The sequence below is a fragment of the Marinomonas epiphytica genome, from assembly GCF_054780655.1.
The window spans coordinates 28,983-144,325 of sequence record NZ_BAAGVX010000004.1; the positions used below are offsets into that span (position 1 = coordinate 28,983).

At 43.8% G+C, this 115,343-nt stretch carries 96 protein-coding genes and 1 CRISPR repeat array (1 of these 97 only partly in view); of the genes, 32 read left to right on the forward strand and 64 right to left on the reverse strand.

What is annotated here, in order from left to right; translation table 11 throughout:
* The 11 genes from ACYVGZ_RS02070 to ACYVGZ_RS02120 all read right to left on the reverse strand — a co-directional run.
* Nucleotides 1-432, reverse strand: a 432-nt coding sequence (locus ACYVGZ_RS02070) for a hypothetical protein (protein ID WP_460750502.1), incomplete at its 3' end; no start/stop codon positions are given.
* A gap of 34 nt (nucleotides 433-466) precedes the next feature.
* The gene (locus ACYVGZ_RS02075) at nucleotides 467-1,525 is read right to left on the reverse strand and encodes a hypothetical protein (RefSeq protein WP_460750505.1); all 1,059 of its coding nucleotides are present in this window, start codon (nucleotides 1,523-1,525) and stop codon (nucleotides 467-469) included.
* A 314-nt stretch (nucleotides 1,526-1,839) separates the two neighbouring features.
* Entirely contained in the window at nucleotides 1,840-2,208 is a 369-nt protein-coding gene (locus ACYVGZ_RS02080) for a hypothetical protein (protein WP_460750507.1), read from the reverse strand.
* Between the two features lie 107 nt (nucleotides 2,209-2,315).
* Entirely contained in the window at nucleotides 2,316-2,969 is a 654-nt protein-coding gene (locus tag ACYVGZ_RS02085; protein WP_460750510.1) for a hypothetical protein, read from the reverse strand.
* A 2-nt stretch (nucleotides 2,970-2,971) separates the two neighbouring features.
* The gene (locus ACYVGZ_RS02090; RefSeq protein WP_460750511.1) at nucleotides 2,972-10,990 is read right to left on the reverse strand and encodes a two-partner secretion domain-containing protein; all 8,019 of its coding nucleotides are present in this window, start codon (nucleotides 10,988-10,990) and stop codon (nucleotides 2,972-2,974) included.
* 93 nt (nucleotides 10,991-11,083) lie between these two features.
* Entirely contained in the window at nucleotides 11,084-12,685 is a 1,602-nt protein-coding gene (locus tag ACYVGZ_RS02095) for a ShlB/FhaC/HecB family hemolysin secretion/activation protein (protein ID WP_460750514.1), read from the reverse strand.
* An 834-nt stretch (nucleotides 12,686-13,519) separates the two neighbouring features.
* A complete protein-coding gene (locus ACYVGZ_RS02100) occupies nucleotides 13,520-13,795 on the reverse strand; it encodes a hypothetical protein (protein ID WP_460750517.1) in 276 nt (91 codons plus the stop codon).
* 93 nt (nucleotides 13,796-13,888) lie between these two features.
* A complete protein-coding gene (locus ACYVGZ_RS02105) occupies nucleotides 13,889-14,446 on the reverse strand; it encodes a mechanosensitive ion channel domain-containing protein (protein ID WP_460750520.1) in 558 nt (185 codons plus the stop codon).
* A 30-nt stretch (nucleotides 14,447-14,476) separates the two neighbouring features.
* The gene (locus ACYVGZ_RS02110; RefSeq protein ID WP_460750522.1) at nucleotides 14,477-15,364 is read right to left on the reverse strand and encodes an AEC family transporter; all 888 of its coding nucleotides are present in this window, start codon (nucleotides 15,362-15,364) and stop codon (nucleotides 14,477-14,479) included.
* A 408-nt stretch (nucleotides 15,365-15,772) separates the two neighbouring features.
* The gene (locus ACYVGZ_RS02115; RefSeq protein WP_460750525.1) at nucleotides 15,773-16,717 is read right to left on the reverse strand and encodes an Abi family protein; all 945 of its coding nucleotides are present in this window, start codon (nucleotides 16,715-16,717) and stop codon (nucleotides 15,773-15,775) included.
* Nucleotides 16,718-16,897: 180 nt separating this feature from the next.
* Entirely contained in the window at nucleotides 16,898-17,698 is an 801-nt protein-coding gene (locus ACYVGZ_RS02120) for an AraC family ligand binding domain-containing protein (protein WP_460750528.1), read from the reverse strand.
* 94 nt (nucleotides 17,699-17,792) lie between these two features.
* Here ACYVGZ_RS02120 and ACYVGZ_RS02125 point away from each other — a divergent pair, with 94 nt between their 5' ends.
* Nucleotides 17,793-18,989, forward strand: coding sequence for an MFS transporter (locus ACYVGZ_RS02125; protein WP_460750531.1), 1,197 nt, complete (start codon nucleotides 17,793-17,795; stop codon nucleotides 18,987-18,989).
* A gap of 58 nt (nucleotides 18,990-19,047) precedes the next feature.
* On the opposite strand, the gene ACYVGZ_RS02130 is transcribed toward ACYVGZ_RS02125, so the two are convergent.
* Complete coding sequence (locus ACYVGZ_RS02130) at nucleotides 19,048-20,385, reverse strand: MATE family efflux transporter (RefSeq protein WP_460750534.1); 1,338 nt, start codon at nucleotides 20,383-20,385, stop codon at nucleotides 19,048-19,050.
* 122 nt (nucleotides 20,386-20,507) lie between these two features.
* Nucleotides 20,508-22,946 carry an endopeptidase La gene (lon, locus tag ACYVGZ_RS02135; RefSeq protein ID WP_460750537.1) on the reverse strand — a complete coding sequence of 813 codons (2,439 nt, stop codon included), beginning with the start codon at nucleotides 22,944-22,946 and terminating at the stop codon, nucleotides 20,508-20,510.
* Between the two features lie 269 nt (nucleotides 22,947-23,215).
* On the opposite strand from lon, the gene upp reads away from it, so the two are divergent.
* Nucleotides 23,216-23,872 carry a uracil phosphoribosyltransferase gene (gene upp, locus ACYVGZ_RS02140; RefSeq protein ID WP_460750540.1) on the forward strand — a complete coding sequence of 219 codons (657 nt, stop codon included), beginning with the start codon at nucleotides 23,216-23,218 and terminating at the stop codon, nucleotides 23,870-23,872.
* Between the two features lie 79 nt (nucleotides 23,873-23,951).
* Here the strand turns inward: upp and ACYVGZ_RS02145 are convergent, their stop codons facing one another.
* From ACYVGZ_RS02145 to ACYVGZ_RS02155, 3 genes are read right to left on the reverse strand one after another with little or no spacing between them, the layout of a single operon-like run.
* Entirely contained in the window at nucleotides 23,952-24,575 is a 624-nt protein-coding gene (locus ACYVGZ_RS02145; protein ID WP_460750543.1) for a LysE family translocator, read from the reverse strand.
* A 9-nt stretch (nucleotides 24,576-24,584) separates the two neighbouring features.
* The gene (locus ACYVGZ_RS02150; protein ID WP_460750546.1) at nucleotides 24,585-25,223 is read right to left on the reverse strand and encodes a TetR family transcriptional regulator C-terminal domain-containing protein; all 639 of its coding nucleotides are present in this window, start codon (nucleotides 25,221-25,223) and stop codon (nucleotides 24,585-24,587) included.
* Between the two features lie 39 nt (nucleotides 25,224-25,262).
* Nucleotides 25,263-26,399: a GGDEF domain-containing protein gene (locus ACYVGZ_RS02155; protein ID WP_460750549.1), complete on the reverse strand. Its 1,137-nt coding sequence runs from the start codon at nucleotides 26,397-26,399 to the stop codon at nucleotides 25,263-25,265.
* 272 nt (nucleotides 26,400-26,671) lie between these two features.
* Between ACYVGZ_RS02155 and ACYVGZ_RS02160 the strand changes: the two genes are divergently transcribed.
* From ACYVGZ_RS02160 to ACYVGZ_RS02175, 4 genes are all read left to right on the forward strand, one after another.
* Nucleotides 26,672-27,607 (forward strand): glucosaminidase domain-containing protein, encoded by a 936-nt coding sequence (locus ACYVGZ_RS02160; RefSeq protein ID WP_460750551.1) that lies wholly within the window; start codon nucleotides 26,672-26,674, stop codon nucleotides 27,605-27,607.
* Between the two features lie 140 nt (nucleotides 27,608-27,747).
* Nucleotides 27,748-29,664, forward strand: a complete 1,917-nt coding sequence (locus tag ACYVGZ_RS02165) for a beta-ketoacyl synthase (RefSeq protein WP_460750554.1) — start codon at nucleotides 27,748-27,750, stop codon at nucleotides 29,662-29,664.
* Nucleotides 29,665-29,784: 120 nt separating this feature from the next.
* Entirely contained in the window at nucleotides 29,785-31,011 is a 1,227-nt protein-coding gene (locus ACYVGZ_RS02170) for a hypothetical protein (RefSeq protein ID WP_460750556.1), read from the forward strand.
* The gene (locus ACYVGZ_RS02175) at nucleotides 30,998-31,840 is read left to right on the forward strand and encodes a hypothetical protein (protein WP_460750559.1); all 843 of its coding nucleotides are present in this window, start codon (nucleotides 30,998-31,000) and stop codon (nucleotides 31,838-31,840) included. The genes ACYVGZ_RS02170 and ACYVGZ_RS02175 overlap by 14 nt, the downstream gene beginning before the upstream one ends.
* 63 nt (nucleotides 31,841-31,903) lie before the next feature.
* On the opposite strand, the gene ACYVGZ_RS02180 is transcribed toward ACYVGZ_RS02175, so the two are convergent.
* From ACYVGZ_RS02180 to ACYVGZ_RS02200, 5 genes are all read right to left on the reverse strand, one after another.
* Entirely contained in the window at nucleotides 31,904-32,212 is a 309-nt protein-coding gene (locus ACYVGZ_RS02180; RefSeq protein ID WP_460750562.1) for a DUF1330 domain-containing protein, read from the reverse strand.
* A gap of 86 nt (nucleotides 32,213-32,298) precedes the next feature.
* Nucleotides 32,299-33,057, reverse strand: a complete 759-nt coding sequence (locus ACYVGZ_RS02185; RefSeq protein WP_460750565.1) for an iron ABC transporter ATP-binding protein — start codon at nucleotides 33,055-33,057, stop codon at nucleotides 32,299-32,301.
* Nucleotides 33,054-33,938: an iron chelate uptake ABC transporter family permease subunit gene (locus tag ACYVGZ_RS02190; protein WP_460750567.1), complete on the reverse strand. Its 885-nt coding sequence runs from the start codon at nucleotides 33,936-33,938 to the stop codon at nucleotides 33,054-33,056. The genes ACYVGZ_RS02185 and ACYVGZ_RS02190 overlap by 4 nt, the downstream gene beginning before the upstream one ends.
* Nucleotides 33,939-33,999: 61 nt before the next feature.
* Nucleotides 34,000-34,962, reverse strand: coding sequence for an ABC transporter permease (locus tag ACYVGZ_RS02195; protein WP_460750569.1), 963 nt, complete (start codon nucleotides 34,960-34,962; stop codon nucleotides 34,000-34,002).
* A gap of 33 nt (nucleotides 34,963-34,995) precedes the next feature.
* Entirely contained in the window at nucleotides 34,996-35,901 is a 906-nt protein-coding gene (locus tag ACYVGZ_RS02200; RefSeq protein WP_460750572.1) for a siderophore ABC transporter substrate-binding protein, read from the reverse strand.
* Between the two features lie 186 nt (nucleotides 35,902-36,087).
* Here ACYVGZ_RS02200 and ACYVGZ_RS02205 point away from each other — a divergent pair, with 186 nt between their 5' ends.
* Both ACYVGZ_RS02205 and ACYVGZ_RS02210 read left to right on the forward strand, forming a co-directional pair.
* Nucleotides 36,088-36,789, forward strand: coding sequence for a response regulator transcription factor (locus ACYVGZ_RS02205; RefSeq protein ID WP_460750574.1), 702 nt, complete (start codon nucleotides 36,088-36,090; stop codon nucleotides 36,787-36,789).
* Nucleotides 36,786-38,180 carry a sensor histidine kinase gene (locus ACYVGZ_RS02210; protein WP_460750577.1) on the forward strand — a complete coding sequence of 465 codons (1,395 nt, stop codon included), beginning with the start codon at nucleotides 36,786-36,788 and terminating at the stop codon, nucleotides 38,178-38,180. The genes ACYVGZ_RS02205 and ACYVGZ_RS02210 overlap by 4 nt, the downstream gene beginning before the upstream one ends.
* Here the strand turns inward: ACYVGZ_RS02210 and ACYVGZ_RS02215 are convergent.
* On the reverse strand, nucleotides 38,164-39,060 hold the full coding sequence (locus tag ACYVGZ_RS02215; protein WP_460750580.1) for a LysR family transcriptional regulator: 897 nt from the start codon (nucleotides 39,058-39,060) through the stop codon (nucleotides 38,164-38,166). The genes ACYVGZ_RS02210 and ACYVGZ_RS02215 overlap by 17 nt on opposite strands.
* Nucleotides 39,061-39,201: 141 nt before the next feature.
* Between ACYVGZ_RS02215 and ACYVGZ_RS02220 the strand changes: the two genes are divergently transcribed.
* From ACYVGZ_RS02220 to ACYVGZ_RS02230, 3 genes are all read left to right on the forward strand, one after another.
* Nucleotides 39,202-39,729: a YceI family protein gene (locus ACYVGZ_RS02220; protein WP_460750583.1), complete on the forward strand. Its 528-nt coding sequence runs from the start codon at nucleotides 39,202-39,204 to the stop codon at nucleotides 39,727-39,729.
* Between the two features lie 18 nt (nucleotides 39,730-39,747).
* The gene (locus ACYVGZ_RS02225; protein ID WP_460750586.1) at nucleotides 39,748-40,605 is read left to right on the forward strand and encodes a hypothetical protein; all 858 of its coding nucleotides are present in this window, start codon (nucleotides 39,748-39,750) and stop codon (nucleotides 40,603-40,605) included.
* A 165-nt stretch (nucleotides 40,606-40,770) separates the two neighbouring features.
* A complete protein-coding gene (locus ACYVGZ_RS02230) occupies nucleotides 40,771-42,759 on the forward strand; it encodes a TonB-dependent receptor domain-containing protein (RefSeq protein WP_460750589.1) in 1,989 nt (662 codons plus the stop codon).
* 95 nt (nucleotides 42,760-42,854) lie between these two features.
* Here ACYVGZ_RS02230 and ACYVGZ_RS02235 read toward each other — a convergent pair whose 3' ends face one another.
* The 4 genes from ACYVGZ_RS02235 to ACYVGZ_RS02250 form a co-directional block, all read right to left on the reverse strand.
* Nucleotides 42,855-43,262, reverse strand: a complete 408-nt coding sequence (locus tag ACYVGZ_RS02235; RefSeq protein WP_460750592.1) for a hypothetical protein — start codon at nucleotides 43,260-43,262, stop codon at nucleotides 42,855-42,857.
* Nucleotides 43,263-43,285: 23 nt separating this feature from the next.
* Entirely contained in the window at nucleotides 43,286-44,179 is an 894-nt protein-coding gene (locus tag ACYVGZ_RS02240; RefSeq protein WP_460750594.1) for an SDR family oxidoreductase, read from the reverse strand.
* Nucleotides 44,176-44,955 carry a TatD family hydrolase gene (locus tag ACYVGZ_RS02245; RefSeq protein ID WP_460750596.1) on the reverse strand — a complete coding sequence of 260 codons (780 nt, stop codon included), beginning with the start codon at nucleotides 44,953-44,955 and terminating at the stop codon, nucleotides 44,176-44,178. The genes ACYVGZ_RS02240 and ACYVGZ_RS02245 overlap by 4 nt, the downstream gene beginning before the upstream one ends.
* 106 nt (nucleotides 44,956-45,061) lie before the next feature.
* Nucleotides 45,062-46,621 carry a phosphoenolpyruvate carboxykinase gene (locus tag ACYVGZ_RS02250; protein ID WP_460750599.1) on the reverse strand — a complete coding sequence of 520 codons (1,560 nt, stop codon included), beginning with the start codon at nucleotides 46,619-46,621 and terminating at the stop codon, nucleotides 45,062-45,064.
* Between the two features lie 478 nt (nucleotides 46,622-47,099).
* Here ACYVGZ_RS02250 and gndA point away from each other — a divergent pair, with 478 nt between their 5' ends.
* Nucleotides 47,100-48,623: an NADP-dependent phosphogluconate dehydrogenase gene (gene gndA, locus ACYVGZ_RS02255; protein WP_460750601.1), complete on the forward strand. Its 1,524-nt coding sequence runs from the start codon at nucleotides 47,100-47,102 to the stop codon at nucleotides 48,621-48,623.
* A 104-nt stretch (nucleotides 48,624-48,727) separates the two neighbouring features.
* Here the strand turns inward: gndA and trmJ are convergent, their stop codons facing one another.
* Complete coding sequence (trmJ, locus tag ACYVGZ_RS02260) at nucleotides 48,728-49,444, reverse strand: tRNA (cytosine(32)/uridine(32)-2'-O)-methyltransferase TrmJ (RefSeq protein ID WP_460750604.1); 717 nt, start codon at nucleotides 49,442-49,444, stop codon at nucleotides 48,728-48,730.
* Between the two features lie 276 nt (nucleotides 49,445-49,720).
* Between trmJ and ACYVGZ_RS02265 the strand changes: the two genes are divergently transcribed.
* Entirely contained in the window at nucleotides 49,721-50,512 is a 792-nt protein-coding gene (locus ACYVGZ_RS02265; protein ID WP_460750607.1) for an inositol monophosphatase family protein, read from the forward strand.
* Between the two features lie 87 nt (nucleotides 50,513-50,599).
* Here the strand turns inward: ACYVGZ_RS02265 and ACYVGZ_RS02270 are convergent, their stop codons facing one another.
* From ACYVGZ_RS02270 to ACYVGZ_RS02290, 5 genes are all read right to left on the reverse strand, one after another.
* On the reverse strand, nucleotides 50,600-51,640 hold the full coding sequence (locus ACYVGZ_RS02270) for a Gfo/Idh/MocA family protein (protein WP_460750610.1): 1,041 nt from the start codon (nucleotides 51,638-51,640) through the stop codon (nucleotides 50,600-50,602).
* 63 nt (nucleotides 51,641-51,703) lie between these two features.
* Entirely contained in the window at nucleotides 51,704-52,357 is a 654-nt protein-coding gene (locus ACYVGZ_RS02275; RefSeq protein ID WP_460750612.1) for a YceH family protein, read from the reverse strand.
* 39 nt (nucleotides 52,358-52,396) lie between these two features.
* The gene (locus ACYVGZ_RS02280) at nucleotides 52,397-53,179 is read right to left on the reverse strand and encodes a sterol desaturase family protein (protein WP_460750614.1); all 783 of its coding nucleotides are present in this window, start codon (nucleotides 53,177-53,179) and stop codon (nucleotides 52,397-52,399) included.
* Between the two features lie 38 nt (nucleotides 53,180-53,217).
* Nucleotides 53,218-53,610 carry a DUF1801 domain-containing protein gene (locus ACYVGZ_RS02285; protein WP_460750617.1) on the reverse strand — a complete coding sequence of 131 codons (393 nt, stop codon included), beginning with the start codon at nucleotides 53,608-53,610 and terminating at the stop codon, nucleotides 53,218-53,220.
* A 56-nt stretch (nucleotides 53,611-53,666) separates the two neighbouring features.
* Complete coding sequence (locus ACYVGZ_RS02290; RefSeq protein ID WP_460750619.1) at nucleotides 53,667-54,821, reverse strand: MalY/PatB family protein; 1,155 nt, start codon at nucleotides 54,819-54,821, stop codon at nucleotides 53,667-53,669.
* Between the two features lie 509 nt (nucleotides 54,822-55,330).
* Between ACYVGZ_RS02290 and betI the strand changes: the two genes are divergently transcribed.
* The 4 genes from betI (at nucleotide 55,331) to choV (ending at nucleotide 59,046) form a co-directional block, all read left to right on the forward strand.
* Complete coding sequence (gene betI, locus ACYVGZ_RS02295) at nucleotides 55,331-55,954, forward strand: transcriptional regulator BetI (RefSeq protein ID WP_460750622.1); 624 nt, start codon at nucleotides 55,331-55,333, stop codon at nucleotides 55,952-55,954.
* A gap of 53 nt (nucleotides 55,955-56,007) precedes the next feature.
* Nucleotides 56,008-56,943 carry a choline ABC transporter substrate-binding protein gene (locus ACYVGZ_RS02300; protein WP_460750626.1) on the forward strand — a complete coding sequence of 312 codons (936 nt, stop codon included), beginning with the start codon at nucleotides 56,008-56,010 and terminating at the stop codon, nucleotides 56,941-56,943.
* Nucleotides 56,944-57,012: 69 nt separating this feature from the next.
* Nucleotides 57,013-57,858: a choline ABC transporter permease subunit gene (choW, locus tag ACYVGZ_RS02305; RefSeq protein ID WP_460750629.1), complete on the forward strand. Its 846-nt coding sequence runs from the start codon at nucleotides 57,013-57,015 to the stop codon at nucleotides 57,856-57,858.
* Nucleotides 57,859-57,861: 3 nt separating this feature from the next.
* The gene (gene choV / locus ACYVGZ_RS02310; RefSeq protein ID WP_460750632.1) at nucleotides 57,862-59,046 is read left to right on the forward strand and encodes a choline ABC transporter ATP-binding protein; all 1,185 of its coding nucleotides are present in this window, start codon (nucleotides 57,862-57,864) and stop codon (nucleotides 59,044-59,046) included.
* Between the two features lie 59 nt (nucleotides 59,047-59,105).
* Here choV and ACYVGZ_RS02315 read toward each other — a convergent pair whose 3' ends face one another.
* A complete protein-coding gene (locus tag ACYVGZ_RS02315) occupies nucleotides 59,106-59,516 on the reverse strand; it encodes a nuclear transport factor 2-like protein (protein ID WP_460750635.1) in 411 nt (136 codons plus the stop codon).
* A 159-nt stretch (nucleotides 59,517-59,675) separates the two neighbouring features.
* Here ACYVGZ_RS02315 and ACYVGZ_RS02320 point away from each other — a divergent pair, with 159 nt between their 5' ends.
* The 4 genes from ACYVGZ_RS02320 to ACYVGZ_RS02335 are packed head-to-tail and all read left to right on the forward strand — an operon-like array spanning nucleotide 59,676 to nucleotide 65,517.
* Nucleotides 59,676-60,860 carry an ABC transporter substrate-binding protein gene (locus ACYVGZ_RS02320; RefSeq protein WP_460750637.1) on the forward strand — a complete coding sequence of 395 codons (1,185 nt, stop codon included), beginning with the start codon at nucleotides 59,676-59,678 and terminating at the stop codon, nucleotides 60,858-60,860.
* A gap of 45 nt (nucleotides 60,861-60,905) precedes the next feature.
* Entirely contained in the window at nucleotides 60,906-61,775 is an 870-nt protein-coding gene (locus ACYVGZ_RS02325) for a branched-chain amino acid ABC transporter permease (protein ID WP_460750640.1), read from the forward strand.
* Complete coding sequence (locus ACYVGZ_RS02330; RefSeq protein ID WP_460750643.1) at nucleotides 61,772-64,255, forward strand: branched-chain amino acid ABC transporter ATP-binding protein/permease; 2,484 nt, start codon at nucleotides 61,772-61,774, stop codon at nucleotides 64,253-64,255. The genes ACYVGZ_RS02325 and ACYVGZ_RS02330 overlap by 4 nt, the downstream gene beginning before the upstream one ends.
* A complete protein-coding gene (locus ACYVGZ_RS02335) occupies nucleotides 64,255-65,517 on the forward strand; it encodes an amidohydrolase family protein (protein WP_460750646.1) in 1,263 nt (420 codons plus the stop codon). The genes ACYVGZ_RS02330 and ACYVGZ_RS02335 overlap by 1 nt, the downstream gene beginning before the upstream one ends.
* Nucleotides 65,518-65,536: 19 nt before the next feature.
* Here ACYVGZ_RS02335 and ACYVGZ_RS02340 read toward each other — a convergent pair whose 3' ends face one another.
* Nucleotides 65,537-66,241, reverse strand: a complete 705-nt coding sequence (locus tag ACYVGZ_RS02340; RefSeq protein WP_460750649.1) for a GntR family transcriptional regulator — start codon at nucleotides 66,239-66,241, stop codon at nucleotides 65,537-65,539.
* Between the two features lie 245 nt (nucleotides 66,242-66,486).
* On the opposite strand from ACYVGZ_RS02340, the gene ACYVGZ_RS02345 reads away from it, so the two are divergent.
* Nucleotides 66,487-67,770, forward strand: coding sequence for an MFS transporter (locus ACYVGZ_RS02345; protein ID WP_460750651.1), 1,284 nt, complete (start codon nucleotides 66,487-66,489; stop codon nucleotides 67,768-67,770).
* A 12-nt stretch (nucleotides 67,771-67,782) separates the two neighbouring features.
* Here ACYVGZ_RS02345 and ACYVGZ_RS02350 read toward each other — a convergent pair whose 3' ends face one another.
* The gene (locus tag ACYVGZ_RS02350; RefSeq protein WP_460750654.1) at nucleotides 67,783-68,391 is read right to left on the reverse strand and encodes a LysE/ArgO family amino acid transporter; all 609 of its coding nucleotides are present in this window, start codon (nucleotides 68,389-68,391) and stop codon (nucleotides 67,783-67,785) included.
* Nucleotides 68,392-68,483: 92 nt separating this feature from the next.
* On the opposite strand from ACYVGZ_RS02350, the gene ACYVGZ_RS02355 reads away from it, so the two are divergent.
* From ACYVGZ_RS02355 to speB, 4 genes are all read left to right on the forward strand, one after another.
* The gene (locus tag ACYVGZ_RS02355; protein WP_460750657.1) at nucleotides 68,484-69,365 is read left to right on the forward strand and encodes an ArgP/LysG family DNA-binding transcriptional regulator; all 882 of its coding nucleotides are present in this window, start codon (nucleotides 68,484-68,486) and stop codon (nucleotides 69,363-69,365) included.
* A gap of 98 nt (nucleotides 69,366-69,463) precedes the next feature.
* A complete protein-coding gene (gene galU / locus ACYVGZ_RS02360; protein WP_460750660.1) occupies nucleotides 69,464-70,291 on the forward strand; it encodes a UTP--glucose-1-phosphate uridylyltransferase GalU in 828 nt (275 codons plus the stop codon).
* Nucleotides 70,292-70,481: 190 nt separating this feature from the next.
* Nucleotides 70,482-71,228, forward strand: coding sequence for a transporter substrate-binding domain-containing protein (locus ACYVGZ_RS02365; protein ID WP_460750663.1), 747 nt, complete (start codon nucleotides 70,482-70,484; stop codon nucleotides 71,226-71,228).
* Nucleotides 71,229-71,244: 16 nt separating this feature from the next.
* Nucleotides 71,245-72,057: an agmatinase gene (gene speB / locus ACYVGZ_RS02370; protein WP_460750666.1), complete on the forward strand. Its 813-nt coding sequence runs from the start codon at nucleotides 71,245-71,247 to the stop codon at nucleotides 72,055-72,057.
* Between the two features lie 8 nt (nucleotides 72,058-72,065).
* Here the strand turns inward: speB and ACYVGZ_RS02375 are convergent, their stop codons facing one another.
* The 3 genes from ACYVGZ_RS02375 to ggt form a co-directional block, all read right to left on the reverse strand.
* A complete protein-coding gene (locus tag ACYVGZ_RS02375; protein WP_460750669.1) occupies nucleotides 72,066-72,506 on the reverse strand; it encodes an Lrp/AsnC family transcriptional regulator in 441 nt (146 codons plus the stop codon).
* Nucleotides 72,507-72,540: 34 nt separating this feature from the next.
* Nucleotides 72,541-73,476, reverse strand: coding sequence for an AEC family transporter (locus ACYVGZ_RS02380; protein WP_460750672.1), 936 nt, complete (start codon nucleotides 73,474-73,476; stop codon nucleotides 72,541-72,543).
* Between the two features lie 119 nt (nucleotides 73,477-73,595).
* Nucleotides 73,596-75,347, reverse strand: a complete 1,752-nt coding sequence (gene ggt / locus ACYVGZ_RS02385; RefSeq protein ID WP_460750675.1) for a gamma-glutamyltransferase — start codon at nucleotides 75,345-75,347, stop codon at nucleotides 73,596-73,598.
* A 200-nt stretch (nucleotides 75,348-75,547) separates the two neighbouring features.
* Between ggt and ACYVGZ_RS02390 the strand changes: the two genes are divergently transcribed.
* Both ACYVGZ_RS02390 and ACYVGZ_RS02395 read left to right on the forward strand, forming a co-directional pair.
* Nucleotides 75,548-77,419, forward strand: coding sequence for a DUF294 nucleotidyltransferase-like domain-containing protein (locus ACYVGZ_RS02390; RefSeq protein ID WP_460750677.1), 1,872 nt, complete (start codon nucleotides 75,548-75,550; stop codon nucleotides 77,417-77,419).
* A gap of 3 nt (nucleotides 77,420-77,422) precedes the next feature.
* Nucleotides 77,423-78,136 (forward strand): 3'-5' exonuclease, encoded by a 714-nt coding sequence (locus ACYVGZ_RS02395; protein WP_460750680.1) that lies wholly within the window; start codon nucleotides 77,423-77,425, stop codon nucleotides 78,134-78,136.
* A gap of 85 nt (nucleotides 78,137-78,221) precedes the next feature.
* Nucleotides 78,222-83,070: a CRISPR direct-repeat array (repeat unit 29 nt; unit sequence CGGTTTATCCCCGTGTGCTCGGGGAACGC).
* A gap of 82 nt (nucleotides 83,071-83,152) precedes the next feature.
* On the opposite strand, the gene cas2e is transcribed toward ACYVGZ_RS02395, so the two are convergent.
* The 10 genes from cas2e to ACYVGZ_RS02445 form a co-directional block, all read right to left on the reverse strand.
* Complete coding sequence (cas2e, locus tag ACYVGZ_RS02400; RefSeq protein WP_460750683.1) at nucleotides 83,153-83,443, reverse strand: type I-E CRISPR-associated endoribonuclease Cas2e; 291 nt, start codon at nucleotides 83,441-83,443, stop codon at nucleotides 83,153-83,155.
* 2 nt (nucleotides 83,444-83,445) lie between these two features.
* The gene (cas1e, locus tag ACYVGZ_RS02405) at nucleotides 83,446-84,369 is read right to left on the reverse strand and encodes a type I-E CRISPR-associated endonuclease Cas1e (protein ID WP_460750686.1); all 924 of its coding nucleotides are present in this window, start codon (nucleotides 84,367-84,369) and stop codon (nucleotides 83,446-83,448) included.
* Nucleotides 84,369-85,187 carry a KilA-N domain-containing protein gene (locus ACYVGZ_RS02410; protein WP_460750688.1) on the reverse strand — a complete coding sequence of 273 codons (819 nt, stop codon included), beginning with the start codon at nucleotides 85,185-85,187 and terminating at the stop codon, nucleotides 84,369-84,371. Before ACYVGZ_RS02410 ends, cas1e begins: the two co-directional genes overlap by 1 nt.
* 30 nt (nucleotides 85,188-85,217) lie before the next feature.
* A complete protein-coding gene (cas6e, locus tag ACYVGZ_RS02415; protein ID WP_460750691.1) occupies nucleotides 85,218-85,916 on the reverse strand; it encodes a type I-E CRISPR-associated protein Cas6/Cse3/CasE in 699 nt (232 codons plus the stop codon).
* On the reverse strand, nucleotides 85,917-86,693 hold the full coding sequence (gene cas5e, locus ACYVGZ_RS02420; protein ID WP_460750694.1) for a type I-E CRISPR-associated protein Cas5/CasD: 777 nt from the start codon (nucleotides 86,691-86,693) through the stop codon (nucleotides 85,917-85,919).
* Between the two features lie 8 nt (nucleotides 86,694-86,701).
* Nucleotides 86,702-87,736 (reverse strand): type I-E CRISPR-associated protein Cas7/Cse4/CasC, encoded by a 1,035-nt coding sequence (cas7e, locus tag ACYVGZ_RS02425; protein ID WP_460750696.1) that lies wholly within the window; start codon nucleotides 87,734-87,736, stop codon nucleotides 86,702-86,704.
* Between the two features lie 24 nt (nucleotides 87,737-87,760).
* On the reverse strand, nucleotides 87,761-88,375 hold the full coding sequence (gene casB / locus ACYVGZ_RS02430) for a type I-E CRISPR-associated protein Cse2/CasB (RefSeq protein WP_460750699.1): 615 nt from the start codon (nucleotides 88,373-88,375) through the stop codon (nucleotides 87,761-87,763).
* Nucleotides 88,375-89,985, reverse strand: coding sequence for a type I-E CRISPR-associated protein Cse1/CasA (gene casA, locus ACYVGZ_RS02435; protein WP_460750702.1), 1,611 nt, complete (start codon nucleotides 89,983-89,985; stop codon nucleotides 88,375-88,377). The genes casB and casA overlap by 1 nt, the downstream gene beginning before the upstream one ends.
* The gene (gene cas3 / locus ACYVGZ_RS02440; RefSeq protein ID WP_460750705.1) at nucleotides 89,982-92,741 is read right to left on the reverse strand and encodes a CRISPR-associated helicase Cas3'; all 2,760 of its coding nucleotides are present in this window, start codon (nucleotides 92,739-92,741) and stop codon (nucleotides 89,982-89,984) included. The genes casA and cas3 overlap by 4 nt, the downstream gene beginning before the upstream one ends.
* A gap of 123 nt (nucleotides 92,742-92,864) precedes the next feature.
* Nucleotides 92,865-93,695 carry a WYL domain-containing protein gene (locus tag ACYVGZ_RS02445; RefSeq protein WP_460750707.1) on the reverse strand — a complete coding sequence of 277 codons (831 nt, stop codon included), beginning with the start codon at nucleotides 93,693-93,695 and terminating at the stop codon, nucleotides 92,865-92,867.
* A 229-nt stretch (nucleotides 93,696-93,924) separates the two neighbouring features.
* Between ACYVGZ_RS02445 and ACYVGZ_RS02450 the strand changes: the two genes are divergently transcribed.
* Nucleotides 93,925-94,809: a DMT family transporter gene (locus ACYVGZ_RS02450; protein WP_460750710.1), complete on the forward strand. Its 885-nt coding sequence runs from the start codon at nucleotides 93,925-93,927 to the stop codon at nucleotides 94,807-94,809.
* Here ACYVGZ_RS02450 and ACYVGZ_RS02455 read toward each other — a convergent pair.
* Both ACYVGZ_RS02455 and ACYVGZ_RS02460 read right to left on the reverse strand, forming a co-directional pair.
* Entirely contained in the window at nucleotides 94,786-95,706 is a 921-nt protein-coding gene (locus ACYVGZ_RS02455) for a LysR family transcriptional regulator (RefSeq protein WP_460750713.1), read from the reverse strand. The genes ACYVGZ_RS02450 and ACYVGZ_RS02455 overlap by 24 nt on opposite strands.
* A gap of 37 nt (nucleotides 95,707-95,743) precedes the next feature.
* A complete protein-coding gene (locus ACYVGZ_RS02460) occupies nucleotides 95,744-96,379 on the reverse strand; it encodes a DsbA family oxidoreductase (protein WP_460750715.1) in 636 nt (211 codons plus the stop codon).
* Between the two features lie 133 nt (nucleotides 96,380-96,512).
* Here ACYVGZ_RS02460 and ACYVGZ_RS02465 point away from each other — a divergent pair, with 133 nt between their 5' ends.
* A complete protein-coding gene (locus tag ACYVGZ_RS02465) occupies nucleotides 96,513-97,127 on the forward strand; it encodes a nitroreductase family protein (protein ID WP_460750718.1) in 615 nt (204 codons plus the stop codon).
* A gap of 36 nt (nucleotides 97,128-97,163) precedes the next feature.
* On the opposite strand, the gene ACYVGZ_RS02470 is transcribed toward ACYVGZ_RS02465, so the two are convergent.
* From ACYVGZ_RS02470 to atzF, 7 genes are all read right to left on the reverse strand, one after another.
* Nucleotides 97,164-97,775 (reverse strand): DUF924 family protein, encoded by a 612-nt coding sequence (locus ACYVGZ_RS02470; protein ID WP_460750720.1) that lies wholly within the window; start codon nucleotides 97,773-97,775, stop codon nucleotides 97,164-97,166.
* Nucleotides 97,775-98,185 (reverse strand): hypothetical protein, encoded by a 411-nt coding sequence (locus ACYVGZ_RS02475; RefSeq protein WP_460750723.1) that lies wholly within the window; start codon nucleotides 98,183-98,185, stop codon nucleotides 97,775-97,777. Before ACYVGZ_RS02475 ends, ACYVGZ_RS02470 begins: the two co-directional genes overlap by 1 nt.
* Before the next feature lie 123 nt (nucleotides 98,186-98,308).
* Nucleotides 98,309-100,021, reverse strand: a complete 1,713-nt coding sequence (locus ACYVGZ_RS02480; protein ID WP_460750725.1) for a dipeptide ABC transporter ATP-binding protein — start codon at nucleotides 100,019-100,021, stop codon at nucleotides 98,309-98,311.
* 2 nt (nucleotides 100,022-100,023) lie between these two features.
* On the reverse strand, nucleotides 100,024-100,890 hold the full coding sequence (locus ACYVGZ_RS02485; protein WP_460750728.1) for an ABC transporter permease: 867 nt from the start codon (nucleotides 100,888-100,890) through the stop codon (nucleotides 100,024-100,026).
* Nucleotides 100,883-101,908 (reverse strand): ABC transporter permease, encoded by a 1,026-nt coding sequence (locus tag ACYVGZ_RS02490; protein WP_460750731.1) that lies wholly within the window; start codon nucleotides 101,906-101,908, stop codon nucleotides 100,883-100,885. Before ACYVGZ_RS02490 ends, ACYVGZ_RS02485 begins: the two co-directional genes overlap by 8 nt.
* A 5-nt stretch (nucleotides 101,909-101,913) precedes the next feature.
* Nucleotides 101,914-103,542 carry an ABC transporter substrate-binding protein gene (locus tag ACYVGZ_RS02495; protein WP_460750734.1) on the reverse strand — a complete coding sequence of 543 codons (1,629 nt, stop codon included), beginning with the start codon at nucleotides 103,540-103,542 and terminating at the stop codon, nucleotides 101,914-101,916.
* A gap of 29 nt (nucleotides 103,543-103,571) precedes the next feature.
* Entirely contained in the window at nucleotides 103,572-105,359 is a 1,788-nt protein-coding gene (gene atzF / locus ACYVGZ_RS02500; RefSeq protein WP_460750737.1) for an allophanate hydrolase, read from the reverse strand.
* 129 nt (nucleotides 105,360-105,488) lie between these two features.
* Here atzF and ACYVGZ_RS02505 point away from each other — a divergent pair, with 129 nt between their 5' ends.
* Nucleotides 105,489-106,382 (forward strand): LysR family transcriptional regulator, encoded by an 894-nt coding sequence (locus ACYVGZ_RS02505; RefSeq protein ID WP_460750739.1) that lies wholly within the window; start codon nucleotides 105,489-105,491, stop codon nucleotides 106,380-106,382.
* A gap of 77 nt (nucleotides 106,383-106,459) precedes the next feature.
* Here the strand turns inward: ACYVGZ_RS02505 and ACYVGZ_RS02510 are convergent, their stop codons facing one another.
* The 3 genes from ACYVGZ_RS02510 to ACYVGZ_RS02520 form a co-directional block, all read right to left on the reverse strand.
* Nucleotides 106,460-106,861 (reverse strand): VOC family protein, encoded by a 402-nt coding sequence (locus ACYVGZ_RS02510; protein ID WP_460750741.1) that lies wholly within the window; start codon nucleotides 106,859-106,861, stop codon nucleotides 106,460-106,462.
* A gap of 73 nt (nucleotides 106,862-106,934) precedes the next feature.
* Entirely contained in the window at nucleotides 106,935-107,972 is a 1,038-nt protein-coding gene (locus tag ACYVGZ_RS02515) for a DUF2235 domain-containing protein (RefSeq protein ID WP_460750744.1), read from the reverse strand.
* Between the two features lie 76 nt (nucleotides 107,973-108,048).
* Nucleotides 108,049-109,236, reverse strand: a complete 1,188-nt coding sequence (locus tag ACYVGZ_RS02520; protein ID WP_460750747.1) for a methyltransferase — start codon at nucleotides 109,234-109,236, stop codon at nucleotides 108,049-108,051.
* 180 nt (nucleotides 109,237-109,416) lie between these two features.
* Between ACYVGZ_RS02520 and ACYVGZ_RS02525 the strand changes: the two genes are divergently transcribed.
* Nucleotides 109,417-110,613 (forward strand): amino acid aminotransferase, encoded by a 1,197-nt coding sequence (locus ACYVGZ_RS02525; protein WP_460750750.1) that lies wholly within the window; start codon nucleotides 109,417-109,419, stop codon nucleotides 110,611-110,613.
* Between the two features lie 63 nt (nucleotides 110,614-110,676).
* On the opposite strand, the gene ACYVGZ_RS02530 is transcribed toward ACYVGZ_RS02525, so the two are convergent.
* The 4 genes from ACYVGZ_RS02530 to parE all read right to left on the reverse strand — a co-directional run.
* Nucleotides 110,677-112,569 (reverse strand): methyl-accepting chemotaxis protein, encoded by a 1,893-nt coding sequence (locus ACYVGZ_RS02530; protein WP_460750753.1) that lies wholly within the window; start codon nucleotides 112,567-112,569, stop codon nucleotides 110,677-110,679.
* A gap of 141 nt (nucleotides 112,570-112,710) precedes the next feature.
* Nucleotides 112,711-113,325, reverse strand: coding sequence for a UPF0149 family protein (locus ACYVGZ_RS02535; protein WP_460750756.1), 615 nt, complete (start codon nucleotides 113,323-113,325; stop codon nucleotides 112,711-112,713).
* Between the two features lie 52 nt (nucleotides 113,326-113,377).
* Nucleotides 113,378-114,304, reverse strand: coding sequence for an HD-GYP domain-containing protein (locus tag ACYVGZ_RS02540; RefSeq protein ID WP_460750758.1), 927 nt, complete (start codon nucleotides 114,302-114,304; stop codon nucleotides 113,378-113,380).
* Nucleotides 114,305-114,530: 226 nt separating this feature from the next.
* Nucleotides 114,531-115,343, reverse strand: the final stretch of a protein-coding gene (gene parE / locus ACYVGZ_RS02545; protein ID WP_460750761.1) for a DNA topoisomerase IV subunit B. It continues 1,086 nt past the right edge of the window; the window shows 813 of its 1,899 coding nt (coding positions 1,087-1,899); its start codon lies off the right edge, out of view — the gene reads right to left on this strand; its stop codon occupies nucleotides 114,531-114,533.

The window sequence follows — 115,343 nt, forward strand, 5'->3', positions numbered from 1 at the left end:
AAGTCTTGTAAATGCACCCTCTTTTACAATATCTGTCTTCGTTGGATCTAATTCGATTTCTGCCATTCTATTGCCAAGCCAATCAATAAGTGGCTCATAGTCTGACAATATAAAGAGTGCAGATTCTGAACGTAAAGTATGAGTATCAAAGCTATTATAAGGGGAGTGATTACCAATATATTTTAATTTAAAAATGTTATAACAAAGGTTTTTAAAGGTCTCTAAATCACCACCATGAAACCAATGGGACATGGCCTGTGCTTCAAGATGGCTACCTAAGAACCAAAATAAATCAGGTGAATGTTCTGCTCCCTCTTCAATCATTTTGCATATTTCATTTAACTTTTTTTCTGTATGATTTTCGCCGTTAATGTGACCATCGCAATGCTGTAAGCGAAATGCCATTTTATCGTTTACTATTCTAGGATTCATTTTTAACCTCTTCACTTATTTATTCGATGTTGTGTCAATTATCACGGGCACAATTTTTAACATCACCGATTTTTTTATCGACGGCCGTGATCACAGTTTTGATTGGAGATCCGCTTTGTATTGCTTGCTCTAAAGCTGTTTTTGCTTCACCGGGAGGTAAACGATCCGCTGTTGTTTTTAACCATTTATCACTTAACTGGATCGTTGGGACATCACTGTCACCACTTTTACCCAGCTGAGAGCCTCCCGATTTATTAAGCTGTTTTGCATCTAATACAACCGTCGTAACACCATCTTTATCTTGTAAAATATGGTCTATGCCTTTCTCACCACCGTATTTATTACCACTCAGCTCTTTATAGCCAGATTGCGCAAGCAAATCACTTGTTAATGCTTCCGTTTTTGCACCGCTTTGGTCACCATTTCTAATGATATCAGCTACTATACCTTGCTGTTTTGATGTTAACTCGCTGTTATTAATCGTCTTGCCTGACTGATTAATTTTAGTACCGTTTACATATCCGTTACATGTAGCGTTAGCACAAACATCACTATCAAATTTCAAAATATCTTTTTGAAATTTGTCAGCTACCTCTACCGTTTCTTTTCCTACCACTTCTGCGGAGTGCTTGAACGCTTTGCCTACACCCGGTGGCGTGAGCTCAGAAACCGTCTCAATGACATTTGATCCCGCTTCTTGTTTGGCTGCTTCTGCGTTACCTTGCAGTTCGGCAACCAGTTGTCTGTCGGCTGCGCTGCCTTTGCTGTCGTCATATACGAAGGTTTCCATTGGGTTGGTTACCGCATTAACGGTAATGTCCCAAACGCCTTCGGCTACGGTTTTAGTGAAGTTAACGGGGTCTTTACTTAGGCCTTCGGAAACGGCTGTCGCGCCCTCTTTTATCGTTTGTGCTGCTTGACCTGCCGCCTCGCCTATTCGGATATCAACGGTTTTTTCACCATTTTGCGTGCCGTATTGTTCTATGAAGCCAGCTTCACCAGCAAGACCTTGTTCTATTAAGGTTGTCTCTCTGGCATTGATATGGGTGTCTTTAAAGGTCGTTCCATCAAAAAGCGCCTGCTCATGAGTCAATATGTCGCCAGCAGTTTTGAAATGAGAGATAAATAAGGTCAGGGTAAACTTAACTCACTATGACCCACCCTCCTCACCATCTTTACGCCAATCCAATTTCCTCCAACACTTTCCTGTATTTTCAGCTACCTCTCATGACCTAAATAAGCACAGGCGTTGATGTCTTCATCGCAGGTAAAAATAGGCTGGCGGGTGTTACCCCGCAGAATGATAGGCTCGGTAAAACCCAGAATTGAAACTCTGGAACAACGTGGCATGGAGACTCCTTTCTCGCATACGTTAAGATAGAAATGGATAGCATGAAGCTAAATTAGCTAGGGAATAGATTTAATTTTACTCTGGCCCCAATTACTTAATGAGCTGCTATTATCTATTACATCTTTCAGCTCATTATGAAATTTTCCCGAGCCTGTAGAACCATGGCCACCAGATATGCCTGTATCTGGATCTTTCCATTTCAAATCTGCCGTTTTAGTTCTAAACCTTTTTATCTCATCCATGGACACTCCCCACTCTTTGAAATCGGGTGCTCGACATACCATACACCACTCATGCAGATTTCCAGGGTTACGAATTTGTCTTTCTATTTGAGTTCTGATTTTCTTATCCGACCAGAGAGTATCTAGCTCTTGAGGTGATAAGTCATCAAACCATTTATCAAAACCTTTTTTAGAAGTAGGCACTCGCCCATTTGATAACAACTCATCTGTTGTTCGAGGCGGAACAATATCCTCTGGGCCAACCGTTAATCAACGATTGGGCTTTGCGTTATATTCTCAGTTCACAAGAACTATTTATTTCGAGCCTTAATAGCCTTGATCACAATACTTTCAACACCCTTATATGAACCGGTTAATTTAGGGTAGGACTTAATTGTCTCTATAGACGCTAAATCACCAACTCCTCTTAATGCACAAAAAGCGGCACACCTTGAGCTGTCTTTTTCCCCATACAGAGATAAAAACTTATGGACAAAAGCGCCCAAAGTATTCTTATCTTTGCTATCAATTTCTATTAAAGGAGGGAATGATAACAATAGGTTGATCGCATCTACTAACTTTAAAGAAAGTGAATAGTTAATTTCAGGTTTTTTAATAAGTTCATCAAATAACGTAATTATTCCCTTAATTGTTTCTTTGCTTTTTATATCATCCAATACAGCAAGAACAAATTCTGATGTCTCTAAGTACTCACCTGAGTCCGAGCTTACATATTGCTTAAGCCCATCAAATCCACCCTCTAAATAGGCAACCACAACAGTTGCCCATGTTGCTAAAGGCACCTTATTTGAGGTTTTGGCTGCCACTACATCATCCCATTGATATACTTCAGTGGCTTCCCTTAAAAAAGGTATGGCATCGGTGTTTTTAGCAACCGCCAGCTCAATTAAGTCCTCAACCTCAAGTAAGTGGTTTTCTGCCTTTTTCTTTAATTCATTAAACACGCTTATTCTCGCCTATCCAGTCTAATTTCACAGTCAAGTGGTATTGTGCACCCTGTATCCCTATCTTTAACAAAATTACCTCCTTGCTCAAGTATGCGATCTTCTTTTGCCTTCTGAGCATCTTTTTTGGCTGTTAAACTGGTTGTTTCTACTGCGTCCGTAACACGCCCATCTTCAATGACTACATGGTCAACTCTTCGACGCTCACCTGTAATTCTGTCAACGACAATATTACCGTTTTTATCACGCAAGAACTGCTCATTTTGAACGGAGGCATTAGGGTTAGCTTCTTTTAGTTCGGCCTCAACCTCCGCCTCTCTTCGAGAGCCATCTATTCGATTCTGAACGACTTGAGCATCACTATTAGATTGGGTTTTTATAGGCGAAGCAAGATTACCGTCTTCGGTCACTTTGATTGGAGGGGTAGCGTCTACGTCTTTCCTAACCGCACTAAAACTACCATCAGCATTTTGACGAACATCAAAATTAGCACCTTGGCCGTCCGGTAGCTTATCGAGTTCCGCACGAACACTCTCCCTTGTCGGGGCTGATTTAACCGGCAGATTATCCTCTGGGCCTAAACCACTCCCTACACTACCAGAAGAATCGGCGACACTGCTATTTACGACACTCTTTTGACCAATCCCCGTTTTTATCAACCCTGCGCCTGCGCCAAGACCAATCACTTCTAAACCAAATTCTGCTCCTTCTTGCAGGTTATGAGCATGCCCACCACGCTCTCCTTCGATTTCAATATAGTCTTTTTGGGTGGCGAGGTCGATGCCCTGCGCACCTGCTGCGGCAGCGGTGGCGACACTCTTTTGCAGATCATTCAGGGTATCGCCCATTGTTTCATTTATTATGACATCTTTACCAACCTCTATGGCGGTTTTGATCACACCTCCTGTCAATACTCCCAGTGCAAGCATCGCAGCATTGGCTTCTTCTGCTGGTAGTGTACTAACAAAGTCCCGAACCTCTTTCGCGCCTAACAGAACCTTTTCGACAGGGTTATTTTGACGGCCCGATGTGATTTCAACAACAAGCATACCTTCGCTATTTTTAGCTGACTCGTTGGTTGATGCTCCTTTTTCGATTTCCGGTGATTCCGGCTCCCTTCCATCAAGAAGCGCCTGCTCATTAGTCAATATGCCGCCAGCGGTTTGGAAAAGGTTTGGATTCGTCATAATTGACTTGGCGATTTTTGGATCAACCCCTACATCAATCAACGCATCCAGAGCGGCTTCTTCTCTTCCCTGTAGCTGAGCGGCTACCTCAGGATCATTTATGTTGTATAGGAATTTCGTGACGCCCTTCATGCCAAGTGCATTAGCTCCATCACCAGCTAATTCGTTAGTCTTTTCAACATCCTCGGCAATGTCTTCCCATCCTGCTTCGCTCAACATGCGGTTGTCGACGGTTAAAGACATGTCCAAACCACCACGTTCCATGTCTTTGGTGATTTCTTGGCTATTAGCCGCGTCTCGGTTGAGATCGGCAAACTGTGCTTGTTCGTTTAGGTCGGTACCGCTAACGGTGACGCTGCCTAGGCCTATTGTGACATTGTTGGTCTGGGCTTTTTCATGGCCGTTAAAGTTGGCACCCAGTGTGGTGGTGTTTTTGCTTAGGGAGAGATCTATTCCCTTGGATTGGCTGTTGTCGAAGTCTTGCAGATCTGCAACGGTTAAGGTGTCTGTGGTTAAATTTAACCGGTCAGTGCTGTTGCCTTCTTCATCAACAGCCGCAATGACACCGCCCGTTAGGCTGGTGTCTTTAGCCGCGATGTTGACTGTACTGCCGGTGATGCCGCTTTGTTGGTTTACCCAGGCACTGTCCGCGCTGCTTTGACTGGCGTTAATGCCGACATTATTACTGCTACCAAAACCAACACTTCCTCCAGTACTTTTACTATTACTGTTAGCAGTATCTTGTAGGCTAGCGACCGTTAAATTGTTGGTCGTAATATCAATATCTGTGGCGTTAAGGTTGCCACCTTTTATGGTGAGCTTGTCACTGTTGCTTACTAGGCTACCCGCGCCAATTTGGCTGTTGCTGTGCGTAACACTTTGACTGTCGCTTTTGCTCTGATTGGCATTAATACCGCCACTGAATCCACCCGATGAGCCATAGCTAGCACTCGCGCCTTCACTATGACTCTCAGTATTTTCGGTATAAGTGTTTTGACCAGCAGTAATATTGATGTTTTGGGCATTTAGTGCAAGCTGACCTACAGTGTTGATGCTGGAACCTTCGATGTTTAGGTTATTTTCACTTGCTACGCTTGCATTATTACCAATGTTTATATTGGAGCCATTCCAAGTACCTTGGGTAGTGGTGGTACTAGTTGTATCTGTTTGGGTGGTCACACCGCCGCTAACTGTAAAGCCATAGGTGGCAGTGCTGGCAGCAGCGCTGGCCCCTGCTGAAGTTACCGCTGTGGTGGCACTGGCAAGGTTAGCCGTAGCAGCGGCAAGGTTAACTTTGTAGAAATCCAAATCACTCTCAGGCAGTTTGCCTTCGGCGACTTTTTGCTTGGCGTCGTCATAAGCATCTTTAGCATCACCAACAGCGTCTTTGGCGTCTTTTAGGGCCTCTGCCGCTAGAACGACATCCACATAGGCATTTCTTACACCAGCATCGAGGGTTTTGGTTTTGGTGATGCTGTCATGGGTGGTTTCTGTGGTGGCTTCTCGACCACCAATCAGTACGTTGTCCCCTTCAATACTGACATCGTTGGTGACGTTCACATCACTCGCGACAATGGCAACATTATTGTTGGCTTGAATGTTGAGATTACCCGCCGAGATAGAGCTGCCCGCCCAGGTATTAGATGTGGTTGTTGTGCGTTCGGTTTGATCGGTCTCAGTGATACTCGCGAGGCTGATTTGATCTTTTTGTAACGCCGCGCCCTTACCTGAGACTGTTTGATCAGTGTGAGCATTAGAGACGACGGTTTGCTCACGAGCTGCATCTATGATGATGTCGTTGGCGCTCAGGTTCGCCGTATTGGAGACCTCGACATTGGTACCGATCAGGGTAAGGTTGTTTTGTGCATTGATATCAAGCTCATTGGCAGCAAGAGTCGCCGTCTGCTGTGTTAATGAGTCAGTACGAGTCGCATCCGCTTCCCCTACTTTGATGTCACCATGCACTAAGCCGCCTGTACCTATTGCGGCAACCACAGCTAAGCCTTTGGCAAGATCTTTAAATATGCCACGGAAGCCAGAGGAGGATTCACTCCACTCACTGCTTTGCAGGGCTTTGCTGCCCACTATCACGTTCCCCACCTGCGCACCATTGGCACTGACATAGTTACCATCGGCATTTTGTGTGACGGCTTGTAGTGAGTCAGAGCCTGCGCCCATTGATAAGGTATCGTTGGCGGCTAAAGTCGCACCTTCCAGGGTAATGTTATTACCTGACGCCAATGCAATATCGCCATCACCAGAGGTCCCATTGGCAACGAGATCGCTGGTAACAGCCGTTTGTGTGATCGAGCCTTGGTCTTTGGCCTTGACTTTAAAAGTACCTTTTTTCTGTTCTTGGTAACGAGAAGAGGATTGATCCACCGCTGATAAGAGTTGAATATCGCCTTGAGCCTGTAAATCAATACCACCTGCGGCTGTGGCTTTGGAGCCCGATAGAATAATATCCGCTCCTGAAGTGATTTGAATATCGCCACCAGAGGCTAGATTCGTACCTTGGTTGGTAGTGCTTTCAGACGTAGAGGTTTTAGTAGAGGTTTTCGAGCCCAATAAACCAGATCTTTTCTTTTTCACTTCTTCAAAGCTGGAATTAGTCGCTTGGGCACTGGCTAACATCACATCTCCACCCGCAGCCAACGCAATGTCGTTATCACCAGTAAGAGTCGAACCTTCTGAGAAGATATCCTGCTGACTTACTAGATTTAATGTACCGCCAGCGCTTAGTTTGGTGCCTGTGAGGCTTTCGTTGTGAGAACTTTTTTCCGTGGCATTACCACCACCGCCTACAAAGCTGTATGCGTCTTTGGTGTCTTTCACCGCCAAAAGATCAATGTTGTTGGCGGATAGAGTCAAGTCTTCCTCCGCTGCCAACTGAGCACCTTGGCTGGTGATTGTTTCCGCAGCTTGTATATTAATATTGCCGGCTTCTAACTGACTCAATTGATGGGTCACACTTGAACTGGTCGTAATATCTTTTGTACGAGGATTCCATTTACTGGAATTATCTATCGTACGCTTTGTCGAATCGGCTAGAGCAAGCAATTCCACTTCTTCCGCACTAATGTCGATGCTCTGTGTTGCCTTAATATGTGCGGCTTCTGACGTCACTTTTCCAGATTCGGCGTTCAAGGCTACCGTTTTACCGGTCAACTGAGTCATATTGTGTGTCGTTGTGGTTGTAATGTCATCCGTAAAACCTGTCGTTTGCATCGATTGAGTGGCAGAAAGCTGAATGTCATTGCCTGCTGCCAGGGCTAAGCTGCCTTGTGCCTCCACAGAGCTAGCAACCATTTTAATATCCTGCCCTGCGGATAAATGGATATCCTGCCCAGATAAATCACCGCCAATTGAAGTGAGATCTTCACTTGCATCAAGAGTCAGCGAATCTGTTGCAGTTAAGCTACCCGTGTTTTCTATGTTTTTCGCTTTGACGTTTAACCCATTGCTTGCCAGGATAGCCCCTGAGTTAGTCAGACTCTCGTCCACCTCGATATCAATGTTGTTGGCAGCAATCAAGGCTCCATCTGGTCGCAACATCAGATCGTCGGTATTAGGTAAGTAGACCTTAGGAACCAAGGCTTGTTTGGGACCAGAAGCGGTTTGTACTGTCTCAGTCACCATCCATACTATGGGCTGTTTTAGCTTGGCTACTTGTTCATTACTGAGTGCAATACCAGTGCTTAATTTTAAGTCTGTGTATATATTTAAAGCATTGTCCATCAAGGTCGCGTAGGCGGATTCAATGTCCTCTTGATTAGGTAAGGTTTGTTGTCCTGTGTAGGAGAGTATTTGCTGACGCACCATTTGTTGCTCTAAATAGCCGTCCCCAAGGCGCGATGCAGTTTTGCCTGTACGTCCGTTGCTATCTCCTAGCATTTTATTCAACAGATAGTCAGATGAAATAAAGGTTTTGTAATTGGTGAATAAAGGGTTGGTTTCAATCAGGTAACCAGAACCTAATGATTGGGTAACGGAAAATTGGGCACTGCTAATAAAATCGTCTATTGAAAGGTCATCAAAAATAGCATTTCGGCGTTGCTTAATCATCTCAGCACGGCTTAACTCTTCTGATATTTCATCCACACTACCTACATTTTGTATGCTGCCGCCTTTGCCAGTGATGGCATTTTTACTAGAAAGCGTAGGAGAGAGTAATGATACAGGCTTTGTATTAAGGCGATTGAAATTAGTTGTCGTCTCGCTCCTTCTCTCTCGGTTATAAGAACCTTTACCTTTACGACTTTCGCGATAAAAAGAATGCCAAATTTTTAGATTTCGATCTGTTCCATTCGTTTTAATGGTTTGTGTCGCAGTCAAAGACTGATTGTTAATCCCGCCATTAAAGTTCAGGTTGTTATTGGCACTGATAGTGGAATAAAGATTATCAACATAACCTTCGACGTTTAAACTCCCTTGGGACGTGATTTTACCTTCCACACTGATTTGGGAGATGTATGGAGTAACAATAGTCTCTGTATATGTGGTAAAGGTTTGTTCAGTTATTTTCCCTTTTCTCTCATGCACAGGCTCTTGTATAACTATAATGCTGCCAGTGATTTCATGATTTCTACTGACGGAATTATGCTCAACTTTCACAAGGGATCGTTTATTAACGATGTTACTCGCCTCAATGGTTAAGTCCCCACCTCGGGTTTCAATATCTGCCGAACTGTTGGTGATATTGCCTTTGGCATACAATTCTCCGCTGCCCAAGCTGAACAAAGACGCCCCATCGTAATTATCAATACTGCTATTCGATGCCAGATCCAGATACTCATTGGCCACGATGGCCCCATTACTGCCTGAGTTTAATAGGCTACTGCTGTTCAAGGTGACACGATTGGCTCCAATTACACCATAGTTAGCTAGGCTGCCTAAGGTTAAATCCAATTGGCCGTTTAACGCGGTGATCGTGCCGTTGCTTTGGTTAGTCAGACTACCAGAACGAGGATTCTCGACATTATCTTCTGTGCTTTGGATAGCTTGCGCAGTTTGAATGGTATTTCGTGCTTCAATTATGGCGTTGTCATTGGTTAAAGCACCTTCCCAGTCTAGGGTGATAGTGTCGTTGGCACGGATTAATGCCCCTGCTGTATTATCAATGTTGCGGCTGGACAAACGTATATTTTGTGCGGATTCAATCTGACTGACGGTATTAATCAGGTCCGTCCTCGCTTCAATGGTTAACAAACCATTGGTACGAATGCTGGCGCTGTTAGTGTTACTCACCTCTCCCTTAGTAGCGATTAAGGTAGCATCGCCTGTAGCGCTAATCCGACTGTTACTGGTGTCATTGTAAATGGCCGTGGCCGTCAATTTAACATCCTTACCCGTTAACGTTCCCTTATTGGTTAACGGCCCAGTTAGAGTCAGTATATCGTCGTCTTCCCGCTCGCCAATCATGATGTTTAGGATGCCATTTTCTGCCAACATAGTACTGTTGGCATCGTTGCTAAAAGCTTGACTGATAAGAGTAAGGTCATGAGCAGCTTCTATTGTGCTCGTTTGATTAACAAGCCCCCCCAGAGATTGCAGTGTCATGTCATTGGAAGAGTAAGTATTGGCGCCATTCAAGTTACTGAATGTCCCATTGGTATGAATAACCAGCTGATCATCAGAAGAAAAAATGGCGTCGTTATCATTAACAATGTCGCCATATGATGACAAGTTTAATGTTTTCGCAGCGTGTACTTGAGCATTTTGATTCGAATTAACCAGAGTTTGTGTCGCCGCTAATGACACCTTATTGCCCAAAATTGCTCCACTGTTTTTCAACACATTGGCTTCAATTTGAATATCATCAGCACTTAAAGTTGCACCGTGAACAATATTTCCTTGACTATCAAGCACTATATCGTCAACGGCCCTGACTTCACCGCCGATATTCACGCCCAATCCTTGTTCAGTACCAATCAAACGAATACGATTGGCGTACATGCCGCCAATGGCCGCAACGTCCAATGCAAATTCTTCCCGTTCACCACTGGATCGAGCAGTAACAGACTTGTCTTGGTAGTTAATGAGGTTATCACCGGTGATGATGGTGGCCTGATCAGTCCATAGTTTGGCATTAAGCTTGACACTACGCGCCAAAATATCTAACTCATGAGTTTGGGTATCGTTCAAACCTTGACCAGAAATGGCAATATCGCCTCGTGAAACGTCAAAACCAGACAAACCACCCTGCCCGTCGAATAATGCTTGGCCAGTTGTTAAAGTCGCTCGAGTGGTATTGATAAACCCACAGCCGTCACAAGTTATGCCATTTTGGTTGGCAATAACCATCTCGGCAGATCGTCCAGCGATTTCCATGTAGCCATTTAAAGCACTACGGCTGTTACCTGTGACTTCATTTAATATAATGCTAGCGCTCTTGCCTTCTAGCCGCTGGTTTCCATCGATATAACCAGCTAATTGAGTAGCTGTTATGTTCGTCGAATTATTAAAGATCAAACCAATGTTGTTAACATTAAGTTGATCGTACTCGTTACGAGACACGCCTTTCGCCGATGGTGCATTTATGTTGACAATAGGAACACCACTAGCAGAGACATCAAACCCCGGAGCATGTGCACTGTTCAATGCAGCTTTCGCGCCCTCTGCTAGCAAAACCCCAGGGGCAGAGAGATAAGCCGATAATATAATCTGTGCTATATACTTTTTGTTACGACGAAATGGCTCCAATAACGATACATTAGAAGATTTTTTAAACTTTAAAGAGGTGGTTTTCTGATGGGTAATTTTATCAAGCGATACCGATTGAAATAATCCCATGACTAAAAAACAACATTTCACACATCGTCTTAATTTAAACATGTAACTCATCCCTAAGTTGATTCAATTGTATCTATATTGAAACTGACTATTATTTAATATCGTTTAAAATTGAGCTGACAGCATCGCGCTAATTTAAAAGTCATTTTTTTTAGCGTATGGTCCGTATTCAATAAAAGGCTCTGAAACTGCTATATCGAAGTTCATATTAGATATATCTCCTTTTACTCCAACGGTTACCCCCATCATTGTTCGACTGGTCTCATTCTCAGCACCATCTCCAGAAACTTGCCCAATATCTAACCCCAAATATGGAAAGAATGAAGCGCTATTTATCGGAATAGGTAGGCCGACATCATTCTTTAAGCGCCAGCCATGCTCTGCGCTTAATGATTCATCGCTATTAAACCCTCTTACCGTGTAACGGCCACCGTTAGAGAACCAGTCCAAAGAATAGATAGCTGTATCTGAATACTGCGCAAACAAACGCCCTGTATAATTCATTTGCTGCTCAAAAAAGGTAAATGGATGATTCAAAGAAAGAGACATAGAGTAAAAACGATAGTCCGGCTGAGCGACATTTTCTGCAGCGTCAAGGCTACGTTTATCGGCCCCTAGCCAGTTATCAATCCCTTGATGAATATCGAAAGAAAAGTCGAAGATACTGCGACCCAAAAAGTGTCGATAGTTTAATCCCAAATCAAGTTCGGTGAGATTGCGTCGTTGGGCGTTGATTTCAGCATCTTCTACATAGCTGCGCCTAGTTCTTGTTTTCAGTTCACTGTTAAGAGTTAGCTTTGCTTTGTTATTACGCAGAGCAACATAGTCAAGACTCAGCTTACTGTTCTGGCTATTTCCGCTCAATTCAAAGTCTCGCACACTACCTTGGGTGACCTGAAGATAATCTGAATGACTATAAGAAAGTCCTAATAACCAATATCCGAAAGGCATACTCCAAGAAAAATACCGACTATTAGACTCACCTACAGCGCCCCCCCTAGATCTAGAAAAGGAAGTCGCTAAAACATCTTGCGCACCAACAAAATTATCGACCACAGCATTTACCGTAAGAGGATATTTTCCTGTTGCTTCACTACCACTATCATCAATCGACGTACTGATTAACCAAGATTTAGACTGCTTCACTTCAGCAATCAATATACTGGAATTAGGATAGTTCCCCGGTTTGATACTGAACTTTACATCTTGAGAATGAAGTCGACTCAATTGTTCAACAGCTTGTTCCATGTCACGTAAGCTAAGAACTTTGCCTTCTTTTACAGGTAAAGCATTTTTCCAACTAAACCGATACTCCCTAGGAAAGACTATGCGCTCAACAAACCCCTCTTCCACTTTTATCATGACGGTTCGGGAAGCAATGTTTTGTTCAGGCAATACCGCTCTTGATGTTACATAGCCATCTGCCAATAACTTTTGATTGATCAGACGAACATAAGCCTTCAAAGTTTGAACACCGATACATTGCCCAAGATATTGTTCGCCCTGAGCTAATGCCCAATCGGAAAGCAGACCATTAACTTCAATATGGTCCACAACAAAGCACACTTCCTCATCTTCTACTATCTGCGGTGTGACAGGAGGCTGTGGCAGCTGAATGGGAGGTCTCGCTTCTTCAAGACTTCTATTCAGTGTTTCTTCAGCTTCTTTGTTGCGTAGACGCCAATCAGCTTGGTTACGTATCGTTTCCTCTTCAGCTGAGTAAGAAATTTCAGACAAAAGAGCTAACCACAACAAGAAAAATGTAAATAATGATCGAAATACCACTAAAAAAAATCCTTTTCTTTCCGTTATTTTACTTTAACTTACATAATTAACGCAAATAGAACAATTCTTATTCAATTATTTGCTAAATGGAAATTGAAACAAAATGCACATCTTAGGCAAAATTCAAACAAACCTACAATTGATTCGTAACCCCCATTTAACTCCATCCACGCCTTAAAATTACAGACTTTAGAGGGTTATAAATACCATTATCACGAATCTGCTAATACAAAGTCCCTTGGTCTGTTATCTAGTTAAGGCCCTACTCATTAACTGGCGTGGTCGTGAAGTTATGAATGAGACTATATTCAGCATCCACAGCAATATGTGTCTTTAACTCGCGGAAAACATTAATTACCGCTCTAACCTGATGCAATCCGGGATCTCATGACTTCGTTTTATTTTAGATTGGACAAGCTAACTCAATGATTGTTGTTTCAACAATAGCCTTTTTCTTGAAGCGAACTCCTAAGCTCAATAATCATTTATTCACTTCTTTAAGGACGTTTGCGCTTATTTCAATAAATTATTGAAGTTCATGACTGTCGTATGATCAGAGAAAGCCCTTTCATGTAATAAATCTGCAAATAAACGCATGGAAGTAATCTCATAAAGGATGCCAGCCATAGCGGGATCACTTATGGTGTATCAGTTTGAATAAAGCGAGCCCATAACATAGTAGTAAGCAGATAAGGTTATTGCCCATTACATGCTTTTGGATAGAAAAGACACGTTAAGTGGCTCAAGGGAATAAGAAAAGCCTTTAGGCGAGGATCAACAGACAATTTAGGTACGTTTTACACGGACCACCTTCATCACTTCCATAGGAATGCCCGCGACACTCTCTTGGGCAGGGTAATAAGTAAGGTTAACGCGTGCCCCTTTAAGAGTTCGGTACTTTCCTTGGCGCTTAAAGCGGAAGGGTACATCGTATCCTTCGATCATTAAGGTATGAAGAATCCAGTCGGCTTGCGAACGCTGCACATGGGATTTCACTTTTAGAGCATCGGAATGAATCAGTTCTCGGTTCTTTTGTAAAAGCTCATTTGGATCTGATTGCATAGTTCGCTCCTCTTTTTCACAAGTGAATTAGAGAAGCCATTATGACATAGTAGTAAGAAGTAAGCCAAATACAGGCTAGTTTTTATACAAACGTTAACTTTTATTATTTTCTGGTTGAGGCGCTTCGGCCTTTTCTTTAAATTGGCTAAAAGCTTGCGCCGCTTCTTTTCCTTGAAGACGAATAACAGGTTTTTGCAAAATGAGATTATTAGGATAGGTCACAACGTCTTCCGATAATCGCCGAATTATCACATGGAAAGTGGAAATTTCTATAATCTGACCAATGATTTCATCATCTTTATCGACCACTTTTACCCAATCTCCGACTTTATATGGAAAGCTAAAAAAGATCAGCAAGCTCGCTGTAATGTTACTTAAAATTGACCATTGAGCGAACAAAGCCACACCGACAACAGCAAAGACTGAAGAGAAGAAAATGGCCAGCTCACCATAGCCCACGCCTAATACTAAACAAATCAATAGAACAAAAAGCGCGGTTAAGCCAAGATTGAGCATTTTTGCGACATAACTTGCGCGTACATCTTTCACTGACTTTTTCTGGCTTAGAGATGCAATGCTAGAAGCCAAAATTTTAGCTAGTAAAAAATAGCCTACAACCAATAAAATAACGAGTACAACTTTTATCATCATATTACTCATTTTAGTTAGTCAAACTGCCACTCAAAGAACATAAAATAGCACACAAGGGACGATGGCAATACTCATTAGGTTGCCAATTAACACCATAGAAGCCACTTTATGGGGTTCCTGTTGATACATTTCTGCCACCATATAATTCAATACAGCAGGCGGTAGGCAAGCAAATAGAAGCAAGTAGCCAAATTGCTCTTGTGACAGCTCAGCAAACCATTGCCAGATCACCGCAATAATTAAACTACTAATGGGGCTGATAAAGCCGCTTATCACTCCCAATTTCCATTGGCTGAAATCCACGCTGGTCATGCGCACTCCTAAAGCAAACAGCATGAGCGGAATGGCAATTTGCCCCATCATATCAACCGACACCTGAATAGCAGGGCTCAGGCCCCAACCTTGCAAGCTCCATAGCAAACCTAAAATAGTCGCCAGCACCATGGGCATTTTTAAAATATTAATAAAATTAGACTTAGGGTTGATCATATACATGCCAACCGTAAAGTGGAGCAAGTTCTCTGTTAAGAATAAAACAACGGCAATGGGCAGGGCAGCTTCACCAAAAGCCAATACGATAAGAGGGATGCCCAAATTACCACTGTTATTAAACATCATTGGAGGCACAAGTGTTTTAACTTCTACGTTAAGCAAACGACACAGAGGCCAGACCAATAACCCTGAACCAAGCACCACGACAGCAGCGGCTAATATCAAATCGAGATACAAAGCGACATGAAACTCTTTCGATGCCATTACAGAGAAAATAAGCGCGGGAACAAATACACTGATATTTAACCGATTGGCCACCGACATGTCTGTCGGCCTGACCCTAGCGTATAAAAATGCAACTAAGACAATAAAAGCTAGCGGAAACACAGTGTTAAAAATGTGTGAAAGTGCGATCGATGCATCCATTCTGAAGACCAACTAAACAAGAAAGAACTTATTGGACAAGGTTTTGGGGCTATAGGTCAAGCCGCTAAGGGGTATAATATTTTTTCGGTGACTGGTGAAAAAACTGCTGAAAAGCATAACTAAACGCAGAGCTTGATTGGTCAAAGCTTTACTGGAGTGCACATAACCTTTCCTACCTAAACGATCTGTGTAATTAATTTAAAAGCTAAGTTTGCGGCAAAGCCCAATCTATAATGATGGTGGCCACGAGCCACCTTGACGGCTTCGTCAACATAACTTAAGATCATTATTAGTGAACGTGCAGAGGTTCAATGGGATTCATAACCTTTGCGCATATTTGGATGGTTGCCGAATAAAGTACGTTGTTATCCAGCATGATGCGCCTATACGGCGCATTTTTGTATCTACTTAGCTAGGCCAAAGGTCAACAATAAACTTTGGCACGCCATGAACTGTTAGTATCACTGGTTCAACTCTAACATTACGCATTTCCCTGCATACTAGCTTCTTAACTTTTTTCTTATCAAGTCTCTTAAATTGGTCCTCGCGTAAATACGCTAGCAAAGTTTGCCTGCTACAAACTCCTTTAAAAAAAGCCACCTTACCCGACTTCAAAAGGTGTTCATATCGCTCGTTAGAAAAACTGCGAATCAGCAGCAGTGCGTTATCTACTTGAGTATGAAGAAATTGGATAGCGCTTTTGTCATCAACTACAGACTTATCTTTCCATACAGGCTCATGATGAGACATACGGTTTCTCAACCTTTGTAATTCTAGGAGCAATAAATGCGCCTGCTTTCGGTTAACATTTGTATTACCTAAAAACACTTTAGATTCCTGGTGAGGCCAAAAGCTCTTTTTAGGGTCAATACCTGCATAGGCATCTTCAAAAAAACTGACCCAAAAACCAAACATCACGGTACTAATTACATTATTAGCTGAGAAATTTTTACCCTCATTTGAAAGCTTTCTTTTAGGTCCTGCCAACATACTTTCATGATTAGAGAGCCATGGTTTCTTACCCACCTCTTTCTTATATCCAGCCGACTTTCTGTAATATTTTATTACATGCTTAGTCGCGTCAGATTTAAACTTTTCATCCCCACCATGCTTTAAAACTTGCTCATACCAATCACTTGCACCGAAAGCCTCAGAACCCGCAATATGTAATGCATTTCTCAAGGTGATTTCTAAACACTGTAAAATTGGATAGAGTGCTGTTGAAACCTGCTTATTCCAATTGTAAGCAGCAATTAGGTTTTCAAGTTTCTTTTTCTTGATGATCTGTTCGTAGCTTTTTAGTCTAGAGTTCGAGATGAATTGTTCTAGCTCTTTATAATTTGTTTTTTTCAACTCTATATCCCGCCATCACTGGCAAATTTGCACATATTCCAACATTTCTAACTTATACCCGCACTACTCCACTTTATCAGTATAAAAATGTACGAAAGTGTGATCGATGCATCCATTCTGAAGGCCAACTAAACAAGAAAGAACTTATTGGACAAGGTTTTGGGGCTATAGGTCAAGCCGCTAAGGGGTATAATATTTTTTCGGTGACTGGTGAAAAAACTGCTGAAAAGCATAACTAAACGCAGAGCTTGATTGGTAACCTACATCAAAAGCCACTTGAGTTACAGATACCCCTTGTTCAAGTAACGACAATGAGTGCAGTAAGCGTACTCGTTGCCGCCATTCTTTGAAGCCGATACCGGTTTGCGACAAGAAGATGCGGCTGATTGTCCGGCTGGATACCCCTAACCTCTCGGCCCATTGTTCCAATCCCGTATGATTGCAAGGGTTTTGCTGAATTTCTTGCACTAGCCCCAACACACGATGGTCACTCGGCATGAGTAAGCTCAACTCTTTACTTGGTTGTTTTACCAGCTGATCCAATAAAACCAACAACAAGCGTTCGTCCGACTCTTGCCACTCTAAGTTGGTGTCGCACCTTTCAACAATGGCTAAAATTAGTTCCTTGATTAAGGGCGTAACAGTGAAGGCTTTTCTCTCTTGGCCCAAACTTGCCACTTTCTCTGGGCGAAAATATAAACTACGGAACTGTGCCCCTTGAGGTGTGGTTACCTTATGCTCGCAGTTAGGCGGCAACCAGATTGCGCGCTGAGGAGGCACCACCATCAACTGCCCTTCCAGCTCAACATTTAATAGCCCATTGGCCGAATACATGAGCTGAAACCAAGCATGGCAATGGCGCTTACCTTCATAGCCTGCTTTCATGTCATATTGTCGGGCTAACACGTGCTGATGCTGAGCACGTCGTATCTGCTCATTTGAAGGAATATAAGAAAGTCCGCTGGCTGAGTGTTTTGTCACTTTATCTAAACCTAATGACTTTTAATAGAATGAAGGACAAAATACTACTTGCTAAACTGGGCGTAATCAAACCAGTAGAGCAGGAACCTCAAAAATGACAAGGCAACCCAGTAAAGATTGGCGCACCCCGAAAAACTTACTTATGCTTGTCGCTATCGTTTTACCTATTTCATTTGCCAGCTGGCAAGCGCTACTTAACAACTTTGTTATAGAAAAGGCAGCCTTTACTGGCGCTGAAATAGGTTTGTTGCAAAGTGTGCGAGAAATCCCAGGGTTCCTTGCCTTTACGGCAGTGTTTGTACTGCTGTTCATTCGTGAACAAAAATTTATGGTTCTGTCACTAGCCATGCTCACCATTGGTGTTGCCATTACTGGCTTTTTTCCTTCTGTTACCGGCTTACTGTGCACAACATTACTGATGTCCATTGGCTTCCATTACTTAGAAACCCTTAAACAGTCTTTGTCGTTACAATGGCTTAGTAAAGAAGAAGCTCCTGAAATACTGGGCAAGCTAATCTCGGTAGGAGCCCTATCGTCTTTAATTACCTATTGTGTGCTCTGGGTATTATTAGAAATGCTAAATTTGGATTACCAGTGGGTCTATCTGATTGCAGGCTCAAGTGCCTTGATTATCGTTGTCTTCATTTGGTTAGCCTTTCCCACATTTGAAAGCACTACCGTGCAAAATAAAAAGTTAATTTTGCGCAAGCGTTATAGCCTGTACTACGCACTAGTCTTCATTAGTGGAGCAAGACGACAAATATTTGTGGTGTTTGCAGGCTTCTTAATGGTTGAAAAGTTTGGTTATTCAGCGGCCGACATCACTCTATTGTTTTTAATAAATTATGCGTTTAACTGGTTATTTGCCAAAAAGATTGGCCGTCTTATTGGCGTCATAGGAGAACGAAAAGCCTTAGTATTTGAATACATTGGGCTTATTTTAGTATTCGTTGGCTACGCTATGGTTGAATCCGCTGAAATGGCGGCGGGGTTATACGTGATAGACCATTTATTTTTTGCTTTAGCTTTAGCCATAAAAACTTATTTCCAGAAAATTGCCGACCCTGCTGATATAGCTTCTACCGCTGGAGTGTCATTTACCATTAGCCATATTGCTGCCGTGTTTATTCCTGTAAGTTTTGGTTTGCTCTGGTTGGTTTCTCCCGCCAGTGTTTTCTACGCGGGTGCAGCCATGGCGGTTTTATCTTTACTTATGGCTTTGCATATTCCAGATCACCCTTCAGAAAAGAATGAAATACGCAGACTACGCCAAATTATAGGGCGTAGTTAAACCAAAAGTTAGAATGCACAGTGAGTGCATAGCAGTCATTTACTAGAGTCTATAGGGGTTATGACTGCTCTTTTTGTTCAAGCTCAATTAGGTAATTACGTGCCATTACAAAGCCCATGCTGCCAAAAATAATCGACCCCACAGCCTGACCAACTAACACCCCTTCAGCTCCCATTAACCAGCCGAATATGGTGATCAGCGGCCATGTTCCCAAAGTGGCACGACCAAAATTTAGCAATGTACTGTTAAAAGGTTTACCAAGGTTGTTAAATACAGCAATAGCAATGAAAAGCAAACTTTGAAAGAAGAAGCTAAATGAAACATAGCTAGCAAAAAACTGGATCATATGAGCGGTCTGCTCTGCTGCACTAAATGCAGTGACCAAACTATCTTGTAAAAGGTACAGTCCTGTACATAAGGCTAAGCAGTAGCCCAACGCATAAATAACCGCACTGCTAATCGTGTCGTACATTCGATCAAAGCGTTTAGCACCATAGTTTTGTCCTAACATGGGACCCACAGCACCCGACAACGCAAATAAACCACCAAACACCACAGGAATAATCCGCCCAATTATCGCAATACCTGCTACCGCGTCGTCGCCAAAATCTGCCCCATGGGACATTACAATGGCATTAGCCAAGGGGGATGATAAGTTGGTCAGCATGGCTGGCACTGAAATTTTTAAAATGGGTAGCAGGTCTTCTAGGAAGTCCTTCAATTCAAATTGCCCAAGTATTTTATGAACCTGAACGACACCATAGTAAGACACGACCACCATGGATAATCTTGATATTAAAGAGGCAATGGCAGCCCCTTGTACACCTAAGCCAAAGGCAAAGATAAAAATCGGATCTAATACTGCATTCACAAAGCCACCGATCAAGGTGGTGTACATAGCTCTTTTGGCATCTCCCAAAGCACGCATAATACCCGAGCAAATCATACCGATCATAACCGCTGGCATGCCGGGTAAAATGATCTGCAAATATTCAGTAGATAAGTCTAACGTGCGCCCTGTGGCACCAATGTATAAAAGTAGGTGAGGAATTTTTGGCCAGAGCCACCAAACCACCAGCGAGGAGAATAAAATACCAAAGGTCAGCACATTCACAGCACGACGTTTAGCCAATGCCATGTCCCCAGCCCCCACAGCTTTAGACACCAAAGCCGTTGCAGCAATAGAGATGGCAATACTCACTGAGACGGTGAAAAACATCAGGGTACTGGCAAAACCAACAGCGGCAACAGCCTCTTTTTCGTCAAGCATCGACAAAAACAGCATATCAATTAGGTCAACCAAAAACATGCACATTAGCCCCAGTGCCCCAGTGACTGACATAGCGACAATATGCTTAAGTGTTGAGCCTTGTGTTAGTTTTGCCTGTGCAGGCATTCACTCCCCCTAAAAATCCGTAGAGCAAATACCCTTGCCCAAAAAAAAAACCAGATGCTAGCACATCTGGTTTTGTATTTTCTCACGTATCTCGCCAAGTGAGAATGCTAAGTTTGCTTACTCTAATGAATATCGTTCGCTTCACGATTAAAGACCACTTTTTCCACATCGGAATAGCGTTCAGCAAAGTGCACTGTCATGCCTTCTTTTACGGACTCAGGCAGCTCTTCATAGTCACGCCGGTTAGGCTCAGGCAAAATCACTTCGTTGATCTTACTTCGCTTAGCCGCAATGATTTTCTCTCTTATGCCACCTACTGCAAGTACTTGCCCTGTTAACGTAAGTTCACCGGTCATGGCTAGGCCTTTGCGAACAGGAAGCTCTTTGGCAAGAGACATTAATGCTGTCGCCATACTGATTCCTGCACTCGGCCCATCTTTTGGTGTCGCCCCTTCTGGCACATGTAAGTGCACAAGGCATTTATCAAAAAACTCAGGTGTTTTTTGATAACTCTTGGTGTGAGAAAAAACATAAGAATAAGCAATGTCTGCCGATTCTTTCATCACATCGCCAAGTTTACCTGTCAGTTTTAAACCTCGGGTGAGTTCATGAACCTTGTTCGCTTCAATAGGTAAGGTTGCACCTCCCATTGAGGTCCAAGCTAGGCCAGTAACCACCCCAACCCCTTGCAGATTTTTTTCAGGACGAAAATAGGGCATACCAAGGAGCCGCTCAACATCTTTAACACCCACATTAATATGATCTTTTTCTTCTGTCATTAAGCTAACAACAGACTTACGCAACACTTTTTGCAGGAGTTTATCTAGGCTACGTACTCCTGCTTCACGAGCATAATACTCAATGATATGGCGTAGGGCGGCGTCTGTAATGTTGAGTTGTTTTTTCAGTAATTTGTTCTTTTTCAGCAACTTAGGCCATAGGTGTTGCTTAGCGATGGTCAATTTTTCATCGCCTATATAACCTGATAAGCGAATCACATCCATTCGGTCTAATAAGGGTGACGGAATGGTGTCCAGTTGATTCGCGGTGCAAACAAAAAGCGCTTTAGACAGGTCTATACGCATGTCTAGGTAGTGGTCTAAAAACTCGCTGTTTTGCTCTGGGTCTAATGCCTCTAGCAAAGCCGATGCAGGGTCGCCTTGGAAAGACGAGCCAATTTTATCGACTTCGTCTAGCATAATGACTGGGTTTTCAACTTCCACATCTTTTAAAGCTTGAACAAATTTACCCGGCAATGCCCCTATGTAGGTCCGACGGTGGCCTTTTATTTCAGCTTCATCTCGCATTCCACCAAGACTAAAACGGTAAAACTTACGATTTAGAGAAGCCGCAATGGATTTACCGATAGAGGTTTTACCCACTCCTGGAGGCCCCACCAAGAGTAGAATCGATCCACTCATTTCACCTCGTTGCGCCCCTAAAGCGAGAAACTCGACAATATGGTCTTTTACATCACTCAAACCTGAGTGGTGCTGGTCTAAGACATTTCTAGCTGACTTTATGTCTAGGTTATCGTCTGAACAAATGCCCCAAGGCAATGAGGTTGCCCAATCTAAGTAATTACGTGTCACTCCGTATTCAGGGGAGCCTGTTTCTAAAATACTCAACTTTTGCAGTTCGTCTTGGATTTTACCTAACGCGGCCTCTGGGAGCTTTTTATCGGCTATACGCGCTTCAAAGGTTTCAACATCGGCAGTTCGATCATCCTTAGACAATCCTAGCTCTTTTTGAATTACCTTTAATTGCTCTTTTAAGAAAAACTCTCTTTGATGCTTGGTCAGTTTTTCGTTTACTTCCGAGCTGATCTCATTCTGTAAACGCGCAATCTCTAGCTCTTTTTTCAGCAAGGTTAGAGCAAGGTTCAAGCGAGGTTGAACTTTACGAGTTTGCAGCACCTCGTATAAATCTTCAGGCTCAGCAGAGGTAATTGAAGCGGCAAAGTCCGCCAGCAGCCCAGATTCACTGAAAGAGAAGCGACCAAGGTATTGACGCAAATCTTCATTGAACAAAGGGTTTAATCGGATCAGCTCTTTAATCGCGTCTAAAATCGCGATGGAGTAGGCTTTTGCTTCATCGTCACTGGTTTTTTCATCTTGCAAATAGCGCACTTTAGCCAAAAATGGCGTTTCATTACTTAACCATTCAACCACCTCAAAGCGCCGTACGCCCTGGGCTAAAAAAGTAATTTTATCATTTTGCTTTTCCGCTTTATGAATACGTGCCACGCAGCCAATGGAGCGAAAAGACTCTCTGGTTGGAGATTCGCCAGACGTTTTATCCGCGTACACCAAGCCGACGGCAGACTGAGGGTGCTCAGCTAAACGCTCAATGGTTTCTTCCCAAGGTTCTGCATCCACCATAATGGGTTGCACCTGAGCAGGAAAATAAGGCCGACTGGAAATGGGTAAAATATAAAGAGTATCGGGTAAAACATCATCTGGTAGAGCAAGCGCTCTTGGGTCACTAATCACGACCTCTTGTTCAACCTCAACGGACTCATCAACATCATCAGCTCGGTCTATATTCTGATCATTACTCATACGTTGTATCTCTTTCTAAACTGTTCTCTTTCCCCTAAGGGCCACATTACTTAATACCTTTTATGTAATGCCATTCCTGTTGAAAACAATCCCTAATAAGTAAGATAGGTAAGTACAAATAAAGACAAGTTGGTCACCCAAGATTCTCAAATCTCACAAGTTTTCATTGTTCTGACCTGTCGCATTCGTCAAGATTATTCGCTTAGAGCAAGAAAAATGGTATGATCTTTGAAACTACCATCACGCCTTTTTATCATTAAGGACAGTCCATGACCCGCGAAGATGTTCTCAATACCTACTCAGGCATTACCCTGACTGAGCACCCATTTATTCAACACAAACTTACCAGTTTGAGAGACAAAAACACCAGCACACGAGAGTTTCGCATGTTGGTAGAAGAGCTCGGCACACTCATCGGTTATGAAGCGACTCGTGACCTAGAAACCGTAGAAGTTGAAGTGGAAACCCCGTTAGAAAAAGCAATGTGCCCTGTATTAAAAGGCAAAAAACTGTGCGTTGTTACCATCATGCGCGCGGGTAATGGCTTGGCGGAAGGCGTATTAAAACTGTCTCCTTCGGCTCGTGTCGGTCATGTTGGACTATACCGTGACCCAGAAACCAAACAGCCGGTTGAGTATTACCTCAAAATGCCTCATTCCGTGCACGAACGCACCATCATTGTGGTTGATCCTATGTTGGCTACGGGTAATTCTGCCATCATGGCCATTGATAAAATGAAAGAAATGGGTGCAACTGACATTCGCTTCATTTGCTTATTTGCCGCTCCAGAGGGCATTAAAGCCTTTAAAGATGCTCACCCAGATACCCCAATGTACATTGGCGCTATTGATCGTGAGTTAGATGAAAAAGCTTACATTCGCCCAGGTGTAGGTGATGCCGGAGACCGTATCTACGGAACTCGATAAACCTGGAGATTAAATAAAAATCCCTTATCAGAGTGATCGGATAAGGGATTTTTTTATGCTTCAAGAAAGCATTGGCAGGCTAGCCTTTTAAGGCTAAATAGGCACCCGCCCCCGCCATGATACTACCCGCACCACGATTTAAACGGCTAACGGATTTTTCAGATTTCATTAAACGACGCGCCTGTGATGCACTGTAAGCAATTAGACACAACCCTAACATTAAAGCAATAAAAGCTAGGCTGGATGCGAGCACTATGTCTGCTCCTTTTAATAAAGTGACATCCATAAAAGTCGGTAAAAAGGCCACATAAAACAAAATGACTTTAGGGTTCGACGCCGAGATCATAAACCCCTGAATAAAGCTCGCAATGCCTTCTTTAGGCGTGTTGCCTGTCTCAAGTTGGCTGCCAATCCCAACCGTAGTGGATTTCCACATTTTCCAGCCTAAGTAAATTAAATAAGCCGCGCCGGCGTAGCGTATGGCTAAAAAGACTTCTTCCCAAGTTGTTGCAATGGCTGCCAAACCAAAACAAGCCATAATTAAATACACGATATCACTGACTGCCATACCAGCGCATAACGCCACGCTTGATCGTGCGCCTTTAGTCATACTGCGAGCAATAATAGCGAACACCCCAGGCCCTGGAGTGATGCTGAAAATAAAAATAGCAATGAAAAATGTGATTGCGCTTTCAAGGCTCATATGGAACTCCTAATCAATCTTACAAGCCGCTAAAACCATACTTATAATAAAGGCTTTACCTGTTTCGTAATCTGCGTTTTCTAAGTTCTCTTTGTCTAATAGTATTTTTATTTGTGCATCAAAATCTGCGTATGTTTGTGTCATGGCCCAAAGGCTAATGAATAGATGCTCTACCGACACCGGAGCCATGAGGCCTTCTTTAATCCAAACATCAATAATGGCCTTTTCTTGCTCTAAAGCAGACACAAAATGCTGACGAAGAAAGTCTAAAACAAAAGGCTCTTCACCAATTAACGCCATCGCGAATACTTTCGAAGCATGTTTATATTGTCGAGTTTGGTCGATTTTCTCACTGATATAACGACTGAAGTTTTCTTTCGGGCCCGTTGCTTTGTCGAAACCGCCCACAGAAGTGAGCCACAATGTCAGAATTCGTTCTAACACGGCTTCTAAAAGATCTTTTTTAGAGCGGAAATAATAATGCACATTGGCTTTGGGCAGCCCAGCTTGATCTGCAATCATCTGCATGGTGGTTTTCGCCAAGCCTTGTTGTGCAAATACTTGTTCCGCTGTATCTAGTATGAGTTTTTGATTTTTTTCCCTAATATGTTGCTTGAGCTGGTTTTTCGCTCGCTTTTCTTCCGCCACTGTTACCTCACTCTCACCTTATGACCCAAACGATCTGCGCTAAGCAGAAAATACTTTATTACGACCCTTTCTTTTAGCCTGATATAAGGCTTCGTCTGCTCTTTTTAATACACTTTCCGCTAGCTCATTCGACTCTACATGTGCCAAGCCAATACTGACAGTAACCTTAACTGGCATATCTTTTTGCTTTTTTGGGTCAAACACCATGACCTCTTGCTCAGCGATATTTTGCCTCACATCTTCTAACTGCTCTTCTAGGTTACGGATCTTTTTCCCTTTAAACAGCAACGTAAACTCTTCGCCACCATAACGAAATGCCTTGCCTTGAAAAGCCGATGTTTTCAATTGCTTAGCGACTGCTTTTAGCACTTTATCGCCCATATCGTGACCATAAGTGTCGTTGAACTTTTTAAAATGATCGACATCAAGCATGGCAATGGCATAGTGCTTTGATAACCCTAGGAAGGCTTCATTCAAGGCTCTACGCCCCGGCAACTGAGTTAAATCATCTAAATAAGCCATGCGATGGCTTTCCAGCAACAGAAACCACACCCAAGTAAGCAAGCTAGCGCTGAGAATAACGTAAGCTTGAGCGTAACTGGTGACGACCACTTTTAAAATGAGTAAGCAAGCTAAGCTACTCAAACTCGTGGCTTGGTAACTTGTGGGGAAACGCCACCATGCGATGAGCATAACAAAGACAAAGAAGCCAAGTAGTAACCAAAAGAGACCTTCTGACAAAGTAATATTAGAAGTTAGCGCAACATTTTTCAGACCCGATAGCTCTACCCAGCCATGTTCTATGCCATACCCCCATGCCAGTAACATAAAGAGAAACAAAGCACGGTTAATCACGTATCGATTGAAAAAACCTCTCTCCTGTAGCAACCCTACAAAGGTGATAATGCCGCAGGCGGTTAACCAATAGGCTTGATTCAACCCATAGGACTGCATTCTATCTATATAAACTGGGAGCAGTAACGCCAGCACCATCAATAGCGCACGGCCCTTATTGAAGTGCCAAGCTAAAAAAATCGCAATAATAGAGACTAAGAAAGGGAGAAAAGGTAATAATTGCGCCCATTGGGGAGGCAGGCTAGCGATCTGTAAACTAAGATAAATGCTCGCCAATAGTATTAAGAGGGGAACAAGAAGAGACCCAAAGCGCTCAGACATAACTACAATAAACCGCCAATACAAAACTGTTGATTAAACATAGCGTTTAAAATACACAGCTAATACTACCAGAGTAGGAGCAAGCAAACTCCCTTTAATTTCAATTTCGGTTGGATAACAAAGACAAATATCTTACTGGGTAAAAAAACAGATTGGCCTGTATGGTCAAAATTTAGACCTATTAATATAAGGCTTTTTTCGAGATAATAGAGGTTCGAACATTTTTTACACATTGGGGATCTTTGCTAAAACGCTAGATACAGTGACGATTTATGGAACGCAAAATACTTTGGTTTATTTCTTTTGTGCTTATCCTAATTCTTTGGATAAAAGTACAACACTCCCAAAGTCCAGAAGAGACACTGGAGGCCCCAACTGTGCCTACAGAGCAAGAACAGGTAAAACCCGAAGATAAAACAGAAAAACTGTCATCTGATGTAGCTAAAGCAGCCTCCCCACGGGTCGAGAAAAACACAAGCGACACTGAAGAAGACACCAGTATATCAGAAGAAGAGAAAGCCTACTTTGCTTCCCACCCAACAGACGGAAGCAAGCCTGATTTTGCGGCCATTAAAGATGTACAAGAACGCAAAGATGCATTTTTCGGTTTTCTCAAACCCTTTATTGATGAAAAAAACACCTTAACTCGCAATGGCAGAGAACGCCTTCAAGCATGGTTGCAAGACGACCTTGATTCATTATCTAAAGACGATGTTTCTTGGTTAAACGACCAAATGAAAAGCCATAAGTTAGAAGTAAAAGAAGCCTACCAAGCAGCTGATTTACATGCATTATTGAAGCGTTTAGATATTATTCCTGCGTCTTTAGTGCTAGCCCAAGCGGCCAATGAGTCAGCTTGGGGTACCTCTCGTTTTGCTACTCTTGGCAATAACTTTTTTGGCCAGTGGTGTTTTAGAAAAGGCTGCGGTTTAGTGCCAGAATCTCGTGACGCCGATGCTGACCACGAAGTGAGAAAGTTCAAGAACGTACGTGAGTCAGTGTTCGCGTATATTGACAACTTAAACCGCAATGGGGCTTATAAAGAACTTAGAAACACTCGATACGAGTTAAGGCAGCAGCAACAAGAGATCACTGGTTTGTTATTGGCTGACGGTTTATTGAGTTATTCAGAACGTGGTGAAGCCTACATTGATGAAATCAAAGGAATGATCGACTACAACAAACTGTGGCGCTATAACGACGAATAACTCGAAGCTTCTACAGATCGATAAACTCACTAAAATCCTTACTAGTATCTAAATTACTCATGGCTTAGGCTGGCTAATTACAGCCCCTATCCTTTACAATAGATAGATATTTTACCCATTTTTCAAACGAGGAAATTCAATTGGCCCGTTTACCTGTTATTGTTGGCTTTGGCGGAATTAATTCGGCGGGTCGTACATCTTCACACCAAGCTTATCGTAGAATTATTTTTGACCTGCTACCTGCACAAACTCAACAAGACGTTCTTCTTGATTTAGCGACGATTACCAATGTTGCAGAATATAAAAACGGCTTATGGCACACCGAAGGTGGTGAGGCGTTAGATGCTGCAGCTCTCGTTGATAGCTTAGGTGAGTCTATTTTAGCTCGAACCTTAATTCGTCGTATTCACCCAAGTTTATTTGATGTTGATAACGTAGTCCTGCATAAGACTTCAACCTTAAGCAGTGCTAGTGCTGATGAAAAACTCAGTTTTACTATCAAGACTCGTTCATTGCCAACAAACCGTCCAACCAACTGGCAAGTTAAAGAAGTCTCGAGCACTCTTAGCGAGGTAACCGTTGAAGGCAACCTAGAAGCCTTTATCAAAGACACTCGAGAATTGAGTGTAAAAGCCGCTGGACAACTGCCAACGGGCTTTGATCCATCAAAACTTTACCAAAGCCGTAACCATCCTCGTGGGTTACAGATGACGGTTTACGGTGCCTCTGACGCCATTCGTAGCAGTGGTATTGACTGGGAAAGTATTCGCGACTGTGTTGCGCCTGACCAAATCGCCGTTTATGCGGCCAACTCCATTGGCCAAATGGACGACCTTGGCTTTGGCGGTATGCTCAAGTCTGCTCTGATGGGTAAGAGAACCACGTCTAAGCACCTTCCCCTTGGCTATGCTCAAATGCCAGCCGATTTTGTTAATGCTTACATTCTGGGTAGTGTTGGCAGTATAGGTACCGCTATTGGTGCTTGTGCAACCTACTTCTTTAACCTTGAAAAAGCTGTCGAAGGTATCAAAAGCGGAAAATTCCGTGTCGCTATGGTGGGCGGAAGTGATGCGCCTATTACACCTGAAATCATTGAAGGTTTCAGGACAATGGGGGCCCTTGCTGAAGACACCGCTCTTCTTGCCCTTGACCAAATTAATAATCAAAAAGAGCCAGACCACCGCCGCAGCTGTCGCCCTTTTGCGCAAAACTGTGGTTTTACGATTGGTGAATCAAGCCAATGGACATTGCTCATGGACGACGAACTTGCCATAGAGCTAGGTGCTGAAATTTTTGGCGCAGTTCCAGCCGTTTTCAGTTACGCAGATGGCCATAAAAAATCCATTTCAGCGCCAGGTGTAGGGAATTATTTAACCATGAGCAAAGCCATGGCTTACCTACAGAACCTGATTGGCAAACAAGGGTTAACCGAGCACACCTTCATTCAAGCTCACGGTACAAGTACTCCACAAAACCGTGTTACTGAATCGCATGTACTCAGCAAAGCCGCCGTGAGTTTTGGTGCGACAGGAATGCCTGTTACCGCAATGAAAGCTTACCTTGGGCATTCTCAGGGTACAGCGGGCGGTGATCAACTGCACTTGTCACTTGGTGTTTTTAAAGAAGGTATATTACCTGGCATTACGACCTCTCACGAGATAGCTGACGATGTTTACCAGGATGGTTTGAACTTCCAGCTTAAACATCAAAATTACGGTAAAGATCATTTCCAAGCCGCTCTATTAAACTCAAAAGGCTTTGGTGGTAACAATGCGACCGCAGTGCTTCTATCTCCTCAACAAACACTGAAAATGCTTGCTAAGCGTTATTCTGACGAACAACTCGCCAACCACAAAGAGAAAAATAAGCAAGTACTTGCTAACTCGGAAGAATACAACCAATCTATGATCCGTGGTGAAAGCCTACCCACTTACAAGTTTGGTTTTAATGTTCTTGGTGGAGAAGAGTTAGACATTACAGACAAAGAGATTCGTTTACCCGGTTATGATTTACCTGTTGACCTTGAATTAGACAACGAGTTTTCAGACCTCAGCTAAGCAAACCTCAGAGCAGCTTCTTACTGATCTGCTGAAAACCCAAGCAGTGTAAAAAATTACATTTTACTCTGCTTGGAATTCTTATTATTCTCAATAACTGTTTTCAAACTGAGTAGTAAAATGACAGCAGTAACTGAGCACTTTCATGGCAACGTATATATCGTCGTCCCCGCCTATGTAACCAACGAGACTCTCAATAAAAACCTTGTTGATGCCTCAGATTCCGATGAGCTCGGACTCATTAAAGAAATGTCTTTTCGGATTGAAAATGAGATATCTGGTCATTTACATAAATCCTTACAACGCTACAGCCTTGGCACACACCAACTCGCTTGCTTCGATGAACTAGAATGCCACTACGAAGACGGTGTGTATGAGTCTATGGAAATGGTTGCGACGCTGGACAGCAACACCCAACTGGCAACCGTGATGCTCGTTCTCCATAACAAGCAACTTATCGCCTCACAACTTCTTGATAGAATATCTGCTGATAAGTTAGTACTAAAAACAGAGCAAGGCGACAACCAGAGTTTAAACGAATACCTGCTACAAGAATTTGGTATTCAGCTTCTGTCGTCCGCAGCGAAGACCTGTTTATCAACAAGGCAAACTCTCCCTGATGATATTTTACTTAGTTACCTTGCAAGTGAAACTTACGACTCTGAAAACATGGCGGCACAGCTAATTTCGCCTGAGATTAAACAACAGCTATCTGTTAATATTGCACAATATAACAGCAGCGAAATCTATGCTGGTAAAAACTGTGTACTCAGGTTTGATCGAAGGCTTGGGGACCATGACGTTGCTACGATTGCATCAGACAGTGTGTTTTTATTTATTCTAGAAATTCTGGCCTTTAAAGAAGCCGCCATTTTACGTACGAACACCAAAACCATTGAAGCAATTAGTGATAGCAGCTTGCTCGAAATGGCCACGATGGATAGACTGACTTCCGAGTATTCGACCACTATGCCCTTTTGGGATATTAGCGTATTTCACTATATCACCGCCCAAAACCTAGCAAACAAGCTGGACGAGAGTTTTGGCATTGAAACACACTTTGCCACGTACGAAAAAAACCAACAATTCTTAGAGCACAAGATCAATATTCGCCAAGCCATCAAACAAGGCAGCGAAGACAAAATTCTATTTTTCATCGCTATGATTTTGTTTGTGTTTGAAATTGCCCCTTACTTATTTACCATGTATCGACGCATACTCGACCATGATATTTACTCTCCGACAGAAATTTTTTCCATCTTAGGGTCAGGATTAAGCACAGGGGTATTAGCCTTAATCATTGTGCTTATAATCAAACGGCGTAAGGGGCAAAATGGTTCTAAATGATAAGCTGAAGAGTTTTTTTGAGACTCCCGAGCACTTGGCATCAAAGCGTTTTCCTACCAAGGTTAGAGCAGAGTTAAGCGCCTTGCTGAGTAATACGCAACTTTTTAAACAGCAGCGTATGCAAGCTTTAATCAGCCAACAGAACTTCACCAAATTAGAATGGTTTGAGTGGTTTAACTGGTATTACGCTGTTACCCAACACGCCAGCACACCCACTTGGTTAATGCTGGCCATAGAGAAAACAACAAGCTCTAAGCATGTTGCTTATATGGGTTACCCGCAATTAATCGAACAAGGCTGGTGTGTACAAGATATTGTGCTCTCTTCGGTCATGCTATCAGACAGTGGCATTGCTAATTACCATGCCAACAATGATGAAATACATCATTGGTGCCGATTACGAAGCAAAAATCTTGGGCTATTTAGTGGCGCTCTGGTTGCCGGTGAATTAGTCGGACAAGTGGGGCTAATAAAACTCGACCGTGCTGAATATTTAGCTCTACGTAGCGGCAAACTTGAAGAAAAAGACATTCAAGGCGTATCAGACGAATTTACTGGCCCGATCTATTTGTATGTCCCGAGTGTGGTGGTAAAACCTGAATGGCGCAAAAGCTCGCTGGTATTCAAACTGTTCACCCATCTAATAAAGCAATTAAAACAGCAACCGGAACGGCTTAAACACATAGAAGGGCTAATTGCTCTAGCCTACACTGACGATGGCGCACATCTATGTGAACGCTTTAACTTTACGCTAGAACATACTATGGAAACGGGTGAGCGCGCTTACACCGGCTCACTCAATCAGTTATTCGCTCAGTTTTCCAACTAACTAGGCTGTTTAATCCCATATTCACTATAAAATGAGTTCGCGTTCTTGACGCTCGGTTCACAGCTAGTTAATAGTCTTTTCGTGTAGAGAGATGGTCGTCACCGCACCTACCGAACTCTCAAAGTACTGGCTTTTTACAGCAAGGTAGTCTGGGTCGCTAAAGAATTGCTCCATAGCCTCTTTACTAGGAAACTCAATGGTAAAGACTCGATTGATGGGGGCAGATGACTTTGATTTTAAAACCTCACTCACTTTAAAATCAAATCCAAAGCTGCCTCCAAAGCGATGCAGAATCGGTATCATATTTTCTCGGTACTGCTGGTACAGGGCATCGTTAGTCACCTCTAATCCCATCACTCTCTCGTAAGACATATTCACTCCAAATCAAGCCGTAAAAACTTATTTATTAACATAACAAAGTTATTTAAAAGCATTAATCCGGTTTAGTAAATAATCATCTACATATGATAAAAGCCGATAGAGCGATCTTGAATTCTATGTATCGACATGTCTATATCGTAGAGATCCTGCATGATCTCTTTAGTCATCAGTTCTTCCGGCGGCAAGTCATAAACAACTGCCCCATCTTTCATTGCAATAACTCTATCTGCATAACAAGAAGCAAAGTTAATATCATGCAATACGACAACCACTTGCTTGCCTAGTTCATCTGCCGCTCGCCTAATTAAGCGCATAATATCAACTGCATGCTTCATATCTAAGTTGTTTAATGGCTCATCTAGCAATAAATAACGCGTGTTCTGACAAAGCACCATTGCAATACAAGCTCGCTGGCGCTGCCCCCCTGACAACTCGTCAAGGTAGCGCTCCTTTAGATCCGATAGGTTTAAATATTCTATCGCCTGCTCAATCTGCTCTATATCCTCTGAAGTTAGCCCGCCTTGGCTATGAGGGAACCGGCCAAAGGCGACGAAATCATAAACGGTTAAACGCATTGTAATCGTATTGTCTTGGCGTAAGATCGCCATCACTTTAGAGAGCTCGGCATTTGCCGCTTCTTGAACATCTAAGCCTTCTATTTGCACCCAACCAGAGTCAGCTTGCTGTAAGCGACTCATGACACCAAGCAGGGTAGATTTACCTGCTCCATTAGGCCCAATTAACGCCGTAACACCTTGATCAGCTAAAGTGAGGCTGATGTTTTTCAAAACAGGCGTAGAGCCAAATTTTTTGTTTACTCCGTGAATTTCTATCATCTTCGACCTTGTCGTAAAACTAACCAAAGGAAAAATATGCCGCCGACAAATTCCACTACAATACTCAAGCTGGTACCAAACTTCATAATATGTTCAAGGATAGCTTGGCCGCCAACTAGAGCAATAATTGCCAGCAAAGAAGCCATAGGTAGCACGTACCTATGCTGATGACTCCCCGCCATTGAATAAGCTAAATTTGCCACCAAAATGCCAAAGAAGGTTACTGGGCCAACCAGTGCAGTTGAGATTGAGACCAGCAAAGCAACGGCAACAATCAACTTCAGTGTCATGCGCCTATGGTCAACGCCTAAGTTAATGGCATTATCATCTCCGAGTAATAAGACATCTAATACGTACCTTTGTCGCCACAACCAAACAAATAGGCAGACTAGTAACACGCTGGCGATACCCAACAGGGTTCCATCGATACGGCTAAAACTCGCAAACATCAAGTCTTGCAATACATCAAATTCAACGGGATCTATCATGCGTGCGACCAGGCTATTCAAGCTGCGGAACATCACCCCGAGCACAATACCCACTAAGACTAAAACGACCAATTCACGCTTTTGCCTTAAAAACAGCCAGTAATACAGCAGACATAAGGCACCAGACATAAGTAAGACTTCCAGCAACCACTTCAACTGAGGGCTAAATTGAATAAACGCCATTCGCCCCAAACTGATTAAGAGCACAGATTGAAGTAGCATATAAAAAGCGTCAAAGCCCATAATGCCGGGAGACAGAATCCGGTTTTGCGTTAGGGTTTGAAATAGCACGGTTGACACAGCGATGGCTACGCCCACCAACATAATGGCGAACACTTTTTCGCCCCGAAATGGCAAAGTAAATGCCCAGCCCGCCTTAACATTCAAGGTCATAAAAGCAACCACAGCGAATACTGCAAGGCACAAAGCGAATAATATTCTTTTTATAGGAGAGTTACGCATGTTGCCCTTGGGTTCTTTTTAATAGTAAATAAATGAACAAGCCACTCCCAATTACCCCCATAACGGTGCCAATAGGTATTTCATAGGGGTATCGCAACACGCGTCCGATTATGTCGCAAAAGAGGACAATCATAGCCCCTAACCAAGCCACCCAAGGCAAGCTTTTACGTAGGTTGTCTCCTAGCAACATGCTCACAACATTAGGAACAATCAATCCTAAAAAAGGGATAACACCGGCCGTCACAATGGTCACTGAAGACATTAGAGAAACGATAACCAACCCCAGCACTAACACAGCACGGTAATTTAAACCTAGGTTAATAGCCTGATCACGCCCCAAACCTAATACTGTGAACCGATTTGCGGTTAAAAAGCCTACTAACGCTAATACTGCCCCAAGCCATAACAGCTCATAACGGCCTCGCAAAATGGCTGAGAAATCACCGTTCGTCCAGTTTGCTAATGCCTGCATCAGACTGTATTTATAAGCGAGAAACACGGTTACTGAACCTATTACACCGCCAAACATAATACCGACTAAAGGCACCATTACGGGTGAGCGAAGAGGGATTGTTCTAAGCAAGCCGAGAAAAACAAAACTACCAACCATAGCAAACACGGCAGCTATAAGCATTTTCACAATCACGCTTAAGCCTGGAGCAAAAAGAGAAACCAGTAGCAGCCCCAGCATAGCAGACTCCATTGTGCCCGTGGTACCTGGATCAACAAAACGGTTGCGTACAAGCATTTGCATTAAAATACCCGCTACGGCCAATGACATGCCCGTCAGTATTAACGCAAAGGTTCTGGGTAATCGGCTAATAAAGAGTATTTGCTGGTCATGGCTTGTGGCCATGGTCCAAGAGAGATCAGCCACGCCAATAGCGAGGCTGACAACCATTAGACACAACAAAGCCAGTATTGCTACTGGCCATGAATAACGACGAATTGTCATAGAAACACAATCTCTACAAACTTAGGATCTAACTTAGTGTTCTAAGCCTGTAATTACTTCATCTACCATCATTTCCACTGTACTCAAACCAGACATAACAATGTACCAGTTTGCAGAATCTAAGTAGACAATTCGATCATTTTTATAAGCTTTAGTGCGTTTAACTAGGTCGTTATCAAGAGTTGAGCTGGCAGAGCTTCCACCCGCTTGGATCGCCGCATCTCGGTCGATCACAAAGATCATATCAGGATCGACTTCCAGTAAGTACTCAAAAGAAACTGGATCACCATGTCGACCTTTTTTGAAATCCGTAATCGCCGGCTCTACATGCATTTCTTTGTATAACCAACCAAAACGCGATTGATCCCCAAAGGCTGCAAGTTTACCGCCATTAGACATAAGCACTAAAGCTTTACCGGCCGTTTTAGCCAGTTCTTGAGCATGAGCAAGTTTGTCATCTAATTTAGCTAGGCGAGCTTCCGCTTCAGCAGACCTGCCAAATATATCTGCTATTGTACTAACCGCTTTTTTATGGCCATTGATGAAATCATTACTGTCTATTGTTAAATCAATAGTAGGAGCGAGACGGCTCAGTTCTTTGTATGAGGTCGATGAGCGGTTGGCGACAAAAATCACATCAGCTTGTAATGATGCGACCGTCTCAAAATCCGGCTCAAATAAAGAACCTAAATTTGCGTATTTCTCATCACCATACTGGGTAAAGCGCGGAGGAATAACCGCTTTTGGTATACCGGCTACCTCGACCCCTAATTCATTCAAAGTATCTAGGGTTGCAAAATCAAAAGCCAGTACGGTATCAACGCTCTCAGGCACCTCGGCAGTGCCTTGGGCATGTTCCACTGTTTTTGCGTATGACAATGTCATACTAGATACAAATGTTAACGCTAGAACACTTTTAGACAACACTGAAAAAAACATTTAATCACCAATCTAAATGAAAATACTTATCAAGTGCATTTTATCTAGCGTAAATATTATGGTCAATAAAATTGACATAGATTTACGTAGAAAAAGGATGTGTATCGACCTTTTAAATAAAAATAGTTATCATTTCTAACAATTTACATAGTTACCTTTTTTCTTTGACTCACCACGAGAACAATTATGTTCCAGCCTACTGCAGAAAATGTGCTTATTATTGAGGATGATAATGAGCTTAATGAGCAGATTGCTCAAATGATGCAAAGACAAGGATTTCGAACAACACAAATAAACGACGGTAAACAAGGCCTATTAACAGCCTTGAAAGACCGTTTTGATCTCATATTATTAGATTGGCAATTACCAAGTTTAGACGGCCTAACCTTTCTAAATAAGCTTCGTGAAAATCGTCAGACACCCGTTATCCTGCTAACCGGAAAAAGCTCTCAGCAAGCGAGGATAGACGGCTATACAAGCGGTGCTGACGATTACATCACGAAACCCTTTAACAGCACCGAGTTGTTGCTGCGCATTAACGCTCTGCTAAAACGAACCCGTTACATGACAGAACAGAAACAATTCAATAAAGAACATATTGAAAATGGCGCTTTATCATTGTCTAAAGCGAATAGAAGTTGTCACTACGACAACATTGAGCTTGAGTTAACGGATATACAATTTCGCTTGCTCTGGACACTGGCTCAACACAGTGGTGAAACCCTCTCTAAACCTTTTTTGTATAAAGCCGTTCTTGCTAAAGATTATTCACGCTATGACCGCAGTCTAGACATGCATTTAAGTCGCATTCGACAAAAACTGCTCGATGCAGGAATGCCAAATGAAAGGCTCACCACAGTACACGGCAAAGGGTATCGCTTTTCATGAAAAACCGTTCACTTACGCGTATCTTCTCCATTATTGTTATTAGCAGCTTATGCTTATTTTGGGCCATCGACTTAATTTCTCGACAAACTGAGTCTTCCATGAGTTATCTCAGCTCTCAAGATCAACAAACGCTGCTTGAGTATGGTCGAGAAGCAGAGCGTTTATTCACTAGTGGAGAAGAAGAGGCTCTTTCTGCTTGGCTTACTAAACTCCAAGCAGAAGAACAAACTTGGGCAGCTGTGGTAAAAGGGGATGTGCAAGCTTATGCCAATAGCCACCTAAATGAGCGTTTTTGGGAAGGCTACGGCTTAGGGCGTCGAGTGGAATGGAAGATCCATTTAGATTTCCCTGAAAATCCCATTATGGAAGTTCCCTTTGCCCAAAAACACTGGTTTTTCTTAATTAAACTCCCTGACAGAATGCGCCCTGGTGGTTATAAACCACACACTTATTTAGCATTACAACTGGCAATTCCTTTTGTGCTACTGTGCATAATGGCTTGGTTATTATATCAAAGCCTCATCAGCCCTTTGCGTAAGCTAACAAAGGCAGCGCAAGCTTTCAGCGAAGGCGACTTAGAGGCAAGAGTGGCCCCTTTACTTGCTAGTAGAAATGATGAGTTTTCGCACCTTGCCGATACCTTCGATACAATGGCAACACGAACGAGCTTGCTAATTAAACAACAAAGAGCATTATTAGAGAACCTTTCCCACGAGCTGAGAACACCACTTTCTCGGTTAGAATTAACAGTGGATTCTTTAGCATTAGAAGACTCATCGCAAACAGCCATAAAGCGTTTACGCAACGAATCCTCTTTAATGCGAGAGCTCCTTGAAGACACCCTAATGCTGGTATGGTTAAACCAAGAACACACGTTAGAAAACTTAGAAAGTACAGATTTGGTAAGTCTGTTGAATGTTATTTGTGATGACGCTCGCTTTGAGTTTCCCGAGCATACATTAGAGCTTACCTATACTGCCAATAACATATGTTATTACGCAAACCAGCGGGCTTTGGCGCAAGCACTAGAGAACATTATTCGTAATGCTCACCAACATACCCCGAAAGGAAAAGTGGTTCGCGTTCACGTTGAGCAGACGGGCAAACAAATACAAGTCACTATAAGGGACCAAGGGCCCGGTGTACCGGAAGCCTATCTAAGAGAAATGTTCCTACCTTTTTTCCAAATTGGCGCAGAGCAAAAACAAAATCACATTCCCCTGTTCGACGGTAAGAGAAAGCAAGGCTTTGGCCTAGGCTTAGCTTTAGCTAAAAGGCAAATTCACTTAATAAAAGGCGGTATTTACACCATGAACCGGGCAGATATTGGCGATCAAGAGCATGGCCTCATTACCGTCATAGACCTTCCTTCAACTAAAGTGGCTGGTTAACTAGGTTTTTCTGTAGAAACTCCAGTAGCAAGCGCGTTTTTCTAGGCATAAGTTTACGTTCTGGAAAAATTGCATTAAAGCTAAGCTGATACCCAGTGTAATGAGGTAACAAATCAACTAACCGCCCTTCTCGTATGTGTTCGGCGACTAAGAAGTCAGGCTGGTAGATGACCCCTATTCCAGCCAAGGCCATTCGGGTTAAAGCACCACCATTATTTACCTGAAAAACACCATGAACGGCCACAGACTCTTCTTCAGCTTTGGCGTTTTTCATAGACCATACACCAGGTATTGGAGAATGGCTGTAGGTTAAACACTTATGCTGCTCTAATGCAGCCAAGTTCTCAGGCCGCCCATACTTTTCGAGATAACTAGGAGAAGCGCAAACGTAGCCTTGTAAACGACAAAGTGGCAGCGCAATAAACTGATCACCTCCTAAACTACCACCACGAATGGCGAGATCGACCCCTGACTCTGTCATATCAACACGTTTATCACTGAAGTCTAATTCAAGCTCAATCAGAGGGTAAGTTCGGTGAAATTTATCTAGCAATGGCACAATATGAGAAATACCAAAATCCATTGGCACACTCATTTTTAAACGGCCTTTAGGCTTTTGAGTGAGTTCGCTTATATCGCTTTCCGCCTCCTCTATGGCATCAAGGATATTAATACAGTGACGATAGTATTGACGAGCCGCGTCAGTCGTACTGATATTACGAGTATTGCGCACAAATAGTTTGGTCCCAAGCTGCTCTTCAATACTGTTTATATAGCGAGTAATCATGGGGCGAGAAATCGCCAAAGTATCGCTGGCCATTTTAAAACTTTCCGTTTCGAAGGCCCGACAAAACACCTTCATTGCAATGAGTTTATCCATACACACCCCAACAAAAGATGGGTTTAAAAAACAATATTATTTCATTTTATGCAATTGTGAATTGCTTTTCTATTGGATTATGTATTCAAAGTTTTTATATACACTTAAATCATCCTAACAAACCAACAGAGAGATTCACCCATGAAAGCGATCATCATCCCTGCCTTTGCTTTAGTTTCTTCCTTATCTATGGCGGCCGACTATAAAGTCGACCCAGGACATTCTTTTGTAAACTTTAAAATCGGACACCTTGGCGTAAGTAACACCGTGGGTAGCTTCAACGAATTTGAAGGCGACTTTAACTACGCAGAAGGTACAGCAAAATTTGTTATTCAAGCCGCCAGTGTAGACACTAACCATGAAGCACGGGATAAGCATTTACGTAGCCCTGACTTCCTAGATGTTAAGCAATTTCCCACTCTCAGCTTTACGAGCACCAAATTTGAGGAAAGTAGTTTAACAGGTGATTTAACAATTCATGGTGTGACAAAACCGGTCACTTTTACGGTTACAAAAGTTGGCGAAGGTAAAGATCCTTGGGGTGGCTACCGTGCGGGCTTTGAGGCGTCAGCGACTATACAGCGTAGTGATTTCGGCATTACTTACTTTATTCCAGGCGTTAGTGATAAAACGAAAATCGACATTTTTGTTGAAGGCATTAAACAATAATAAGTAAGGATACGCACAATGTACCAAGAGGCGAGTAATGCCAATTTAATTATGCTGCTGAACACAGCAGTATTTCCGCTCATCAGTGCACTGATCATTGGCTTGCTGGCCTCTAGGTGGTTACGAAACGCAACCTTCTTAGGCTATCTAGGAGGTTTTGTCTTCGGCCTAGCTCTGATTCACCCAGGGTTAAGTTTCCCACCCAATAAAGCCATTGATTTTTTGACAGTCAGTGCAGCACTGGGAGCCGTTGCCGTTGTCACAAGCCATAGACTTATTCATTCTTCACAACAGGCCAGCGTTAATCTGGTTATCGCAGCCTTATCGTTTTATTTATTGCTTAATCCAGTATTAAAACATTCTGGCATTGTCGTTTCCCTAACCTGGGCCCTAGCATGTTCATTGGTCAGTATTTTATATTTTGCCGTGTCTAAGCTACCTAAAGAACCTTCAAACTTAGCACTACAGTCCCTATTACCTTGTATTGGCCTGATGATCATAGCTGCCGGTGTTGCGCCCGTTGTTTCCATTGGTGGAAGCCTACTCATAGGGCAACTGTTTGGAGCCTTTGCAGCGAGCTTATTTGGCTACTGCCTAGTTGCTTTTATAATGAAGCAAACAACCAGTCACTACTTTCCAGCTTGGTTGGTCTTTTCAGGATTGTTGGCACAAAGCCATGTACTAGCAGACATTCCATGGTCTATAACGCTGCTCTTTCTCGCCGCAAGTTTTGTGATGCCACTTACCCTTAAAGCCTTAGGTAACCCGCCGAACTTTTCCAAGGCAATCAAAGCAATCATTGTACAAGCCATTGTGACAGGGGTTCTTACCGGCATTAGCCTGTATTTAGTTTGGCCCCAGAGCAGTTTATATTAAAATTGTTAATAGCATCATCTCCTAGAAACCATAAGCAACCCTTCGCCAGTACTGGCTTATGTTCTCTAAGAGGTTGAAAATGTAACAAATGTAAAAAAGCTACCTATTGAAAAATAAATGTAAATAATCTTCCTCAATTGTTAATAGTTATCATTTGAGGAATTTATGTCATCACGCTCTGTAACTCCTACGTTTAATCGCTCTCGTTTGGCTATCGCCATTACAACCGCCCTATCATTTTCGCCTTCTTTGCTAGCAGAGAGCTTAACCTCTGATTCTCGTTCTGAATTAGACACCCTATACGTTATCGGTGAAGCAACAAGCGGTATCGATAACCTAGTCAGCAGCGACGACATTGAAAAGTCACAAGCCAATAGCTTAGGTGAGCTTTTTAAGCATGATCCTAATGTGAGCGCTGGTGGCACAGTAGCAATGAGCCAGAAGCTCTATGTTCGAAATATTGGTGAAGATTTACTAAATATCTCTGTAGATGGCGCAGAACAAGCAGGTCCTATTTTTCACCATGCAGGTCGGGTGACCCTTGAACCAGAACTGCTCAAACAAGTTGAAGTTGAGTCTGGTGCAGGTAGTGCAACCGCTGGCTTTGGTGCACTAGGTGGTTCTATTCGCTTTGTAACAAAGGACCCTGAAGATTTGCTAAAAGAAGGGCAAAACCTAGGCGCTTTAATTAAGTCCACTTACTCTACTAATGGGGAAGGTTTTAAAAACTCCATCACGGTTTACGGTAAAGACCAAGATGACCAGTTTAGTGGTATGGTCAGCCTGCTAAACGCTGACCATGATAATGCTGAAGACGGTGACGGTAACGATCTTGAGGGGACAGAGTCCAACAAAAAGTTAGGCTACGCCAAGTTCATTGTGAATTTAACCGATGAACAAACCCTGTCAATCAGCCATGAGAACCTAGAAGAAAAAGGCGACATTCCATACCGTCCAGAATGGCATCAGTCTACTTCCAGCGTTTTATCAAGCTCCGCAGCCCGTCGCGAAACAACTATTTTGAATTACGACTTTTCCCCTAAACAGCAAGATCTAGTTAACTTATCGGTAAACCTTTATCAAACGGATAACGAGCAAGAGCGCTTCTCGTCTCGCTTTGATAGCAATTATATCGGAAATGTTGAGTCCACTGGCTTAACTGTTAAAAACACCAGTTTTATCGACCAAAACGAACTTATTTACGGTGTCGATTACCGCAAGGATGAATCCAGCCTTGAAGACAATCATGAAGAAGGACGTGCCATTGGCGTATTTGTTCAGGACATTTTTGAACTGAATGACAAAACAACGATTACGGCAGGGGCACGTTTCGATAGTTACGACCTAGACGACATTGATGGACAAAACCTATCGGATAGCGGTGTATCACCCAACATCAGTGGTCACTATCAACTAACACCAGAGTGGGCCATCAGTGCTGGCTATGCTCAAGCCCTTAGAGGGGTCACGGTTCACGATGCTTTCGACCTAGACGATTATGATAACGATAGCGATCTAAAAGCTGAAACATCGAAAAACACCGAAATCGCAGTCAACTATGATAAAGGCGGCTTGAGTGTTGTTGCTGGAGCATATCAGACTCGTATTGAAGACCTCATTGCGCCAGAACTTCCTTGGAGTGATACCTTTATGAACTTAGAGGATGACATTAAAGCAGACGGTCAATTTGTAAGAGCCCAATACGCTTTTGACAAACTGACTCTAGGAGCAAGCTTGTTAACATCTGAAACCAAGGTCAATGGCGTCGATGCGACACGCTACGTTTACGGCTCTTCAGCCGTTGCGATAGGCGATACCATTACCTTAGAAGCAAGCTATCAGTTTGCTCCAAGTTTTGATGCTGGCTGGAACATGGTGCATGTGCGAGGCATAGACGACATTCACTTCAACCTTGGCGGGCAAGATCTTAGTCTAAGCAAGCCAGGTTACACTGTGCATGATATCTATGCGCGCTGGAGACCAGCAAAGATTGAAAACCTCACACTCAATCTAACGGTTAGCAACCTGTTTGATGAGCAATACTTAGACCATGCCAGTGTCGAGGATTTCACAGAAAATTCTGGTTACGGCAATATCATTGGTACAACTGAGGCTGGTCGAAATATTCGCTTAAGTGCAGCCTACCAATTCTAAGTAGAACGTAATCCAACTTAGGATTCCCATTCCCCAAACGGCTAGGTCGTTTGGGGTTCTTTAATTTAGGGCTCTCTAGTTTAAAACAACGGATTTTAACCTTTAAAGATTGAGCGAGAAGTCCGCCAAAGCGGTAGAATTATGGCTGCAATGGCACAGTTCATTGCTCCATATAACATTAAGTATACAAAGTCAGAGCTGCTTAGACTCAAATGGATACTCACAAAAGCGAAGTTTGGCAATACAACAAAAAGCCAAATGCCAACCACTAGCAACATCATGCCAAAACTAGAAGCCCACTTCACCTTCACAAGTAACCAAGCGGTAAAATATAGATATACCAAGGTTGAAAATGCAAACAGAAGCTTTAGCCCAGTAGAGGCGGTAGCCGCATCAACTCCATCACGGGCAAGGGAAACAGGGGCGGCAGTGTACCAAATGGCACCTACTAATAGCTGTAGCACAAAAATTAATAACACGGCTTTATGATTAATTTTATACACATCGTCCCCTAGTTAATGTTTATTTATCGTTTATCGTGAGAAAAACTGTCCATATACAGCTGCTTTATTAACGCTCGTAAACTAGAACGCCAAGGTCTTTGCTTAACGCCAAAATGGTTAAAAACACGGCGACAAGACAAAGACTGCCGCTTGATTTTCAAGAGCGCATCTTCTTCACTTATGCCTTCAATCGTTTCCACTTCAGGTTGAACACTTTGATTGAGCTGGCTATAACTTGCCGCGATCGTCTCTACTAACTTGACCCAACTAATCTCTTCGGCGCAACAATAGTGATAGACGCCTTTATTTTGTGCACCATAATGCGTTTGACTAACCATCGAAAGAATAACACGAGCCAAATCAGAAACCGGTGTCGGGCTGCCAACAGAATTATCTTTATACGCAAGATTTACACCATCTTGAATCAATTCTAGCGTTCGACAAACGAAGTCGTCCCCTTGTCCTGTAAACAGCCAACCTGTTCGTAGAATGAAATTACCCTCTTTTGCTAAAACAATCGCTTCTGATTGAATTAAAGCCTGAGCATAATCGTCATCCCCGTCTGGCTGATCAGACTCAGAGTAGGGAACCGCTTTATCACCTGAAAACACTCTTGAACTGCTCAGCATTAATAAGGGAGCCGTTGAGGTTTCACTAAGATGCTTGAGTACTTGCTGGTACTTGGCATAATCCGTCTGTAATGCATTCCTAAGGCTTAAGGCATCAATAATGGCGTCGTATTGCAAGCTATCCAGTAAATCTCGCCCTCCTGTCGACAACAATTCTGACTCAGTGGGACATACCCATTCATAGTCAGAGCGATCATGTGAATAAGCTAATATAGCCGTGCCAATTTCCGTTTCACCACCCAACAATAAAACTCGAATAGGGGCATTTATATCTTGTTTGTTACTCAAAGAGATTCCTTATTCCAACTAGGGAAAACCCGAATTAGGTTATCATATGCCTGTTTTTTAATCAGTGCTATATTCTCGCCCCGAAGGAGGGCAATTTGTTGCGCCACTCGCGGAATAGCTAGCGGAGTATTCACCTGTCCTTGAAAACCATGCAGTGGCATATCAGGGGAGTCTGTTTCTAGGACAAAATCGTCATTTTCCAGAGCCGACAATACTCGCTGTGCTTTTTGTGCTCTTGGATAGGTCACAGTACCACCAATCCCCATGACAAAACCAAGTTCACGAAAGCGTTTTGCCTGCACTAAACTCCCATTAAAAGCATGAACCACTCCACCGTAAGAAAAATAGCACTGTCGTAAGTATTTTAAAACTTGATCATAGCTCTTTCTAGCATGAATAATGACGGGGAGCTTAAGAGCGTTGGCAATATTCAGTTGTGCTTTAAAAAAACGCGTCTGTATAGGTTCATCCACCGCACCCGGCCAAAAATCTAAGCCGATTTCCCCCACTGCAATTGAATTAAACTCTTCACACTGCCAACCTAGTTTTGACAATTGAGTATCATCTGCCGTGTCTAAAAAATACGGATGCAGGCCATAAGCGAGGCGCCAATTTTTATAACATAGACTCATTTTATGCAAAGGTTGCCAACTGGCGTAAGTAGTCGCGGGGACTAAAAAACCTTTTATGTCCTGCTCTTCGCACGCCTTCATCAAGTGATCACGAGTGGCGTCGAATACGGAAAAATCCAAGTGGCAATGACTATCAATATACATGCTCAAACCATACCTTAAACCGTAAGAATCAACCAGCAACAAACTTTACGAGCACAAAAAAAGGCTGTGTAATTCTACACAGCCTTATTATTGAGACTGTAAGGTTTTAATTCAACTTTGGCCCCGCATCCACAATCTCGTTAGCAACTGTATCGAACTTTTTGAAATTAGTTACAAACTGTTCAATCAAATGCTGCGCTTGCTTTTCATATTCCGCTTGATCAGACCAGGTTTTACGTGGGTTTAATAAATTGCTTTCGACCCCAGGAACAGCCAAAGGCACATCTAGGTTCACGTCCTCTAAATGCTCTGTCTCAGTACCAACCAGTGCGCCCGATTGAATAGCAGAAATAATGGCTCGCGTCGTTGGAATGCTAAAACGCTTCCCGCCTTTCCCATGAGCTCCCCCCGTCCAACCGGTATTGACTAGGTAAACTTTACTCCCGAATGCTTCAATGCGCTTTATAAGAAGATCCGCGTACACGTCTGCTGAACGAGGAAAGAAAGGTGCACCAAAGCAGGTAGAGAAAGTCGATTTAATACCACTTCCCGCTCCCATCTCCGTTGAACCAACTAAAGCCGTGTAACCGCTCAAAAAGTGATAAGCGGCAGCTTCTTTAGAAAGCACTGAGACTGGCGGCAATACACCAGTTAAGTCACAAGTTAAGAAGATAATCGCATTGGGTTCGCCTGCCCGGTTCTCTAACGCTCGTTTTTCAATATGCTCACGCGGGTAACCAGCACGTCCATTTTGAGTTAATGTCGTGTCTGAGTAATCTGCTACTCGTGTTTCTGGATCTAAGACCACATTTTCAACTATGGTGCCAAATTTAATCGCATCCCAAATAATGGGCTCATTTTTCTGAGATAAGTCGATGGTTTTGGCGTAACAACCGCCCTCAATATTGAACACAGTGTCTTTGCCCCAACCATGTTCATCATCACCAATTAAGAAGCGCTCAGGGTCTGCAGACAATGTCGTCTTACCTGTTCCAGACAACCCAAAAAATAGGGTGACATCGTCATCATTTCCCACATTTGCAGCACAGTGCATAGGCAAAACATCATAAGCAGGCAGTAGGTAGTTTTGCACAGAGAACATCGCTTTTTTCATTTCGCCCGCGTAACGCATGCCAGCAATCAACACCTTACGCTCGGCAAAGTTTAAAATCACACAGCCATCGGAGTTCGTACCATCACGCTCAGGGTCACATACAAACCCAGCAGCATTGACAATTTGCCATTCATCTTTACCGGTAGGATTATAGTGCTCAGGATTAATAAACAGATTACGGCCAAAGATTTGTTGCCAAGCTGTTTCTGTTCTCATGACAACGGGTAAATAATATTCGTCACCGGCGCCAACATGAACATTCGATTGAAACGATTCTTTGGTATCAAGATAAGCAACAACTCGATCCCATAAAGGAGCAAATTTTTCTTCAGGAAACGAACGATTTACCGGTCCCCAGTGAATCGTATCTTTTGTTGTGTCTTCTTCAACAATAAAACGGTCCATTGGTGAGCGCCCTGTTCTAGCTCCGGTCTCAACAACTAAGGCACCATTATCTGCAAGTACGCCTTCATCATTTTGCAAAGCCTTTTCGACCAACTGTGGGGTGGATAAATTTGAAAGTATTGTTGCTGCGCCTGACTCCAAGCTCATTGTTTCTGCCCTCTGACGATAGTATCGGTTTGTACCAAGCGTTACTCGGTGTTCTCTGCTAAGCCAGATAGTAACAAAACAATCTAAAAAAACATATCCTTATAACCTAATGTTATTTAATTTCATTTTTGTAAGATAACTAGATCAGTTAAGCATATGATTTGTATGACAAAACACCATTTTTATTCACTTTTAAGCAAATATTCATTAATAGCTTGAGTTTTCTTAATTTCGTACTTTTTATGCTGTAACTTTCTTTCTATTTTTCTGTACTTAAATTACCAAAAAGCCAAAAAGCACCAACATTTACCCTAAACGCCATAAATATCCTTTTAAAAAGTAAGCTTATTCAAGATGAAATAAATATTTTTTTTCATTTTTTTGACATTTTATTGCGTTATAGAGCCCTGCCTTGGCGGCCTTCATGGTAAGATTGATTCTCGAATCCCCACTACTTTTCAGAAGGTGCTCGATACTCATGTTAAAAACGAATCACAACTGCAATATAGGGTTTGTCGGACTCGGCGTAATGGGCAAAAACTTAGCCTTAAATCTTGCTGACCACGGTTATCGCGTTGCAGGTTTTGATCTAGATTCACAAAAAGTTCAAGAGGTATTAGACACGGAAGCCAAAGAGCGACCAGCGTCAGTTGATCAAGCGCGAATCATTGGCTGCGAGAGCATGGAAAACATGCTAGAAAACCTAGTTAAGCCTCGTGTTATTGTTGTATTAGTACCTGCTGGCGCTCCTGTTGATGCGGTTTGTAAAAACTTAATTCAAGCAGGTCTAGAGGCAGACGATATTGTTGTCGACTGTGGCAATAGCCAATGGACTGACACCATTCGTCGTGAATCAGAATACAAAGACAACTTTAAGTTTTTCGGAACGGCAGTATCGGGCGGTGAAGTCGGCGCGCGCTTCGGACCATCATTAATGCCAGGTGGCGACGCAGATTCTTGGCAGTACCTACAACCTATGTGGGAAGCGGTAGCTGCGAAAGTAGACGCTGATGGCAAACCAATTGAAAGTAACACCCCTGGTCAACCGGTGACTAAAGGTGAACCTTGTACCGCTTATTTAGGGCCTAATGGCGCAGGTCATTACGTCAAAATGGTACACAATGGTATTGAGTATGCCGACATGCAGTTGATTTGTGAGGCCTACCATTTACTTCGTTCCTTACTTGGCTATGAACCTGCTGAAATTGGTAAGCTATTCGAGCGTTGGAACCAAGGTGTATTAAACAGCTACTTAGTTGAAATTACTGCAGATATTTTGCAGCAATACGATGAAAAAACCGGTGCGCCATTAGTCGATATGATTCTCGACAGTGCTGGACAAAAAGGTACAGGCCGTTGGACATCAATTAGTGCGACCCAAATGGGTGTACCAGCGGGCATCATCAGTGAATCCGTTTATGCTCGAGCCCTAAGTACTTTAACTGGCGAACGTGAATTGGCCGCTGGTAAATTGGTTGCTGAAGTCGAATCTGGTGAAATTGATGCTCAAGAAGTAGAGCAAGCCATTGAAGAGGCTCTTTACTGTGCGAAAATTTGTGCTTACGCCCAAGGTTTCCAAATTATGCGCGCAGCTCAAAAAGAGTATGACTGGACTCTTAATTTCACGGATATTGCCAAGATCTGGCGCGGTGGTTGTATTATCAGAGCGTCTTTCTTACAAAAAATCGCAGATGCATTTACCCAAAATCCTGATTTAGAAAACCTCTTACTAAGTGACTACTTTGCTGATGCCATGGCAGGCAAGCAAGCAGGCCTTAGAAAAGCGGTTGTTTATGCAGCACAATCTGGTATTCCTACACCCTCTTTCTTCTCTGCCTTAGCCTACTTTGATGGTTACCGTTCTGAAGTCTTACCTGCTAACTTACTACAAGCTCAGCGTGACTACTTTGGCGCTCACACCTATGAACGTGTTGATGCAGAACCAGGCCAGAAGTTTCACACTTACTGGCAAGAAGCCGGTCGACCAGAACGAAAAGCTTAATAAGCATTTCTTCTAATAATTAAAAGTCGCTTACTGGAAGCAGTAAGCGACTTTTTTTATGAGCTTGTTTTGTGACATATTGCACTAGATGCTAATTTACCAACTTACAGTTTTTTCTCTACAGAAGTCAGCATGCCTCGCAACATACCCAACTCTTGCTGGTCTAACTGAGATCTCTGGAATAAACGACGGAACCGTGTCATCACTTTACGAGGCACTTTAGGATCAAGAAACTCAGTCTGAGTTAACACGCTTTCCAAATGTTCTAGTAAGTGATCAATTTGTTCAGCGGTAGCGGCAGGCTGATCCCACTTACTGGCCACCACTGGTGCCTCTTGCTGCAATAAGAATTGCATGCGTAATTCATAGGCGATCACTTGTACCGCAGCGGCTAGGTTCAATGAGCTAAAACTTTCCACGGAAGGAATGTGGACATGATAATGGCACTTTTGTAGCTCTTCATTCGTCAGCCCCCTGTCTTCACGGCCAAAAACAAAAGCCGTTTCTAGCTGCTCTTTATATACCATCTGCGCGGCTTCTCTTGGGTCGACCAAGGGCCAAGGAATATGGCGTTCTCGGGCACTCGTTCCAATAACCAGCTGACAATCTTTAATGGCTTCTTCTAAAGTATCCACAACGACTGCTTGATCTAATATATCTGTCGCCCCTGACGCTCTGCTTATGGCTTCATCACTAGGAAAATCTTTTGGCGCAACTAGGTAAAGGTCTGCCAATCCCATGTTCTTCATTGCTCGAGCCGCTCCACCAATATTGCCAGGATGGGAGGTATTAACAAGCACGATTCTAACTTTGTTTTGCATTTATTTGGACACCAATTTTATTCATTTGTCATGGGCTGCATAGTAACAGATTTTAAAGATAAAACGGCTATCTGATCAGTTTTCAATCAAAAATTCACTAGCTAAATTAGCGTTATTAGGCTAGAATCCGCTTCCTAATTTTATGACACTCAGATCTTGATAAGCAGGCACATTTGCGAATGATCTTAGGGTCCGCTCTTTAACACTTTAACGGCAACGTATCGCTTATGAACATTAAGCGATAATCACTTTTTACAGATTATTTGACGGTATACTATGCAACCTAGAATCAATATTGCGCTGAAAGCTGCCCGCGCTGCAGCAGAGTTTATTGCACACTCTCAAGAAAAACTTTTATTCGATAAAGAGCAAGGGCAATCGGCTGAACAAGCCTATCTAAGTGTATGTTCTGGCGCTGAACGCAGCATTGTTTACCATCTTGAAAAAGCTTACCCTGCTGACACCATTACAACGCGCCTACAAGGCGATGTACAATCCGGTGAAGAAGGTCAATGGATTGTTGATGCCATCCAAGGCCAACATTTATTCAGCCGTGGTTTGTCTGGTCATGTTATTACTTTAAGCTACCTAGTTGCCGGTAAAGTAGAGCACGCTGTTGTGCTCAACCCACTCACTAAAGACGAGTTCTACGCAAGCAAAGGCCGTGGAGCTTACCTAAACAATAGCCGTATTCGTACTGGTAACGCACGTGGTCTTGAAAATGCCACTCTTGCAGCTCAATTCCCTGCAACGAATCGCCTTTTACCTTACCTAGATGGCCAACTAGCAATTTTATCCAGTGTTGCCGAACACGGTGCTCGCATGGTCATGCAAGATAGTCCTGCTTTAATGCTAACTAACGTGGCTGCGGGTCGTATTGATGCAGCATGGGGAATCAAATTACAAGAATGGGAAATGCAGGCTCCTTTGTTCATTGCTAAAGAAGCGGGCTGCTTATTCGGCACATTTGATGGCTCAACCAGTGTTGAAACAGGCGATGTATTGTGTGCTAACCCTCGCTTATTCAAAACGTTACTACCACTTTTGAAAAAGCACATTGCTCTGTAATAGCAATTAAAAGACTTCATACCCCTTTATGAAGCAAATTACTTCCCTGCCACCTTACCAAGTGGCGGGGATTTTTTTTATTTGAACCTAATGTTTGTGATGATGATGCTCATGATGATGCTCAACCACCGAGCTTTCATCAAAATTTTCCTCTCCTGGGTAGAATACTCCTATGTCTTGGCGAACTTCATCAAGGGTGGCTAAAATATCCAGGCTATCTTGCCAACTATGATTAGGGCTCTGAAGTAAACCTTCCTCAAGGCAGCGATTCACCTCTTCTATCTCAAACTGATAACCTAAACCTGGAAAGTCAAACTCAACGGCTCTTTCTTGATCTTCACCTTTGACCAACCGACAGGATTTTGCCATAAACCAAGGGGAATCCAGCTCGATGTATCCCAGACTGCCTGACAACACCGCTTTATTGGGGTGCTGAGAGATTAAAGAAGCTTCTAATGAAGCAAGTTGACCACTTTCCCAGCCTAATAAGATTTGTTCAAATACATCAACATTAGTATCCCCCACTACCGCTTGATTCTGAACAAAGTCAGGCTTACCAAAAAACAGTTGAGCAAGGAACACAGGGTAGATGCCTAGATCTAACAAAGCACCGCCACCTAACTCAGGATTCAACAATCTGTGTTTAGGGTCGGTTGGCCCAACAAAACCAAAGCTAGCTTGAATACTCTGTAAACTGCCTATTTCTCCTTCTTCTACCCATTCAATGGCTTGCTCAATAGCAGGATTAAAACGAGCCCATAGTGCTTCCATCACAAAAACTTGGTGTTCCTGCGCTAGATCATAAAGCTCTTGAGCTTGAGCTTCATTTAAGGTGAAAGGCTTTTCACACAACACCGCTTTTCCGGCAAGGATACAGGCTTTTGTTAGCTCATAATGATGGGTATGAGGCGTGGCAATGTAGACAACATCCACTTCTGTACTGTTGATCAACGAAAAATAATCCACAAAAGACAACTCAATATCGAATGTCTCTGCAAATTGATCTGCGCTGGTTTTATGACGCGAAGCAACGGCTCTTAACTCACCATTTTTCGAATAAGAGAAATCTTTCGCAAAGGCACTCGCTATATTTCCTGTACCAATTATTCCCCAACGAATTGTTTTCATTGTTTTCCCCTTTTGCCTACAACCCTATACCCTAACTAGGCTTTATGTTGGTTGGACACTTATTTAATTTGCAGTTGCAGCCTCTAACTCAGCCACTCGATCTAACAAGAATTGAACCTTAGTTTCTAGATCTTCTATGCGAGCCGTTAAGTCTGGTTCACTTTGACTAACGGGTTCAGCAGTCTGAAAGTCCTCTTCATTAAAATTTTCCATCAAACAGGAAACATACCTTTGTTCTCGCTTACCGGTTTCTCTTGGCAGTTTATGAACATAAGGACCGCCACTTTTTTCAATCAAACTTTGTAGCGCTTGTTCTGACTCTTCACGGCTTTTAAAGCTATGTAAGCGCCCACTTCGGGATCTTAGCTCGCCTGGTGTTTGCGCCCCTCTCAAAAACAACAAACAATTAATGGCGAGTTCTGCAGGAGAAAATTGCAAATCAGAAAATTCCGTATTACAAAACCTGTGCTGGTACTTATTCACCCGGCTATTAAAACTGCTAATTTCAGTCACTAGGTTACGCTCAATCAAGGCATCTAGAGCATCTTGCACGTCTAGTTCACTGCAATTCATTACAGGTTCACGGTTAGATTTTTGATTACAGGCATTGGTTAGAGAATTTAAACTTAGCGGATACTGATCTGGCGTGGTGATCTCTTTTTCAATAAGACAACCGATCACACGCATTTCTATAGAACTTAAGTCAAAGTAGCTCATGGGCTCTCCTTAATGACATACAAACCGATCTACAGGGTATTATTCGTTATTAAAACGCTTGAACGGAAACCATAATAACTCTTTTAAGGACCGAATTTCATAATTTTTAGTACTGGGTAAACCAATATTAATGGCTTGATCACCACCTTGAGCCCGTTCCGTATAACTGGCAAACAATCGATCCCAGATACTCAGAAAGAAACCATAATTGCTGTTGGCTTCTTGGTTAATACGAGAATGATGAATGCGGTGCATATCCGGTGTAACAACCAATTTTTTTACTTGTCGTTCAAGCGGTGTAGGCAAACGAGCATTCGTATGGTTAAACATTGCCGATGCATTTAGCAACATGTCGAACAACACGACAGCTTCAAATGGCACACCTAAACACCAAATTGCTATCGATTTGATCAACAAGGAAAGGGCAATTTCAACTGGGTGAAAGCGCACTGCTGAGCTAATGTCTAGTTCAACATCTGTGTGATGTACTCTGTGTAAACGCCACAGCCAAGGCAGGGTGTGAAAAAGCCGGTGTTGCCAATAAATCAGGCAATCCAAAGCAAAAATGCTTATTAATATCAATACAATAGAGGGGATACCGATATTTTCCCAGATTAAACCAACAGGGCTCGAAACAGCAACTAGGCTTAACAAAGCTGGCTGAATTAAACGTACACAGACAGCGCCTAACGCCAGTAAGAAAAGATTATGACACCAACGTTTTCGCCACTTTGGCAAAGGGCTTCGCAGAGCCAGATATTGCCATAACAACAGAGTGGTTAATGCTGCGAAAAACACACCAACTCGTAAGCTAAAATCCATTCAGATCGCCTTTCAGTCTGATTTAAAGTTGACAGAACCTATTGTAAGAGCGGGGCTCGCTCTTTTTCATGCATTGTGAAATGGACTTTGATTTGCCCCAAAAGTTCAGCCAACACATTAATATTCACTTCCTCTAAACGATGGATGATTAGACACCCTTCACCAAACTGAACTTGGGGTAAACGTTGGTAAAAATCTGGACTGATATCTGGGTCGGAAAAATACACGCAATAGTGGTCATGCCTTGCCGCTACGCCATAAACCCAGCCAGTATTTTCTTGAAAGAAAGGAATACCAGGGTCGCATACTAGCTTCGCAGAAGGCGCAATTTGCCCCATTATAGCCAGTATGTCACGTAAACCCTGCTGCATATCAGGGCTGGCAAGACGAATATAATCATCTACTGTGTCTTTATTTGTGTATGTCAGCATAATCACCTCACCGTTCATTCGACTCTGCTGACATAACATTTATATGCACTTGATTTTTAAGAAAAACCTTGGGTTTTTAAAGCTTTTTCAATGCGCGTTATTGCAAGCTCAAGTCGAGACCTTGGACACCCAAAGTTTAGGCGAACAAAGTTAGGATTGCCAAAATCTTTACCATTTGAAACACCTACTCCGGCATCTAGGAAGAAACGGTAAGGATCAGACAACCCTAACTCAGAAACATCTATCCAAGCCAAATAAGTCGCTTGTAAATGAGCCATTTTTAAAGGTGTTTTGGCGAGCCGCTGCTGCAGTAAATCTCTATTCCCTTGCAAATAATTTAATAAGGCTTTGTGCCACGCCTGGCCTTGGTTAAAAGCGGCACTCGCAGCTTCCATTCCCAGCAAATTGGGGGATGGTACTAAGCCCGCGCCCGCTTGGCTGAAGGCGTTACGAATTTTAGAGTTTGTAATCACAGCAAAAGCGTAAGCAAGGCCTGCTAAGTTGAATGTTTTACTTGGTGCCATCAGGGTAATGGTACGCTGAGCAGCGTCTTCATTTAGGCTTGCAAAGGGAACATGGGGTATCTCATCTAAAATAAGATCACAATGAATTTCGTCACTCACCACTAATAAGTCATAACGTTTTGCAATCTCATGCATCGCTAGTAACTCTTCCCGAGTGTACATGGTGCCACCAGGATTATGAGGGTTACATAACAAAATCATTTTCGAATCCGCTTGAGCGCATAATTTCTCGAACTCTTCCATGTCAGGTAACCAACGACCTTGCTGAATGGTCATGGTCACTGACTTTAACGTACGTTCAGCAGCAAGGGGGGCTTTAGTCAAATGGTAATAAACAGGGCCAGGGACTACGATACCATCCCCCTTTTTAGTTAACGCACGCACACTCAAATGCAAAGCACACACCAAACCGGGTAAATGCACTAACTGAGATGCAGAAACCTGCCAGTCGTATCGTGTTTTTAAATGCGCGATAATGCCTTCTGTAAGCTCTTTAGGAGCATAGGTATAACCAAACACGCCTTCATCGACACGCTTAGCCACTGCCTCTTTAACGACTTGCGGTGCATCAAAGTCCATATCAGCCACCCACATTGGAATGACGTCTTTAGGGTACTTAGCCCATTTATCACTGTTCATGTTGGATCGATCGATCAATTCATCAAACACTTGTGACGACAAGTGCATAGCTTCTCCCTATTCATTCTAATTACAGCCAAGTAAGAAATATTACCATCAAGCTTAAGGAAGATGCGATTAAGTCTTCTGCACTTCAGTCTTGCCAGAGAAACGGTCTATCAAGGCAAGAGTGAGCAGGAATGTTAATACCTTTCAATCACTCTTAACACAGAGAGGCCGTTTCTCTGAAAGACCCGAAGGGCGTGGGCTAAACACTTTTTATTGTTTGTTAATCTTCTTGCCAATATGTTCAATGTTGGACTTCAAAGCTTGCCTCGAGTAATAAAGTTTTATCCACATGCTGAAGCCAGTGGGCTTGTTCGTGCCTGCCTTAATAGTTCCAGCAAGCCTTTTACCATCAAGCGCCATAGCCAAGGCCTACGTATTTAATAAACACCACTCCTTCGAAAAGAAAATCCATTTGAACTCTAATATTTATACCTCTAAAAGGTTGACCCACTTCTATAAAGCGGCCTAATATATATTTAATTAAATGTTTAGTTAAAAAAGAATTTATTATGCCTAAAGTTGGAATGGACATCATTCGTAAGCCTCAGCTCATTGAGGCCACCATTAAAGCCATCGACGATTTTGGTGTCGCTGGCGCTACAGTTAGTGTAATAGGTAAAAATGCCAGCGTATCTCCTGCAATTATTAATCACTACTTTGGCGGTAAAAGTGGGCTTTTCGAAGAAACTATGAAAAGTTTGATTCGGGAGTTTTTTGAAGACCTGCAATCCCAATTACAACAAACAGCCAATTCTTCATCTAAAGCTAAGGTCATGGCAATTACTAAGGCGAGCTTTAGTCAGTCACAAACACGCCCTAAAGTAGTCAAAGCATGGATCGGTTTTTGGGCTGCATCAATGCACACACCAGGGTTATTTCGCTTACAGAGAGTCTACTCACGACGTTTACAAACCGTTTTGGTCGTAGAACTTAAAAAAGATTTTGAGCTTTATAAAGCACGAAACATTGCTTCAACCCTTTCAGCTCTAATCGATGGCATGTGGCTTCGCGGCTCCCTAAACGGTGGAATTGATAAAACAACAACCCTGAAACAAATTTATCAATATTTAGAACTAGAATATAAAGAGGACGTTATTCACGGATCGAATAGCAGCTCAGCAGTTTGTCTTTAAAGCATAGAGCTTTGGCTCATGTCTCGAATAATAATTTAAAACTAGGAGAAGCTATGATTTCCAATTTAAAGGAAGCCACCCTTGCGGTAGCCATTAGCAGTGTCACTAGCCTGACTTATGCGGCCCAATGTTCTTCCGTTACTTTTTCAGATGTGGGCTGGACCGACATAACAGCCACCACTGCAGTAGCAACAGAACTAGTAGAAGGTCTTGGCTATAAATCTAAAACTCAATTACTTTCTGTACCAGTAACCTACTCCTCCCTTGCCAATGGTGATGTAGATGTATTCCTTGGAAATTGGATGCCTACCATGCAAGCAGATATCGCCCCTTACGTAGAGGCAGGAACAGTAGAAGACTTAGGACCAAACTTGCTGGGCGCTAAATACACATTGGCCGTAAGTAAAAGCGCTTACGATGGTGGTGTAAAAACTTTTGCTGATCTTGCCAAGTACCGCCGCGAGTTTTTAGGCCGAATTTATGGCATAGAACCCGGCAATGACGGTAACCGCCTAATTCAAGACATGATTGATAGCAACGCCTTTGGTCTAGAAGACTTCCAACTGGTTGAATCCAGTGAAGCAGGTATGCTTTCTCAAGTAAGCCGCAGCGCTCGCCGCGATAAGTGGATTGCCTTTCTGGGTTGGGCCCCACACCCAATGAATGCAAACTTTGAGATGGAATACCTAGCAGGTGGTGACGATTACTTTGGCCCTAACTATGGTGGTGCAAATGTGCATACCAACACTCGTAAAGGTTTTGTTGAAGAGTGTGCAAACCTAGGTAAATTGGTTACCAACCTAACGTTCTCATTGAAAATGGAAAACGAAATCATGGGGGCCATTCTTAATGACAACAAACAGCCAGCAGAAGCGGCCAGAAACTGGCTTAAAGCAAACCCTTCCGCTATTGAACCTTGGCTAAAAGGTGTCACAACAGTCTCTGGCGACAACGGCTTAAAAGCCGTGAAATCCCACCTAGGTTTATAATTTCTTATCAACAAACCCCACTTCACATAAAGTGAAGGTGGGGTTTTATTCTATTCTCTGGAGAACACAATGAATTGGCTGACGGATCACAAAATCCCTCTTGGCTCATGGATGGAGTACTTTGTCGATTGGTTAGTAGATGTTGCAGCAACATTTTTTGACTTTATATCCATTACCCTTGAAACTCTTATAATCACCTTGGTTGACACTTTAGAGTGGATTCACCCACTAGGTGTGATTGCTTCTATATTACTGGGCGTTTGGCTACTACACAGAAACCTAGGTTTAGTTGTCTTTATTGCTGCGTCACTACTTCTGATCATTAATATGGGGTATTGGGTCGAAACACTGCAAACCTTAGTGCTGGTTATTACGGCTACCACTATTAGTGTCATCATTGGTGTACCGATTGGAATTGCCGCGGCTCATCGACCTTGGCTTTATACTTTATTACGCCCGCTTTTGGACTTAATGCAGACCATACCCACGTTTGTTTACCTCATTCCGACCTTAATTTTATTTGGTTTAGGCTATGTACCAGGGTTAATTTCCACCATCATTTTCGCCATTGCGGCTCCAATTCGTTTAACGTATTTAGGTATTAGCTCTGTGCCAAATGAATTGCGTGAAGCAGGGTTAGCGTTTGGCTGTAGTAAATCAAAATTGCTTTATAAAGTGGAACTGCCTTCTGCATTACCTAGCATCATGGCGGGCGTTACACAATGTATCATGCTGTCACTATCTATGGTTGTCATTGCGGCATTGGTCGGTGCTGATGGGTTAGGAAAACCCGTTGTACGAGCACTAAACACAGTGAACATTTCTCAAGGCTTTGAAGCCGGTATCGCTATTGTATTAGTCGCCATTATGCTGGACCGAATTTGTAAAACTCCCACCAAACGTAACGAGGGCTAGATCATGGCAGTAGTAAAAATTGAAAACCTCGACATTGTGTTTGGCGAGCAGATTTCGCAAACCTTAGCGTTAATGGATGAAGGTAAAACTCGTGCCGACATACTTGGTTTAACCGGTGATGTGGTTGGGGTGCAAAACGCTAACCTTGAAGTACAAGAAGGTGAAATTTGCGTACTAATGGGGTTATCTGGCTCCGGCAAATCTACCTTACTACGCGCCATTAACGGCCTGAATAAAATTGCTCGTGGCCGCTGTTTCGTTAGAGATGGTGAGAGTATGGTAAATATGGCAGAGTGTGATGAGCAACATCTCAGACACATGCGCACTCGCCGTGTTTCTATGGTATTCCAAAGTTTTGCTCTCATGCCTTGGCTAACTGTGTTAGAGAACGTCGCGTTTGGACTCGAAATGCAAGGCCTTAGTAAAGACGAGCGCTTAGCCAAAGCGCGAGCCCAGCTTAAAATGGTAGGCCTTGATCAATGGGCCAACAAAAAGCCCGACGAACTGTCGGGGGGGATGCGACAAAGGGTTGGCTTAGCTCGTGCTTTTGCGATGGATACGGATGTCTTACTGATGGACGAGCCTTTCTCCGCGCTAGACCCATTAATTCGCTCGCAACTGCAGGATGAACTCATTGAACTGCAAAAAACGCTCAATAAAACCATTATCTTTGTGAGTCATGACCTTGATGAAGCGCTAAAAATAGGCACCCGGATTGCAATCATGGAGTCAGCGCAAATCATTCAGCAAGACGAACCTGAACAAATCGTCTTAAACCCTGCCACCGAGTACGTTGAAAAGTTTGTTGCTCATACCAACCCTCTAAACGTGCTTGCGGGGCGCTCTTTGATGACCCAGCTGAACGAACTTCCAACTAAAGAAGGCATGTTTTTAGTTAATGACAAAACAAAGCTAGAAATAGCTCAAGGTCAGCTACTTAAGGTCCATGGCGCTGATGGTGAAATCCCCACCAGCCAATGGCAGCAAGGTGATGATATAAACCAACTCTTGCCTCATCATGCAGTGCGAGTACCATTAACCATTAGCATGCGAGATGCGGTTGAAATTCAATACCAATCAGGACAGTTTTTGATCCTAGAAGAGGCAGGGCAATGCCAAGGCATACTCACCCATAATAACCTCTACCACGCCTTGCTTGGCAAGCACTTTAAGGGCCAAAAAGAGTAACCTAAATAACCCAGCCAAACAGCGCAAGCAGCTTGGCTGGGTTATTTAATAATCACTTTTTATTCTTCTACTGCTCTATTAATGCTCGGTTCCAAAATCCATTCTGCGCTATCGTTCAGCACATCCATTTTGGTAATCAGATCATTTTTCACTTCAAATCGATCGGTATAGCGGTTTCCATGAAACGCTCTGCCATCTGGCCATTGCCCATACAAGTAACCAATCGAATACACAACGCAATGATCGTCCTTTTCTACTGCGTCATATTGCTTGATCGATTTTTTGACCCACTCATACCGCGACTTATTAAAAGCCGTAATTTCTGTGGCATTTGCCATTTCTCTGCGTCCTGTGAAAGTGATCTTCACATTGTCACTCATATAGGTCGCAGCTTTAATAGGATCTGGTGCCATTGATGCCTCTAAAAATTCACTGACAATTTTTACAGCTTGCTCTATTTTGGCATTCATTCTCTCACTCCCTAACATTTTGTTTAAAAAACGTGCACAAAAAACACTTATGTCTCATAGAAGTGCAAAAAAGCTCTAAAAACATGGTTTTTTTATTGGCACCCATATTGCTAGCAATAATTAAACAATAGCTAGCAATTAAATAAAAGAGGGGATTTTATGCGTTTATCTGAAATTAAAAAAAGCATTACCAAAGCCGTCACCGTAACAAGTAGCAGTTTGTTACTCTTAGGTGCGTTTCAAGTTCAAGCAGCGGAACCGATCAAAATTGGCTTAGTGGCTGCACTATCTGGTCAATCAGCCAAATCGGGAGAAGCAATTACACGTGGCTTATCAATAGCGATTGATGAAGTGAACGCTAAAGGTGGTGTCCTAGGTCGTCCATTAGAGCTGGTTCGTCGGGACGATGAAAGCAACCCCTCTAAGGGCCTTCTTGCCGCACGAGAGTTAGTACAAAAGGAAAAAGTTGCCGTACTTTTTGGTGGTCTGGATACACCTGTTTCAATGGCTATCGTCCCACTGGCAAACCAAATGAAATTTCCTTTTATGGGAGTATGGGCCGCTGGTACGCCAATCACTCAAAATGGTGCAAAAGATAACTATGTTTTCCGCGTATCAGCCGTTGATGAAATTGTTGATGAAGCGCTTGTGCAGTACAGCATTGATAACTACCAGATGCAGAAGCCAGGCATGATTCTAATCAACAATCCTTGGGGCGAATCAAACGAAATAGGTTTCAAAGCAGCACTTGATAAACGCGGTATAAGCTATACGGGTATAGAACGTATTGAGTCCAGTGATTTAGATGTGGTCCCGCAACTGAGTAGACTAAAAGAAAAAGGCACAGATACATTATTAATGGTGGCGAACGTAGCGCCATCTGCGCAAGTCGTAAAATCTCTTGAGAAGATGAACTGGGACGTACCAGTCGTTTCTCACTGGGGACCAGCAGGTGGCCGATTTGGCGAACTGGCTGGTGCAACGGCTGATCGAGTGCACTTTATTCAAACCTTCGTCTTTACAGACACGGAATCAGGTAAAGGCGGCGACGTTTTCTCAGCGTTACAGAAAAAATATCCAGAAATTAAATCAACAGCCGATGTAACACCCGCTGTTGGCATTGCTAACGCTTACGATGCCCTTCATCTTACCGCAATTGCTATTGAGAAAGCAGGTTCAACGAAAGGTAAGGATATTCGTGATGGCTACTACGACATCACAAGTTATGAAGGCCTTATTAAAAACTTTACTACCCCATTCAGCCCAGCACAACACGACGCAATCGGGCCAAATGATTATGTTTTCACACACTTTGTTGATGACCAAATCATTCCTGTGCAATAACGACCTTTTGTGGCAAGGACGCCCATTTAACGCTAGAGGCTTTATATGTTAACAACCGCTATTCTCACCGGTCTCGGGCTAGGCAGTATGTATGCCTTGCTTGCTCTCGGTTTCCACATTACCTACATAGTGAACAACACTGTGAACTTTGCTCAAGGTAGCGCCATGATGATAGGCGCAGTATGGGCTTACACTCTATGTATCACTTGGGGGCTACCTTATCTAGTGGCCTTCTTTTTAACCTTGGTTATCTGTGCAATATACGGACTTGCTATAGAACGCTTTTTAGTTCGCCCATTTGCTAGTCGAGGATCTGATGCTTGGTTAATGGCGACGGTCGCAGGTGGAATATTGGTTGATAACTTAACCTTATTTACCTTTGGTAAAGAACCTCGTCAATTTACCAGTGAGTTTGCCAACATCAGCTTGGAAGTATTTGGGACTAACTTATCGTTACTACAAATGTTAATCCCTCTAATCGGGTTATTTATTGCTTTTGCACTAGTCGCCATTCGTCAATACACAAGGCTGGGCAAAGTGTTGCAAGCCTGTGTACAAAATCCAAAATCTGCACAGCTAATGGGCATTAAGGTTACACGAGTTATTTCTATTAGCTTCGCTATTTCTACTCTGTTTGCAGCCATTGCCGGAATTTTAATAGCACCATTGTTTGCCGTTCATTCCGATATGGGAACCTTGTTTGGGCTTAAAGCCTTTGCCGTTGCTATTCTTGGGGGGATTGCCAGTGCTCATGGGGTGTTTGTCGCAGGACTCCTATTTGGTTTAACAGAAGCCATCGTAACTATCTATTTTGGCTCTGCTTTCACTCAAATTATTACCTTTTCTCTCGTTATTATTGCGCTCGCCATTAAACCTAATGGATTGTTTGGGCGCGGACAGGTGGTTAAAGTATGATGTCTAACAAACGCCTTTCTCTTATTCAGATAAGTTTATTTACATGCTTAGGCTTATTCTTATGCTTTTCTTTGGATAGCTACTCATTACTGCTCTTCTCTCTATTCCTGTTAACCGCTATTGTCGGTGTGGGTCTTAACGTCTTAATGGGCATGAGCGGTCAAATTAGCTTTGGACATATCGCTTTTTATGCCATTGGTGCTTATGCTAGTGCATTGTTGCTTATGTCCGGGTTACCCTTTCCTATTGCAATGTTTTTAGCCGCGTTAATCTGCGCGGCTATAGGGGCAATTCTCGCTATTCCTGCTCTTAGGGTAAGCGGCCCTTACTTAGCCATGATCACCATAGCCTTTGCGTTTATTATTCATCATAGCTTAATTGAATGGCGCGGTTTAACTGGGGGAGCAAACGGCTTAATGGGAATTCCCATGCCGGAACTAGGCAATTTAGACATAAATGTTTTGCTGGCTCTAACTTCGATGCTATTACTAGCAGGCGCTTTACTCGGCTATTTATACTTCTATGACAGTGGTTGGGGTAAGGCAATGCGGGCGGTTAAATCATCTCCAATTGCTGCTCGCTCATTAGGTTTTAATCCGGTGTTGAGTAAAACTCTGGCCTTTGCTTTATCTGCTGCACTAACAGGGCTAGCAGGCGCAATACTGCCACCACTAATGTTATTTATTAGCCCAAGTACTTTTCCATTTTCTCAGTCTATCCTATTTGTTTTGGTGGTTATACTAGGTGGTACAGGAACACTTTGGGGACCAGTATTAGGGGCTCTTATTGTCGTCATTTTACCGGAAGTACTATCACCATTAGCTGAATATCGATTACTTATTTTCGCAGCTTTGCTTCTGATAGTTTTATGGGGAGCCCCAAAAGGCATAGTTGGAGAAATTCAGAAAAAACTCACAAGGCAAAAAATGGAGTTTGCCCCCGAAAAAGCCAATAAAGAGTTATTACAACACTTCTATAAACGGAATAAACATGATGTATTAGGCTTAACTGTTGATCAAATAGGTATACAGTTCGGAGGCGTTAAAGCGGCTCAAAATGTCAGTTTTGAAGCCCACCTTGGCAAAATCACCAGTATTATTGGACCCAATGGGGCTGGAAAAACGACAGTGCTAAATATGATTAGTGGTTTTTACCAGCCTAATCAGGGGCGTATATTTTTAGACCAACAATTGTCAGGCCTTGATGCCTATAAAATTGCGCGCGCAGGAATATCAAGAACATATCAAACAAGCCAGCTTTTTGAAGAGATGTCCGTTTTAGAAAATGTTCTGTCTGCTATGCAGAAGGGAAAACTTGGCCACCCTTTTTTATCAGAGAAACTAGGTCAACGAGAAGTAGCGCTTAACCTATTAGCATTTGTTGGATACAGCGGCTCTATTCATGCACCAACACAAGATCTTCCACATGTTGATCGCCGCCTAGTCGAAATCGCTAGAGCTCTAGCAAGCCAACCTTGGGTGTTATTACTAGACGAGCCCGCTGCGGGGCTGAGTCGAGAAGATACAGACAAACTGGCCAGTTTATTAAGCATAATCGCAGGTTTTGGCATAGCGGTTATTCTTGTAGAGCACGACATGCCGCTTGTGATGGGAATCAGCGATGAAATTCTTGTACTTGATGCAGGCCGCCCCATCGCCCATGGCTTACCAGAAGATATACAGAAGAACCCGGCGGTCATTTCCGCTTATTTAGGGGGGACAGATTACCAGGCACAACCGAGAGAAAAAGCTTGGCAGGGTCAAAAAGATGCCGTTCTTTTCTGTAAAAACCTTACCGTGGATTACGGTGCTGCTCCTGTTGTGCAAGATGCAAACCTAGTGATATATCCAGGTGAATTAGTTGCTATTTTAGGCGCTAATGGCGCGGGTAAAAGTAGTATTTTACAAGCCTTATCTGGGCTCAAGCGTCCCATTAAAGGCCAAATTGGATTAAATGATCAATACATTCACGATTTGCCTGCCGAAGAAATTGCTCATCTAGGGTTAGCTCTAGTACCAGAGGGCCGACAGCTTTTTGGGCAGTTGTCCGTAAAAGATAACTTAATCATGGGCGCTCACTCTCGAACAGATAAAGTCGACTATGAGTTAGAGATTGCCAATATTCTCAACCGCTTCCCACGATTAAAAGACAGAATACACTCGCAAGCAGGTTTGCTATCAGGAGGCGAGCAACAAATGGTAGCTGTTGGTCGCGCTTTAATGGCGAAACCTAACATCCTACTGCTTGATGAGCCGTCCCTTGGACTGGCCCCATCAATGATTGGCGAGCTGTACGATGCACTAGCTGCACTAAGAGATGATGGTGTTACCATACTTTTAGTAGACCAAATGGCAAACCTCGCCTTACAGATTGCAGACCGTGCTTACGTTCTTGAAACAGGCAAAATCGTTAAACAAGATACAGCTAAAAACCTAATGAGCGACGAGCAACTGATACAAGCGTATATGGGGGGTGCTTAATGTCTAATAAAGATACCCTCATCATTTATAATGCCTATTTAGAAGGGCTTGATGGCCTTAATGTGATTCATATTTGTAACGGCTATATTGCAGAAATTTATGCTCAGCAAGAGGTCGAGTTGAGCAAACTTTTTGATCATAAGCAGGAGGGCGATTTCATCGATGCACAAAAACAATTGCTGCTCCCGGGCTTGATAGAAACGCACATTCATTTGGACAAAGCCTGCATTGCTTCACGTTGCTCACTACATGAAGGTTCACTCACTGAAGCAATTACTCAAACAGCTTTAGCAAAAAAGAATTTTTCCTACCAAGATATTTACCAACGTGGTGAGAAAGTAATTAAAAAAGCGATTCTGCATGGGACGTCTTATATGCGAACACATGTAGAAATTGATCCGATTATTGGCTTAGTCGGGTTTAAGGCAATTCAGCAACTAAAACTGGACTACGCTTGGGCAATTGAGTTACAAATCTGCGTTTTCCCACAAGAAGGCTTGAACAACAACCCAGGGACATACGCACTACTAGAGGAGGCACTCAGGTCTGGGGCAGACTTACTAGGCGGCTGTCCCTACACTGATACTGCTCCTAATAAGCAAATTGCTAGCCTTTTCCTACTGGCTAAACAATTCGATGTTGACCTAGATTTCCATCTCGATTTTGATCTTGAGCCCTCCAATATGGGGTTGACTGAGGTTATTAAGCAAACAAAGAAACATCAATACCAAAATCGTGTCACTGTTGGACATGTAACCAAACTCTCTGCGCTCCCTCCTGCCATTCTCATTGACCTAGCAAAACAAATGGCGCAAGCAGGTATTCAAGTGACCGTTCTACCGAGTACAGATTTATTTCTAACCGCAAGAGACAGTGATTATTTACAACCAAGAGGGGTCGCTCCAATTCACAAAATTGCCCCATTGGGAGTCATTTGCTCAATATCCAGTAATAATATCGAGAACCCATTTACTCCATTTGGGGATGTCTCTCAAATACGCCAAGCCAACTTGTATGCCAATGTTGCGCAACTGGCAACCAATCACGAACTCAAGAAATGCATGGAATGGGTAAGTTCAGACGCAGCCAAAATCCTTAACCTTAAAGATTACGGTCTCGCAATCGGTAAAAAAGCAGACATTCATTTTTATGAATCGAAATCTGCCGCCGACGTGATTGCAACGATCAGCTTACCAACTATGGGAATGAAAGCAGGACGGATTACTTATCAAAGAGATAATGGCCAGATAATACAGACTTGAAAACGCTAGGAGCCAGCCTTTAAATACGCTGTAAAGCCTCCGCTAGATCCAATTCAGGCTCCTGGCTTTCATCTAACACAAGTTCAGATTCTAAATGATGTAAATGCTGCATCATTATATCCACTGCCAACGCTTGATCATCATTTTGCAAAGCTTCAATTACCTCTTGATGCTCGTGATGTTGGCATGAGGGAATATCGTTCCTTTGATATAAAGCGACAATAAGTGAGCTTCTTACCATTAAGTTATCAAAAATTTCTTTGAGAACTTGGTTTCCGCAAATTTCCGCTAATAGGCGGTGATAGTCACTCAGTTTAGCAACGATAATTTGACGATCATCGCCTTCGGTAGCGGTTTTTTCCGAAACCATATGAGCTTCAATTCTTTGCCAATTCTGTTTAATTGTTTTGGCACTAATACTCTCAACAATACCTCGTTCAATGGCTCTCCTAGCCGCAAAAATTTCTTTTGCTTCTTGTGCACTTGGCTGTGCAACAAAAGCCCCTCGATTCGGTTCAATGGTGACTATCCGATTAAGCGCCAACCTTTGTAGGGCTGCTTGAACATGATTACGATTCACCTTAAGAGCATCCACAATTTGTGCTTCCACCAACCTTTGCCCTGGCTTTAACTTATGCTGGGCAATCGCTTGAGACAAAGTGTTGATAATCTGTTCGACGGCAGCTTTTTTATTCACTGGTGTTTTTTTGACTAGCTGAACCATGAGAGGACAAACCCTATTGAGCAAAAATTATAAAGCCTATTATACAAGTCAATATAGATATTGCACTATAGCTAGCAAGTTGCTAGCTATAGTTTTGATCATAATCAAGCTTTGTTTGACTCATCACAATGATTTTCTTTTTTGCTTAAAAAACATTGCATTCAGGACTTGGCTAGGTATAGTCTGCGACTTTTACGCTGTATTAAATTTCGCCAATTTTCTGACCAAGCAACTAAGGATGCCGTATGCTTAAGCAGACTCTTTTTCCTATTTGGAGCCTCCTTTTTGGTATTGCCATTTTAACTATGGCCAGTGCCTTACAAAGCTCTTTGATTGGTATTCGTGCATCGATTGAATCTTTTAATACAACGGCAACCGGTTTGATCATGTCGGCGTATTTTCTCGGTTTTATCATTGGTTCCTTATTGGTACCAAACTGGGTAAAAAACGTTGGCCACATCCGGGTATTTGCTGCTGTAGCGTCGCTGGCTTCTATCACCATTTTATTACAGTCTGTTGTGGTAGACCCATGGTTCTGGATGCTCATGCGAATGGGCACAGGTTTATGCTATGCAGGCTTGTTTATTGTGACAGAAAGCTGGCTCAACGACATTGCCACCAACAAAACTCGTGGCCGCCTTTTTTCTATCTATATTATTGAAATATGGGCCAGCCAAACCTTAGGGCAGGTATTACTGAACACCGCTTCTCCAAGTGGGTTTGGGCTCTTTATTTTAACCTCTGTACTCATCTCAATGGCCTTGGTGCCTTTGTTGTTAGTAAGGACTCCCTCACCTACCATTAGCATTCCTGAAAGGCTCAATATCATGGGGCTAATTAAAACCGCGCCACTTGGGGTAACAGGGGTAACCATCGCGGGTGTCACCTCAGGCGCTTTGTTGGGGCTTGGGGCTTTATACGCCAAAAGCATTGGCATGGGAGTTGGGGAAATCTCTCTATTTATAGGGGCCAGCTACATTGGTGGCATGGTGCTGCAGTGGCCTATTGGTATGCTTTCTGACCGACAGGATAGACGAGTGACTATTCTGTGGGTAGGTGTTGTTGGAGGCATTACAGCGTTAATTGTGCCATTTGGCTCCAGTATGGATAACCGTTTAATCATGATGTTTGGTATGTTCACTGTGGGAGCTTTTACCTTCCCTATGTATTCTCTTGCTTCCTCGCACATGAATGACCAGTTGCGCCCTGAACAGATCCTCTCTGCTTCAAGTGGCATGATATTGCTTAACGGTCTGGGGGGCATGTTAGGACCTTTAGTTGCCGCCGTCTTTATGGATATTTTTAGTATTGAAGCTTTATTTTGGTTTATTGCTTCAATGAATGTTCTGGTCGCGCTCGTTTCAGCCTACCGAATTAAAGTACAACCCCCTATGGACATCGAAGAGCAAGGGGATCAAATTCAAGTGGCCCTGGCTGTCAGCCCCATTGCAACTGCAGAAATGTTGGTAGAAGCCGACTCTTCAATCACACCAGAAGAGGAAGTTCACGAAGTCGAGATCAAGCTTTAATCTCTATGCTACTCAGCCTATAGGCTGAGTAGCAATTTTTGCGGCAATAGCCCAAATCAACAAAGCATTTAAACGGTTAAACCAACGCCAGAATGAGGCTTTTTCCAGCCAAGGGGCACACAATTTGCCAACCAGAGCCAAGCCTAAAAACCAAACAATTGAAGCGCTAATGCCACCTAAGACAAAGTCCCATTTCGCACCTTGCCACTGGTTTGCTAGGCTGCCCATTAAAATCATGGTATCCAAATAAAAATGCGGATTCAGCCAAGTCACAGCAAGGCTCATCACAAGCAAGGGCCCCACGGCTAAACGCATCGTCGACTGTTTCAGGATGAGTGACTCATCCATAAAAGACGCACGCCATTTTGTGTAAGCAAACCAGATTAAAAAAAGCACACCGCCCCAACGTGACACGTCCAGCAACCATTCATTAGACTGGATCAGTAAGCCAACGCCAAATGCCCCAAGCATGATGGATAGCGCATCACTGAGAATAAACAATAGCGCCAAAGGGAACGCGTAATGCCGTTTGAGCGCCTGCTCAAGCAAGAAGCTATTTTGTGCCCCTACTGCGACAATTAAACCGCCACCTGTAATCGCGCCACTCATAAAAGCCAACATAATCCTACCTCTTTATTCAAACAGGTCTTGATAATACGCAACACGAAATATAAATTTAAATTAATTAAAATTAAACTTTATTAGTTATTCTTATGTTGGATTACAAAGCCCTTTCCTGCCTTAAGGCAGTATTACAGTTTCAAAGTTTTGAGAAAGCTGCCCAATCTTTGAACCTAACTCAATCAGCAGTCTCTCAGGCAATCAAGAAGCTAGAGTCTAGCTATGGTAGCCCGGTGGTCATTCGCGCCAGGCCCGTTGTCGCCACCCCATTAGGTGAACAGTTACTCGCCCATATCAATAAAGTGTCATTACTTGAAGATAACCTGACGCTGAATTGGCAACAAACCATGCATAGTCAGCCTATTCATTTAGCCGCCAGTAACGATGTACTCGCAACCTGGTTTCCCGAAGTCGTCACGGAGTTTTCAAAAATAAGCGCCAATAAACTGCATTTACAGGCCACAGACCAAGCGTTAACCCGTGAAAAGCTAAAAACGGGGGAAGTGATTGCCTGCCTTAGCGACATTGGTACCCCTGTACCCGGCGGTAAATCTTTGTTCATCGGCAACATGATCTATGAACTGGTCGCAACACCCAGCTTTATAGAAGAGTCTTTAAATAACCAAATAACCATTCAAAGCCTAGCTCAAGCACCTTCTTTAACATTCGATAAGCACGATGACCTTTGGAGCCAATACCAAAAAGAGTGCCTTGGTGTAGCTCAAAATAGTGACAACTGCCACTGGTATCCCTCTTCCCATGGCTTTGTACAGCTGGTTTTGGGTGGCACAGTCTGTGCTTTAGTCCCTAGGGTACAGGTTAAAAATGAGCTATCTACAGGCAAATTAGTGTCGTTATTGCCTGATCGACACCTGAGTGTTCCCATGTACTGGCACTGGTATGAGCTCAATTCAGGTGTGGTAGATGATTTAACCAAGGTGATATTAAATATCACAAAAATTGCTTTAAACTGACGCACTATAAAAGTGCTAAACATGATATAAATAGTCACAAATGGCTGGTATTTTAAAACGACAGCCATTATTTAGTGCAAAAATATTAAGGATGCAAAATGATTCGTAAATGTTTATTTCCCGTTGCTGGTTATGGTACGCGCTTCCTTCCAGCCACCAAGTCCATGCCGAAAGAAATGCTACCGATCGTAAATAAGCCACTCGTTCAATACGGTGTTGAAGAAGCGGCTGCCGCAGGCCTTAGTAACGTTACTTTTGTTACAGGACGTGGCAAACGTGCCATCGCAGACCATTTTGACGTGAGTTACGAACTAGAGCACCAAATCTCAGGAACCAGCAAAGAAAAATATCTTGCAGGTATTCGTGACTTGATGAACAACATCAACTTTTCTTACATCCGCCAAAACAACATGTTAGGCCTAGGACACGCGATCTTAACGGGCGAGCCCTTGATCGGTGACGAAGCCTTTGGTGTGGTACTTGCCGACGACCTATGTTTCGGTGAAGATGATGGCGTGATGGCGCAAATGGTTAAACTCTATAACCAGTTCCGCTGCACCATTGTAGCCATTGAAGAAGTGCCAGAAGATGAAGTGCACAAATATGGTGTAATCAAAGGTGAATCCATGTTGGACGGGCTCTACCGTGTGACAGACATGGTTGAAAAACCAAACAAGGAAGACGCACCATCGAACTTAGCCATCATTGGTCGCTATATTCTTACACCAGATATTTTCGAAAAAATTCGTACCACTGAACCGGGCCGTAACGGCGAAGTACAAATTACCGATGCTATCCTACAGCAAGCCCAAGAAGGCTGTGTACTGGCTTACAAATTTAAAGGCAAGCGCTTCGACTGTGGTAGTGTTGACGGTTTTGTAGAAGCCACTAACCACGTTTATGAGAACATCTACAAAGACAGTTAATCTCACTTTCTCAGCCGGTGTAAATTAATGCCGGCTGATACTCTGTCTATGTTTACCTCAAGCGACAATAAAATACGCCTTTTCGCCGTCAAATCGACGGTATGATAAATATTTTAGTTAATCTGTAGGTAGTTACCGGCCTACAAACTCCCCCACACTTACTCTTCGTCTAACTAAAAGAGAATAAACGATGAAGAGATTACTTACCACTTGCCTATTAATAGGTACTGCTTTTTCCACTCAACTGCATGCACAAAAAATACGTATCGCGATTGATGGTTCTTACGCACCTTTTGCAGAGGTAAATGCCCAAGGAGAACTTTTCGGATTTGATGTCGATATTGCCAACGCCCTTTGCCTTGAAATGAAAGCCGATTGCAAAATCATTTCGCAAGCTTGGGATGGTATGATACCTGGTTTGCAGGTTGGCAAATTCGACGCTGTTATCTCTTCCATGTCTGTCACCAAAGAGCGCTCAAAAGTCGTAGACTTTAGTGATCACTATTATTCCAATGTGCTAGCTTTCATAGGCCCAAAAGATCAAGCTTTTGACTTTAAAGCGAACCAACTTACTGGCTTAGTACTGGGAGCTTATCGTTCCACTGTATCCAGTCAATATTTGGAAGAGCATTATGCCGAGCAATCCCAACTCAAGTTATACGATACCCAAGAACAAGCTTATCTTGACCTCAAAGCAGGACGAATAAACCTACTTCTTTCAGATAAATTTCCGGCTTATCACTGGCTTTCATCGACACTAGACAATCAAGATTTTGAGTTCAAAGGCGAAGATATCGACATTAACGACAAAGTGGCTGTAGCTGTCAAAAAAGGCTCTAGCCTAAAACAAAAATTCAACCAAGCAATACACAATATTGTGAATAATGGCACCTACCAAAAAATTAATCGTAAATACTTCCCATTTAATATTTACTAACATGGAGACAGCTACAATGAATTACTCCGCTTTATCGGTGCTTAACGTACCACTAGACTTCAACTCTTCTCATTTACGAGGCCCTGCGCAAGCCCCTGCTCTTATTCGTGATGCAATATATAATGGCTCTGCTAACACAACCGCCGAAATGGGCATAAATGTTGGAAAGAATCCTAAAATCCATTTTGCAGGTGATGTCCGCTGGGATTCTGAAAGCCAAGCATTTGAAGCAATTGAAAAACAAGCCGACACGCTCACTAAACAAGGTCATAAAATTTTAACGCTTGGCGGCGACCACTCGATCACTTACCCTCTGATCAAGTCACTTGCTAAGACATACAAAAAACTCAATATTTTGCATTTCGATGCTCACCCAGACTTATACGATGTTCTGCTGGGTAATAAGCATTCCCACGCTTGCCCCTTTGCCCGTATTATGGAAAGCAAATTAGCCACTAGACTCACTCAAGTAGGTATCCGCACCTTAAACGACCACCAAAAAAGCCAAGCCAATAAGTTTGGAGTGGAAGTACATGAAATGAAAAATTGGCAAACGGGTAAAAAGTTGAATTTAGAAGGCCCTTTATATATATCGTTAGACCTAGACGCACTCGATCCAGCCTATGCGCCTGGCGTTTCCCATCATGAGCCAGGGGGGCTAAGTGTGAGAGAAATTCTAACCATTTTACAAGGTATTGAAGTACCTGTAGTTGGAGCAGACATTGTTGAATATAACCCCACTAGAGACATTAATGGCATGACCGCTATGGTGTGCGCTAAATTCTATAAAGAAATCGCAGGCTTAATGCTAAGAGACTGTGTAAGTTAGTTCGTTTCTTATATTGCTCGTTCGAAAAAACGACGCAAAATAATACTCGATTCGGTGCGCTCTACCCCGGGTAGTGCGCCAACTCTTTCTACTAGTCGATCAAGTTTATCTGGAGTACCAGTATGAACTTCCAGCATTAGATCAAATTTTCCACTAATGCTTTCACAGCACCTTACCTCACTCATTAACTCAAGTGAGGCAATTACCTTGTTAAAGTTAACTGCCTTAACACTCAGTACTACTCGGCTAAGAATACCTGTTTGTTGCAATTGTTCTGTATTCAGCTTCAAAGAATAGCCTTCAATTACTTGAGCTTGCTCTAAGCGCTTTATCCTTTCTTGTACAGTTGATCTTGCTAAGTAAACTTGACGAGCAATATCCGCCAGCGAGGTACGCGCATTTAACTGTAATAATGCTATGATTTTCTTATCTTTTTCATCTAGTTGCATTGGCACCTCAAAAAAAACACTAATGGAAAACTAATTAGACAAACACTTGCAGGCTTAACCAGACACTGAAGGGAACCGTAAGCGCTGACAAGATGGTCTGCAAAGCAATATAAGCGGCCATTTTTTCGGCATCGCCACCCAGCTGCCGTGCTAATGCATAAGCCGAAGTTGCGGTTGGAACCACCCCAAACAAAATAGCCACTTGAGCAGCAAGTCCCTTTATTCCCAATACCCAGCACAGCATACCGATGACCACGGGAAAAATGGCAAAGCGGGTAATGGAAGACAGTACGAAAGAGCGCCCAACCGAGCGAATAGCATCTAGCTGAACACTCGCCCCAACCGCCAACAACACCATTGGCAAAGCAGCTTGAGACAACATAGCGATCACATCGGAAACTAACAATATGGGGGGTAAGCCCAATAAATTGCTGGCACTCCCTAACGCAATCGCGATCACCAGAGGGTTACGAACTAAGGCCCCTGTAACCAAACGAATCAGGCCATTAGACGAACTAGACTGACCATGCATTAATACCATACTCACTACTAAAAACACGTTCACAGCGGGAATAAGAACCGACACACCAAGTGCCGCCATGACTAACCCTTCATTACCATAGAGGCTACCCGCCAAGGCCAACACAATAAAGGTGTTAAAGCGCACTCCCGCTTGTAACATAGACGACGCCACAGGCGCTGGCTCATGAGTCAGTTTAGCCAGTAACAACACAACTCCAGAGCAAAACAATAGAGCTAGAATAAGCACTAAGGCGTAATTGACCAGCAAGGGGTTTGAGAAATCAATCTGCGAGGTTTTATGAAATAACAAGGCAGGAAACAGTACCCAATAGCTGAGTTTATCTACCCCTGACCAAAAGCCCTCCATAGGAAAACGTAAACGCTGGCAAAGGGTCCCTACTAGTAACAATAAAAATACGGGTAAAATGGTTAATGAAAGAGAAAACACAGGTCATCCTTTTGTGTTAAATACGCCATAACTCCCCCTATAGTAAAAGCAGCGAGCCAAAAGGTCACCATAAAAAAACGGCTCCAAAGAGCCGTTTAAGAGTTTAGAGTAAGAGCTGTTTAATCGCCCATCACGGTTCCTTCACGGCGTGGGTCTGCTCCTCCTAACAAGGTGCCATTTTCCATCACGATGCCTTGTAACCCTGAATTAAGGTCACGCACCGAAACTTTTACGCCCATGTCTTCAAGAGCTGGCACTAAATGCTCAGCTGCCGAACCTTTTTCCACATCGAATGTTCCAAAGCGATTTAGCATATTAGGTAATGAAATAGCACTTTGTACATCCATGCCCCACTGGGTATGAGCAATGAGGGTTTTAGCAACATACCCTATGATGCGCGACCCTCCTGGAGAACCAACCACCATGTAAGGCTGATCATTCTTCATAACGATGGTTGGCGCCATAGAAGAACGTGGGCGCTTACCTGGCTCAATGCGGTTGGCAATGGGCATGCCGTCTTTGTAAGAAGCAAAGGAAAAGTCGGTTAATTCATTGTTTAACAAAAAGCCATTGCTCATTAAACGTGACCCAAAACCATTCTCAATGGTTGTGGTAACCGACAAGGCATTACCTTGCGAATCCACAATGGATATGTGACTGGTACTCGGAAACTCAATGGACTGATCATCCGCTAGTGCTAGGCGCTTCTCCCAACGTGGTTGACCCGCAGTTGCTTCTGTTAACGCTTTGCCCGGCTGAATAAGCTTAGCGCGTTCAGCTAAATACGCGGCGTCAAGCAAGCCTTCTGGCATTGGAACAAAATCTGTATCAGCCATGTAACGTCCTCGGTCCGCAAAGGCAAGGCGGGAAGCATCTCCAATGATTTGCCAGGCTTGTGCGGAGTCTGGCCCCATACTTTTCAGGTCAAACTGAGAAGTAATGCCTAAAATCTGCCCGACAGTTAGCGCCCCTGAACTAGGCGGCCCCATACCACACACCTCAAATTGCTCGTATGGCATACATACCGCAGGCCGCTCTTTCACTCGATATGAGGCAAAATCGTTCAGCCCTAAACGCCCTGGGTTATCTGCGGCTGAACGTACCGTGTCTACAATGTCTTGAGCGATATGGCTATGATAAAAACCATCCGCTCCTTGTTGAGCTATTAGCCTCAGCGTTTGCGCATAAGGTCTATTTTTTAGCACAGTGCCGGTAGCCAAAGGTTGGCCTGATACGTCCATAAAGTAGGCTTTGGTAGCAGGGTATTTAGACAAAGAGTCTTGCGTTGCAGCAATAGCAGACGACAGTCGAGGAGACACAACAAAGCCGTTTTCCGCAAGTTCTATGGCAGGCTCAAACAAGCTTTCCCATGCTAGTGTGCCTTTCTCATCATGGAGTTTTTGCATTAAGGCCACTGTACCTGGTGTGCCCACTGAACGGCCACCTATTACTGCATCGTAAAACTTCATCGTTGAGCCGTCGGCGTTTTGAAATAGCTCTGGGGTAACGTCTTGCGGGGCAGTTTCTCGACCATCAAAAGTAGTAAGCTGTTGCGTAGTGGCATCGTAATACACAGCAAACGCCCCGCCACCTAAACCAGAAGACTGTGGCTCCACCAAACCCAACACCGTTTGTACCGCTACATAGGCATCCATTACTGTACCGCCTTTTTGCAATACTTTATAACCAGCCTCTACTGCTTTGGGGTTGGCTGCAGCTACCATAAATTTATTCGCTTTTACCAGCTGCTTCTGCTCTATGGCACTGGCTGCTTCTGGGTCAAACTGGTCGGCTGCTTGTCCACTTGCCAAGCCCCATTGAGACAAGGCCATTCCCATAGCCAGTACTAACGTTTTACCTGCAAATTTCATTACTAATTCCTTCTAATTATCGTTGCCGAGAAAACCTAAAAAACAACTATAGAGCAAGCGCTTGCATTCAGAAAGAACAAAATACTAAAGCATGGGGTGAAAAGCGAAATTAGCTTATTAGACTTTCTGTCTATTTGGCGAATGATTAAAAATGCCTTATATTGTCATACAAATAAAAATACGCCCTATAGGACAAGCGCATGGTTCAATCTTTACTCCCCAACATTTTGGAATTTATTTCCCAGATCGACCCTTTTGATAAGCTTCCTCCTGAATTGCAGCGCCAATTGGCTGAATGCGTTAGCATTAGCTACTTGAGCCGGGGCGAGCAAATAGACTTTCATCCAGAAGACGATAAACGATATCTTTACATCATTCGTACTGGCGTAATGGAGCAACGCAAAAGCAATGGGGTGCTCCGCGCCAAGCTCGGCCCACAAGATTTATTTGGCTTTACCTTTTTAGAAGACAACAACCCAGTAGGCGAAGACGAATACAGCGCCGCCGTTGCCGCTGAATCCAGTTTGCTCTATTTAATTCCCCACCAAGATCTACAAACACTGCTAGAACAACACCCTGAATACGCTGAACATTTTGCCTCCCAAGCGCAAATCCGTATTCAAAATGCTCTTAATGTGGTTTGGTCAGACAATGATAAGGGGATCTTCGTAAAAAAAGTGTCGGAAGTTGCCACGAGCTTTCCCGCGGTAGTTACCTCGGACATGACCATTAAACAAGTGGCGCACGAAATGCGTAATGTACTGCGTATATCCACTGCTGTGGTGAAAAACAAAGGCCGAATTGTTGGCCTGATTACTGACCGCGACATGACCAAAAGGGTCATTGCTGATGGGGTCAGCACAGACAGACCCATCAGTGATGTAATGACTAAATCCCCCACCACGGTTGGCCCAAACGACCTAGTTCTTACCGCTGCCTCGTTAATGATGCAAAACAACATTCGCAGCCTTCCAGTGGTGAGCGGTAACCAGGTACATGGCTTATTAACCACGACCCATCTGGTGCAAAAAAACCGCGTTCAAGCGATTTTCTTAATCGACACAATCAAACACACCAATACGATTAAAGGGCTTTCTGACCTGACTCAAGAGCGTCAAGCCATTTTTGAAGCCATGGTTGAAGGAAAAGTTCGTTCTGAAATTATTGGCCAGGTAATGGCCATGATTTACGATGCCTACAACAAGCGCTTAATACAAATTGCCGAAGAAAAGTTTGGTAAAGCCCCTTGTGCCTTTGCTTGGATTGTCGCAGGTTCACATGCCCGTAACGAGGTTCATATTTCTTCTGACCAAGACAGTGCAATCATAGTCGATAACAACGCCATCGAGGCAGACATGAGATACTTTAAAACCCTCGCTAACTTTGTATGTGGTGCACTGGGACAATGCGGCTTTACCTTATGCCCGGGGAACTTCATGGCGGCCAACGGCAAGTGGCTTCAGAAACTGAATACTTGGAAACACTATTACACAAAATGGGTCACCCAGCCCGACCATGAGACCCTACTCAACACCAGTGTATTTTTAGAAACTCGCTGCATTTATGGAGAGCAAGCCTTCTGCGACAAGCTTCAACAACATTTGTATAAGCTCATTAATCAGAATAAAAACTTTCTGGCTACCTTGATCAGTGATGCAGTTTCAGTCAACCCGCCACTGGGTATTTTTAATAGCCTAGTGCTCGAAAAAGGCGGTGAGAATAGCAACACCCTAAACATTAAACGATATGCCATAACCCTGGTGGTTGATCTGGCTCGTATTTACGGTTTATCGGTTGGGTGCCATTCCACCAATACCGAAGAGCGCTTTCGCTATGCATTTAAAAAAGGCATTCTCAGCGAAGACGCTTTTCAAAATATTACTGGCGCCTATCGGTTTATTAACCAAATACGCTATGCCCACCAATTTGAAGCTTTAAAACAAGGTGAAGTAGCAGGTAACAATATTGACCCACACTTTTTTGGCAGTTTTGAACGCGCCCACCTGAAAGATGCTTTTCGAATCATTTCGAACCTTCAAGATGCAGCCAAACTCAAATTCAGTGGTGTGTAAGTAATGAAAAAACTGCTTAACCGATTCCACCCCATTGCACAGCTAGAAAAAAAACGTGCAGCCTACCTTGCTTCACAGCCTCTGCCTGACCACTTAAAGGAAGCATTAAGCCTTCCTTACCCTGCGCCTGAGGCCAAGTTAAAAGAGTTAAATTTCTTAGTATTTGACTTTGAAACCACAGGGCTAAACCCAGAATCAGACCGTATTTTAAGCATTGGCTACTTAGAGATTAACGACTTAAAAGTCGATATTCGTACCTCAACCCATACTTATATTCAGGCAGAAAAACATGTAAAAGCAGAAGCTGCGGTCATCAACCACATAGTGCCAGAAATGTTGTCTAACGGGTTGCCATTTCAGCAGGCAATGGAAGCCCTCTTTTGCGCTATGAAAGGCAAAATTCTTATTGCTCACGGAACCGTAATAGAAAAAGCCTTCCTAGATCACTACGTGAAAAAACACTACGGCTTACCACCACTGCCGCTACTTTGGCTGGATACCCTGGTTATAGAAAAGTCCTTACTACGCAATAAAAACGACACTGGCACAGGCGATTACCAACTCGCCAGCGTAAGAGAAAGCCACCAACTCCCCCCCTACCTTGCCCACAACGCCCTTTCTGATGCCATAGCAACCGGCGAACTCTTTCTTGTCCATTCCAAAATCATTTATGGCAAGTCTCCAGCGTTGCTCAACGGTGTATTTAAGGGAGTTTAAGGGGGATAAAGAACAGATGGTCTACTGACTTAACCCATGTGCTAGGGGGGTATTCCGCCGTTTGACGTGTCTGCTCAAATACTCACGGTTTATCCCCGTGTGCTCGGGGAACGCTTGAAAGCACCGAGACAAGCACTGTGCCTGCGCGGTTTATCCCCGTGTGCTCGGGGAACGCTTTTTGAGACGGCTTTTTAGTGCCCTTACCGCCGGTTTATCCCCGTGTGCTCGGGGAACGCCATTGGATTTAATCATGGTTCTGGAAATATTTCGGTTTATCCCCGTGTGCTCGGGGAACGCAGGTATAATAGTGACTGGATTGAGCGTGGAGCCGGTTTATCCCCGTGTGCTCGGGGAACGCCCAAACACGGCCAGCGCGAAAAGTAACAACCACGGTTTATCCCCGTGTGCTCGGGGAACGCATGATGACCTTACCTTGCATACCACGCATGTTCGGTTTATCCCCGTGTGCTCGGGGAACGCCGTAAGCAATGTAAACCATTATAAGAAATCCCCGGTTTATCCCCGTGTGCTCGGGGAACGCCTGAGCGGCTGCAAAAAAACCAATAGCATCCGCGGTTTATCCCCGTGTGCTCGGGGAACGCTGATCATCGTCGGTGAGGAGCGCGATTGTAAACGGTTTATCCCCGTGTGCTCGGGGAACGCGAGGTCGATGGTTTAGGGGATTCGATCTCTGACGGTTTATCCCCGTGTGCTCGGGGAACGCATGTGATTTTCAACGTATCCCGCATGAAGTAGCGGTTTATCCCCGTGTGCTCGGGGAACGCTTCCTGAAACTCTATTCGCAGTTGCTCCATTTCGGTTTATCCCCGTGTGCTCGGGGAACGCCAGGAGACTGTTTCGGATATAGAGCAGGAAATCGGTTTATCCCCGTGTGCTCGGGGAACGCTTGCCGTTTCAGCGGCACTTACCGCGCTAATGCGGTTTATCCCCGTGTGCTCGGGGAACGCTCCAATGCGATATGTTCATCAACTAAATTACGCAGTTTATCCCCGTGTGCTCGGGGAACGCCCAAGAACCGTCTTTGAAATAGCGCTGGAAGCCGGTTTATCCCCGTGTGCTCGGGGAACGCGGCGACGTATGGGAAACGATGTTGTTAAACTGCGGTTTATCCCCGTGTGCTCGGGGAACGCGGCATTAGAGCCAACCGTTAACGCTTCAATAACGGTTTATCCCCGTGTGCTCGGGGAACGCCTAAATACTCGTCTATTTTCGCTTCTAGTTCACGGTTTATCCCCGTGTGCTCGGGGAACGCCAACAGATTGTTGTCAGCAATATGACTCAAGACGGTTTATCCCCGTGTGCTCGGGGAACGCTAACCATTTCGAAATGGCAGATCGAGCAGATCCGGTTTATCCCCGTGTGCTCGGGGAACGCGAAATTGAAATGTTTGGCAATTCCCGCATCGATGGTTTATCCCCGTGTGCTCGGGGAACGCCAGAGGTGACACAGCAAACAGGTGGTATGGGCCGGTTTATCCCCGTGTGCTCGGGGAACGCTCAACATCTAATCCAAAGCGCTGCTCATCAATCGGTTTATCCCCGTGTGCTCGGGGAACGCTTTTGCAGCGCCATCTCCACGCGCCTCAGCCTCGGTTTATCCCCGTGTGCTCGGGGAACGCCTATTCAAGTTTTTTCAGAATCAATTGAAGAACGGTTTATCCCCGTGTGCTCGGGGAACGCTCAACATCCGCCGGAAGAAGCCAGAATGCTGGCGGTTTATCCCCGTGTGCTCGGGGAACGCAGGAAGAAAACGCCATGACATTTATCGAAGCACGGTTTATCCCCGTGTGCTCGGGGAACGCAATTGCAGTGCTATGGAGCCATCGAAAGTGCACGGTTTATCCCCGTGTGCTCGGGGAACGCTAAGGCAGGTGATATTGATGAAGAAATATTTACGGTTTATCCCCGTGTGCTCGGGGAACGCGAACCAGTTTACAGAGTCAGCAAGACGGCAAACGGTTTATCCCCGTGTGCTCGGGGAACGCAAGTGGCGTTGATGGCTACCTATATAACACTACGGTTTATCCCCGTGTGCTCGGGGAACGCAACAGAATAACCCCTAACGCTAGTGGGGACGCCGGTTTATCCCCGTGTGCTCGGGGAACGCGGGGTTCGACAAACTAACTCCCTATCAAGATACGGTTTATCCCCGTGTGCTCGGGGAACGCTTTGTTATTAATTCGTCGCAGTAGCGCAAACGCGGTTTATCCCCGTGTGCTCGGGGAACGCTTAAGATTTACACATTCCAATAATCATATGAACGGTTTATCCCCGTGTGCTCGGGGAACGCGCGCTCAAGCTCACCCAATCGGCGCATCAAATCGGTTTATCCCCGTGTGCTCGGGGAACGCCCCTCTTTTTCGGGGTGTTCATAAATGCCCAACGGTTTATCCCCGTGTGCTCGGGGAACGCATTGGATATTTTTATTGGTTATGTTGGTGAAGCGGTTTATCCCCGTGTGCTCGGGGAACGCTTTATACAGTATTTTGTTTTAGCGTCAGAGGGCGGTTTATCCCCGTGTGCTCGGGGAACGCATCATTACCATCTGCAATATAGCAAAGCAGGTCGGTTTATCCCCGTGTGCTCGGGGAACGCCTCAGACACCAATTTACCTACCGCCATAGCCGCGGTTTATCCCCGTGTGCTCGGGGAACGCCATAAAACCCCCTTATGAGTTAAGCGGGCCAACGGTTTATCCCCGTGTGCTCGGGGAACGCCTGTGACACCTCCACCGCAGGCAACGTAGATACGGTTTATCCCCGTGTGCTCGGGGAACGCTGCTTCCCAACTTTCTAAAAAGGCGCGGTTTGCGGTTTATCCCCGTGTGCTCGGGGAACGCTCGGTTAGTGCTTGTTTCAGGACATGTTTAACCGGTTTATCCCCGTGTGCTCGGGGAACGCACACACAACAAGCTCTTTGCCATGCGCGGCATCGGTTTATCCCCGTGTGCTCGGGGAACGCTAGAGAAACGGTAGAGAGATAATTAGTTTTCACGGTTTATCCCCGTGTGCTCGGGGAACGCAGTATTAGCCATAGAACGTGAAAAATCCATAGCGGTTTATCCCCGTGTGCTCGGGGAACGCCCTCTCCTGATGCCTCTCAGGAATAATTAAGCCGGTTTATCCCCGTGTGCTCGGGGAACGCATGAAAGCGGCGAACAACATCAAATTGAAAGCCGGTTTATCCCCGTGTGCTCGGGGAACGCGTTAGTAGGTCTTTAGCGTTATTGTAGACAGTCGGTTTATCCCCGTGTGCTCGGGGAACGCTGGAACTAAGGGTGACAAGGAGCACATGGAAGCGGTTTATCCCCGTGTGCTCGGGGAACGCTTATGAAGAAGTATTTAATTGGTCAAGGTTACCGGTTTATCCCCGTGTGCTCGGGGAACGCCTGTTGATATGGACTCAGCACAGCTACGACTACGGTTTATCCCCGTGTGCTCGGGGAACGCGATGGCTGTCAAGTAGTGCTTGATAAAGGCATCGGTTTATCCCCGTGTGCTCGGGGAACGCACAGTAAGAGCAATAAGAACAATTCCAGCACCCGGTTTATCCCCGTGTGCTCGGGGAACGCGAATTCGCTATGAACATGGACAGTGTGGAAGACGGTTTATCCCCGTGTGCTCGGGGAACGCCTCATGATCTGAAAAGGACGTTAATCGTGATCCCGGTTTATCCCCGTGTGCTCGGGGAACGCCGGCAAGATAGCTGAATCAAACGAGGACTGGCCGGTTTATCCCCGTGTGCTCGGGGAACGCCTCCATGTAATGCCTAGCTCTTTGTAGATGTCCGGTTTATCCCCGTGTGCTCGGGGAACGCCAATGAGCATTACTATCAATGGTCAACTAATGCGGTTTATCCCCGTGTGCTCGGGGAACGCCGTAAGCAATGTAAACCATTATAAGAAATCCCCGGTTTATCCCCGTGTGCTCGGGGAACGCTGCTCAAGTACAAATGAATCACCTGCAATAACCGGTTTATCCCCGTGTGCTCGGGGAACGCTTTAGAAATATAAGGCGATGTGCCGTTATGGACGGTTTATCCCCGTGTGCTCGGGGAACGCGGAACGAGGAGGTACCTTACCCCAAAATTTTACGGTTTATCCCCGTGTGCTCGGGGAACGCGATCAAAAATGTTACTGATAATTCTCGAAAAGCGGTTTATCCCCGTGTGCTCGGGGAACGCGGCTCGCCGCAAAATTTGCAGCTACCTAGCTGCGGTTTATCCCCGTGTGCTCGGGGAACGCTTCCATTGTGCCTGTATCAAAGTCGATAATGCCGGTTTATCCCCGTGTGCTCGGGGAACGCTTTACCGCCATGAAAGCGGGAATTTTAACCAGCGGTTTATCCCCGTGTGCTCGGGGAACGCGACCAACTGTTTTAAGCCAGAGCAGTTTGATGCGGTTTATCCCCGTGTGCTCGGGGAACGCCATCACCTACCCCGAAAACGCTTTATTTATGCCGGTTTATCCCCGTGTGCTCGGGGAACGCTCATGGCCGATGCCATTGACGAAATGAAAAACCGGTTTATCCCCGTGTGCTCGGGGAACGCCCTGGACGACTGCCAGATGTTATATCTGGAAACGGTTTATCCCCGTGTGCTCGGGGAACGCGTGAGCTTGTTGACTGTGTTGTTTGGATTGACCGGTTTATCCCCGTGTGCTCGGGGAACGCACGATATATATGCAATATGATGCGCTGGTTGGCGGTTTATCCCCGTGTGCTCGGGGAACGCTCCTTGATTTGTTTGGTGGATCTGGGACTACACGGTTTATCCCCGTGTGCTCGGGGAACGCATCCATACAACCATGAGTCTTTGGGGATTTGTCGGTTTATCCCCGTGTGCTCGGGGAACGCAGTTACAAATGCCCACGCAAGCAAAACCAATACGGTTTATCCCCGTGTGCTCGGGGAACGCTCTAATTGTAGAGTATTGTTTTATAAGAGAAAATATCCCCTTAACTTTTTTACCATTTTTTAAAGAGCAATTAACCCTAACTCTAGTTACTTTCCGGCGCGAATTTCACTAGTCGTAAACCATCTAAATCAATCGGCACTCTGCGGTTACTACCATAGGTAATAAAGTCAAAGCCCGATTCGGTGTTGGTGGCCCATGCCATCACCACATTCCCCTCTTCTGCCAATGTTTCAACTTGTTCCCAGATCATTTCTCGTACTCGTCGGGTAACATCACCCACATAAACACCTGCACGCACTTCTAATAACCAAACCGCTAAACGCCCTCTTAACCGAGGAGGCACCGTTTCTGTAACCACAACCAGCATAGACATAATTATTTACTCCTGTGGCCAGTGTCACCGATTGGCTCTGGCTCTGGAATTGCAGGCGGTTGAAATTCTTCTGGTGGCGGTGGCGGGACGATTTCTCCAGCAGCCAACACCTCTTCGATAAGTGGGATTAACCTTTTCAGAACTTTTTCAGTGCGAAAAGCTTCACGACAAGCAATTCGAACCTCTTTATCAGGTTGGTGAGGTGAATTTGCCGCTACTTTAAAAGCGACAGGGACGACAGTTTCAAATTTGATCAAGTCAGCTATATCATACACAAAGGAGAGTGGCTTACCCGTATGTAAAAAGCCAATAGCTGGAGCATAACCAGCAGCTAAAATTGCCGCTTCGGTTACGCCATATAAACAGGCAGTCGCAGCGCTAAGGCATTGATTGACCTTATCGCCTGCTTCCCAGTCTCTAGGATCATAACGACGACCATTCCATTGCACATTGTATTGCTTAGCTAGCATTTGATAGGTTTGACGAACACGCGCCCCTTCTATGCCACGTAGTTGGTCCACACTTCGACGTTGCGGTGCTTCTTCACCAAAACGAATGGCAAACATTTTACGCACTACTTTCAAACGCAGGGAATCATCCAGTGCAAGCTGTGCCTGATACAAGAGTTTATCGGAGCGGGCTCCGCCTGGCTGACCAGCGGAATAAAGCCTTACGCCTGCCTCTCCAACCCAAATAATCAGTGTGCCAGTGGTAGACGCGAGCTTAATGGCTGCATGGCTAATGCGTGTTCCTGGCTCTAGAATCAAACAGGCAATCGAACCCACTGGAATATGCATCCGCTCACCGTTGACCTCGTCAATCACCACAAAGGCACCGTCTCGCACATCAATACGCCCCATTCCAACAAACACCATGGAATTACGGTCCTTAATTGGAATGGGCTTTAAAGGAATAAACCCCGCCATTAGCTCCCCTCCTGATGGGATAGTATGGTCAGTTCATTGTCTGTAAAGATGCCCATTTGCCGAATCGCAAGGGCATTTAGCTTTATAAGGCGCTCTGCTTGCGATAACCCCTGATCAATAAAATGGGCATTAAGCGATTCAAGGTTGGCTAAACAAACCAATTGATGAACATTGGCATGATCTCGAATATTGCCATCTAACTCTGGGTAAGCTTCACGCCACTGTTCAGCGGTGATACCAAATAGCGAAATATTTAGCACATCGGCTTCATTAGCATAAACCTGTTGCACTTGTTGTGGTGTTAAGGTGTCTGGAATGAGGTTTTCTTTAATCGCATCTGTATGAATAAAATAATTCACTTTGGCGAGGTTACGCCGAATATCCCAGCCTAACTGTTTAAACTCTTGCTCTTTCAAACGCTGGAATTCTTTAATCAAATACAACTTAAACTCGACCGATATCCAACTGGCAAATTCGAATGCAATGTCTTTTTGGGCATACGTGCCACCATAGCGACCTGCTTTTGAAATCAGCCCAATAGCACCTGTCGACTCAATCCATTGTTTGGGGGTGAGTGTAAAGCTGTTAAGACCGGCCTCTTTTTTAATGTCATCGAATTCGATGACATTAAAATCAGCGTTATTCAATTGCTCCCAAACTCCTAAGAACTCAATCGTATTGCGATTACGCAACCAATTACCAATAACTACTCCGGTTCTATCAGGGTTTTTATGTTTAGCAATATCGGTAATACAAATGTATTCAACCCCGTCCTTGGTGGTGGTTGAAATGGATTGCTTTAAGACCTGTAATTTCATTTTTCTTCTCCTTAAGAAAGTATGTTTTCGCTATAAAGACCTAATCAGCATCAAGCCACAACCCAGTGCTTTTGACCGACCAAAGCCTTTGGCTAATTGCGCCACAAATTTGTCTGGCTCTTGTACAGTAAGTACCCCCTGATAATCCACACTGGAAAAACGAATTTTCTCCTTTTTACTTTGCTTTTTTCCCTTATGGGTAGTGTGCTGATGGTAGGCCTGAACCTCTGGCAGAAAGTCCAAGGTAAAGCCCCAATCAGATAACCGCTTAGGGTTAGCCAGCCATTCTTGTGCCGCTTGTTCCATTAAGTCCTGAATGACGCCTTTATCCTTAATGCCTTGTTCTTTGGCCGTGTATTTGGCGTGCATCATGACATCACATCGTTTGGATTTTCCTGTTTTATCTGTTACGCATACCGTAGGGTTGGCTTTGAGTTTAAAGCTAAGCCGCTGCCCTTGATGGAGCTGAGGTGTAAAAGCCTTACTCTGCGCATTAAAAACACTGGAATCTATCTTAGGCGCAATGGTTGAAAGCACATAAAAATTGGACTTGCCATTGGCCGCTTGCTCCTCACGAAACAAGAAGGGACGTTCTTCGCCCTCTTGACACTGATCAGCAAAAAGCTGCCACAAGATTTGGTGGTCGGAATACACGCCTTTATCACCAAACCCCAGCAGTAATTGATGCACCTGTTGAGAGGATTGCAAAGATACTTTTGATAAATACATTTAGGCCTCCTTACGGGTATGTTGCTGGAGTGTGATTTGATGCTGAGTACGCTGTTGGAACTGCCAACGATCACGGCTAATCGGGTCATTCCAAGGGTGCGTTGTCAGCACACTTTCTCCGTCAAATTCGTCCGCCTCGCCTTCCCACATATAGGTAGCTAGCTTGGCAGGACGTAGCCAAATGGTATCCAACTGGGGATTATCAACATCCAAAATGCTAGGAAAGTCTACATCAAGCGCTTCTTTTAAGCTGACGTTATCCAACACCACAGGCAGTAAGGGAGCTGCTGGCGGGCAAGATTTTCGACCGAGTGACAACACATACACTGGTTTCAGTAATGCCTGCTGTAGCTGTTCTAACCTTAGTGATGCGGAATCATCTATCGCTGCTTGTGTCAATGAAATCGCTACCGTCCAAACGCCATCACAACGATAATCTCGGGTGGAAAGTACCGTGTTGAGTTTATCTTTTACCTCATCAATCAGCTCATTCCTGCGTGTGCGGTACACATACTTGTTATTACGGGATGGTACTTGGCTAGTGTGGTAATCGCGCAACAAACTAGTCGGCGTAACTTGCTTAGTAGCAACCTGCACTTGATCTCTCAATCTATCCAACTGAGCGGCGTCATCTCGCTTTATTCCCAAGGCGGCACCCAATAAACCAAGAATAGCCGAGCGAGTAGGTGCACTGGCCGTAGCTCTATCGCCACCAACAGCCGGTTGCCCCCAGCTTGCCATGGGGCCATAGAGACGAAATACTAAATAGTCCTTCATATTGCCTCCTACTGGGCTACAAAGTTGCTCAGTTCAGCAAAGGTACCTTCGCCACTTACCGCATTAATCGCATAACGCTCTGCGGCACATTCTCCGTAAACCTTATCGAAGTTCTCTACTTGTTTATTCAATGCCTTAATGGCGACTTCTGCTTGATCTTCACCAGCAACAGGTTTTAAAAACGCCGCAGATAGGGAACGGGGTTGGTATTCGCCTTTTTCTGCCAGCACATAGCTCGCATAGGCGCGGGAAGCAAAACTATTTTGTTTACCTTTTGGCGACACTTTTACGGCAGCTTCTGTTAGCGCTTGAATCGCTTTATTTGCCAAGGTTTCGTCACCATTTAAGTTCTCAATCAATTGGGTTTTATTGATGCAGATATAGCTATAAAACAAGGCAGCAGCAAAACCGGACTCACCTATATGTGACGAGCCAGAGTCTTCTTTACCATCGTTTAAATCGTCGATAGCGGTAAAGTAATCGTCTTCCACTATCACACTATGTACGCTCAGGGCATGGGCTACCTGACAAGCGGCTTCCACATTAAAGGCCGGGCTGGAGGCCAACATGCGACCAAATAACGCAATATCGACGGCACTTTGATTTTGGCGTAATAAATCTTTCTCTTCCTTTTCTGGCGCTCGGTTTTCCGCAGCCAAGGTTTCCGCCAGTGCAAAAGCGGCGGCTTGTTCTTCTGGGCTGATATGCGCCAATTGTTCTATTTCAAGGGAATCCTTTTTCAGCTTGCCAAATACCCCTGCAATTTCCCCTGCCCACTTTGTCGCGTTTTTCTCTGGTACGCCTTTTTCACTTAGCAGTTCAAACACTTGCAGACCAAAACGCTTAGTGCGTTTACCTAAGTTATCGCTCATGGCTTCTTCAAATAACTCTGAACAACGCCAGTTTCTTTTTAAGCTTTGCGAACTGACACGCAAGCGATCAAAGCCGCCCATTTTGGCGGTTTTGGGTCTGCCCAAATCATCACGATTTAAATTAGATGGCGCATAAGACGTTAACAGATGTAGTTGAATAAATTGACTCATGAAATTTTCCTTTTAGTTGGTCGTTTATTTAGATGTTTTTACTTTAAGACTGGCAGAACGATAGTAGTCCATCGCCCATTGCACACTAATACGTTTGTCAGCTTTGCGTGGTTGGAAGGCATAAAACTCATCGAACCATTGCAGTATGTCGGCGGCTACCTTGGTAGGGGATACTTTTCCATCAAGCTGTTGCACCATCCGACGAATACGAAGCAGGAAATCTTTAGGGTTGGGAGCATCTTGTAACTTGGCAAAGCGTAATTCACTGACAATGGATTTATCAGCGGCTTTACCCTCTTTATCGAGTTTTTTGCCTGCTTGTACCGCCAGCTTTTCACTGTTATCGTGCTTAATGTGTACTAACACTGCCGCCACAGTCGCCCATGCTTCTAGCATGTTACTTTGCTTAGGCTTGGATGAGGTTTCTAACTCTGTTTGTAAGCCCTTATCTAACAAGCTCACCCACAAATCACGAAAGCCCGCCAACAGCATGGCGTCATCCGCTGATTGGCAGCGTTTTAATTCCGCTTTAAAGGCCGTAGGTGCAGCAAAAATATGCTTTGCTTTTAATTCGCTTTCCGACAAAAACATGCTTTGCCACCAGCGCTCGACTATGTATAAGTAGTCTCGGTTATCCATTAGTTTGCCTCCTTTTCAGTTATTTCTTTTTGCTCAATGTGGTAGTCGGTTTTAAATTTTTTAATGTCTTTGCCGCCGTATATCCAACCGGCTAAAGCACGTCTGGCGGTGATTCTTTTTTCCATACTGCGTTCTGAAATCAGCTCTGACAAAGCATACTCATCAAACAAATCCATTACGGTCATTTGCAGTTTTTTCAGCCAGTCTTGCGCGGTTTCAGTAGGTAAAGTTTCACTATCATTAGCCACCGCTGTCATGAGCTGGCTAATGGCGGTAAAAAACAGGGGTTCGGTGCGTTGCCAGAATTCCATATCAATAAACGACATGTCTCCTTTGGCATCACCCGGGCGCTCAAACCAAGCGGCTTTAACTTGGGTACGTAAATGCCAAAGCGCATCGCCAGAAAGCTTCTGCAAAACCTTTACTTCACCCAATAGTCTATCTTGATCTTGCGGGTCAAACTGGAATAAGGGCATGGTGGTACTGTACCAACAGCGAGCTTTCATATTGTCCATGTCGTAACCAAATACCCATAAACGAGGGCGTATATTCTTAAACGCTCTTTTGTTATGAAAAGCAAGCCCTTCAAAATGCTCGACTACCGCAGCACAGTGTTGGGCGGAGGTTTTGCTCGAAAAGATTAAGGCATCCCAACTTTTATAATGGATGCCACCGGGTTGCCCCTTGGCAGATAACCATTCAGCGTCGGGCTTTTTGGGGTCCCCTTTGTAAGGCGTCAGTGGGTGTGACCATTGGCCAGAATAATTATGGCCATAGTTTTGGGTGCGATAATCCGCCACTAATTTTGTCACTTGTTGACCAGATATCTGACACTCCCCTGTTCGCTCCTGCACCTCTAAACGAATACGGCGAGGCATGGCCCAAAACATGTGTAGCGGATGCACACTGTCGGCGTAAATTTCAGAACCTTTCTTTTCACTGGTGCGCGTTGCCGCTAACCAAGGGAACACAGAACCATCGGTAAAATCGGGTTCGTCATAACGCCAAGTTTCTCGGTTAATCACGTTCAACCAGAGTTTTTGCCACAAGGTCGCCGCAGCAATGGAAGGTAATACCACACTGCTCAATGGCCCACCACCTCTCAGCCCAACCCTATGTCCAGCACCGCCAGATGGCGCATTGGTTTGCAAGGTAAATAGCGCTAACAGTGCCATACTTAAGGACATCTGCTCGCCTATGCCACGTTTAATAAAATGATCGGTATTATTTTTAATGCCGTTTTCACCGGGGGCTTCAATTAATAAACCCGCGACCGTGGTCGGCTTTTGCTCGGCTAATAAATCATAATCTTGCATAAACAGTGGGCCATCCCCTTCGCTATGAAAGGCGTGTTCCACTTTTTGCAAAGCCTGCTCTAGGCTAGCTTGAGTTGGTGTTTCCATAAAATGCTTCACCCACTCGGACTGATTCTTCGGGGCAAACACGGTTTGCAACAGACCAATAGCAAACTGATAGGCCGCCCCCTGAAAATCCGCTCGTGGTAAAGCAAAGTCCACCACATCTGCCCGACAGATCTGACTGATCGACAGCACCTGCTCAGAACCATCTTGCAACCGCATGGGTAACCAAGGATCTTTAACTATATTCATAACACATCCCTATCATTCGTTTCTTTAAAACCAAATTTCTCACTGTATTCAAACTGACCATCACTTTCCGGCAACCAAAGCTGTAGATACTTGGCAGCGGGATAGCGTTGAATAAACTCCTCTTGTTCTGCCTCAGGTAAGGCAACCAACTTAGCCGCGTATTTATTTTTTGAAAGCTTGATTGTGCTTAATGGCACCGCATGTTTTGCCTGTTCCACCTGCGGCGTTAGTGCATTATTACTATCGCGTTTTACCAGCAGCACATTCGTGGTTTCGATCTCACTGTGGCGTGTACTGATATCGCTGTCGTCTTCATACCAGTAGGCGTGGCTATTGTGGCTGTAGCCATGGGCTTGCCATTTCAAACTATTAAATTTTGCTTTGCTGGCTTTTTTATATTCATTGCCAACGGTTTCTATTTCTTTTGATTCAAGGTTAGGAGGAATGTGTGTAAAAGCCTCCGGGGAATACACTGCTTCAATTAAATCCCGAGCTTGCTCCGGCATCTTAATACCACCCAGCTCTCTTAATTTTTTCACGCCTAACCACAAACGGCCGGGTGATTGATACACAAATTGGGTGTTGCGAAAATTCTTTGCTAGCCAGTCTGTCGCTGGGGTGTCTGACCAACTTGGCCCATGCAGAAATAAAACAGGCGCAGAGCGGGCATCCTCAACACCTGCCTGATAGCATCTTTCTGCGTTACGGGTGTGGCGGTGTAATCGTCCGGCTCGCTGGATCAGGTCATCAATGGGACAAATATCGCTAATCATCAGATCACAATCAGCATCCAAACTTTCTTGAAAGACTTGCGTGGCGATGAGTACTTTTCCGGCTCGATCACTTGCTTGGCTGCCTTTGCCAAAAGACGCCAGCACTTTGTGCTCTATCTCTTGGCGATCCGCCAACATAAAGCGGCTATGGAATAGCAGTACTTTATCTGGGTCGGCAATGCGGCTTGAGACTTTTTCATAGGCTTGCAAGGCGTCTTCCACTGAGTTTCTCACCCACACCACACACTCGCCATGGCTCGCTTTTTCCTCAATCAGGTTGATAACAACATCTTCATTATCAATATGTTCGACAGCCACAAAGCGACTCACATCGGCTCGACTCTCTAACTCGTGCTCAATTAAACATGATGCAGCTTCTGGCGCCGTTGAGTTGAGAGCCGAATAAGATACCTTGGTGGCTAAAGGAAAATGGCGATTTTGTGGTGTGAGCTGAGCATGTTGCGCTTCTCTCAACCAGATGCTGGCTAGTCGCTGCCGTTGCTCGATTGACAAGGTGGCCGTTAATAAAATGGCGCTGCCGCCATGATTCAGATGCAAAGACAACAAGCTTTCCAGCAATTCAAACATGTATTCATCGGCGGCGTGTACTTCATCAAACACCAGCACTTTTCGATGCAGCCCCAACAAGCGCAAAGATTGATGACGACGCGGTAAAACCGCTAACAAGGCTTGGTCGATGGTGCCCACACCCACTGGCGCTAATAAGGCTTTTTTACGAGAATCACTCAACCATTGATTGCATTGGGCCGTGGCGGTTTGATCACTTGTGGAATAGTCTTTTTCCGTATCAGATGTGGGCAACAAACTGGCTTGAAATAGCGCATTCATATCACGTGCACCGTGAGCTAATACAATACTCGGTGCACCTTCTTGCTGTTGAAACATCATGTGGTAGCTATCCAACACCCTTTTGTACATGGCATTGGAAGTCGCCATCGTTGGCAAACCAAAATAAAAACCATCGGCGGCATTTGCGGCGATCAGCCGATGCGTTAGGGCCAGTGCCGCTTCGGTTTTACCCGCCCCTGTCACATCTTCGAGAATAAATAATTGTGGGCTGTCATCAATCGGCACCTCTTGCGCCCATTGCTGTAAAGGCGTTGGCGTAAAGCCAAAGTGTTGTTGAATCGAATGAAAAGGCGCCGCCGCAAATTGACGGCCAAGTTCTGTCTCGGCTACGGCCTGCTTAGCCTTGGGTAGTGCTATATCCGCCCAGTAGGTTTCTAGTGGCATGGGTTGGGCATGGTAAGCAAAGTAATTTGTATCTGAGCCAAGCCAATCGGCTAATACAGCCACGCCTGCCAATGTCCAGCTTGCTCTTTTAAGGCGCTGACGCCAATTCTCATCAACAAGCTTGTCCATTGGCAGAGTAGGTTGAATAAGTGCCAATACATCTAAGGCAAATTGGATCGCGGTTGGGGTGTTTTTCTTCCGTTCAATAAAAGGGGATAGCTCTTTGAATTTCGCAATCTCAATGGGTTTACCATGATGACCTAAAACACAATCCATCCACACCATCAGGGTTTGTGAGCACTCCCCCTCTTCATGGTATTTTACTGGTCTTGGGTATAACTCATCCAAGTCACGTATGGCATCCCAAAAATACAAACCCAGTAAATCATGTCGGTAATCTTTACCATCGTATTGTCGATTGGGTTGGGCCTTAAAAAGATAGCCAGTCGGATCATCAAATAACGCCTGAAAGGCAGAGGAAAATTTACCAAGATCATGCAGAGCAAGAAAAAAAACAAATAACTTAGTGACCTCTTCTGGCTCCAGCTCCAGCAAAGCGGCAATATTTTTCGTCAATTCTCTATTAGGCGCAAGTAGAAAACTTCCCACTGCAGCTACATCGAGACTGTGATAAGGCAATAGATGATAAGGCCCCCCCTTACCTCCCAACTCTTTTTTCTGTGCCTTGCCCCAGTAGTAGAAATAGGGTGCAAATTCTTGTTGTTCCATTTCCTATCCTTTCCACATTCATTTGAACTATGTTTCCTTACTCTGCGCGGCTTACGTTCACTGCACAACACTGTAAATTTCTACATGTAAAGCTTCTTTACAGGTACGAGGCTTCTTTTAATACTAGCCATCGAATAGCCATTGCTTTATGTTGCTGTAATTAACACATACCAATTGTTGCGCTTGTGGATCAGCTTCGAGCATTTTGGTTTTTATTTGCAGGTCGTCGAGTGTGTATTTCACTAATGCCGCGCGGGTGGAGAAGGTGAGCTGTCCTTTTTCCATGCCGTAGTCATTTTCTAGTACTTGTTTTTGTTTGTCTGTAAGGCGTGGGTCTGGGGCAAAAATCAGGCTGACTTGGGTGTTCCAGAGTTCGTCTTGGGTCTGTGTGTGGTTGGCTTTTTTACCATCGTATTCCACGCTTTGAAAGCGGCTTAATACAAAGTCGAGGTATTGTTGTCGCAGGTCGCAGTAGGCACGGACATGCCAACGATTAGCGGTTTTTACAAAGGAATGTGGGTAAAGTAAGCGTCCTTGAGGATCGCTACTGGAAACGGAAAGATATTCACAATCCACCGCAGCTTGCTCTTTTACCGCTCTGAGCAATGGACGCATAACAGTGGGAGAGACATAACGAGAAAGCGGTTCTATTCTGTGTTGTGCTGACGCTTTGTTTTTCACAGGAAAGGTGGGAAGCTTGCCATATTCCAACCAGTCAAAATATTCATCTACCGTTTGGTTAATGTACTTTGGCGTAAAACTAGGCGTGATTTGATAAGACTTTTTGGCGGCCAAGTAGTGAAGTGAGTCGGGATACGCTGTGAGATATTTTTTAATGTCACTGCTGACACTTTGACGGCTGAGACCAAAAGCCTTTATGAGAGGTGTAGTATTGACTTGCCCTTCCCAATAAACCAGTAGTTCGATCAGCCAATAGCGCTGGTTCCATTCCATATGTTACTCCTTGTTATTTTTCGACTATATCTTTTAAGCCGTTATAAATCGAGTATTTGTTGTACAATCGAACGCCCCATAATAATGGACTTCATTCTTTTCTAACCCGCTGCCTCTCGCCACCAGCCCTATTTTTGCACACTGAGTAAACTCTCAATTCACTCGGTTTTCGTTGTGCTGATAAATACCTTAACGGGATAATTCTTTTTTATTTACTACGGAGAATACCGTGAAGTCTTTTTATCTCGTTTTTATAACAGCGCTTGCGCCCATTATTTGGGGTAGTACATATTTTGTTACCACTGAGTTTCTTCCGCCAAACCAGCCTTTTATGGCTGCCGCTATTCGCTGTTTGCCTGCTGGGTTAGTGTTACTTGCGCTATTTGGTGAAAGGTTAGGAAAAAATCAGTTTATTAAAATGCTGGTGCTTTCTGTACTGAATATTTCGTTATTTCAAGGCATGCTGTTTATCGCCGCTTATAATTTGCCTGGGGGATTAGCCGCTTTAGTGGGCGCAATTCAGCCTGCCTTGGTGGTTCTACTGGCGTTTATTGTGAAAGGTGAAGTCATTGCACCACGTAAGCTATTTATGCTGGCCAGTGCTTTTATGGGAATGTGTTTGATTTTTTTACAAAACGGCTCTGCTTGGAATCTCATCGGAATCGGTGCCGCAATGGTAGGCACTGTATCTATGTCTTTAGGCACCTTCCTTTCAAGGGAATGGTCAAATAAGCTGAATATTTATGCCTTCACTGGTTATCAGCTGGTATTTGGTGGAATTGTGTTGCTGATCGTATCGCCTTTTTATGATCATTACCCCAGTGAAATCCACACTCGAAACCTCCTAGGTTATGCTTATTTAAGTGTTTTCGGAGCGATAATTGCTTATTCACTATGGTTCAATGGAGTAAAACGCTTACCTTTGAATGTGTCTAGCTCATTAGGCTTTTTAAGCCCTCTCAGCGCTATTTGTATTGGTTGGTTAGCGCTTGGACAGTCGCTAAATCTCATTCAAATTAGTGGCGTTATTTTAGTGCTCGTTTCTTTGTATCTCATTATTTTACCTAATAAAAAACAAGGAGAACCAAGATTAAGAAGCAAATTGATCAAGTAAGAAATCGATAAAGTGCCGCACTAGTTTAGAGTGAGTGCGGCTGCTCGGATACACTGCATATAATGCACGAGGTTCTGCTTGCCAGTTGGGTAATACTTGCACCAGCTCTCCTGTGTTAAGCTGTTGATCCACGTATAGATCTAGCGTGAGCAACACCCCTTTATGACGACAAGCAGCTTGCACCAAGGCAAGGCTGTTATTGACAGTGAAGTTCGACATTTTAGGAATTACTTCTGCTTTTTCCGAGCCTTGGCTAAAACACCAAGTATTGGATGAAGACAAACTATAACCAAGGCATTGATGGGCGAGCAGGTCCATTGGCGCGTGAATTGCCTCTGTCTGAGCTAAGTATTGTGGAGAAGCGCACAGGGTCCGAGTTAAGTCTGCCAATTTACGAGATTTTAAGCTGGAGTCTGCCATTTCTCCGGCAGCACGAATGGCCACATCAACACCTTGGGAAACAAGGTCTAGCTGTTTATCATCCATGACCACTTCTATGGCGATATTTGGGTAAGCGTCTGAAAATGCACAAATAAGCTGATTTATAAGTGTCACCCCAAGAGATAACGGAGCGCCTATCTTGAGTTTACCAAGACTGCTGGACTTGTTGAAAAATAGGTTTTGCTCAGCTTGGTCTAAGGTATCTAGGGCATCACACACTTCTCGGTAGTACTTCTGCCCTGCCTCAGTGACGGAGAATTGGCGGGTGGTTCGATTAATTAAAGGCACTCCCATCGCGCTTTCCAATTCCGCTATATTCTTAGTAATGGCTGCTTTCGATAACTTTAAGTCTTTGGCAACTCCTTGAAAGCTTTCTAATTCCACTACTCGTCGAAATACAGTTAATGCTCTTAGTTTATCCATTAAAGCGTCTACCTCTTTAGGGTAATCCTTCATCGTTGAGCTGCCTACGAAACCAACGATGAGTTTAAATTTAGGAATTCCGCGCAACCAGATTCATTGCTTGCAAGCTTGCTACTAGGTCATGGTATTTCGTTGTTGCACGTATTGCCGCTTGTCCGTTCACTATCATTGTTGGAATGGATTTTACCTGATAAAACGACGCTAAATAGGCGTCATGATCTAACGCTGCTTGAACTTCATCTGATTGCATACATTGGAGGAAGGTTTTCATGTCGTAACCCAATTGAGATGCCGCATGATATATCGTGCCTATCTCCCCTACGTTTTTCGCTTGCTGAAGGTGATTAACTTGTAAGGTATCAAACATTTCCCAATGGCCTGCTTGCCCTTTTATTAGCTCGGCCGCTTTGGTTGCTTGGGCAGCCAGTTGCCCATTAGGGTATAAAAAATCGCTCTCCTGCATGCCTACGATATTAAAGCGTTCTGGCTTGCCTTCAAACTCTCGACAAGCCATCCAATGTTTTAGTATTTGCTGCTTAGCACTTTCTAAAGAGCCCCAGCGCTGACGCATTTCTTCATCGTTTCTCTGCAAAATAAAGTTCCGATGAATGATGTCTACTTGATAATTCTCGGACAGTTTTCTCAACACTGGCGACTGAATATAACACCAAGCACATACTACATCGTGAAAGAATTCTATTTTCATTTTCTGCTCCTAATAATCATTTGAGCAGAATATAAATCAGCGGTTATGAAAAATCTCAGAAAACACTGTTCACCAACAGTAAACAATATAGCTGATACTATTTCATTTTTAACATTTTCAACAGAGTGAAATTATGAATACCGTATTAACTTTAATTCAAAACAGAAAAACCACAGGTCTCTTCGATCCTTCATTTGATATGCAAGAAAGTGAGATAAAAGACATAGCGAATTATGGTTTTCAAGCTCCTACCGCTTATAACTTACAAAACTGGCAAGTTATTGCTTTGTCTTCCATGGAGGCAAAAGCCAAAGCCTGTGAAGCAGCGTACGGGCAGAACCAGATTAAAGATGCATCCGTAACTTACCTGATTTGTGGAGACCTAAACGGTTACCAGCACCTTGATACTATTTTACAGCGCGATGTAGACGAGAAAGTCGTTCCTGAAAATATCAAAACAATATGGGTCAACATGGCGCAAAGTAGCCACAGCAATAGCGCTCAGTTACGAAGAGATGAAGCGGTTCGTTCAGGTTCATTACTCGCTATGAACCTCGTTTATGCCGCAGCGGCAAAAGGCTATGACACGGGAACTGTGGGTGGCTTCGATGCCGAACGTCTAATGCAAGAATTTAACCTAGCCGATGACCTAATACCTGTTTTAATGGTCACTGTTGGCAAAGCAGGACAAGGTAACTGGAAGAAGAAAACACGCCGCCCAACGGAAGAGGTTTTCCAAATCATATAAGCTTAAAAGCTTGCCCTAAAGTTAGGGCAAGCTTTTCTATTTACCCTGTCCAAAAGTATTCGGGCTGGACGCTAAATAAACCATCTCAGCTGGGGTTGAAACACGCCCCAACACCTTATTTCTGTACGGATAACGGCCATACTCTTCGATGATAGCTTTGTGCTCATAAGCACTTTCTAAAAATTTAGTCGTATGCTCATAATGCTCAGGGCGAGCCGTAGCAACCACTTCGGAAAAAAGAGTTACGGCCTTTTCATGGTTTGGTAAGGTTTCAGAATGAACGAGTGGCAAGTAGAAAAAGAGCTTTTCGGCTGTTTGTAGTGTCTGATCGTAGCCTATTTCAATGCCTTCCAAACAATACTTCTGAGCAAGGGAATCTGCCGCAAAAGCTTGGCTTTGATTACGGTAGATGTTTCTCGAAAATTGGTCTAATAGAATAATCAGGGCCATTCGGCCTTTGGGCTCTTCTTTCCAAGCAGCTAATTCATCATTCGCTGCTTGTTGTAAAAGGCTACCAAACTCTTGCTGTATCGACCGGTCGAGTACTTCTCCACCGCCCCACCATATGGAGTTCTTATTAGTACAAGGCCAGCCATTCTGCATGGGACCAAACCAAAACTCTAATATTCGCTCGATTGCTATTGTCATCACATTCCCCTTGTCTGCCCGTCATCAGTTACGCCGGCTAAAGAATATCTGCAACGCCATTCTATTATGGCCAGTAAAATAACAAATACCCCTTCGGCGCCCAAAAAGAACTTCCCCCATATACTTGATGACTCAAAGAAATAGACAATAAAGCCTGCACAAAGTATGGCCCAAAAAGCATTTCCAGCAACCAGCACTTTAATAGCAGCGAGTGAAAAAGACTTAGCCAAGGCTAAACGTAAGGAATAAGACGCATAAACCAGGTTAGTGGTCCCTAAGAACGCAACAAACCAAAAGGGCATGCCATACCAATTAGTAAACCACGAGCATAAGAGCAATATGATTAGCCCCACTAAAGCTGCGGCGCCACCGTCAATCCAGAGAATGTTTTTTTGAATGAAGTGAGTCATTACTTCGGTCGCATTGTACTTATTAAAGAGCTTTCATTGAACGGCTTGGCTCTTAAAAAGTCAATTCATAAGATTAAAACAAGGCACGCTCAAGTTGTAATAAACGTGTCTTGTTTTAGTGAGTTAGGCAGTTAAGGGAACTATGTTGTGGTTTGTTTCTTTATCCTGAATGCTTGGAATAGAAGACATAAGCTGTTTGGTATATAAATGCTGGGGAGAGCTCATTACATCTTGTGTTTTTCCTTGTTCCACTATTTCCCCTTCTTTCATAACAAGAATACGCTGACTTAACATTTTTACTACGTGAAGATCGTGACTGACAAATAGGTAGCTTAGCCCTAGTTCTCTGCGCAATTTTTCAAGTAGTTGTAAGACAGTTGCCTGTACAGAAACATCTAACGCTGATGTGGGTTCATCCAGTATGAGAAATTTAGGATTCAACGCAACCGCGCGTGCTATTCCAACACGGGCCTTTTGTCCACCACTTAACTGATGAGGCAATCTCGTAATCAAAGTTAAAGATAGACCGACTTGTTCTACTAAGGTTTCGACTCTTTCAGTTAGCGCTTGTTTGGTCATGGGGCCAGCAAGGCGCATTAAGGGCTCTGCAATTAAATCAAAAACTGTGTGTCTTGGGTTTAAGCAGCCAGTAGGGTCTTGGAACACCATTTGAATGTCTTTACGAAGCGGATGCTGAATAAACTCTTTACTCGGTATATCAGAAATCATCTCACCGTTAAAAGTCACTGTGCCCTGTGTGGCATCGTCTAATCGCGCTAAAATTTTCGACGTTGTGGATTTACCACTACCAGACCCTCCAACTAGGCCAACACATTCTCCAGCGTAAATGGAAAAACTACTGTCTTTGACCGCTACAAACTCTTCAAACTTTTCTTTTTTAAAAGAAAGCCAACCTACTTTTTTAGTATTAAATACCTTACGTAATCCTTTTACTTCGATGAGTGGCGTTGTACTGATTTGGGGTTCATTAAGAGCTAGGTAACTGGGAGGTTGAACAGTAAGCTGCTCAACCTTACCTTCTTTTGATGGCGTCGCTAGTAATAGTTTTTGCGTATAAGGGTGCTGAGACTCTGAAAAGAAAAGCGCTCTACTGTTTTGCTCTACTACCTTACCCTTTTCCATGACCACAAATTTATCGCAATATTCTGCTGCAATACCTAAATCATGGGTAATCAGAATAACCGCCAAACCTTCCTCTTTAGCGAGGTTTTTAATAAGGTCCATAATGGACTTTTGAGTCGTTACGTCTAACCCGGTTGTAGGTTCATCTGCAATTAAAAGCCTTGATCTACAAGCGAGTGCTAGCGCAATCATTACGCGCTGACACATGCCTCCACTAAGTTCAAAAGGATAGGCATTCTTTACTCGGTCAAGATCATGTATTTCAACTTGCTTTAGCAATTTATTGATTTCATTATCAATATTCGACCAAGAGGCGTAGCCGTGGTTACGGATCATGTCTTTTAAGTGCTGCCCCACTTTACGAATGGGGTTGAGTGTTGACATAGGGTTTTGAAATATCATCGATATTTCACGGCCTCGAATATCCTGAAGTTGGCTAGGGCTCGCTTTATGAATCGGCATACCATCATAAATAATCTCGCCTAACGGTAACGAGCCATTGGAGTCCAACAAATTTAAAATACTGTAGGCAGTAACAGATTTACCACTGCCACTTTCTCCTACCAAGGCTAATATTTCCCCTTTCGCTAGATCAAAACTTACATTTTCTACTGCGCGCACAGTACCTTTTTTAGTTTCGAAGTCTATGGCTAATTTGCTCACAGAAAGGAGCTTATTTTCTTTTGCGGTCATGGTTACTTCCTTTTCTGCGGATCAGCTAAATCACGTAAAGTGTCGCCAACTAGGTTAAATGTGAATACGGCAAGCATCAAAACAGCACCAGGAAAGAGCACTAGCCACCATTGCCCAGAAATAATATAGTCTGCCCCTTCTGCGACTAGAATCCCCCACTCGGCAACAGGAGGACGAACACCCAGCCCGATAAAAGATAGACCAGCGGCATTTAAAATGGCCCACCCCATATTGATTGATATTTGTACAATCAAGTTAGGCAAACAATTCGGTAAAATATGGAACAGCAAGGTTCTGAAGTGGCTATTTCCTGAAAGTAACGCGGCCTGAACATATTGTCTGTCTCTTTGTAAGCTGACCTCAGCGCGCGCTATTCGAATATAAAATGGAATATTAATAATTGCGGTTGCATAAATTACATTGATCAGAGAATTGCCCATAACAGCGACAATTCCCATTGCTAGCACAAATAGAGGAAACGCGAGAACAATATCCGCCAAACGGCCAATAATCCTTTCATACCAACCACCATAGTAACCAGCAAGAGCACCTAAGAAGGTACCAATTACAAAGCTTATCGCTACGGCAGAAAAGGCAATGCCAAGGTCAAGTCTAGTCGCCACAATCACCCTTGAAAACACATCACGCCCTAGGTGATCCGTTCCAAACCAATGCTGTGCACTCGGGCCCTGTAGAGCAATGGTGGTGTTACTTTCTAGCGGGTCGTAAGGCACCCAATATGGGCCAGTTAAAGCAAGAAATACGTATATACCAAACAAAATTAATGACACGCTCGACAGTAAGTTTTGACTAGCAATGTACTTTAGCTGCTGCGCCAGGCTATCTTGTTTTAAAGTTTGACTATTCATTACGGCCCATCCTCGGATCAAACAAGGTATACAAAATGTCGATAATTAAGTTTAAAGTGACAAAAAGAACGGCCATGATTAGTACAAAACCCTGTATAGCCGCATAATCAGAAGCCACTAAAGCATCTATGGCAAACGAGCCGATGCCTGGCCATGAGTAAACTTTTTCGACTAAAACGTTCCCCCCCAGCAAAAAGCCAAACACCAAACCAATCACTGTTAACAAAGGCAAGGAAGCATTTTGTAAGGCATACACATAAACACGCATTTTTGCACTAATACCATTAGCCTTTGCTGCTTTTACATATTCACTTTCAAGTGCAGTGATCATGGAAGAGCGTGTCATTCGGGCAATAGGAGCAAGAGCACACAAAGCGAGTGTCGATGCGGGTAACAAAAGTTGAGCAAATGCTGCTTTGAACGTTTCATAGTCGGCTATGATAAGCGCATCTATGGTGTAAAAGCCGGTAACATGAGGTGGTTCTAAATAGATAAAGTCGAGCCGCCCAATGGGAGAAGGAGACCAGCCCAATAGATAGTAGAAAACAAACATTAAAAACAAACCGCTAAAGAAGATCGGTGTCGAAGCGCCTGCGGTTACCAATATACGACATAAATGGTCAATCCAGGTATTAGGTTTTAACGCCGCCAAAATACCTAATGGGATGGCCGTCATAAGGCCCATTAACAAGCCTAACAGCGTTAACTCTAGGGAAGCAGGTAAACGTGCCTTAATTTCGTCTGTCACACTTTGGCCAGTACTCAAACTCTGACCTAGTTCACCCTGTAAAAGGTTCTGACAGTAGGCTAAAAACTGGTAGGGCAAAGAGCGGTCTAAGCCTAACTGCTCTCTGACTTCTTGGATTGATGCTTCGTCCGCCATTGCCCCAGCAAAATAGACTGCCGGGTCTCCCGGCAGTGCTCGAGTCAAGCAAAACGATATTACCAGCACACCAAAAAGAGTCGGTATTGCAAGCATCAAACGCTTTATGATGAGTTGGGCTTTATCGTAAAGCATGAAGCTTACTCCTTAGTAAATGCTCGGATATCAAGTTGTCTGTGGAACCAGTTCACATATCCGGATACATTTTTCTGCATCACCACATCTAAGGTTGGCTGCCAAAGCGGAATCAAAGGCACCTCATCAGTAGCAATATCAATCATTTGCTTCACGTTGGTACTGTACTCTGGAGCATCAACAGCCATTTTCAAGGTAGTATCTACAAGCGATTTCATTTCAGTACTGTTAAAGTTCATTGAGTTGAACAAATGTCCATCTAAGTACGCCCAGAAGAAGTAGTAATCTGGGTAATTCAGCCAGCCGCCGAAGTTCTTCATATGAAGCTCAAGCCCTTTCTCCACAAGCGCTTTGGTTCTCCAGCTCGCTCCTGGGATCTTGTTTATAGGGGCTTCAATGCCAATTTTCCCTAGGCTTTCTTGAACAAGTAATGCGGTTGGTTCCATCCACTGAGCAAAGTCTAAGTTCATAGATAAAGGCACACTAAAACCATCGCTATAACCAGCTTCTGCGAGCAAGGCTTGCGCTTTTTCAATGTTAGTTTGATAAGGGAACGGCTGAGGCCACAGTGTCGACTCTGCCTTCATGGACTCGCGGCCCCACATAGGTTTACCTAAACCATAGGCCGCTACATCAAATATTTGCTGGTAAGGCAACACATAAGCAATCGCTTGACGCACCTTAGGGTTAGCGAAAGGTTCAAAATCTAAATTCAGACCAATAGCGTGTAAAGTATTATCAATCGTTGAGCTAGACACTTTAAGTTTAGGGTTGGTCATAAGCTCTTTAACATCTTTTGACGGTAAGTCGAGTGCGACATCTGCATCGCCTCGTTCAACTAGAGCTCGTCGAGTTGAAGCACTTGGAACATCACGAACAATGACTCGGCTCATATCTGGTAACTCGCCACTTTTCCAACCATCGTAACGTTTGTATACAAGCTGCTGGCCTGGCACCCAACGCTCAAGCATATAAGCGCCACCACCTGCAGGGGTTTTATGTAGAAACTCAGTTGCCCAAGGGTCATCTTTGGTTGCGTGTTGCATGGCTACTTTTGAGTTAATAACAATAGGAATCGGAACGGCTAAATCGGGCAATGTTAGTTTATTTTTTTCACCAATAATGACTTTAAAAGTATGCTCATCAACTACTTCAAATTGTTCAGGTGAAGATAATCCACCTGCTTTCATTTGCACCGTTGGAAAACCACCAAGACTCACCGCTCGATCAAATGACCATTTTACATCTGCTGCTGTAATCGGCGTACCATCCCAAAAAGTGGCATCTTCTCGTAAATGAAAAAGGTATGCTGTGCCATCATCTACACTTTCCCAATGAGTTGCTAACTCAGGGGTAATTTGTGAAGAATCCGACTTTAAGTTGCCTTCTCCTTCACTTTTAATACCAAAAGAAACAAGGCGATCGTACATGTTAACGGCAACTTGATAGCTAGGACGGTTAGTACCCGCTCTATGTATATCTAAACTATTAATACTGGTACCAGAAACAATAACAAGCGTTTCATCACGACTGTTTGCGTTAGCATTGTTAACGAGCGAGGCCATTAATGAAGCTGCAAGCACACTATAACCCGCTATTTTCTTAAGCGTTTGACCAGAAGCTTTTATTTCCATTGCATTTTCCCCTATTGGATAAAATTCGTTTATTGGTTATTAAGACAAAAATTGCGCCAACCACCAAAATGGCTAATGTCTTGAGCTTTCTCTATGGCGTAGGATTCACATAAAAAACCTTTTACTTCTAATCCGTTTTCTAACTCTATTGTTCCTATTGAAAGTGGCGCTTTAACATCGTTGAGAAAGTCACCCATTTTTGCTTTTGGTAGTGACCACACTTCAAGCTCTATTGCTCGTCCTTGGCAGCTCCGCACCATTCCAGGCCGTGCAGGATTCATGGTAGATAAATGAAACAGTTGATACTTAGGCTTAGTTTTTGCTGAAAATAAGTAGGTTCCACCACGTTCTGTTAGCTGATAGTTAAGGGGCAATTCACTCATATGGGCACCAACAACCGCTATTTTTGTGGTTTCAGAAAGGTTTAAAGCAGACTCTTTTGGTTTTACTTTTTGTGCGCCCGCACCAAATTTAGTGGGCTGTTCTGCCTGATATTTCTTCGCTAATTGATGCACAGCAAGATCTCTGCCAGAACTAGCAATAAGCGTAATACTTGAAGGTGAACCATCTTCCAGACTAAGGCCAGGTACTGTAATGGCGCACATATCCAGCAAGTTCACAAAGTTTGTATAGACTCCAAGACGACTGTTTGCTGCTACTGGCTCTGCATGGATTTGATCCAATGTAACCACTCCAGGAATAGAAGGAGTACACAATACATCTATTCCTTTAAGCCTCTTCGCTATGCTTGATTTAAGCTCTTGTAGGCGGTATTGAGCATCAAATAAGTCGGTAGCCGAGAAACGAGTTGCTTGAGATACAATGGATTCTGTAACAGGGTGCAGAGCATTTGGTGATTGCGCCATGAAGCCCCTTAAAGCGCTATGCCTTTCTGCCACCCAAGGGCCTTCATATAAGAGTTTTGCTACTTCATACAAAGGCTCAAAATCAACTTCTATTAATTCTGCTCCTGAAGATCGCCAAAAATTGAGAGCAGTTTCATAGGCATTCATTTGCATGTCATCATCAAACTCGCGTGTCGCCACGCTGGGTATCCCCATTTTTAATCCCATGACATCGATGTTTTGGCCAGAGAGATCAAACTCTTTTGAATAGGCTTCTTGCTCATCATAAACTGCGCAAGATTCAAAAATGGTCTGCGCATCTTCCACCGTCAGAGCAAAAATAGAAATCGTGTCTAATGTTCGACAAGCAGGTAAAACACCACGATTTGATAAACTGCCAAGGGATGGTTTTAATCCAACGATATTATTCAGCGCCGCAGGCACTCGGCCAGAACCGGCAGTATCTGTACCTAGCGAGAAAGCCACTTGTCCATGGGACACCGTTACAGCAGAACCGGAGCTTGATCCACCCGGCACAAGATTCTCATCTACTGCATTTTTAGGAGCTGGGTAAGGTGTTCTGACTCCAACAAGGCCTGTTGCAAACTGATCTAGGTTGGTTTTTCCTATTACTATTGCCCCCGCCTTTCTTAATAGATTAACAACAAAAGAGTCTTCTTCGGCTAAGTAAGCGTAATCAGGGCAGGCCCCTGTAGTCGGCATTCCCGCTACATCTATATTGTCTTTTACTGCAAATGGGATCCCCCATAACGGCTTACTTTTTAGGTCAATGTCTCCTATTTCAGCAATAGCCTTTGCAAGATAATCTTGATCGGCCAGGTGAAGGAAGATGCCTTCATCACCAGTTCTTTCAATTCTGGCACGTGATTCAGCAATCACGTCTTGCACCGACACGCCAGATGCGTATGCATCGTGAATTGAATCTAACGTGAAAAGCAAATGACTCAACATACAAATATCCATCTCAACTGTTTAACTTAAAACTAGTTAACCAAGTGATAGTGGAACTGTATACTGCTAATATCGCACGAGTGCGGTGCAATATTTGCATCGCCAATATTTTTCAAGCTAGGTCTATTTATGAAGCAACTTACCGATTTCCGCTATTTTCAAACAATTGCGAAGGCTGGTTCCATTCGAAAGGCTGCAGATAAGCTGTCTATCACCTCTACAGCACTCAATAGAAGAATCATTGCGCTAGAGGAAGAAATTGGCGAAAAGCTATTCGAACGCCATTCATCTGGCGTAACTTTATCTTCTGCTGGGGAGCTATTTTTAAGCCACGTACAAAAGCAATTATCAGATTTAGAGCGTATCAAAAGCCAAATTTCAGACTTACAAGGAGTCAGGCGAGGGCACGTTAACATTGCTTGCAGCCAAGCACTGTTAACGTCTTTTTTTCCGCAGCAAATTGCTGCTTTTAGAAAAAAACACCCCGCTGTAACCTTTAGCGTTTTTCAGCGTGACAGGCTGTCTGCAGAGGCATCGTTACTAGATAATAGTGTTGATCTAGCCATGATTTTTGAGCCTGTCTACATGCCTGAAATGAAAATCCTCATGTCTAAAGAGCAGCAACTCTATGCCATTATGTCAAAACAACACCCTTTAGCAGAAAAACAAGAATTGAAGTTAAGTGACTGTTCTGACTACCCTTTAGCACTCCCTAGAAAAGGCATAGGAGTACGAGAAATCATAGACTTTAAAGCAAGCCGAAGTGGGCTAGATATAAAAGCGTCCGTCGAATCTGACAGTTTTGAGTTTCTTCGCAACCATGCGATGAATGAAGGTAGTGTGACATTTCAAATTGAAATTGGTATTCCACAAATTCTAGAATCATTAAACCTAGTCACCCGCCCCTTATCACAAAAAGACATTTCGATAGGCTGTATGTATTTAATACAGAAAAAAGATCGAATATTACCGGTTGCTACCGCTCTGTTCTCAGAGCAACTTATTAACGCGCTCTCTGAGTAGCATCGGTACAGGCACGCTCAAGTTGTAATAAACGTGCCTGTTTTTAGCAGGGTTATGGCAAGACTCTTGCCGGCTTATTACGCTGGCTGAATGAGATCCCATTTGTTGCCATATAAATCTTGAAAAACAACCACTGTGCCATACTCTTCTTCACGAGGCTGTTCGTTGAAGGTCACTTGGTTGGCTTTCATTTGTTCGTAGTCACGCCAGAAATGGTTCGTCTGCAAGAATAGAAAGACTCGGCCTCCAGCTTGGTTCCCTACCGCTTGTTTTTCCTGTTCCGTGTTCGCTTCAACAAGCAATAGATTAGCGCCACCACCGTTTGGTGGGCTAATTAATACCCAGCGCTGGCCTTCTCCTTGATCGATGTCTTCTAACAAGTTAAATGACAATTTCTTGGTATAAAATTCAATAGCTTGGTCGTAGTTTTCGACTAGCAAAGCAATGTTCGCTATACGCTGTTGCACTGTATCGTCCATAGTATTCTCTCAGTACGAAAAGCGAGTAGTTTAGCGTATTACAGGTTAAGAGTTATAGCTAAAGTACGGAAGATTAATCTTCTATGGTTAGAGAGTCCCAGCCTTGTTTTTCCACTATTTTTTGCAGTTGAGGTGGTCGGTACTGTATGTCTCTTAGGTACCTTTCTTTGACGGTATGGTGAATACGAACAGGTACATTACTTGGACATAAGGGCCTGTGTAAGGCTTTTTTATAGCGATAGGGAAAGCCACGTGATTCATGTTTTTGCCCTAGGGCACCGTCGGTAAGGTGCTGTTTAAGGTGGTTTTCTATGTGTAGCCCGGCAATTATGGCTTCTCTTATCATCCAAGCTAGAGAAGTATCAGCAATGGCATACCCTGTTCCTTTATCAGGTGGATACGAACCACCAATATCGGCATGGACCCCAGCAAACCATACCTGTTTTAAGTCAATACCGGGGCGAGGTTGCCAGATAGTAGGCTCAAAATCGGCCCTTTTTTCATCAATCGCTAGAGCGTGTCGAGCAATGCGAATGTTGGGGCCCATTTTGGTATCGTAGAACTCATCCTCTCTATTGAAAAGACCCATAATGCTAAAGGGGATCCCCAACGCACCAACGGTATCCCATACGCCAATAAAGTGAACGTCACGGCTTGGGTGACAATATTGATTTCTAAAGTTTTGTGCCGACGCGCCATTTGGTGCATTTCTAGATAAGCTACTTTTATAGATCTTCCAAGCGTTGGCTATCTGTTCCGCGTGGTCTCTATGGGGAATACCACAGTTGTAAATTAAACCGCTTAGTGCTCTTACGGTGTAAGCACCACGGCTAAAACCAAATAAGAATATTCGATCGCCGTCTTGGTAGTTTTGTACTATATAGCGATACGCATCTTGAATGTTTTTATGGATTCCCTTACCCAAGGCGCCACCACTGATCATGTGGTAATAAGATCCTACGCCCCAGTCGTAAAACACATGCTGCTTGATTGAGGCACGTTCTGGACAAATTGCCCGAGCCACTTTGAGTACATTCGTTGGAAAATCTTTTTGCAGATCTTCTTCCGGTTTATTCCAAGTGCCATCGGCACACACAATAATATTCGCCATGTTTCCTCCACTAAACGCTTAATCACCTTACAATTAAGAGATTAATGGTTTTACATTCCGTGAAGTTTTGTGTGGGTTATGTATCGAACTGACCGCGAATCATCCAATTCCTTGGAGTCAAGTTTTTATCGCAAAACTGACCGATCTCTACCTGGTAGCCCTGCTCTTCAAGGTACATGGCTCGGTCGAGAACGAGCCAGTTTTCAAGAGCCAAACGAAAGAGCTGGCTGACTTTTTCTCTTTTTTGCACCTGACTCGCGCGCTCTTGGCCTAGCCGATAAAACTCTTCAAGCTGCGCTTCATGTATCGTGATCTTGATGCGTTTTTGCTCAAATGCCCAGATACAAAAGGCTTCAAATCCATCCCCTATTAACCGTTTGTTTACAGATGGCAAAGGTAAATATTGATCACAGTTTTGAACCCTACGCTGCCAAGCATCAAAGCCTAACCGGAAAATAAGCTCTTGGTGTTTCAAATGTTGCTCTCTTTTACCAGCGGTAACCACTTCTTTCACCGCCAGTTTTAGATCTGCTTTGCGCAGTGTGAGCTGGCTACTGTGAGCAAACAATGAGAGTGGTTGATAAACTGGGTCTTGAGTTAAGTGATAACAACATGGCGACAAACAAACACTGTTAATTTTGTTTATCACAACCTGTTGCAAGAGTTTTTTATGCAAGTCACCACATGCATGCAATGCAACGGCACAGTCTACTGAAATAAACGCCTGTTCACTTGGCTCATTTAACACATCCTGCTGAATGAAGCTTTGTTTCAATTGACGTTTCTTGGCTTCTAACTGACCTTGCTCGCATAAGCTTTTTTGCCACTCTATGCTTGTTACTTTGGCATGGTTTACAAAAGCAAGCATTTTTCCTAGATGTCCCTTTCCAGAACACCATTCCAAGTAATGTTTAACACTGGGTAATTGCTTAGAAAACTGCTCTATTTGCGCCCATTTTCGGCCTTTGATACCCACTAAAAAATGGCTATCCGGCTGTTTTTGTTGGGCTTTCGCCGCGGGTCTTAGAGTTTCTGGTAGCCAAGCATCAACAGGTTTTAAATGAGGTATAAAGGATTGCAAAGCTGAGAACAACTCACCCTCTGAAAGGTTTTCCATGTGGGTGGAATCCATGTATTGAGCCAGTTTAGGGTGATTTTCCTGCCAAGGGTTATTTAGTGATAAGAAATGATCAAGCTGCCAAAACTCCGTATGCTCTACTAAATATTGATCGAGTTGTTGAAAGCGTTTTTGCAATGGCGTCATTGGGTATTGTGGGTCTCAAGAAGATGTGTCTTTATTTCTGTACAGGGGCATATTAAATTCCCCTTAAGATAGATTGTATTTTGCCACAAATTCGTCAAAATAATGGCACTGCTAATGCAATTCTTTCGCATCATTGTGCAGCCTTTTTACTCTATTTTAAAGCAAGGACCTAAACCCATTATGTTTAAGCATCTTCAAGCTGTTCCAGGTGATCCATTATTGGCTCTTATTGTTGCTCATATGCAAGACCCTAACCCTAACAAAATCGATTTAGGCGTGGGTGTATATAAAGACGATAATGGTCACACCCCTATTCTTAACAGTGTGAAGAAAGCCGAAGCCATTCTACTTGAGCAAGAAAGCTCTAAAAGTTATTTGGGCATCTATGGTGCCAGCGAATTTGAGTCGACGATTCAAGACCTTTTACTAGGTGAGAACAACCTTCTACGTGCTGCGGGCCGCATTCGCTCCTCACAAACACCTGGTGGTACTGGCGCACTAAAAGTCGCTGCAGACTTTATTAGTGCTAATTTAAAAGGGGCCAGGCTGTGGGTAAGTGACCCAACGTGGGGAAACCATAAATCTATCTTTAATTCTGCCGGCATTGAGTCTTGCGATTACCCATACTACGACCCAGCTACTAACGGTTTGCGCTTTGACGATATGATGAACACCTTGCGTGAGCAAGCGGAAGCGGGTGATGTTTTACTCGTTCATGCATGCTGTCATAACCCGACGGGAATCGACCTACAGTTCGAACACTGGGAAGTGCTTACTGAGTTCGTGAACGAGCGTGGGTTATTACCTTTGATCGATGCAGCATACCAAGGCTTTGGAGACGGTTTAGATGAGGACTTAGCCGGTCTTCGTCACATGGCAGCGAATGTACCCAGTATGTTAATTGCCAATTCTTTTTCTAAAAACTTCGGTATCTACCGTGATCGCTGTGGCGGCCTGAGCATCATTGCAGAAAGCGCTGAAGAAGCAAACAATGCTTTTTCAATTGTGGGTCAGGCTATTCGTGCGAACTACTCTATGCCACCTGCACATGGTGCGGCAGTGGTTCAAACTATTATGTCGAACCCTGAATTGAAAGCGGAATGGAAACTAGAAGTGGCTGAAATGCGTAACCGAATTAACGACTTACGCGAGAAGTTAGTTGCTAAGCTTACTGCTGTTGGCGTGAGCAAAGACTTCAGTTTTATCAAAGACCAACGCGGTATGTTTTCATACTCAGGCCTTACCTTAGAGCAGGTTAGAACACTACGTAGCGAATACTCTATTTACATTGCGGATACCGGCCGCATGAGCATTGCGGGTATCAGCGATAGCAATATTGACTACTTATGTGAGAGCATTAAAAAAGTCGTTGGTTAACATCTCCATTTTGTATCATTAAAAGCAAAGCGCTGGTTTATCCACCAGCGCTTTTTTTATAAATTACACTTTAAAGCCAGATACTAATTTGTCTAAGCGTAGAGACAAGGCTTGTAGTTCTTGACTGCCTCCAGACAACAAATTCGCTGTCTCAACACCTGCTTCAACGGAATCTTGAATCCCAGTTACATTTTGCGCAACGTCTTCTATCGCTAATAATTGTTGCTCCGTTGCCTCTGCTACTTGCTGGTTTATTGTATTCATTTCTACAACTTGCGAAGCAATTGTATTTAACGACTCTGTGGCCGATTGCATAGATAGTACCCCTTCACCGGCAATTTCTTTGCCTTGTTTAGAAGCGGCTAAGGCTTTACGTGACTCTGTTTGCAACTGATCAATCATGACCTGAATTTCATCGGTTGATTGAGCGGTTCGTTTCGCAAGATTACGTACTTCATCAGCCACCACAGCAAAACCTCGACCTTGCTCTCCTGCTCTTGCCGATTCAATGGCAGCATTTAAAGCCAATAAGTTGGTTTGTTCAGAAATATTACGAATGACTTCTAAGATCCCGCCAATCTGATCAGACTTCAAAGCAAGCTCTTCAATAACCTGCGCGGTAAGCTCACTTTCTTCTGCCAAGTTTTGTACTGTTTGTTGAGCCGCAGAAACAATACTTAAACCACTCTTCACTTCAACTTCTACTTGATTTGCTGACTGCGCAGCAGAAGCCGCATTTTCTGAGACTTCTCGAACAGAGGCTTCAACTTCATGAATGGCAGAAGCCACCAAGGTGGTTCTCTCACTTTGTTGTTTCGCATCTTCCTGAATATTATTTGAAGAAGCCAAAGTTTCTTGTGAAGCTTGTCCTAATTGCTTGCTGGTATTCGATACTTGCTGAACTAAGTTATGTATGACTTCAACAAACTTATTAAAACCATTACCAATGTTTGCTAATTCCACTGGACCATCATTAGGCAAACGGTGCTTAAGGTCACCGTCTCCTTCACCAATTTCTTTTAAATTCGCTGCCACTAAGCAAAGCTTCTTAACCAAGCTTGAACCAATTACCGAAGCAACTAAACCGGCAATCACAGCTAAAGCTACGCCCATTATAAACAAAGTTTTGCCCATAGCTGACACACTACCAAACACAGTTTGGTTTGGAATTTGCGCAACCAAAGTCCACCCCATAGCCGGGATATATTGACTCGCCAGCACGGAGTCTTCCGTTAGCACTATATTCAGACCTTGTTGCTGTAAAAGCTGCTCCGCTGTCGACTCCCCATATAGATCAGTCAAAGCCGTGTTTTCTAGTAAAGACTCTTCCCTATGAACTTTTAATGTGCCCGCTTTGTCCACTAAATAAACAAAGCCACTACCATTAAAAGAAAAGCTATTTAGATAGTCCGTCATTTTGTCTAGGTTCATGCCAAAGCCTGCCAAACCACGACCATTTAAGTTCTGATAATTAACAAACAGCTTCACTTCACCTGTACTGACACTGCGATAAACACTGACATTTTTATTACTTCCGGACGTAGTAAAGTCAAAAAACCAGCCATCTCGTTCGGGAGTTAGAGTCCTTAAAAAGCCGTCTTGATTCCAGTATTTTGAGGTCTCACGGTCTGCCCAAGAAGCTGTATCTAACCCCAAACGGCCTTGCATGTTGGATAAGAGCTCAACCAGCACATCTTCTTCTTTAGGATCAAAACCTTGTTCAGCCCAGCGCACTATCATTGGGTTATTTGCCAACACCTCAGCATTTTGAGCAAGGGTTTCAATTTGTTGCTCCACCTGAGTCTTTATCAGCTCAATTTGAGCTGGGAGTTCGTTTTCCGTAGTACGCTCCAACATAGCTGTACGGGCTTGATAAAAACTCAGTAGCCCCATCAGCAAAGTGGTAGCAAGTACCACAGAAACAAAAGTAATGATCAATCTATTTTTTAACGACACAGCAAACTTCCTTTGCGGATTAAAATGGTTTACGGATCCCCTTACAGTGAAGGTTAACCTTACATCATGACGATGTTATGAAGTATAGACACCATCTTGCAAAATTCAGGATGAAACACTCTACTGACCAACAATATACTATTAATGTAAGGTATTTTGAGTGGACTTAGGCGTAGCACCTTGGGTTTCAGGGAAGTTACAACGGGCAAGCCTTTGAATAGAAATCTCCAAGTTTTCTTCCCAGAATTGAATCTCTTCTTCTTTCATATTTTCTTGCTTGCTCCAGCCAGCTTCTGTACCAAACAGGCGTACCGGCGCCAGCACTTCATCGAAGAAAGCTTTATCGCCTGTTTTCCCTAAGCCGGTTAACTTAGCGCCTCGCATAAAGCCAACACACCACTCTTCGACAATAAGCGTAGACTCACCTTCGTGCTCTTGTTCTAGATACACGGGGTGAAAGTCACCATGCACAAGGTTATTCATGGTTTCCATATACATAATGAGTACTAGGCTTAGGAATTCGTCTTCCTGCTGTCCATTTTCCCAATTTGGCTGATCTTCGTCAGCTCCCCAGATGGCACTAAGCCATTGGTCTGGCTCTAACTCTTGAGAAGAACACCCTAACGCAGTAATAAAACCATCTAATTCGGAAACACACATTAACGAGCGGTCTCCTCCATAGGCCATTAAATAATAGTCCAACCTTTCATACAGTTTTTCTTCTGACATTACATTCGAGTCATCAATATCTGACATAACACTATCCGTTCCAAAGCCGTCCAATTAATTATAGAAGAATTACTCGTTTTTAAGGTTTAAATGGCAGTAAAACACCTTGGGCGAGGTTTTTGCGCATCATTATTAAGGTATTGTCAATCACATGGTCATCCAATTCAACATCCATTTGATCCGCCGAAACTTTTTGACCTGTTGGTACAGGACAAAGTGCACCCTCGTTATTTGGGGCTAAACTGAATTCGCCAGAGCAACTTTTACAATGAATTTTATCACCATTATGATGCCCTTTTTTAACCACTAAAGTCGGGCCGCACACAGGACAATTATGCAATGGAATGCCCTCATCACTATGGCCAATAATATGCTTAAGCTCTCCAGCCTTCCCCAAAGCCAACATGGCATCGACAAATTCACCGTCGAATTGTCTGTCGCGTTCTTGCTCTAATATCGATAAAGCTTTTTCCTCTGCCATACCAGAGCGATAAGGGCGAGAGCTTGTCATGGCATCGAAGGCATCGCAAATACCAACAATTTTAGCCATTGCAGTTAGCTGCTTGCCTGATACGCCATTCGGATAGCCTTTACCGTCTGGTCTTTCATGATGATTCAGAACAGCGTCTTTCACCACCTCAGCAAATGGGTGATCACTAATCAGACGGAACCCTACTTCCGGATGCGTTTTTATGACCGCGTATTCTTCCTCTGTTAAGCGCCCAGGCTTGTGAAGTATGCTGTCTGGAATGCCTATCTTACCTAAATCATGTAAAAAACCACCTAAACTAATTTGAGCGGCTTGAGCTTCACTCAAACCCGACTGCTTAGCAACCAAATAGGCAAATTGCGAGACTCTCCATAAGTGGCCGCCAGTATAAGGGTCGCGCGCTTCAACAAACCAAGCCATAGACAATAAGCTCTTTAAAAGAGGCTCCATGAGCTGATGCTCTTCAGGCTGTGTTGATCTGCTTATCCAAGAATGTAACGTTGTAAGTAATGACATTTAGGGCCTCACCTTGCAAGACGGCTGATAACGGTTGTTCCTTTAATTGGATAGGAACGAAATAATTCAGTCGTTTAAACAATTCATATTATTACTAAACCTAATCTTTGAGTAATCACTTTACCACTTTCGTACACTGTTACCTGCCTTAACACTAAAAACCCTAGGTAATTTTGATTACCTAGGGTTCCAGCTTCAAACTGATTTTTGAGTAAAAAGAGCTAAGTTAGTCAACTATCGCTAAGTTACCGTAGGTTTCAAGCCAGTTTTTACGATCTGGAGCACGTTTTTTCGACAGCAGTTTGTCCATAAGCTCGTCAGTATCTGGCTTATCTTCCATAGTTAATTGGATTAAGCGGCGAGTATCCGGAGCCATGGTCGTTTCACGCAATTGCGAGGGGTTCATTTCACCCAAGCCCTTAAAGCGCTGCACATTGGGTGTACCGCGTTTTTTCTCAGACTCAATTTTATGCAAGATGATGTCTTTTTCTTCATCGTCTAGGGCGTAATGTACTTCTTTGCCAATATCAATTCGATATAAAGGCGGCATGGCAACAAATACATGGCCTTTCTTCACCAGCGCAGGGAAGTGTTTAACAAACAAGGCACATATTAATGTGGCGATATGAAGACCGTCCGAGTCCGCATCGGCCAGTATGCAAACCTTGCCGTAACGTAGGCCAGATAACTCTTCATCGCCCGGATCAACCCCCAAAGCTACCGAGATATCATGAATTTCTTGCGACGCTAAGACCTGACCAGACTCGACTTCCCAAGAGTTGAGTATTTTACCTCGCAGCGGCAGTATAGCCTGAAAGTCTTTTTCGCGGGCTTGTTTAGCAGACCCCCCCGCAGAATCCCCTTCCACTAAGAAAAGCTCACTACGTGCAGAGTCTTGTCCTGAACAGTCTGCTAATTTGCCTGGTAGTGCAGGGCCTTGAGTGATCTTTTTACGTACCACCTTTTTACTGGCTTTAAGGCGTTTTTGAGCACTAGAAATAACAATTTCGGCAATTTTTTGGCCTTCTTCTACGTGTTT

Excerpts from the sequence above, each read along its gene's own strand:
- ACYVGZ_RS02090 (WP_460750511.1), bottom strand. The coding sequence starts at position 10,990 with ATGTTTAAATTAAGACGATGTGTGAAATGTTGTTTTTTAGTCATGGGA.
- ACYVGZ_RS02100 (WP_460750517.1), bottom strand. The coding sequence starts at position 13,795 with ATGCAATCAGATCCAAATGAGCTTTTACAAAAGAACCGAGAACTGATT.
- ACYVGZ_RS02105 (WP_460750520.1), bottom strand. The coding sequence starts at position 14,446 with ATGATGATAAAAGTTGTACTCGTTATTTTATTGGTTGTAGGCTATTTT.
- ACYVGZ_RS02110 (WP_460750522.1), bottom strand. The coding sequence starts at position 15,364 with ATGGATGCATCGATCGCACTTTCACACATTTTTAACACTGTGTTTCCG.
- ACYVGZ_RS02125 (WP_460750531.1), top strand. The coding sequence starts at position 17,793 with ATGACAAGGCAACCCAGTAAAGATTGGCGCACCCCGAAAAACTTACTT.
- ACYVGZ_RS02130 (WP_460750534.1), bottom strand. The coding sequence starts at position 20,385 with ATGCCTGCACAGGCAAAACTAACACAAGGCTCAACACTTAAGCATATT.
- lon (WP_460750537.1), bottom strand. The coding sequence starts at position 22,946 with ATGAGTAATGATCAGAATATAGACCGAGCTGATGATGTTGATGAGTCC.
- upp (WP_460750540.1), top strand. The coding sequence starts at position 23,216 with ATGACCCGCGAAGATGTTCTCAATACCTACTCAGGCATTACCCTGACT.
- ACYVGZ_RS02145 (WP_460750543.1), bottom strand. The coding sequence starts at position 24,575 with ATGAGCCTTGAAAGCGCAATCACATTTTTCATTGCTATTTTTATTTTC.
- ACYVGZ_RS02155 (WP_460750549.1), bottom strand. The coding sequence starts at position 26,399 with ATGTCTGAGCGCTTTGGGTCTCTTCTTGTTCCCCTCTTAATACTATTG.
- ACYVGZ_RS02160 (WP_460750551.1), top strand. The coding sequence starts at position 26,672 with ATGGAACGCAAAATACTTTGGTTTATTTCTTTTGTGCTTATCCTAATT.
- ACYVGZ_RS02170 (WP_460750556.1), top strand. The coding sequence starts at position 29,785 with ATGACAGCAGTAACTGAGCACTTTCATGGCAACGTATATATCGTCGTC.
- ACYVGZ_RS02175 (WP_460750559.1), top strand. The coding sequence starts at position 30,998 with ATGGTTCTAAATGATAAGCTGAAGAGTTTTTTTGAGACTCCCGAGCAC.
- ACYVGZ_RS02180 (WP_460750562.1), bottom strand. The coding sequence starts at position 32,212 with ATGTCTTACGAGAGAGTGATGGGATTAGAGGTGACTAACGATGCCCTG.
- ACYVGZ_RS02185 (WP_460750565.1), bottom strand. The coding sequence starts at position 33,057 with ATGATAGAAATTCACGGAGTAAACAAAAAATTTGGCTCTACGCCTGTT.
- ACYVGZ_RS02190 (WP_460750567.1), bottom strand. The coding sequence starts at position 33,938 with ATGACCTTGAATGTTAAGGCGGGCTGGGCATTTACTTTGCCATTTCGG.
- ACYVGZ_RS02195 (WP_460750569.1), bottom strand. The coding sequence starts at position 34,962 with ATGACAATTCGTCGTTATTCATGGCCAGTAGCAATACTGGCTTTGTTG.
- ACYVGZ_RS02200 (WP_460750572.1), bottom strand. The coding sequence starts at position 35,901 with ATGTTTTTTTCAGTGTTGTCTAAAAGTGTTCTAGCGTTAACATTTGTA.
- ACYVGZ_RS02205 (WP_460750574.1), top strand. The coding sequence starts at position 36,088 with ATGTTCCAGCCTACTGCAGAAAATGTGCTTATTATTGAGGATGATAAT.
- ACYVGZ_RS02210 (WP_460750577.1), top strand. The coding sequence starts at position 36,786 with ATGAAAAACCGTTCACTTACGCGTATCTTCTCCATTATTGTTATTAGC.
- ACYVGZ_RS02215 (WP_460750580.1), bottom strand. The coding sequence starts at position 39,060 with ATGGATAAACTCATTGCAATGAAGGTGTTTTGTCGGGCCTTCGAAACG.
- ACYVGZ_RS02220 (WP_460750583.1), top strand. The coding sequence starts at position 39,202 with ATGAAAGCGATCATCATCCCTGCCTTTGCTTTAGTTTCTTCCTTATCT.
- ACYVGZ_RS02225 (WP_460750586.1), top strand. The coding sequence starts at position 39,748 with ATGTACCAAGAGGCGAGTAATGCCAATTTAATTATGCTGCTGAACACA.
- ACYVGZ_RS02230 (WP_460750589.1), top strand. The coding sequence starts at position 40,771 with ATGTCATCACGCTCTGTAACTCCTACGTTTAATCGCTCTCGTTTGGCT.
- ACYVGZ_RS02245 (WP_460750596.1), bottom strand. The coding sequence starts at position 44,955 with ATGTATATTGATAGTCATTGCCACTTGGATTTTTCCGTATTCGACGCC.
- ACYVGZ_RS02250 (WP_460750599.1), bottom strand. The coding sequence starts at position 46,621 with ATGAGCTTGGAGTCAGGCGCAGCAACAATACTTTCAAATTTATCCACC.
- gndA (WP_460750601.1), top strand. The coding sequence starts at position 47,100 with ATGTTAAAAACGAATCACAACTGCAATATAGGGTTTGTCGGACTCGGC.
- trmJ (WP_460750604.1), bottom strand. The coding sequence starts at position 49,444 with ATGCAAAACAAAGTTAGAATCGTGCTTGTTAATACCTCCCATCCTGGC.
- ACYVGZ_RS02265 (WP_460750607.1), top strand. The coding sequence starts at position 49,721 with ATGCAACCTAGAATCAATATTGCGCTGAAAGCTGCCCGCGCTGCAGCA.
- ACYVGZ_RS02270 (WP_460750610.1), bottom strand. The coding sequence starts at position 51,640 with ATGAAAACAATTCGTTGGGGAATAATTGGTACAGGAAATATAGCGAGT.
- ACYVGZ_RS02275 (WP_460750612.1), bottom strand. The coding sequence starts at position 52,357 with ATGAGCTACTTTGACTTAAGTTCTATAGAAATGCGTGTGATCGGTTGT.
- ACYVGZ_RS02280 (WP_460750614.1), bottom strand. The coding sequence starts at position 53,179 with ATGGATTTTAGCTTACGAGTTGGTGTGTTTTTCGCAGCATTAACCACT.
- ACYVGZ_RS02285 (WP_460750617.1), bottom strand. The coding sequence starts at position 53,610 with ATGCTGACATACACAAATAAAGACACAGTAGATGATTATATTCGTCTT.
- ACYVGZ_RS02290 (WP_460750619.1), bottom strand. The coding sequence starts at position 54,821 with ATGCACTTGTCGTCACAAGTGTTTGATGAATTGATCGATCGATCCAAC.
- betI (WP_460750622.1), top strand. The coding sequence starts at position 55,331 with ATGCCTAAAGTTGGAATGGACATCATTCGTAAGCCTCAGCTCATTGAG.
- ACYVGZ_RS02300 (WP_460750626.1), top strand. The coding sequence starts at position 56,008 with ATGATTTCCAATTTAAAGGAAGCCACCCTTGCGGTAGCCATTAGCAGT.
- choW (WP_460750629.1), top strand. The coding sequence starts at position 57,013 with ATGAATTGGCTGACGGATCACAAAATCCCTCTTGGCTCATGGATGGAG.
- choV (WP_460750632.1), top strand. The coding sequence starts at position 57,862 with ATGGCAGTAGTAAAAATTGAAAACCTCGACATTGTGTTTGGCGAGCAG.
- ACYVGZ_RS02315 (WP_460750635.1), bottom strand. The coding sequence starts at position 59,516 with ATGAATGCCAAAATAGAGCAAGCTGTAAAAATTGTCAGTGAATTTTTA.
- ACYVGZ_RS02320 (WP_460750637.1), top strand. The coding sequence starts at position 59,676 with ATGCGTTTATCTGAAATTAAAAAAAGCATTACCAAAGCCGTCACCGTA.
- ACYVGZ_RS02325 (WP_460750640.1), top strand. The coding sequence starts at position 60,906 with ATGTTAACAACCGCTATTCTCACCGGTCTCGGGCTAGGCAGTATGTAT.
- ACYVGZ_RS02330 (WP_460750643.1), top strand. The coding sequence starts at position 61,772 with ATGATGTCTAACAAACGCCTTTCTCTTATTCAGATAAGTTTATTTACA.
- ACYVGZ_RS02335 (WP_460750646.1), top strand. The coding sequence starts at position 64,255 with ATGTCTAATAAAGATACCCTCATCATTTATAATGCCTATTTAGAAGGG.
- ACYVGZ_RS02340 (WP_460750649.1), bottom strand. The coding sequence starts at position 66,241 with ATGGTTCAGCTAGTCAAAAAAACACCAGTGAATAAAAAAGCTGCCGTC.
- ACYVGZ_RS02345 (WP_460750651.1), top strand. The coding sequence starts at position 66,487 with ATGCTTAAGCAGACTCTTTTTCCTATTTGGAGCCTCCTTTTTGGTATT.
- ACYVGZ_RS02350 (WP_460750654.1), bottom strand. The coding sequence starts at position 68,391 with ATGTTGGCTTTTATGAGTGGCGCGATTACAGGTGGCGGTTTAATTGTC.
- ACYVGZ_RS02355 (WP_460750657.1), top strand. The coding sequence starts at position 68,484 with ATGTTGGATTACAAAGCCCTTTCCTGCCTTAAGGCAGTATTACAGTTT.
- galU (WP_460750660.1), top strand. The coding sequence starts at position 69,464 with ATGATTCGTAAATGTTTATTTCCCGTTGCTGGTTATGGTACGCGCTTC.
- ACYVGZ_RS02365 (WP_460750663.1), top strand. The coding sequence starts at position 70,482 with ATGAAGAGATTACTTACCACTTGCCTATTAATAGGTACTGCTTTTTCC.
- speB (WP_460750666.1), top strand. The coding sequence starts at position 71,245 with ATGAATTACTCCGCTTTATCGGTGCTTAACGTACCACTAGACTTCAAC.
- ACYVGZ_RS02375 (WP_460750669.1), bottom strand. The coding sequence starts at position 72,506 with ATGCAACTAGATGAAAAAGATAAGAAAATCATAGCATTATTACAGTTA.
- ggt (WP_460750675.1), bottom strand. The coding sequence starts at position 75,347 with ATGAAATTTGCAGGTAAAACGTTAGTACTGGCTATGGGAATGGCCTTG.
- ACYVGZ_RS02390 (WP_460750677.1), top strand. The coding sequence starts at position 75,548 with ATGGTTCAATCTTTACTCCCCAACATTTTGGAATTTATTTCCCAGATC.
- ACYVGZ_RS02395 (WP_460750680.1), top strand. The coding sequence starts at position 77,423 with ATGAAAAAACTGCTTAACCGATTCCACCCCATTGCACAGCTAGAAAAA.
- cas2e (WP_460750683.1), bottom strand. The coding sequence starts at position 83,443 with ATGTCTATGCTGGTTGTGGTTACAGAAACGGTGCCTCCTCGGTTAAGA.
- cas1e (WP_460750686.1), bottom strand. The coding sequence starts at position 84,369 with ATGGCGGGGTTTATTCCTTTAAAGCCCATTCCAATTAAGGACCGTAAT.
- ACYVGZ_RS02410 (WP_460750688.1), bottom strand. The coding sequence starts at position 85,187 with ATGAAATTACAGGTCTTAAAGCAATCCATTTCAACCACCACCAAGGAC.
- cas6e (WP_460750691.1), bottom strand. The coding sequence starts at position 85,916 with ATGTATTTATCAAAAGTATCTTTGCAATCCTCTCAACAGGTGCATCAA.
- cas5e (WP_460750694.1), bottom strand. The coding sequence starts at position 86,693 with ATGAAGGACTATTTAGTATTTCGTCTCTATGGCCCCATGGCAAGCTGG.
- cas7e (WP_460750696.1), bottom strand. The coding sequence starts at position 87,736 with ATGAGTCAATTTATTCAACTACATCTGTTAACGTCTTATGCGCCATCT.
- casB (WP_460750699.1), bottom strand. The coding sequence starts at position 88,375 with ATGGATAACCGAGACTACTTATACATAGTCGAGCGCTGGTGGCAAAGC.
- casA (WP_460750702.1), bottom strand. The coding sequence starts at position 89,985 with ATGAATATAGTTAAAGATCCTTGGTTACCCATGCGGTTGCAAGATGGT.
- cas3 (WP_460750705.1), bottom strand. The coding sequence starts at position 92,741 with ATGGAACAACAAGAATTTGCACCCTATTTCTACTACTGGGGCAAGGCA.
- ACYVGZ_RS02445 (WP_460750707.1), bottom strand. The coding sequence starts at position 93,695 with ATGGAATGGAACCAGCGCTATTGGCTGATCGAACTACTGGTTTATTGG.
- ACYVGZ_RS02455 (WP_460750713.1), bottom strand. The coding sequence starts at position 95,706 with ATGAAGGATTACCCTAAAGAGGTAGACGCTTTAATGGATAAACTAAGA.
- ACYVGZ_RS02460 (WP_460750715.1), bottom strand. The coding sequence starts at position 96,379 with ATGAAAATAGAATTCTTTCACGATGTAGTATGTGCTTGGTGTTATATT.
- ACYVGZ_RS02465 (WP_460750718.1), top strand. The coding sequence starts at position 96,513 with ATGAATACCGTATTAACTTTAATTCAAAACAGAAAAACCACAGGTCTC.
- ACYVGZ_RS02470 (WP_460750720.1), bottom strand. The coding sequence starts at position 97,775 with ATGACAATAGCAATCGAGCGAATATTAGAGTTTTGGTTTGGTCCCATG.
- ACYVGZ_RS02475 (WP_460750723.1), bottom strand. The coding sequence starts at position 98,185 with ATGACTCACTTCATTCAAAAAAACATTCTCTGGATTGACGGTGGCGCC.
- ACYVGZ_RS02480 (WP_460750725.1), bottom strand. The coding sequence starts at position 100,021 with ATGACCGCAAAAGAAAATAAGCTCCTTTCTGTGAGCAAATTAGCCATA.
- ACYVGZ_RS02485 (WP_460750728.1), bottom strand. The coding sequence starts at position 100,890 with ATGAATAGTCAAACTTTAAAACAAGATAGCCTGGCGCAGCAGCTAAAG.
- ACYVGZ_RS02490 (WP_460750731.1), bottom strand. The coding sequence starts at position 101,908 with ATGCTTTACGATAAAGCCCAACTCATCATAAAGCGTTTGATGCTTGCA.
- ACYVGZ_RS02495 (WP_460750734.1), bottom strand. The coding sequence starts at position 103,542 with ATGGAAATAAAAGCTTCTGGTCAAACGCTTAAGAAAATAGCGGGTTAT.
- atzF (WP_460750737.1), bottom strand. The coding sequence starts at position 105,359 with ATGTTGAGTCATTTGCTTTTCACGTTAGATTCAATTCACGATGCATAC.
- ACYVGZ_RS02505 (WP_460750739.1), top strand. The coding sequence starts at position 105,489 with ATGAAGCAACTTACCGATTTCCGCTATTTTCAAACAATTGCGAAGGCT.
- ACYVGZ_RS02510 (WP_460750741.1), bottom strand. The coding sequence starts at position 106,861 with ATGGACGATACAGTGCAACAGCGTATAGCGAACATTGCTTTGCTAGTC.
- ACYVGZ_RS02515 (WP_460750744.1), bottom strand. The coding sequence starts at position 107,972 with ATGGCGAATATTATTGTGTGTGCCGATGGCACTTGGAATAAACCGGAA.
- ACYVGZ_RS02520 (WP_460750747.1), bottom strand. The coding sequence starts at position 109,236 with ATGACGCCATTGCAAAAACGCTTTCAACAACTCGATCAATATTTAGTA.
- ACYVGZ_RS02525 (WP_460750750.1), top strand. The coding sequence starts at position 109,417 with ATGTTTAAGCATCTTCAAGCTGTTCCAGGTGATCCATTATTGGCTCTT.
- ACYVGZ_RS02535 (WP_460750756.1), bottom strand. The coding sequence starts at position 113,325 with ATGTCAGATATTGATGACTCGAATGTAATGTCAGAAGAAAAACTGTAT.
- ACYVGZ_RS02540 (WP_460750758.1), bottom strand. The coding sequence starts at position 114,304 with ATGTCATTACTTACAACGTTACATTCTTGGATAAGCAGATCAACACAG.